107 protein-coding genes (2 of these 107 running past the window's edge) are annotated in these 115343 nt (G+C 60.6%); 61 read left to right on the top strand and 46 right to left on the bottom strand.

Annotated elements, in window-relative coordinates; genetic code table 11:
- The 3 genes in view from znuB to zur are tightly spaced (each overlapping or abutting the next) and all read right to left on the bottom strand, a layout consistent with a single transcriptional unit that may run on beyond the window.
- Nucleotides 1–598, bottom strand: the 5' portion of a protein-coding gene (gene znuB, locus CAF74_RS24460; RefSeq protein WP_085748046.1) for a zinc ABC transporter permease subunit ZnuB. The gene continues 191 nt to the left of window position 1, outside the view; 598 of the gene's 789 nt are visible here — the first part of the coding sequence; its start codon is at nt 596–598; the stop codon falls past the left edge of the window.
- Nucleotides 591–1376 carry a zinc ABC transporter ATP-binding protein ZnuC gene (gene znuC / locus CAF74_RS24455; RefSeq protein ID WP_064379570.1) on the bottom strand — a complete coding sequence of 262 codons (786 nt, stop codon included), beginning with the start codon at nt 1374–1376 and terminating at the stop codon, nt 591–593. The genes znuB and znuC overlap by 8 nt, the downstream gene beginning before the upstream one ends.
- Nucleotides 1376–1858: a zinc uptake transcriptional repressor Zur gene (gene zur, locus CAF74_RS24450; protein ID WP_011331783.1), complete on the bottom strand. Its 483-nt coding sequence runs from the start codon at nt 1856–1858 to the stop codon at nt 1376–1378. Before zur ends, znuC begins: the two co-directional genes overlap by 1 nt.
- A 57-nt stretch (nt 1859–1915) precedes the next feature.
- Here zur and CAF74_RS24445 point away from each other — a divergent pair, with 57 nt between their 5' ends.
- Nucleotides 1916–2845, top strand: coding sequence for a zinc ABC transporter substrate-binding protein (locus CAF74_RS24445; RefSeq protein WP_201819634.1), 930 nt, complete (start codon nt 1916–1918; stop codon nt 2843–2845).
- Nucleotides 2846–2886: 41 nt separating this feature from the next.
- Here the strand turns inward: CAF74_RS24445 and CAF74_RS24440 are convergent, their stop codons facing one another.
- Together CAF74_RS24440 and CAF74_RS24435 are read right to left on the bottom strand one after the other, a co-directional pair.
- Nucleotides 2887–3840 carry a homoserine kinase gene (locus CAF74_RS24440; RefSeq protein ID WP_085748044.1) on the bottom strand — a complete coding sequence of 318 codons (954 nt, stop codon included), beginning with the start codon at nt 3838–3840 and terminating at the stop codon, nt 2887–2889.
- Nucleotides 3841–3901: 61 nt separating this feature from the next.
- Nucleotides 3902–4198 (bottom strand): DUF2782 domain-containing protein, encoded by a 297-nt coding sequence (locus CAF74_RS24435; protein ID WP_007954026.1) that lies wholly within the window; start codon nt 4196–4198, stop codon nt 3902–3904.
- A 74-nt stretch (nt 4199–4272) separates the two neighbouring features.
- Between CAF74_RS24435 and polA the strand changes: the two genes are divergently transcribed.
- Entirely contained in the window at nt 4273–7080 is a 2808-nt protein-coding gene (gene polA / locus CAF74_RS24430; RefSeq protein ID WP_085748043.1) for a DNA polymerase I, read from the top strand.
- Between the two features lie 413 nt (nt 7081–7493).
- Here polA and yihA read toward each other — a convergent pair whose 3' ends face one another.
- On the bottom strand, nt 7494–8138 hold the full coding sequence (gene yihA / locus CAF74_RS24425; RefSeq protein WP_039764859.1) for a ribosome biogenesis GTP-binding protein YihA/YsxC: 645 nt from the start codon (nt 8136–8138) through the stop codon (nt 7494–7496).
- A 191-nt stretch (nt 8139–8329) separates the two neighbouring features.
- Here yihA and CAF74_RS24420 point away from each other — a divergent pair, with 191 nt between their 5' ends.
- The 7 genes from CAF74_RS24420 (at nt 8330) to CAF74_RS24390 (ending at nt 15671) form a co-directional block, all read left to right on the top strand.
- Complete coding sequence (locus tag CAF74_RS24420; protein ID WP_085690419.1) at nt 8330–8635, top strand: cytochrome c5 family protein; 306 nt, start codon at nt 8330–8332, stop codon at nt 8633–8635.
- 32 nt (nt 8636–8667) lie between these two features.
- Nucleotides 8668–9279: a cytochrome c gene (locus CAF74_RS24415; protein WP_085606391.1), complete on the top strand. Its 612-nt coding sequence runs from the start codon at nt 8668–8670 to the stop codon at nt 9277–9279.
- A 200-nt stretch (nt 9280–9479) separates the two neighbouring features.
- Nucleotides 9480–10121, top strand: coding sequence for a thiol:disulfide interchange protein DsbA/DsbL (locus tag CAF74_RS24410; RefSeq protein ID WP_039764866.1), 642 nt, complete (start codon nt 9480–9482; stop codon nt 10119–10121).
- Nucleotides 10122–10135: 14 nt separating this feature from the next.
- Nucleotides 10136–11014: an endonuclease/exonuclease/phosphatase family protein gene (locus CAF74_RS24405; RefSeq protein ID WP_085748042.1), complete on the top strand. Its 879-nt coding sequence runs from the start codon at nt 10136–10138 to the stop codon at nt 11012–11014.
- Nucleotides 11011–13101, top strand: coding sequence for a GGDEF domain-containing protein (locus tag CAF74_RS24400; RefSeq protein WP_085748041.1), 2091 nt, complete (start codon nt 11011–11013; stop codon nt 13099–13101). Before CAF74_RS24405 ends, CAF74_RS24400 begins: the two co-directional genes overlap by 4 nt.
- A 101-nt stretch (nt 13102–13202) precedes the next feature.
- Nucleotides 13203–13982 carry an N-acetylmuramoyl-L-alanine amidase gene (locus CAF74_RS24395; RefSeq protein WP_085748040.1) on the top strand — a complete coding sequence of 260 codons (780 nt, stop codon included), beginning with the start codon at nt 13203–13205 and terminating at the stop codon, nt 13980–13982.
- A gap of 72 nt (nt 13983–14054) precedes the next feature.
- Entirely contained in the window at nt 14055–15671 is a 1617-nt protein-coding gene (locus CAF74_RS24390) for an EAL domain-containing protein (protein ID WP_085748039.1), read from the top strand.
- Here CAF74_RS24390 and CAF74_RS24385 read toward each other — a convergent pair.
- Entirely contained in the window at nt 15668–17458 is a 1791-nt protein-coding gene (locus tag CAF74_RS24385) for a KinB sensor domain-containing domain (RefSeq protein WP_085748038.1), read from the bottom strand. The genes CAF74_RS24390 and CAF74_RS24385 overlap by 4 nt on opposite strands.
- A 10-nt stretch (nt 17459–17468) precedes the next feature.
- Nucleotides 17469–18815: a sigma-54-dependent response regulator transcription factor AlgB gene (gene algB / locus CAF74_RS24380; protein ID WP_007954049.1), complete on the bottom strand. Its 1347-nt coding sequence runs from the start codon at nt 18813–18815 to the stop codon at nt 17469–17471.
- Between the two features lie 428 nt (nt 18816–19243).
- Here algB and CAF74_RS24375 point away from each other — a divergent pair, with 428 nt between their 5' ends.
- From CAF74_RS24375 to CAF74_RS24355, 5 genes are all read left to right on the top strand, one after another.
- Nucleotides 19244–19528, top strand: coding sequence for a hypothetical protein (locus tag CAF74_RS24375; protein ID WP_011331770.1), 285 nt, complete (start codon nt 19244–19246; stop codon nt 19526–19528).
- Nucleotides 19529–19595: 67 nt separating this feature from the next.
- Complete coding sequence (locus tag CAF74_RS24370) at nt 19596–19760, top strand: DUF1328 domain-containing protein (RefSeq protein WP_003177151.1); 165 nt, start codon at nt 19596–19598, stop codon at nt 19758–19760.
- A 2-nt stretch (nt 19761–19762) separates the two neighbouring features.
- On the top strand, nt 19763–20227 hold the full coding sequence (locus CAF74_RS24365; RefSeq protein WP_085748037.1) for an inhibitor of vertebrate lysozyme family protein: 465 nt from the start codon (nt 19763–19765) through the stop codon (nt 20225–20227).
- Nucleotides 20228–20924: 697 nt separating this feature from the next.
- Complete coding sequence (gene gltP, locus CAF74_RS24360) at nt 20925–22256, top strand: glutamate/aspartate:proton symporter GltP (RefSeq protein WP_064379587.1); 1332 nt, start codon at nt 20925–20927, stop codon at nt 22254–22256.
- A 201-nt stretch (nt 22257–22457) separates the two neighbouring features.
- A complete protein-coding gene (locus CAF74_RS24355) occupies nt 22458–23687 on the top strand; it encodes a nucleoside recognition domain-containing protein (RefSeq protein WP_011331768.1) in 1230 nt (409 codons plus the stop codon).
- A 3-nt stretch (nt 23688–23690) separates the two neighbouring features.
- Here the strand turns inward: CAF74_RS24355 and CAF74_RS24350 are convergent, their stop codons facing one another.
- The 9 genes from CAF74_RS24350 to CAF74_RS24310 all read right to left on the bottom strand — a co-directional run bounded on the left by CAF74_RS24350 (nt 23691) and on the right by CAF74_RS24310 (nt 33867).
- Nucleotides 23691–24317, bottom strand: a complete 627-nt coding sequence (locus tag CAF74_RS24350; RefSeq protein WP_085748036.1) for an ABC-type transport auxiliary lipoprotein family protein — start codon at nt 24315–24317, stop codon at nt 23691–23693.
- Nucleotides 24314–25252, bottom strand: a complete 939-nt coding sequence (locus CAF74_RS24345; RefSeq protein ID WP_085748035.1) for an MlaD family protein — start codon at nt 25250–25252, stop codon at nt 24314–24316. Before CAF74_RS24345 ends, CAF74_RS24350 begins: the two co-directional genes overlap by 4 nt.
- A 1-nt stretch (nt 25253) precedes the next feature.
- Nucleotides 25254–26057 (bottom strand): ABC transporter ATP-binding protein, encoded by an 804-nt coding sequence (locus tag CAF74_RS24340; RefSeq protein WP_039764888.1) that lies wholly within the window; start codon nt 26055–26057, stop codon nt 25254–25256.
- Nucleotides 26054–27202: an ABC transporter permease gene (locus CAF74_RS24335; RefSeq protein WP_045121722.1), complete on the bottom strand. Its 1149-nt coding sequence runs from the start codon at nt 27200–27202 to the stop codon at nt 26054–26056. Before CAF74_RS24335 ends, CAF74_RS24340 begins: the two co-directional genes overlap by 4 nt.
- A 55-nt stretch (nt 27203–27257) precedes the next feature.
- On the bottom strand, nt 27258–28286 hold the full coding sequence (locus CAF74_RS24330; protein WP_085748034.1) for a DUF5924 family protein: 1029 nt from the start codon (nt 28284–28286) through the stop codon (nt 27258–27260).
- Between the two features lie 75 nt (nt 28287–28361).
- A complete protein-coding gene (locus CAF74_RS24325; RefSeq protein WP_085748033.1) occupies nt 28362–29753 on the bottom strand; it encodes a pitrilysin family protein in 1392 nt (463 codons plus the stop codon).
- Between the two features lie 94 nt (nt 29754–29847).
- Nucleotides 29848–31506: a Na/Pi cotransporter family protein gene (locus tag CAF74_RS24320; RefSeq protein WP_085748032.1), complete on the bottom strand. Its 1659-nt coding sequence runs from the start codon at nt 31504–31506 to the stop codon at nt 29848–29850.
- Between the two features lie 214 nt (nt 31507–31720).
- Nucleotides 31721–32488, bottom strand: coding sequence for a TerC family protein (locus CAF74_RS24315; RefSeq protein ID WP_085748031.1), 768 nt, complete (start codon nt 32486–32488; stop codon nt 31721–31723).
- A gap of 71 nt (nt 32489–32559) precedes the next feature.
- On the bottom strand, nt 32560–33867 hold the full coding sequence (locus CAF74_RS24310) for a CitMHS family transporter (protein WP_007954069.1): 1308 nt from the start codon (nt 33865–33867) through the stop codon (nt 32560–32562).
- A gap of 323 nt (nt 33868–34190) precedes the next feature.
- Between CAF74_RS24310 and CAF74_RS24305 the strand changes: the two genes are divergently transcribed.
- The gene (locus CAF74_RS24305) at nt 34191–34592 is read left to right on the top strand and encodes a GFA family protein (protein WP_085748030.1); all 402 of its coding nucleotides are present in this window, start codon (nt 34191–34193) and stop codon (nt 34590–34592) included.
- Here CAF74_RS24305 and CAF74_RS24300 read toward each other — a convergent pair whose 3' ends face one another.
- Nucleotides 34593–34919, bottom strand: coding sequence for a DOPA 4,5-dioxygenase family protein (locus tag CAF74_RS24300; protein ID WP_085748029.1), 327 nt, complete (start codon nt 34917–34919; stop codon nt 34593–34595).
- Nucleotides 34920–35003: 84 nt separating this feature from the next.
- On the opposite strand from CAF74_RS24300, the gene CAF74_RS24295 reads away from it, so the two are divergent.
- On the top strand, nt 35004–35663 hold the full coding sequence (locus tag CAF74_RS24295; protein WP_085748028.1) for an NAD(P)-dependent oxidoreductase: 660 nt from the start codon (nt 35004–35006) through the stop codon (nt 35661–35663).
- A 4-nt stretch (nt 35664–35667) separates the two neighbouring features.
- Here the strand turns inward: CAF74_RS24295 and CAF74_RS24290 are convergent, their stop codons facing one another.
- Nucleotides 35668–36618, bottom strand: a complete 951-nt coding sequence (locus CAF74_RS24290; protein ID WP_085748027.1) for a LysR family transcriptional regulator — start codon at nt 36616–36618, stop codon at nt 35668–35670.
- A gap of 114 nt (nt 36619–36732) precedes the next feature.
- Between CAF74_RS24290 and betC the strand changes: the two genes are divergently transcribed.
- The 3 genes from betC to CAF74_RS24275 all read left to right on the top strand — a co-directional run bounded on the left by betC (nt 36733) and on the right by CAF74_RS24275 (nt 40852).
- Entirely contained in the window at nt 36733–38247 is a 1515-nt protein-coding gene (gene betC / locus CAF74_RS24285) for a choline-sulfatase (RefSeq protein ID WP_085748026.1), read from the top strand.
- 16 nt (nt 38248–38263) lie between these two features.
- Nucleotides 38264–39181: a choline ABC transporter substrate-binding protein gene (choX, locus tag CAF74_RS24280; protein ID WP_085748025.1), complete on the top strand. Its 918-nt coding sequence runs from the start codon at nt 38264–38266 to the stop codon at nt 39179–39181.
- A gap of 102 nt (nt 39182–39283) precedes the next feature.
- Nucleotides 39284–40852: a SulP family inorganic anion transporter gene (locus CAF74_RS24275; protein WP_085748024.1), complete on the top strand. Its 1569-nt coding sequence runs from the start codon at nt 39284–39286 to the stop codon at nt 40850–40852.
- Between the two features lie 7 nt (nt 40853–40859).
- Here CAF74_RS24275 and aroE read toward each other — a convergent pair whose 3' ends face one another.
- Nucleotides 40860–41681, bottom strand: coding sequence for a shikimate dehydrogenase (aroE, locus tag CAF74_RS24270; protein WP_064379616.1), 822 nt, complete (start codon nt 41679–41681; stop codon nt 40860–40862).
- 9 nt (nt 41682–41690) lie between these two features.
- Nucleotides 41691–42605, bottom strand: a complete 915-nt coding sequence (gene hemF, locus CAF74_RS24265) for an oxygen-dependent coproporphyrinogen oxidase (protein ID WP_007954079.1) — start codon at nt 42603–42605, stop codon at nt 41691–41693.
- A 147-nt stretch (nt 42606–42752) separates the two neighbouring features.
- Here hemF and CAF74_RS24260 point away from each other — a divergent pair, with 147 nt between their 5' ends.
- Nucleotides 42753–43730, top strand: a complete 978-nt coding sequence (locus CAF74_RS24260) for an NADPH:quinone reductase (protein ID WP_085748023.1) — start codon at nt 42753–42755, stop codon at nt 43728–43730.
- 23 nt (nt 43731–43753) lie between these two features.
- Here the strand turns inward: CAF74_RS24260 and CAF74_RS24255 are convergent, their stop codons facing one another.
- The 8 genes from CAF74_RS24255 to CAF74_RS24220 form a co-directional block, all read right to left on the bottom strand.
- A complete protein-coding gene (locus CAF74_RS24255) occupies nt 43754–45052 on the bottom strand; it encodes an AMP-binding protein (RefSeq protein WP_085748022.1) in 1299 nt (432 codons plus the stop codon).
- Nucleotides 45042–46310: an aminotransferase class I/II-fold pyridoxal phosphate-dependent enzyme gene (locus tag CAF74_RS24250; RefSeq protein WP_085748021.1), complete on the bottom strand. Its 1269-nt coding sequence runs from the start codon at nt 46308–46310 to the stop codon at nt 45042–45044. Before CAF74_RS24250 ends, CAF74_RS24255 begins: the two co-directional genes overlap by 11 nt.
- Nucleotides 46307–47401 carry a DUF3419 family protein gene (locus tag CAF74_RS24245; RefSeq protein WP_085748020.1) on the bottom strand — a complete coding sequence of 365 codons (1095 nt, stop codon included), beginning with the start codon at nt 47399–47401 and terminating at the stop codon, nt 46307–46309. Before CAF74_RS24245 ends, CAF74_RS24250 begins: the two co-directional genes overlap by 4 nt.
- A gap of 42 nt (nt 47402–47443) precedes the next feature.
- Nucleotides 47444–48178: an iron-containing redox enzyme family protein gene (locus tag CAF74_RS24240; RefSeq protein WP_085748019.1), complete on the bottom strand. Its 735-nt coding sequence runs from the start codon at nt 48176–48178 to the stop codon at nt 47444–47446.
- Entirely contained in the window at nt 48156–48827 is a 672-nt protein-coding gene (locus tag CAF74_RS24235) for a hypothetical protein (protein ID WP_085748018.1), read from the bottom strand. Before CAF74_RS24235 ends, CAF74_RS24240 begins: the two co-directional genes overlap by 23 nt.
- Nucleotides 48828–49098: 271 nt before the next feature.
- Nucleotides 49099–49656: an L-threonylcarbamoyladenylate synthase gene (locus CAF74_RS24230; protein WP_007954101.1), complete on the bottom strand. Its 558-nt coding sequence runs from the start codon at nt 49654–49656 to the stop codon at nt 49099–49101.
- Nucleotides 49657–49710: 54 nt separating this feature from the next.
- Nucleotides 49711–50811, bottom strand: a complete 1101-nt coding sequence (gene dprA, locus CAF74_RS24225) for a DNA-processing protein DprA (RefSeq protein ID WP_085748017.1) — start codon at nt 50809–50811, stop codon at nt 49711–49713.
- Nucleotides 50812–50890: 79 nt separating this feature from the next.
- A complete protein-coding gene (locus CAF74_RS24220; protein WP_085748016.1) occupies nt 50891–51916 on the bottom strand; it encodes a LysM peptidoglycan-binding domain-containing protein in 1026 nt (341 codons plus the stop codon).
- A 169-nt stretch (nt 51917–52085) separates the two neighbouring features.
- Between CAF74_RS24220 and def the strand changes: the two genes are divergently transcribed.
- Genes def through CAF74_RS24195 form a run of 5 tightly spaced genes read left to right on the top strand, consistent with a single transcriptional unit; the run spans nt 52086 to nt 56649 of the window.
- Entirely contained in the window at nt 52086–52592 is a 507-nt protein-coding gene (gene def / locus CAF74_RS24215) for a peptide deformylase (protein ID WP_064116564.1), read from the top strand.
- 56 nt (nt 52593–52648) lie between these two features.
- A complete protein-coding gene (fmt, locus tag CAF74_RS24210; protein ID WP_085748015.1) occupies nt 52649–53608 on the top strand; it encodes a methionyl-tRNA formyltransferase in 960 nt (319 codons plus the stop codon).
- A complete protein-coding gene (gene rsmB, locus CAF74_RS24205) occupies nt 53605–54915 on the top strand; it encodes a 16S rRNA (cytosine(967)-C(5))-methyltransferase RsmB (protein WP_085748014.1) in 1311 nt (436 codons plus the stop codon). The genes fmt and rsmB overlap by 4 nt, the downstream gene beginning before the upstream one ends.
- Before the next feature lie 22 nt (nt 54916–54937).
- Nucleotides 54938–56314: a Trk system potassium transporter TrkA gene (gene trkA / locus CAF74_RS24200; protein ID WP_085606334.1), complete on the top strand. Its 1377-nt coding sequence runs from the start codon at nt 54938–54940 to the stop codon at nt 56312–56314.
- A 20-nt stretch (nt 56315–56334) separates the two neighbouring features.
- Entirely contained in the window at nt 56335–56649 is a 315-nt protein-coding gene (locus CAF74_RS24195; RefSeq protein WP_085748013.1) for a tetratricopeptide repeat protein, read from the top strand.
- Between the two features lie 51 nt (nt 56650–56700).
- Here CAF74_RS24195 and CAF74_RS24190 read toward each other — a convergent pair whose 3' ends face one another.
- Complete coding sequence (locus CAF74_RS24190; RefSeq protein ID WP_085748012.1) at nt 56701–57588, bottom strand: lysophospholipid acyltransferase; 888 nt, start codon at nt 57586–57588, stop codon at nt 56701–56703.
- A 40-nt stretch (nt 57589–57628) separates the two neighbouring features.
- On the bottom strand, nt 57629–58186 hold the full coding sequence (tag, locus tag CAF74_RS24185) for a DNA-3-methyladenine glycosylase I (RefSeq protein ID WP_085748011.1): 558 nt from the start codon (nt 58184–58186) through the stop codon (nt 57629–57631).
- 81 nt (nt 58187–58267) lie between these two features.
- Here tag and glyQ point away from each other — a divergent pair, with 81 nt between their 5' ends.
- The 4 genes from glyQ to CAF74_RS24165 all read left to right on the top strand — a co-directional run bounded on the left by glyQ (nt 58268) and on the right by CAF74_RS24165 (nt 62678).
- Complete coding sequence (gene glyQ, locus CAF74_RS24180; protein WP_003187265.1) at nt 58268–59221, top strand: glycine--tRNA ligase subunit alpha; 954 nt, start codon at nt 58268–58270, stop codon at nt 59219–59221.
- Nucleotides 59218–61272, top strand: coding sequence for a glycine--tRNA ligase subunit beta (gene glyS / locus CAF74_RS24175; protein ID WP_085748010.1), 2055 nt, complete (start codon nt 59218–59220; stop codon nt 61270–61272). Before glyQ ends, glyS begins: the two co-directional genes overlap by 4 nt.
- Nucleotides 61273–61276: 4 nt before the next feature.
- Nucleotides 61277–61816, top strand: coding sequence for a D-glycero-beta-D-manno-heptose 1,7-bisphosphate 7-phosphatase (gmhB, locus tag CAF74_RS24170; RefSeq protein WP_176240507.1), 540 nt, complete (start codon nt 61277–61279; stop codon nt 61814–61816).
- An 82-nt stretch (nt 61817–61898) separates the two neighbouring features.
- On the top strand, nt 61899–62678 hold the full coding sequence (locus CAF74_RS24165) for a 1-acyl-sn-glycerol-3-phosphate acyltransferase (RefSeq protein WP_085748008.1): 780 nt from the start codon (nt 61899–61901) through the stop codon (nt 62676–62678).
- 157 nt (nt 62679–62835) lie between these two features.
- On the opposite strand, the gene CAF74_RS24160 is transcribed toward CAF74_RS24165, so the two are convergent.
- Nucleotides 62836–64377 (bottom strand): HAMP domain-containing sensor histidine kinase, encoded by a 1542-nt coding sequence (locus CAF74_RS24160; protein WP_085748007.1) that lies wholly within the window; start codon nt 64375–64377, stop codon nt 62836–62838.
- A gap of 163 nt (nt 64378–64540) precedes the next feature.
- Here CAF74_RS24160 and CAF74_RS24155 point away from each other — a divergent pair, with 163 nt between their 5' ends.
- Entirely contained in the window at nt 64541–65257 is a 717-nt protein-coding gene (locus CAF74_RS24155; protein ID WP_085748006.1) for a response regulator transcription factor, read from the top strand.
- Between the two features lie 62 nt (nt 65258–65319).
- Here the strand turns inward: CAF74_RS24155 and gyrB are convergent, their stop codons facing one another.
- The 4 genes from gyrB to dnaA are packed head-to-tail and all read right to left on the bottom strand — an operon-like array spanning nt 65320 to nt 71527.
- Nucleotides 65320–67737 carry a DNA topoisomerase (ATP-hydrolyzing) subunit B gene (gene gyrB / locus CAF74_RS24150; RefSeq protein ID WP_011331734.1) on the bottom strand — a complete coding sequence of 806 codons (2418 nt, stop codon included), beginning with the start codon at nt 67735–67737 and terminating at the stop codon, nt 65320–65322.
- A gap of 5 nt (nt 67738–67742) precedes the next feature.
- Nucleotides 67743–68846, bottom strand: a complete 1104-nt coding sequence (recF, locus tag CAF74_RS24145) for a DNA replication/repair protein RecF (RefSeq protein WP_003220208.1) — start codon at nt 68844–68846, stop codon at nt 67743–67745.
- A 14-nt stretch (nt 68847–68860) separates the two neighbouring features.
- The gene (dnaN, locus tag CAF74_RS24140; protein ID WP_007954131.1) at nt 68861–69964 is read right to left on the bottom strand and encodes a DNA polymerase III subunit beta; all 1104 of its coding nucleotides are present in this window, start codon (nt 69962–69964) and stop codon (nt 68861–68863) included.
- Between the two features lie 39 nt (nt 69965–70003).
- Nucleotides 70004–71527: a chromosomal replication initiator protein DnaA gene (gene dnaA, locus CAF74_RS24135; RefSeq protein ID WP_011331732.1), complete on the bottom strand. Its 1524-nt coding sequence runs from the start codon at nt 71525–71527 to the stop codon at nt 70004–70006.
- A gap of 568 nt (nt 71528–72095) precedes the next feature.
- Here dnaA and rpmH point away from each other — a divergent pair.
- The 24 genes from rpmH (at nt 72096) to CAF74_RS24010 (ending at nt 96103) form a co-directional block, all read left to right on the top strand.
- The gene (rpmH, locus tag CAF74_RS24130; protein WP_003213577.1) at nt 72096–72230 is read left to right on the top strand and encodes a 50S ribosomal protein L34; all 135 of its coding nucleotides are present in this window, start codon (nt 72096–72098) and stop codon (nt 72228–72230) included.
- Nucleotides 72231–72246: 16 nt separating this feature from the next.
- On the top strand, nt 72247–72648 hold the full coding sequence (gene rnpA, locus CAF74_RS24125) for a ribonuclease P protein component (RefSeq protein ID WP_011336726.1): 402 nt from the start codon (nt 72247–72249) through the stop codon (nt 72646–72648).
- A complete protein-coding gene (yidD, locus tag CAF74_RS24120; RefSeq protein ID WP_010465488.1) occupies nt 72641–72886 on the top strand; it encodes a membrane protein insertion efficiency factor YidD in 246 nt (81 codons plus the stop codon). The genes rnpA and yidD overlap by 8 nt, the downstream gene beginning before the upstream one ends.
- A 2-nt stretch (nt 72887–72888) precedes the next feature.
- Nucleotides 72889–74571 (top strand): membrane protein insertase YidC, encoded by a 1683-nt coding sequence (yidC, locus tag CAF74_RS24115; RefSeq protein WP_085748005.1) that lies wholly within the window; start codon nt 72889–72891, stop codon nt 74569–74571.
- Nucleotides 74572–74652: 81 nt separating this feature from the next.
- On the top strand, nt 74653–76023 hold the full coding sequence (gene mnmE / locus CAF74_RS24110; protein ID WP_085748004.1) for a tRNA uridine-5-carboxymethylaminomethyl(34) synthesis GTPase MnmE: 1371 nt from the start codon (nt 74653–74655) through the stop codon (nt 76021–76023).
- Between the two features lie 551 nt (nt 76024–76574).
- Nucleotides 76575–78473 (top strand): tRNA uridine-5-carboxymethylaminomethyl(34) synthesis enzyme MnmG, encoded by a 1899-nt coding sequence (gene mnmG, locus CAF74_RS24100; RefSeq protein WP_007954140.1) that lies wholly within the window; start codon nt 76575–76577, stop codon nt 78471–78473.
- Nucleotides 78470–79114, top strand: a complete 645-nt coding sequence (rsmG, locus tag CAF74_RS24095; protein WP_007911906.1) for a 16S rRNA (guanine(527)-N(7))-methyltransferase RsmG — start codon at nt 78470–78472, stop codon at nt 79112–79114. Before mnmG ends, rsmG begins: the two co-directional genes overlap by 4 nt.
- 18 nt (nt 79115–79132) lie before the next feature.
- Entirely contained in the window at nt 79133–79930 is a 798-nt protein-coding gene (locus tag CAF74_RS24090) for a ParA family protein (protein WP_085748003.1), read from the top strand.
- A 9-nt stretch (nt 79931–79939) separates the two neighbouring features.
- Nucleotides 79940–80812 (top strand): ParB/RepB/Spo0J family partition protein, encoded by an 873-nt coding sequence (locus tag CAF74_RS24085; protein ID WP_064600630.1) that lies wholly within the window; start codon nt 79940–79942, stop codon nt 80810–80812.
- Nucleotides 80813–80960: 148 nt separating this feature from the next.
- A complete protein-coding gene (locus CAF74_RS24080; protein WP_003229783.1) occupies nt 80961–81368 on the top strand; it encodes a F0F1 ATP synthase subunit I in 408 nt (135 codons plus the stop codon).
- Between the two features lie 16 nt (nt 81369–81384).
- Nucleotides 81385–82254 carry a F0F1 ATP synthase subunit A gene (gene atpB / locus CAF74_RS24075; RefSeq protein ID WP_007954148.1) on the top strand — a complete coding sequence of 290 codons (870 nt, stop codon included), beginning with the start codon at nt 81385–81387 and terminating at the stop codon, nt 82252–82254.
- A 134-nt stretch (nt 82255–82388) separates the two neighbouring features.
- Complete coding sequence (gene atpE, locus CAF74_RS24070) at nt 82389–82646, top strand: F0F1 ATP synthase subunit C (protein WP_003097235.1); 258 nt, start codon at nt 82389–82391, stop codon at nt 82644–82646.
- A gap of 57 nt (nt 82647–82703) precedes the next feature.
- Nucleotides 82704–83174: a F0F1 ATP synthase subunit B gene (locus CAF74_RS24065; RefSeq protein ID WP_011336718.1), complete on the top strand. Its 471-nt coding sequence runs from the start codon at nt 82704–82706 to the stop codon at nt 83172–83174.
- A 12-nt stretch (nt 83175–83186) separates the two neighbouring features.
- Nucleotides 83187–83723 (top strand): F0F1 ATP synthase subunit delta, encoded by a 537-nt coding sequence (locus tag CAF74_RS24060; RefSeq protein ID WP_011336717.1) that lies wholly within the window; start codon nt 83187–83189, stop codon nt 83721–83723.
- A gap of 21 nt (nt 83724–83744) precedes the next feature.
- On the top strand, nt 83745–85289 hold the full coding sequence (gene atpA, locus CAF74_RS24055; RefSeq protein ID WP_041073579.1) for a F0F1 ATP synthase subunit alpha: 1545 nt from the start codon (nt 83745–83747) through the stop codon (nt 85287–85289).
- Between the two features lie 50 nt (nt 85290–85339).
- Nucleotides 85340–86200 (top strand): F0F1 ATP synthase subunit gamma, encoded by an 861-nt coding sequence (atpG, locus tag CAF74_RS24050; protein ID WP_007954161.1) that lies wholly within the window; start codon nt 85340–85342, stop codon nt 86198–86200.
- A 27-nt stretch (nt 86201–86227) separates the two neighbouring features.
- Nucleotides 86228–87604 carry a F0F1 ATP synthase subunit beta gene (gene atpD, locus CAF74_RS24045; RefSeq protein WP_007954162.1) on the top strand — a complete coding sequence of 459 codons (1377 nt, stop codon included), beginning with the start codon at nt 86228–86230 and terminating at the stop codon, nt 87602–87604.
- 45 nt (nt 87605–87649) lie between these two features.
- Nucleotides 87650–88075, top strand: coding sequence for a F0F1 ATP synthase subunit epsilon (locus CAF74_RS24040; RefSeq protein ID WP_007954164.1), 426 nt, complete (start codon nt 87650–87652; stop codon nt 88073–88075).
- Nucleotides 88076–88193: 118 nt separating this feature from the next.
- A complete protein-coding gene (glmU, locus tag CAF74_RS24035; protein ID WP_085748002.1) occupies nt 88194–89561 on the top strand; it encodes a bifunctional UDP-N-acetylglucosamine diphosphorylase/glucosamine-1-phosphate N-acetyltransferase GlmU in 1368 nt (455 codons plus the stop codon).
- A 130-nt stretch (nt 89562–89691) separates the two neighbouring features.
- Nucleotides 89692–90468, top strand: a complete 777-nt coding sequence (locus CAF74_RS24030) for a DeoR/GlpR family DNA-binding transcription regulator (RefSeq protein WP_085748001.1) — start codon at nt 89692–89694, stop codon at nt 90466–90468.
- 2 nt (nt 90469–90470) lie between these two features.
- Complete coding sequence (gene glmS / locus CAF74_RS24025) at nt 90471–92303, top strand: glutamine--fructose-6-phosphate transaminase (isomerizing) (RefSeq protein ID WP_085748000.1); 1833 nt, start codon at nt 90471–90473, stop codon at nt 92301–92303.
- A 73-nt stretch (nt 92304–92376) separates the two neighbouring features.
- On the top strand, nt 92377–93303 hold the full coding sequence (locus tag CAF74_RS24020; RefSeq protein WP_085747999.1) for a LysR family transcriptional regulator: 927 nt from the start codon (nt 92377–92379) through the stop codon (nt 93301–93303).
- Nucleotides 93304–93407: 104 nt separating this feature from the next.
- Nucleotides 93408–94034: a glutathione S-transferase family protein gene (locus CAF74_RS24015; RefSeq protein WP_064379665.1), complete on the top strand. Its 627-nt coding sequence runs from the start codon at nt 93408–93410 to the stop codon at nt 94032–94034.
- A 38-nt stretch (nt 94035–94072) separates the two neighbouring features.
- Nucleotides 94073–96103: a pyridoxamine 5'-phosphate oxidase family protein gene (locus tag CAF74_RS24010; protein WP_085747998.1), complete on the top strand. Its 2031-nt coding sequence runs from the start codon at nt 94073–94075 to the stop codon at nt 96101–96103.
- 4 nt (nt 96104–96107) lie between these two features.
- On the opposite strand, the gene CAF74_RS24005 is transcribed toward CAF74_RS24010, so the two are convergent.
- Genes CAF74_RS24005 through CAF74_RS23970 form a run of 8 tightly spaced genes read right to left on the bottom strand, consistent with a single transcriptional unit; the run spans nt 96108 to nt 105096 of the window.
- Nucleotides 96108–97238, bottom strand: a complete 1131-nt coding sequence (locus tag CAF74_RS24005; RefSeq protein WP_085747997.1) for a glycosyltransferase family 4 protein — start codon at nt 97236–97238, stop codon at nt 96108–96110.
- Nucleotides 97239–98369 carry a glycosyltransferase family 1 protein gene (locus CAF74_RS24000; RefSeq protein ID WP_085748075.1) on the bottom strand — a complete coding sequence of 377 codons (1131 nt, stop codon included), beginning with the start codon at nt 98367–98369 and terminating at the stop codon, nt 97239–97241.
- Nucleotides 98353–99720 (bottom strand): glycosyltransferase family 1 protein, encoded by a 1368-nt coding sequence (locus CAF74_RS23995; RefSeq protein WP_085747996.1) that lies wholly within the window; start codon nt 99718–99720, stop codon nt 98353–98355. Before CAF74_RS23995 ends, CAF74_RS24000 begins: the two co-directional genes overlap by 17 nt.
- Entirely contained in the window at nt 99717–100970 is a 1254-nt protein-coding gene (locus CAF74_RS23990; protein ID WP_085747995.1) for an ABC transporter ATP-binding protein, read from the bottom strand. The genes CAF74_RS23995 and CAF74_RS23990 overlap by 4 nt, the downstream gene beginning before the upstream one ends.
- Complete coding sequence (locus CAF74_RS23985; protein ID WP_085747994.1) at nt 100970–101767, bottom strand: ABC transporter permease; 798 nt, start codon at nt 101765–101767, stop codon at nt 100970–100972. The genes CAF74_RS23990 and CAF74_RS23985 overlap by 1 nt, the downstream gene beginning before the upstream one ends.
- Complete coding sequence (locus CAF74_RS23980) at nt 101768–103210, bottom strand: mannose-1-phosphate guanylyltransferase/mannose-6-phosphate isomerase (protein WP_085747993.1); 1443 nt, start codon at nt 103208–103210, stop codon at nt 101768–101770.
- Nucleotides 103211–103213: 3 nt separating this feature from the next.
- Nucleotides 103214–104185 carry a GDP-mannose 4,6-dehydratase gene (gene gmd / locus CAF74_RS23975; RefSeq protein WP_085747992.1) on the bottom strand — a complete coding sequence of 324 codons (972 nt, stop codon included), beginning with the start codon at nt 104183–104185 and terminating at the stop codon, nt 103214–103216.
- Nucleotides 104182–105096, bottom strand: coding sequence for a GDP-mannose 4,6-dehydratase (locus tag CAF74_RS23970; RefSeq protein WP_085747991.1), 915 nt, complete (start codon nt 105094–105096; stop codon nt 104182–104184). Before CAF74_RS23970 ends, gmd begins: the two co-directional genes overlap by 4 nt.
- A gap of 427 nt (nt 105097–105523) precedes the next feature.
- On the opposite strand from CAF74_RS23970, the gene CAF74_RS23965 reads away from it, so the two are divergent.
- From CAF74_RS23965 to CAF74_RS23940, 6 genes are read left to right on the top strand one after another with little or no spacing between them, the layout of a single operon-like run.
- Complete coding sequence (locus CAF74_RS23965; protein ID WP_256578407.1) at nt 105524–107071, top strand: glycosyltransferase family 4 protein; 1548 nt, start codon at nt 105524–105526, stop codon at nt 107069–107071.
- On the top strand, nt 107065–108369 hold the full coding sequence (locus CAF74_RS23960; RefSeq protein WP_085747989.1) for a glycosyltransferase: 1305 nt from the start codon (nt 107065–107067) through the stop codon (nt 108367–108369). The genes CAF74_RS23965 and CAF74_RS23960 overlap by 7 nt, the downstream gene beginning before the upstream one ends.
- The gene (locus CAF74_RS23955) at nt 108366–109520 is read left to right on the top strand and encodes an acyltransferase (RefSeq protein ID WP_085747988.1); all 1155 of its coding nucleotides are present in this window, start codon (nt 108366–108368) and stop codon (nt 109518–109520) included. The genes CAF74_RS23960 and CAF74_RS23955 overlap by 4 nt, the downstream gene beginning before the upstream one ends.
- On the top strand, nt 109514–110332 hold the full coding sequence (locus CAF74_RS23950; protein ID WP_085747987.1) for a class I SAM-dependent methyltransferase: 819 nt from the start codon (nt 109514–109516) through the stop codon (nt 110330–110332). The genes CAF74_RS23955 and CAF74_RS23950 overlap by 7 nt, the downstream gene beginning before the upstream one ends.
- A 48-nt stretch (nt 110333–110380) precedes the next feature.
- Nucleotides 110381–111574, top strand: a complete 1194-nt coding sequence (locus CAF74_RS23945) for a DUF3142 domain-containing protein (RefSeq protein WP_085747986.1) — start codon at nt 110381–110383, stop codon at nt 111572–111574.
- A complete protein-coding gene (locus tag CAF74_RS23940) occupies nt 111561–113699 on the top strand; it encodes a hypothetical protein (protein ID WP_085747985.1) in 2139 nt (712 codons plus the stop codon). The genes CAF74_RS23945 and CAF74_RS23940 overlap by 14 nt, the downstream gene beginning before the upstream one ends.
- Here CAF74_RS23940 and CAF74_RS23935 read toward each other — a convergent pair.
- Nucleotides 113696–114325, bottom strand: coding sequence for a LysE family translocator (locus CAF74_RS23935; protein WP_085747984.1), 630 nt, complete (start codon nt 114323–114325; stop codon nt 113696–113698). The two genes, CAF74_RS23940 and CAF74_RS23935, sit on opposite strands and share 4 nt — an antisense overlap.
- Before the next feature lie 144 nt (nt 114326–114469).
- On the opposite strand from CAF74_RS23935, the gene CAF74_RS23930 reads away from it, so the two are divergent.
- Nucleotides 114470–114943, top strand: coding sequence for an Lrp/AsnC family transcriptional regulator (locus CAF74_RS23930; RefSeq protein ID WP_085747983.1), 474 nt, complete (start codon nt 114470–114472; stop codon nt 114941–114943).
- Nucleotides 114944–114980: 37 nt separating this feature from the next.
- On the opposite strand, the gene lpdA is transcribed toward CAF74_RS23930, so the two are convergent.
- Nucleotides 114981–115343, bottom strand: the final stretch of a protein-coding gene (gene lpdA, locus CAF74_RS23925) for a dihydrolipoyl dehydrogenase (RefSeq protein ID WP_085747982.1). Its footprint extends 1038 nt past the window's final position; the window shows 363 of its 1401 coding nt (coding positions 1039–1401); the start codon falls outside the window, past its right edge; its stop codon occupies nt 114981–114983.

Genomic DNA, 115343 nt, shown 5'->3' with positions numbered 1-115343 from the left:
CCGGGATGATCAACAGCGAAGTAATCAGCAACACACCGACGATTTTCATCGCCACCGCGATCACCACCGCGATCAACAGCATCAGCGCCATGCGCAGACCGGCCACCGGCAGGCCTTCGACCCGGGCCAGCTCTTCGTGCACGGTGATTGCCAGCAGCGGCCGCCACAGCGTCACCAGCAATACCAGCACCGCCGCGCTGCCGCCGAGGATCCACGCCAGATCGGTCGGGCTGATCGCCAGCAGGTCGCCGAACAGATAGGCCATCAGGTCGATCCGCACTTCATGCATGAAGCTTAGTACCACCAGCCCGAGGGAGAGCGTGCTCGGTGCGAGAATTCCCAAAAGCGTGTCGGACGCTAGCGGCTGGCGCTGTTGCAAAGTCACCAGCAACACCGCCAGCAACAGGCAGCCAACGGTGACCGCGACAGTCGGGCTGACATCCAGCAGAAAGCCCAGGGCCACGCCGAGCAGTGCGGCGTGAGACAGCGTATCGCCGAAATAGGCCATGCGCCGCCAGACCACGAACGAGCCCAGCGGCCCCGCGACCATCGCCAGCGCCAGACCTGCAAGCAGGGCGTAGAACAGAAAATCAGCCATGCTTGCAGCTATCTCCGTGAACGTGAGGTTGGCCCGTCACAGGCCCTTTGACCACCGAACCGTGCAGGTCGTGGGCGTGGTCATGATGGTGGTGATAGATCGCCAGGCTCGGCGCGTTGTTGCCGAACAGCTCGACGAAGGCCGGATCGCCACTGACCTGCTCGGGATGCCCGGAGCAGCAGACGTGACGGTTGAGGCACACCACCTGATCGGTGGTGCTCATCACCAGATGCAGATCGTGGGACACCATCAGCACGCCGCAGCCATGACGGTCGCGAAGGCGAGTGATCAGGCTGTACAGCTCGGCTTGCCCGGCGACATCGACGCCTTGCACCGGCTCGTCGAGCACCAGCAGTTCCGGCTCGCGAAGCAGTGCCCGGGCCAGCAGCACGCGCTGCATTTCACCGCCGGAAACGCTTTGCACCGGGCTGTCGATGACATGCTCGGCGCCGACTTCCTTGAGTGCCGCCAGCGCACGCGGGCGATCGACGCCCGGCACCAGCCGCAGGAAGCGCAGCACTGACAGCGGCAGGGTCGGATCGACGTGAAGTTTTTGCGGCATGTAACCCACGCGCAGTTTCGGCTTGCGCCAGACGCTGCCGCTGTCGGGTTTCAACAGCCCGAGCACGGCGCGCACCAGCGTGGTCTTGCCGGCGCCGTTGGGGCCGATCAGGGTGACGATCTGCCCCGGCTCGACGCTCAGGTGAATGTTGTCCAGCACGTTCTGCCCGGCAAACCGGACCGCCACCTGCTCCAGACGGATCAGCGCATCGCTCATCAAGCCCCCCGGCAACCGGAGCAGAGGCCGACCACTTCGACGGTCTGGGCCTCGACGATGAAGCCGACGTCCTTGGCGCTGTGGACGATGGCGTCGCTGATGGTTTTTTGCTCAAGTTCGATGGCGGCGTGGCATTCGCGGCAGATCAGGAACTGGCCCTGGTGCGAATGTTTCGGGTGAACGCAGCCGACGAAGGCGTTGAGCGAGGAGATGCGGTGCACCAGGCCGTTTTCCAGCAGGAAGTCCAGCGCCCGGTACACGGTCGGCGGCGCAGCGCGGCGGCCGTCCTGCTCGCTGAGCACCGCCAGGATGTCGTAGGCACCCAGCGGCTTGTGGCTCTGCCAGACCAGTTCCAGCACTCGTCGGCGCAGCGCGGTCAGGCGCAGGCCTTTCTGTGCACACAAGGCATCGGCCTCGGACAGCGCGCTGTGAACGCAGTGCGAGTGGTCGTGGGGACGGCTGGCAATCGGTGTAATAGGCATGAGCGGCGACGAGTTTGGTTAGAGACGTTATTATGTTACCCGTTCTCGCCTCATTGAGTGGTCATCGTGTCCCGACTTTTTTCTGTTTTTGTCGTATTCATCACCGGTTTTCTGCTGATCGGTCCGGCTCAGGCCGAGGTCAGAGTCCTCACCAGCATCAAGCCCCTGCAACTGATTGCCGCTGCGGTGCAGGACGGCGTGGCGATTCCGGAAGTGCTGCTGCCGCCGGGGGCTTCGCCGCATAACTACGCGTTGCGTCCGTCCGATGTACGCAAGGTGCAATCGGTGGACCTGCTGTACTGGATCGGCCCGGACATGGAAGGATTCCTGCCTCGCGTGCTGAACGGTCGTACGCTGCCGAGCGTTGCCGTGCAGGATCTGCCGGGCATGAAACTGCGCCGCTTCGCCGCAGACAGCCATTCCCATGCCGAAGAAGCCGACGAACACGATCACGACCATCGCCCGGGCAGCCTCGATGCGCATTTGTGGCTATCGCCGGTGAACGCGCGGGTCATTGCCGACAAAATGGCCGCTGACCTGAGCGCCGCCGACCCGGCCAATGCCGAGCGCTATCAGAGCAACGCCAAGGCGTTCGACGAGCGTCTCGATGCGCTGGATCAGCGTTTGAAGAAACGCCTGGCCAGCGTTGAAGGCAAACCCTACTTCGTCTTCCACGAAGCCTTCGACTACTTCGAAGACGCCTACGGCTTGAAACACACCGGCGTGTTCAGCGTGGCAGCGGAAGTGCAGCCGGGCGCCCAGCATGTGGCGGCGATGCGTACGCGTTTGCAGGAAGTCGGCAAGACCTGCGTGTTCAGTGAGCCGCCGCTGCGTCCACGTCTGGCCGAAACCCTGGTGGCGGGCTTGCCGGTGAAACTGGCGGAACTGGATGCGTTGGGCGGCTACACGCCAGCGACGGCTCAGGGTTATGAGCAAGTGCTGGAGAAGCTGGGGAATGATCTGGCGGGTTGTCTCGAATCGCTCTGATACAAAAAAACCGCAGCCTGCACAGGCTGCGGTTTTTTCTTTTACAGGGCGAAAGGTAGCGGCGTACTGACCGTCTGACGCTGCGCCAGACGCTGCTCGAACTCCTTCGGATCGTGGATCAACACGTCCTGTCCGGCGAACGATTCCGCTGCAATCAGGCGGGATAGCCAGAACCGCACGCACGCCACTCGCAGCATGGTCGGCCACAGCTCGGCTTCTGCTGCCGTGAACGGACGCAGTGCCGCGTAGGCACCCAAGAATGCACGCGCACGCGGGCCGTCGATCAGGCCGTCATCGTCCGAGCACCAGTCGTTCAGGGCAATCGCCACGTCATAAAGCATCGGACCAGAGCAGGCGTTGTAGAAGTCGATCAGCCCGGTCAGATGCGTGCCTTCGAACATCGCGTTGTCGCGGAACAGGTCGGCGTGAATGTTCGCCCGTGGCAGTGCGAGAATTTTCTCTTTCTGTCGGGTGATTTCGTCCAGCGCGGTTTGCAGGAGCGCACGAGGTTCATCGCTCAGGTGCGAAAGAAACTGCGTGCCCTCTTCCAGCATCCAGTCCAGGCCACGATCGGTCTTGCGCTTGATCATGTTGTCGCCCTGGGTCGCCAGGTGCAGGTGCGCCTGCAACTCACCGACCTGCGCGCAATGCTGGGCGTTGGCCTGCTTGATGTGCTTGCCGGCCAGGCGCGGTTGCAGCAGCGCCGGTTTGCCTTTCAGCTCGCGCAGGGCCACGCCGTCAGTGGTGCGCAGTGCGTAAGGCACCGGCAGATCGGCTTCGTGCAACACGTCGAGCAGGTCGATGAAGAACGGCATTTCCTGCACCGGGCCGCGCTCGACCAAGGTCAGGACGAACTCGCCCTTTTCCATGCTGATGAAGAAGTTGGTGTTTTCGCTACCGGCGGCGATCCCCTGGAAATCGAGCAGACGGCCGAGCCCGTAAGGGGCGAGAAAGGTTTCCAGCTCGGGCCGAGCCAGGGGGGTAAACACAGACATGGTTAAAAACTGCTCAGTTCTGGCGCCGCCATCAAACGGCGCCGATTAAAAGTCAGGAAACTTACTTCCAGGTAAAGATTTCCCACGCTGGAATCAACATATTCGGCTGGTCGGACCGGATGTAATTCGCGTCCGTACCATCGGCGCGCACCAGGAAATAGGGTTTGCCGACCTTCGGTGTGACCTTGATCGCATACACGAATCCACTCCGGCTGTATTCCTGAATGACCTTGTCGCCTTCCGTGTGCGTGCTAATGGTAACTTCCGGCTCCGACGATGGCGCATCATCCGCCGCGATCGCGGCCAGCGGTGAGACAGCAATCAGACTGACCAGCAGCAAGCGATTTAACGTACGCATGATAACCTTGTCCCTTTGTCGTCAACGGTCCCGCTATTCTAGCGCCGGGCCCGCCGAAAAGGTTGATTCTGCTCATGAGCCAAGCCCCCCTCGTCCTGGTGGACGGTTCGTCTTACCTGTACCGCGCCTTTCACGCGCTGCCACCGCTGACCACCTCCAAAGGCCTGCCGACCGGCGCGGTCAAAGGCGTTCTGAACATGCTCAAGAGCCTGCGCAAGCAGTATCCGGACAGCCCGTTCGCCGTGGTGTTCGACGCCAAGGGTGGGACATTTCGCGATGAGATGTACGCCGAATACAAAGCCAACCGCCCAAGCATGCCCGACGACATGCGCGTGCAGATCGAACCGCTGCACCAGAGCGTGATCGCTCTCGGTTTTCCGCTGCTGTGTGTCGAAGGCGTCGAGGCCGATGACGTGATCGGCACCCTGGCCCGCAGCAGCGCGGCCGCCGACCGCCCGGTGATCATCTCCACCGGTGACAAGGACATGGCGCAACTGGTCGACGGGCACATTACCTTGGTCAACACCATGTCCGGTAGCTCGATGGACGTGGAGGGCGTGAAGGAGAAATTCGGCGTCGCTCCCGAGCAGATCATCGATTATCTGGCACTTATGGGCGATTCTTCCGACAACATCCCCGGTGTTCCCGGCATCGGCCCGAAGACTGCTTCCGGCCTGCTGGTGGGGGTCAACGGCGGTCTGACCGAGCTGTATGCGCAGCTCGACATCGTGCCGACCCTGCCGATTCGCGGCGCCAAGACCCTGCCAGCCAAGCTCGAAGAACACAAGGAGATGGCGTTCCTCTCCTATCAACTGGCGACCATCAAGGTCGACGTGCCACTGGATATCGGCCTCGACGACCTGCAAATGGGCCCGGAAGATCCGGCCAAACTGCTTGAGCTCTACACCCTGCTGGAGTTCAAGAGCTGGATCAACGATCTGGAGCGGGATGCCAAGCGTCTGGAACTGAGCGCTGCCACCGAGCCTGCGCCGGCCGGCGATCTGTTCAGCGCGCCAGCCGAAGAAGAAGCGCCTGCCGCTCCGGCTGAAGCCGCGTACGAAACCATCCTCGATCAGGCACGATTCGACGTCTGGCTGGAAAAGCTGAAAAGCGCCAAGCTGTTCGCCTTCGACACCGAAACCACCGGGATCGACGCCCAGCAGGCACAACTGGTCGGTCTGTCCTTCGCGGTGCAGGCCAACGAAGCGGCCTACATCCCGCTGACCCACTCCTACATCGGCGTACCGGAGCAGCTGGATCGCGACACCGTGCTGCGCGCGCTCAAGCCGATCCTTGAAGACCCGAACAAGCTCAAGGTCGGCCAGCACGCCAAGTTCGACATGAACATCCTGGCCAACTGCGCCATCGGTGGCGATCAGAACGAAGGCATCACCGTGCGCGGGATCGCCTTCGACACGATGCTTGAGTCCTACGTGCTCAACTCCACCGCCACCCGTCACGACATGGACAGCCTGGCGCAGAAATACCTTGACCACACCACCTTGAGCTTCCAGGACATCGCCGGCAAAGGCGCCAAGCAGCTGACCTTCGACCAGATCGCCCTGGAACAGGCCGGGCCGTATGCCGCCGAAGATGCCGACGTGACCCTGCGCCTGCACCAGACCCTGTTCGAAAAACTCAGCGCCATCCCGAGCCTGGCAAGCGTGCTGACCGATATCGAGATCCCGCTGGTGCCGGTGCTCGCTCGCATCGAGCGCCAGGGCGCGTTCGTCGACGCTGAACTGCTTGGCATCCAGAGCATCGAGCTGGGCAACAAGATGGTCGCGCTGGAGCGCGAAGCGTTCGAGATCGCCGGTGAAGAGTTCAACCTCGGTTCGCCGAAGCAACTGGGCGTGATCCTCTACGAAAAACTTGGCCTGCCGGTGCTGAAGAAAACCGCCAAGGGCCAGCCATCCACCGCCGAAGAAGTGCTGGCGAAACTGGCCGAAGACGATCACCGCTTGCCAAAAGTGCTGATGGAACACCGCTCCATGAGCAAGCTGAAAAGCACCTACACCGATCGCCTGCCGGAGCAGATCAACCCGCGTACAGGGCGTATCCACACTTCGTACCATCAGGCTGTGGCATCGACCGGTCGCCTGTCGTCGAGCGATCCGAACCTGCAGAACATTCCTGTGCGTACTGCTGAAGGCCGACGCATCCGTCAGGCGTTCGTTGCGCCGAAAGGCTACAAACTGCTGGCGGCGGACTATTCGCAGATCGAACTGCGGATCATGGCCCACCTGTCTCGCGACGAAGGCTTGATGAACGCGTTCCGCAACAATCTGGACGTGCACACTGCCACGGCGGCCGAAGTGTTCAAGGTCGAGCTGAACGAAGTGAGCTCAGACCAGCGCCGTGGCGCCAAGGCGATCAACTTCGGCCTGATCTACGGCATGGGCGCGCAGAAGCTCGGCAAGGACATCGGCGTCGACACCAAAACCGCCAAGGCCTACATCGACGCCTACTTCGCGCGTTACCCGGGCGTGCGTGAATACATGGATCGCACCCGCGCCCAGGCGGCGGATCAGGGCTTCGTGGAAACGATCTTCGGTCGTCGCCTGTATCTGCCGGACATCAACTCCAACAAGCCGCAGGAACGCGCTGCCGCCGAGCGCACGGCGATCAACGCGCCGATGCAGGGCACTGCAGCGGACATCATCAAGAAAGCCATGGTGGCGGTGGACAACTGGCTGAGCGCTTCCGGGCTGGACGCCAAAGTCATCCTGCAGGTGCACGACGAACTGGTGCTGGAGGTTCGCGAGGATCTGGTCGATCAGGTTCGCGAAGAAATTCGCGTGCACATGAGCGAAGCGGCAAAACTGGACGTGCCGTTGCTGGTGGAAGTGGGGGTTGGCAACAACTGGGACGAGGCGCACTGAGGCCTCTGGATTGGGGTTTTGCCGCGACAGGGCGTCGCGGCAAAGGCATCGAAAACCGCTTAGGCCTGATCGTTCTTGAGCTTATTCCAAAGTTTTTTGAAAAGATTCTGAACTAATCTTGCGACAGGGTACTCAGAGATACTGAATGGCTGGTGAAGCCCTTCGATGCTCCTATGTTGTGTTAAGTGTTGGCAGATATCTGAACCCCGCCCTAGCGGTTCGGAACTTAAACCCCGGAACTTCTCCCTCCCCATATGAAGTCCGGGGCTTTTTTTGCCCAAAAATCGGCTGTAGCGCGGTCATGCTACGTTAAAAGCGTTACTAAAAATGCTCATTTAGGTCCCCTAAACTCCGCTTTTTAGTAACGCTTTTGCCTTGCCTGACCGCACTACAACCAATTTTCCATATTCCGATTATTCGGCCGCCGCTTCGGCGCCTTTATCTGCCAGTTCCATCCAGCCCGCCAACACAGTGTAGGCCTCTTCCAGGCCCATGCGTTTCGGGGCGGAGAACAGCTGGATCGTCACTTGATCGCCCCAACCCTTACGGATTTCCGACTGCACCTTGAGCAGCGTGTTCTTGGCTGCGCCGTAGGTCAGTTTGTCGGCCTTGGTCAGCAGGATGTGCATCGGCATGCCGGCGGCAACGGCCCAGTCGAGCATCAGCAGGTCGAAGTCGGTCATTGGATGACGGATGTCCATCATCAGAATCAAACCCTTCAAACTCTCGCGGCCACCGAGGTAAGCCTCAAGGTGACGCTGCCAGTGTTGCTTGAGCGGGATCGGTACTTTTGCATAACCGTAGCCCGGGAGGTCGACCAGACGCCGTTCATCGTCTAGCTTGAAGAAGTTCAACAGCTGTGTGCGACCCGGGGTTTTCGAGGTGCGCGCCAGGCTGGCGTGAGTCAAAGTGTTCAGTGCGCTGGATTTACCGGCGTTGGAACGACCGGCGAACGCCACTTCGAAGCCTTCGTCGTCGGGGCACTGATCGACTTTGGCGGCACTGAGCATGAACGTGGACTGTTGGCACAGGCCGAGGATGGGATTCTTGAGTTGCATGGGATTTCCGATGTGGGCGGCGCCGGGATTAGGCGCGGAACGCGGTGTCGCTTCCGTTTCAGTGACGCCAGTATATAATGCCGCAGATTTTGTGTGTGCTTTGTCCCAGCGAAGGATGAAGTTCACGAGAGCGACAGACCTTGATTGCGCATTAGAACGCAGAACGCTCTCAACCCTGAAAAGGTCGTTTTATGACGAAATGGCTGCTGGCTGCCGGAGTCTTGATGCCGCTTTACAGCGCACAGGCTACACAGGATCCGGAAGCCGTGTACAACCGTGTTTGTGGAGCCTGTCATTCCGGCCAACTACCCATGGCGCCCAAAAGAGGCGATCAGGAAGCTTGGACGCCGAGGTTGGCGAAAGGTATGGAGACGCTGGTGCAACACGTGACCCAGGGTTTCAAGGCGATGCCGCCGCGTGGTTTGTGCATGGACTGCAGTGCCGAGGATTACCAGGCCCTCATCCTCTGGATGAGCGAGAGTAAGCCCGGTCCATAACTCTTAACCCTTAGCCGTAGTTGGATTAGCTGATGAACAAACTGATCGTGAGTCTGCTGTTGACCGTGGGAATCTCAGGCTTCGCCCATGCTGCCGGTGACGCAGCCGCAGGCCAGGCCAAAGCCGCCGTATGCGGCGCCTGCCATGGCCCGGATGGCAACAGCATGGCGCCAAACTTTCCAAAACTGGCCGGACAGGGCGAACGCTACCTGACCAAGCAACTGCACGACATCAAGTCGGGCAAGCGCACCGTTCTGGAAATGACCGGCCTGCTGACCAACCTGAGCGATCAGGACCTGGCCGACATCGCCGCCTACTTCGCCAGCCAGAAAGGCAGCGTCGGCGCCGCCGATCCGAAGATCGTCGCTCGCGGTGAAGCCCTGTTCCGTGGCGGCAACCTCGAGAAAGGCCTACCAGCCTGCACCGGCTGCCATTCGCCGAACGGCGCCGGCAACGCAGCCGCCGGCTTTCCGCACCTGGGTGGCCAACACGCTCAGTACATCGCCAAGCAGCTGACCGACTTCCGCAAGGAAGAAGCCGGCCGCAGCAACGACGGCGACGCGATGACCATGCGCACCATCGCCCGCAAGCTGAGCGACGAAGACATCGCGGCAGTCTCCAGCTACATTCAAGGTCTGCACTAAGAAGCGCGATTCGAGCGCTGCGTGCAATGGCCAACGCCTGCCACGTTAACGCTCGATTAATCCGTTGCAGCAAGTATAAAAAGGGTGGCTTTGGCCGCCCTTTTTTGTGGCCGCTGCCGTTACACTACAGAACTCATGCCCGCCAGGATCTGTCTGAAAACAGGTCGCGCGAGGCGACCAAAATTGTCCAGGAGTAAAGCATGCGTAATCTGATCATCAGCGCCGCCCTCGTCGCTGCCAGCCTGTTCGGCGTGACCGCCCAGGCTGCCGAAGCCCCTGCTGCCCCTTACGTCGAACTGAGCAACCCGGTGCCGGTCGCCGTGCCTGGCAAGATCGAAGTGGTCGAGCTGTTCTGGTATGGCTGCCCGCATTGCTACGCGTTCGAGCCGGTGATCAATCCGTGGGTTGAAAAACTGCCGTCCGACGTCAACTTCGTACGCATTCCTGCGATGTTCGGTGGCCCGTGGGACGCTCACGGTCAAATGTTCCTGACCCTGGAAGCCATGGGCGTCGAGCACAACGTGCACGCTGCCGTATTCAACGCCATCCAGAAAGAACACAAGAAGCTGACCGACAAGAACGACATGGCCGATTTCCTCGCCACTCAAGGCGTGGACAAGGACAAGTTCCTGGCAACCTTCGATTCGTTCGCCATCAAGGGGCAGATCGTGAAAGCCCGCGAACTGGCCAAGAAGTATGAAATCTCCGGCGTTCCAACCATGATCGTCAACGGTAAGTACCGCTTCGATATCGGCTCCGCCGGCGGCGCCGAACAGGCGCTGAAACTGGCTGATCAACTGGTGGCCAAAGAGCGAGCGGCCAACAAGGCAGCCGCCAACTAAGCGCGGCAATCGCCATGCGCCGCTGGGGAACCGAACGCGTCGTTGGCCTGCATGAACCGCAGGTCAACGAGCATCACCTGGAATCGACGGGCCTGCCCGCAGAAAGCCGTCTGCGCTTGCTCAGCTTCAATATTCAGGTCGGCATCAGCACCGAGCGCTATCGGCACTACCTGACCCGCAGCTGGCAGCATCTGCTGCCGCACCCCGGGCGCTCCACCAATCTGCAAAAGATCGGCAATCTGCTCGGCGACTTCGATCTGGTCGCCCTGCAGGAAGCCGATGGCGGCAGCCTGCGTTCAGGCTACGTCAATCAGGTCGAACACCTGGCCCAGCTCGGCGCCTTCCCCTACTGGTATCAACAACTCAATCGCAACCTTGGCCGACTGGCCCAGCACAGCAATGGCGTGCTCAGTCGCCTGCGGCCGTGGGCGATCGAAGACCATCCGCTGCCGGGTCCGAAAGGACGCGGGGCAATTCTGGTGCGCTTCGGCGAAGGCCCGGAAGCGCTGGTGGTGGTGATGATGCACCTGGCGCTCGGCGCTCGCGTGCGCAGCATGCAACTGGCCTACATCCGCGAGCTGATCGGCGGCTACAAGCATCAGGTGCTGATGGGCGACATGAACACCCACGCCAGCGATCTGCTGCAACACTCGCCGTTGCGCGACCTCGGCCTGCTGGCCCCGCAACTCGAAGCGACATTCCCCAGCTGGCGCCCGCAGCGCTGCCTGGACCATATTCTGCTCAGCCCGACCCTGACCCTGGAAAAGGTCGAAGTGCTGGCACAACCGATTTCCGATCACCTGCCGGTCGCGGTAGAGATTCGTCTGCCGGGTTCGCTCACGGCCGATGCATTGCCCGCGTTGAGCACTGCCCTTCGCGGAACCCCTGAATGAGCGACGAAGCCCAGCGCTGGAAAGAGAAATACCTCAAAAGCATCGAACAACAGGAAAAGCTCGAACGTCGATGGGACGCCCGGCTCGACCTGCTGCGCCGTGGTCTGGTACGCAGCACCCTGGCGGCGGAAGGCACTGATCGCGTGGTCGATCAGTGCATGAAAGAGATGCGCGACGTAGTGCGCACCGATGACATGGACGCTGGACTCGCCGCCCTGCTGCCGCGCCTGGAAAAGGCCGTGCTCGATTCCGAGCAGCGCCGGGAAACCCGGATCGAACAGGTCAGCACGGCACTGACTGCGCTGGTTACTCAGTTGCAATCTCTCCCGCTACCCCGAGATGTGGCCCAGCCGCTGAAGAAATTCGCCAAGCAGCTGGACGGCCGGGTAAGTCAGGCAAGGGAAATGCCGCTGTTGCTCAGCGAGCTCAGCGGCTTGCAAGGCAAGGCCTTGAGCCAGCTGGAGACGCCGGCGGAACCGGGGCGACCGGGGTTGTTGCAGCGCCTGTTCGGCAGCCGCGACAACGAGGAAGCGCCTGTTCCAGTGATGCAGCCCGCTGCGGTCGTACTACCGGCACAAACAGAACAACCGCCCGTCACGCATGAAACCGCGCCCTTGCAGGAAGCGCCTGTCACGACCGCCGAACCGGTCGCCCCTGCGCCCGTCAGCCAGGCACCGCTCGCCGCCCCCGTGGCCGAACCCGCGAAAACTCCAGCGCCACCCCCCGAATATCATGCGGAGCCGGAGGTGGTGCCCTTCGAGCCGGCCAGAATCCTCACCGAATCCCCCTCCGCCCCCAGCGAACCAGAACCCGCCGAGCCTGAACCGGAGCCGCAGGCCTTCACGCCTCCACCGGTTTTCGCGCCGGCAGTGCCAACAGCCATCAACCCGGACGAACTGATCCACCCCGGCGATACCCCGCCGCCCGTGATCCTCGACAGCCTGCCCATCCCCGAGCCCATCGCCCAGGCATTGGCCGCAATCGATCCGGAGCAATCCGAACACGACATTCTCTATGCCCTGCCGGACTCGCCGGAACCGTCCTACAGCTCCGTCGCCAAACACATCGAAGAAACACTGATCGGGTTGCTGGACGACTTGACCTTGCCGGAGCGCCACCGCCCGCAAGCAGAGGCGATGCGCGACCGGCTGAAGAATGGGCTGAACTGGTACGAACTGTTGCCGATCCTCGACGATCTGGCGACTTTGATGCTGGCGATTACCGACAGCGGCCAGCACGAATTCGAAGCCTATCTGCAGCAACTCAACGAACGCCTGGAAGCGTTCCAGAGCAACTTGCAGGCCGCCAGCGAAGGCCACGCGGACAACAGCTCCGCGGCGCGGGCGATGGACACGCAGATCCGCGAGCAGGTCGACGGCTTGCAGAACAGCGTGCAGGAAGCGGCCGATCTGGACGATTTGAAGCAGGTGCTGGAAAACCACCTCGAAGGCCTGCTCGGCACGATGGATCAGCATCAGAAACAGCGTGACGCCCGGGAGCAGGAAGTGGCTGTGCGCCTGAAAAGCCTGGCCGAGCGCGTCGCGCACATGGAGCAGGAAGCGCTGGGCTATCGCGAACACCTTGAAGAGCAGCGCCAGAAAGCCCTGATCGATCCGCTCACCGGCTTGCCCAACCGCGCCGCCTGGACCGAACGGCTCGAACATGAGATTGCCCAATGGCAGCAGCACGGCAACACTTTGAGCCTCGCCATGCTCGACCTCGATCACTTCAAACGGATCAACGACAACTACGGCCACCTGGCGGGCGACAAGGTGTTGAAGATCATCGCCACGGTGCTGCGCAAGCGTATGCGTGGCAACGATTTCATTGCCCGGTTTGGCGGAGAGGAATTTGTATTACTGCTGCCGGCAACACCGCCCGCCGTCGGTGCCAAGTTTTTGGAAACCCTGCGCGCGGCCATCGAAGCCTGCCCATTTCACTTCAAGGGTGAGCGCGTCACGATCACCGTTTCCATGGGTCTGACGACGTTCCGGGCGGGTGAGCACAGCGATCTGGTACTCAAAAGAGCCGATCAGGCGCTTTATCGGGCGAAAAACGCAGGGCGAAACCGGGTGGAGCTGGGCTGAGGCAATTGTTCCATATTGTTTAAATCAGCCATTCAAGCGTCGTAGCGCAAGGCGATACGTTACACTGTTGCATTATCGTCTTGCGTGTACTGCCCTCTGCCATGAAATTTTTTACCCTCCTCGCGTCGCTACTCTTACTGGCCGGTTGTGCCAGCGGGCCGCGTTTTGACACCAGCCACCCTTCGGTCAATCACGACAGCCGTGTGCAGTTCGTGATCGTGCACTACACCTCTGCATCACTCGAACGCTCATTGCAGTTGCTGACCCACGGCGAAGTCAGCAGTCATTACCTGATCGGCGACGACAAGAGCGCCACCATCTACAAACTGATGGACGAAAACCTGCGTGCCTGGCACGCCGGCGAAAGCGAATGGCAAGGTCGTACCTGGCTCAACTCCAGCTCGATCGGCATCGAGATCGTCAATCCGGGCTTCAAGGACACACCGACCGGTCGCCTCTGGTATCCCTACAGCGAAGCCCAGGTGCAATCGCTCATCGTTCTGCTCAAGGACATCAGCAAACGCCAGGGCATCAGCCCGCGCCACATCATCGGCCATAGCGACATCGCCCCGCTGCGCAAGCTCGACCCGGGGCCGCTGTTCCCCTGGAAACGCCTGGCGGCCGAAGGGCTGGGTCTGTGGCCCGACGAGCAAGCGGTGGCACGCCAGCAGGCGCAATTCAACGCCGAACTGCCGAGCATCACCTGGTTCCAGAGCCAACTGGCGCGTCTGGGCTACTCGACGCCACAGACCGGCGAACTGGATGTGGCGACCCGGCATGTGCTCGCGGCCTTCCAGATGCACTACCGCCCTACACGCTTTGACGGCACGCCGGACGCGCAAACGGCAGCGTTGCTGCTGGTGTTGAATCAGACAAAATAATGACGCCCGCCCGACGGTCAGGGCGAAAGTGTAATCAGCAGCTATAACTCATTGGTAATTCTTCGGATATCCATGATGGTTGCTACCCGAGAGACGCTGCGTAGCTGGTTTTATCGCCCCTGGTTTCTGGCGATGATCGCGGCTGTCCTCAGTGCGAGCCTGCTGATCACCGGCGGGCTGTTCGTGGCCATGCGTCAGGTCGAACAAAGCGAAAGCCAGGAAATGAACGCCCAGGGCGAGCGGTTTCTGGCACGTCTGGAGCAACTGTTCGGCCAATTGCGCGAAAGCCTCGACGACCTTGAAGCCCAGCCCTTGCGCAGCTGCGACGACGAAATGATCGCGACGTTGCAGCAAGTGACGTTCAACTACCGCTTCGTCTATGAAGCGGCCTACATGGACGCCACGCGGATCTGCTCCAACCGTCCGCGCCAGGAAGGCCTGTCGGTGATCCGTCCTCCGGACATCAAGGGCCCGACCTACAGCTACTGGCTGAACACCACCACCGAACCCGATGAAAACCGCGCAGCGCTGATGCTCGGGCGCGGCAACTTTCGCGTAGCCACCTCGCGCGGACATCTCACCGACATGGTCGACCTGCTGCCCGGCAGCAGCCTGTTGGTAGTGCTGGATCACGGGACCCGGGCGATTCCGGTACTCGGCGTTCCACAGGCATGGCCACCCACCGAACCCTGGCCGCCGAAAACCCCGAACGCGCTGCAAGTCACCCAGTCGCATCTGATTTACCGCATGCCAACCGACAACCCGGAATACCAACTGGTGCTGATCAGCCCGCGCACGGGCATGCATATTCCGGAGCTCTGGTGGTGGATGGTGCCTTTCTGTCTGGTGCTCGGTGCGCTGGTGGGCGTTCTGGTTTTCTGGGTCGTGCGCCAGCGCCAGTCGCTCGACGCCGAGCTGCACGGCGCCATCCGCCGTGGCGAGTTGCAGGTGCTTTATCAACCGATCTTCGATCTCGACAGCCGCAACTGCGTCGGCGCCGAAGCCCTGCTGCGCTGGCGACGACCGGACGGCACGCTGACCAGCCCCGACCTGTTCATCCCGATGGCCGAGAACACGGGGCAGATTCGCCAGATGACCGACTTTGTCCTGCAACGCTTGCTTGAGCAGTTAGGGCAGTTGCTACGAGCCAACCCGCAGCTGTACATCTCGGTGAACCTGGCCGCCTGCGACGTGATGGTGCCGCGCATCGGCCAGGTCATGGCGCGGCTGTTGACCCTGCATAGAGTCGCGGCGCGGCAGATTGCTTTCGAGGTGACCGAACGCGGCCTGATCGATGTGGTGGTAGCCCGGGAAAACCTGCAAGCACTGCGGGATGTCGGCCATCAGGTGCTGATCGACGATTTCGGCACCGGCTATTGCAGCCTCGCCTACCTGCAAACCTTGCCGGTGGACTGCCTGAAGATCGACAAGGCATTCATCGACGCCCTCGGCCATGACGCCGCCAGCAGCGGCGTCGCGCCGCACATCATTCACATGGCCCAGGCGCTGGATCTGAAGGTGATCGCTGAAGGGATCGAATTCGAGTCCCAAGCGGCACTGCTGAGCAGCGAAGGGGTGAAGTTCGGTCAAGGCTGGCTGTTCGCCCATGCCTTGAGCGCGGTGCAGTTCATTGAACTGATCACTCGTGGGCGGCGGCTCGCCGGCCGCCGGATCGACGACGAAGCCTAGACCGCCAGCGCCATATAGAACTGCGTGCCCTGCCCCGGCCGCGAGTAAACGCCCATCCGTCCACCGTGCAACTGCACAATTTCCTTGCACAGCGCCAGACCCAGCCCGGCTCCGCCCTTCTTGCGCCCGACTTGAACGAACGGTTCGAAGATCCGCCCTTGTTGACCGTAGGCAATTCCTTCGCCGTTGTCTTCGACGCTGATGATCACCCGTTCGCCATGGCGCCGGGCCTGCAAGCGGATCAGCCCGTCGCGCGCCGTGTGGCGCAAGGCGTTGTCGATCAGGTTGTCGAGGACTCGATCGAGCTGCGCCTGATCCGCCTGCAAGCGTGGCAGCGGGCCTTGCGCTTCGACTTGCAGGGTAACGCCCTTCTGCGCCGCCGAATCGGCGAAACGCAAACGCGCCTGCTCCAGCAGATCCTCGATGGAGCACGGCGCCAGCGTGAGCTTCTGCAAACCGCTCTGATAACGCGAGAAATTCAGCAGATCGTTGATCAGCTGCATCAGGCGCTGCATTTCTTCATTGACCGTGTCGAGCAGGTCGGACTCGCGCGACTCCGGAGGAAACTTAGCCCGCTCGCGGAACAGCCCGAAAGCCATGTGCATGCCCGTGACCGGTGTGCGCAATTCGTGAGACGCGCGCAGCACGAACTCGCTGCGCACCCGTTCGAAGGCGCGCTGCTCGGTGACGTCATGCAAAACCATCACGGCGCCTAGGATATGCCCCTGGGTATGGCTGACCGGCGTAAGGCTGTAGGTCAGCAGGCGCGACTCGCCATCGACCTCGATGCTCAAGTCTTCCGGCGCCCGCTCGAGGGTGCCGCCGCGCAATACCAATTGAAGTTGTGCATCCAGCTCCGGACGTTGAAGCGCTGTGCCCAGGCCCTCGCCGAAACGGTCGCTTTCCCAGCCCAATTGTCGCTGGGCCACCGGGTTCAAGTGTTCCAGACGACCCTGACGGTCGATCATCAGCAAACCATCATCGATGCTGTCGAGTACCGCTTGCAGGCGCTGCTGGCCAGCGAGCAGTTCGTCGACATTGGTCGCCTGATGCTCGCGCAGGGCTTCGGCCATCAGCCCGAAGCGGCGCGTCAACAGATTGATCTCCATCGCCGAGGACACCGGCAGGGTCACTTCGAAATTGCCCTGGCCGATATTGTCCGCCGCTTTGGCCAACGCTTCGATCGGCGCACCAAAACGCCGCGCAATGCCCTGGGCGGTAACGAAACCAATGATCAGCACTGCCAGCCCCACCAGCCCGAGCAGGCCGGAAATCAGCAGCGCCCGGTCACGGGCAGCGTGCTGGACAGCGTTGATGTTATCCAGCGCGTGCTTGTGCTCGGTGATCAAACCGTTACGCAGGGTGTTGAATCGTTCGCGCAAGTCGCCACTACCACTCAGGGCGGCGCCCGGATCGCGGGAGATATCGAACGCCTCAAGGAAGGTCAGGTAATCGCTCTTCGCCTGACTGAATCCATATTGGCGATTGTCGTTTTTCTGCTCTTGGGCGATACCCTCGTCGAGCAATTCGAAATAGCGTTGTTTGGATGCTTCGAACGCCACGGGATCGGGTTTCTCGGCAAGCATCATGATCAGTTGATCGCCAAGCGTCTGCCGCAGCTTGAGCCCCAGATCGAGGGTGACGAAGTTGTTGCGGATCAGCGCCTCCTGAGTCCCGGCCATCTGCATCACGCTGACCAGCCCGAGCATCAGCCCGAGCAAGGCCACGGTGATCAGCGCGGAAATGCTCAGGAACAAGCGAGTCCGCAACTTCATCGCCAGTTTCATCGGCGGATGCTCACAGGTTGTACTGCTTGCGCTTGCGATACAGGGTCGAGGCGTCGATCCCCAGAGTCTTGGCGGCCTGATCGAGAGTGCCGGCAGTCGCCAGTACTGCGCCGATGTGGGCTTTCTCCAGCTCATCGAGGCTCAGCGCGGCGCCAACCCGTGGCGCGTTGTTCGCCGGTTGTTCGGCCATGCCGAGGTGGCTGATTTCCACACGCTCCTGCGGGCAGATGATGCTCGCCCGCTCGACCACGTTGCGCAGCTCACGGATGTTGCCGGGCCAGCGATAACCCAACAGTGCTTCGCGAGCCTCGTCGCTGAAACCCCGGGCCGGGCGCGCGTATTCCTTCACAAAGCGAGCGAGGAAACGGTCGGCCAGGGTCAGGATGTCTTCGGCCCGCTCGCGCAGCGGCGGCAGATGCAGGGTGATGACGTTCAGGCGATAGAGCAGGTCTTCACGGAAACGCCCGTCGCGCACCATGTCTTCAAGATTGAGGTTGGTGGCGGCGAGAATACGCACATCGGCGCGGCGGGTGACCGGATCCCCTACCCGCTCGTATTCCTTGTCCTGGATGAAACGCAGCAACTTGGGTTGCAACGTCAGCGGAAAATCGCCGATCTCGTCGAGAAACAGCGTGCCGCCATCGGCTTGGTTAACCCGACCCAGCGTGCTTTCGCTGGCCCCGGTGAACGCGCCACGACTGTGACCGAACAGCTCGCTCTCCATCAGTTCGGCGGTCAGCGACGGGCAATTGATGGTGACGCAGGATTTCTTCTCGCGCTTGCTCCAGCCGTGAATGGCTCGGGCCAGCTCACCTTTACCGGTGCCCGACTCACCCAGGATCAGGATGTTGGCGTCGGTGCCCGCCACTTGCCGCGCGGTTTCCAGTACGACTTTCATCGCCGGGCTGTGGGAATCGAGACCGTCCTTGGGTTTGCGGATCTCGCCTTCGAGGGCTTCCAGACGCGCCGACAGCTGGCGCACTTCAAGCTGCTTGGCGGTCGCAAGGCGCAATTGATCCGGGCTGCACGGTTTGACCAGATAATCGGCAGCGCCGGCCTGAATCGCGTCTACCGCGGTATCGACAGCCGAATGCGCGGTGACGATCACCACCCGCATCCACGGCGCCTGAATGCGCATCTGCGCCAATACATCCAGGCCGTTGTCTTCACCCAGGCGCAAATCAAGGAAGCACAGGTCGAACACCTGGCGTTGCAGCAGCGCGTCAGCCTGAGCCGCGCTGTTGGCGGTGGCGACGGTATAACCTTCGTCTTCGAGGCAATAACGAAAGGTTCGCAGGATGGCGGATTCATCGTCCACCAGCAGAATGCGGCCTTGGTGCTCAGTGGCTGATTCCATTTTTCCTACGCTCCATAAGTGAATGTCTTGGGTTAGTCCCGGAAAAATCGGGCAAGTTGCATGGTTGATTCTGATCGATTCCAGTCATAGCAGGGTAGCTCTCTCCTGCCCTAACGGCTAATGCACTGATTTCATTGGTTTTTTAAACATCACACAGTTTCAGGTCGGTTTCCTGCCTACTTTTCTGACATCCGTACCCTGTCCTCAATTCAAAAATAATGATTTCTCCTACGAAATAATCGTGCATTACGCACGACCCTATGCGGACCATCGTGCAGGATGCGTCGTCAGGAATTTTCATACCGTTTGTAACTAGCTGATTTTATTGGTTTTTTTTCAAACAAAAAAGCTGGCACGCAGGCTGCAATACCTCTTTCAGCCCGGGCAGATATGCACTGCCCCAATCGAACAAGAGTGAGGAACCCAGGATGACTCGCCCACGTGCCGCCCAAATGCGTATCTCGCCACTGCACTTGCAGCAGGCCCTGTTTGGCGCACTTGCGCTGCTGATCACTTTGATCGCCTGCCAGCAATACCTGCGCTGGGAGCACAGTCAGCAACCTGAGCCTTTGATCTCGATGCAACACGCGACGCAGACGCACTTCAGCGCCGTCAGCAGCAGCCAGGCCGACAACGGCGCGATGCGCATGATGGACGTCGACCAGCCACAGCCACTGGGCGACATGCCCCGTGAAGAACGCTGGGTTTTCTGATCAACGAATCTGGGCGTCCCCGCGCCGAGACCGGCAACATCCCTAAATAGAAGCAAGGAGAATCACCATGTTGAGCTGGGCAATCACATTCCTGATCATTGCCATCATCGCTGCAGTACTGGGCTTCGGTGGTATCGCGGGCACCGCCACGGGTATCGCCAAGATTCTCTTTGTCGTGTTCCTGGTGATGTTCATCGCTTCCTTCTTCTTTGGCCGTCGCGGTCGAGGTTGAACATGAAGGGTTTAAAGACACTGGCAGCCGCCCTGCTCCTGGGCGGTAGTGCCATGGCGATGGCGGCCAATGACGGCCAGGCGCGGGTCAACGAACTGTTGAGTTCCGACCCGCAATACAGGGAAACCTGGGAAGGTGTGGTGAAGAAGGAAGAACGCCTGCCGGAATGGGTGATGAACCTGTCCGGTACGCCTGACCAGCAGATGAATGCCGTAACCGAAGATGGCGACAAGTATCTGGTCGGCCCGCTCTGCGAATCCGCAGACAAGTGCATGAACCATCGCTTGATCGTCGCGTTCAGTTTCGACAAGAAAGACGCTTACGCCATGCTTGTGGATGTGCCTGAAGGGCTGCCGGCAGACAAGTCGCCCACGCGACATGCCACTTACCGCTTCCTCGGCAAACCCGATCAGGGCATGCAGGATCTTCTGATGGAAACGCTGAAGAAAGATCCGAACTGGTATTGAACACGAGGGCAGCCGAAAGGCTGTCCTCCATTGCGTCGGCCCGAGGAAGGCCGGTGCATGACCAGGGGGCCGGGATGTTCTGACTGTTGCAGGGTCGGAGTGACCTACGGGTACAGGGAGTGCCTGCGATGAGGGCCGGGTCAGGGTAAAAGCTGCGACGCAAGTTCGCCAACCGAAGCGGTTTGACGGACTTGCGCTGAGCTTTCAACACGACAAAATGTTGATCCAGAGCGTCCTGCTCTTCATTTTTATCGCCCACACTGCGTGCTAAAGCATTTCGCGGTGTTTCGTCGCGACCGTATATCGAGAAAGAGTCGATCCACCAAGTCGGACATTTAGTTTCCGAACGTAGGCTTTTTCCCAAATTTTTCGTCGAAATCACTCGTTCAAAAAATAACCAACCTACGCTGTAATGGCCGGTTCACGGCACTTATGCCTGCCGAAATGTCGTATTCGAACCGGTTGGGACGACAGTTTCATTTAAAAAAGCTCATGCCGATTCGGCATAGGGTAGGCGTTTACGGCATTAGACGGCGCAACCTTGCATCGGAATAGTTGCGCCTTTTTTCGCCTGCCGGAGAGCCGTAAACACGCGCTTCGGGGCACCTTATACGGAGGCAGATGCACAGACTTTTCCGCTGATGAGCGTTCCAGTTCCTGCATGTGCCTGAGTCAAACGCAAGTAAGGGTAAAGATAATGAAGAAGGCAAAGCTTAGCCTCGCCTGGCAGATCCTCATCGGTCTGGTATTGGGGATTGCAATCGGTGCGTTGCTCAACCATTTCAGTGCCGAGAAGGCCTGGTGGATCAGCAACGTCCTGCAACCGGCAGGCGATATCTTTATCCGTCTGATCAAGATGATCGTGATCCCGATCGTCATCTCTTCCCTGATCGTCGGCATCGCCGGCGTGGGCGACGCCAAGAAGCTCGGGCGCATCGGCCTGAAGACCATCATCTACTTCGAAATCGTCACTACCATCGCCATCGTCGTCGGCCTGCTGCTGGCCAACCTGTTCCATCCGGGTGCCGGCATCGACATGAGCACCCTGGGCACTGTGGACATCTCCAAGTACCAGGCGACCGCCGCCGAAGTGCAGCATGAACACGCGTTCATCGAGACCATCCTCAACCTGATCCCGTCGAACATCTTCGCGGCCATGGCCCGCGGCGAAATGCTGCCGATCATCTTCTTCTCCGTGCTGTTCGGTCTCGGTCTGTCGAGCCTGCAGTCGGACCTGCGCGAGCCGCTGGTGAAGATGTTCCAGGGCGTCTCGGAAAGCATGTTCAAAGTCACCCACATGATCATGAACTACGCCCCTATCGGCGTATTCGCACTGATCGCGGTGACCGTGGCCAACTTCGGTTTCGCCTCGCTGCTGCCGCTGGCCAAGCTGGTGATCCTGGTTTACGTCGCCATCGCCTTCTTCGCCTTCGTGATTCTGGGCCTGATCGCCAAGATGTTCGGCTTCTCGGTGATCAAGCTGATGCGCATCTTCAAGGATGAGCTGGTGCTGGCTTACTCCACCGCCTCCTCGGAAACCGTACTGCCACGCGTGATCGAGAAGATGGAAGCCTACGGCGCACCGAAAGCCATCTGCAGCTTCGTGGTACCGACCGGCTACTCGTTCAACCTCGACGGTTCGACCCTGTACCAGTCCATCGCGGCGATCTTCATTGCCCAGCTGTACGGCATTGACCTGTCGATCAGCCAGCAACTGCTGCTGGTCCTGACCCTGATGGTTACCTCCAAAGGTATCGCCGGCGTGCCGGGCGTGTCCTTCGTGGTACTGCTGGCCACTCTGGGCAGCGTGGGTATCCCGCTGGAAGGCCTGGCCTTCATCGCCGGTGTCGACCGTGTGATGGACATGGCGCGTACCGCCCTGAACGTGATCGGCAACGCCCTCGCCGTACTGGTCATCGCCCGCTGGGAAGGCATGTACGACGACGCCAAGGGCCAGCGCTACTGGAACTCGCTGCCGCACTGGCGCAGCAAGGAAAAACTGCCGGCCGGTGAAATCTCCAAAAACTGATGCAAAACCCTGTGGGAGCTGGCTTGCCAGCGATGAGGTGCGCACATTCAACATATTCGCTGAATGAACACCGCCATCGCGGGCAAGCCCGCTCCCACAGTGGTTGATGCAAGCCTTACCAACAAACCCCGGAGAAATCCGGGGTTTGTCGTTTCTGGCGACCCCGCTATCATTCGCCGCATCTTCCGGGGGATTTGACTGATGCTTAATGGCCTGTGGCTTGGCTTCTTCGTCGTGGCAGCCGTTTCGGCGCTGGGGCAATGGCTGATCGGCGGCAACGCCGGGATCTTCGCGGCGATGGTGGAAAGCATTTTTGCCATGGCCAAGCTGTCGGTCGAAGTCATGGTGCTGCTGTTCGGCACGCTGACCCTGTGGCTGGGCTTCCTGCGCATTGCCGAAAAGGCCGGCATCGTTGAATGGCTGGCCAAAGTGCTCGGGCCACTGTTCCTGCGGCTGATGCCGGAAGTTCCAGCCGGACATCCCGCGCTGGGCCTGATCACCCTGAACTTCGCCGCCAACGGTCTGGGCCTGGACAACGCCGCCACGCCGATCGGCCTTAAAGCCATGAAGGCGCTACAGGAGCTCAACCCCAGCTCGACCATCGCCAGCAACGCGCAGATCCTGTTCCTGGTACTCAACGCATCTTCCCTGACCCTGCTGCCGGTGACGATCTTCATGTACCGCGCCCAGCAAGGCGCGCCGGACCCGACGCTGGTGTTCCTGCCGATCCTGCTGGCCACCAGTTGCTCGACCATCGTCGGCTTCTTGTCGGTGGCATTCATGCAGCGCCTGCGCGTGTGGGACCCGGTGGTGCTGGCTTACTTGATTCCCGGCGCGCTGATTCTCGGCGGTTTCATGGCGTTGCTCGCGACAATGTCGGCCACTGCGCTGGCGGGCCTGTCGTCGATCCTCGGCAACCTGACGCTATTCGGCCTGATCATGCTGTTCCTGGTGATCGGCGCCTTGCGCAAGGTGAAGGTCTACGAGGCCTTCGTCGAAGGTGCGAAGGAAGGTTTCGACGTGGCCAAGAACCTGCTGCCGTATCTGGTGGCGATGCTCTGCGCGATCGGCGTATTGCGCGCATCGGGCGCGCTGGACTTCGGCCTCGACGGCATCCGCCATCTGGTGGAGTGGGCAGGGTGGGACACGCGCTTCGTCGATGCGCTGCCGACTGCGATGGTCAAACCGTTCTCCGGCAGCGCCGCCCGGGCGATGCTGATCGAAACGATGAAGACCTCGGGCGTGGACAGCTTCCCGGCGCTGGTGGCCGCCACGATCCAGGGCAGCACCGAAACCACGTTCTACGTATTGGCGGTGTACTTCGGCGCGGTGGGCATTCAGCGCGCCCGGCATGCCGTCGGTTGCGCGTTGCTGGCCGAGCTGGCGGGTGTGCTCGGCGCTATCGGCGTCTGCTACTGGTTCTTCGGCTGATATTCAGGGCCGGGCAGGTGGGGCAACTTTCTGCCCTTGCTCCACCGCCCACGCCACCACCTTCGCGGTGAGGCGATCACTGGCCTGACCGAAGCCGGCCACCACCGCCGGCACCTTCACATCACTGAGCGGCTGACGTTCTTCGAAGCGGCGACTGGCGAGGATCCGCTGGTCGTAACCGCGCACCAGCAACGCATCGACCCGCACCACCACGCTGGCCTGCGTGCCCTGATACTCGGTCTGAAACGCCTGCAGGCTGCCACCCAGTTCCAGGTCCGCCTGGAAATTGCTGTCGTCGGTGCTCAACAGCGACACCCGGCCATCGCGCTGGAAGCCATCGAGCAAGCGGTTACGCACCAGCACCGGCGCCGGATCGCTCCAGCGCGAGGCCTTGTAACTGCTGATCACATCGCCCTGAGGAATCACCGCGATGCTCGGCCGGTTCAGCGCTTCACTGGCCTGCAGTTTGTTCAGGCGCAGCGACCAGTGCTGGGTAGATGCCGAACTGGCCGAGGCGGGCGCCTGTGCCGTCGGCAGGCGATAGACATCCGACGGTTCGGACTTGGGCAGGATCGAGCACGCGCTGATCAGCGTGAAGCCGGCGAGGAGGGCGAGGCGAATCAGCTTCATGGCGTGAACTCCTTGTTCTTGTCACTGCCCAGCAGGTAACCGCTGGGGTTGGCCTCCAGGCGTTGGGAAATGGCGCGCAGCGAATTCAGGGTTTCACGCAGTTCGCGGATCGCCGGGGCCAGGCCGTTGAGGCCCTGCATGCCGCTGTCGAGGGAATTCTGATTCTTGCTCAACAGACCATTGATGGTGGCGCTGCTCTGCTCCAGGGATTTCATCGCCTGCTCGGCGCTGCCGAGCGCCTGTTTGCCCTGATCGTTGAGCAGGCCGTTGGCGTTGCGCATCAACGCGGACGTCTGTTCAAGCATGTTGCCGGCCTGTTTGCCGACCGTCGCCAGTTGCTGCATGGCCTGACGCAGGTCGCCGCGCTGATCGTTGATCGAGCCGGTGGTCTGCTCCAGATGTTCAAGGGTTTTGCTCACGCGCTCGATGTTGTCGGCGGAGAACATCTGATTGGCATTGTTCAGCAGCGTGCTGACACCGCTCATCAAGTCGTTGCTGTCATTGAGCAGCCGCGAGATGGGCGAGGGAGAGGCGACAATCGTCGGCAGATTGCCGTCATGGCCCTTGAGTTTCGGGCTTTGCGGCGTGCCTCCGCTGAGCTGGATGATCGAGGTGCCGGTGATCCCGGCCAAGGCCAGTTTGGCCTCGGTGTCTTCCTTGACCGGCGTGTCGCCAGCCAGGCGAATCCGTGCCAGCACTCGACGCGGGTCCTTCGGATCAAGGCGCAGGCTGACCACGTCGCCGACCTTGATCCCGCTGTACTGCACCGGGCTGCCCCGGGACAGGCCGCTGACCGCCTCGTTGAAGACGATTTCGTAATCCTTGAACTCGGTGTCGACACTGGACTTGGCCAGCCACAGACCGAAGAGCAGGGCGCCCGCCACCACAATCACCGTGAACAGGCCGATCAATACATGATGGGCTCGGGTTTCCATGTCAGACCTCGTTGAGCTGTTTGGCGGCGTCCAGCGCCGAGCGGCCGCGAGGGCCGTGGAAGTATTCGTGAATCCACGCGTCGTCGGTTTCCGAGACCACGTCGATGGGACCGGCCACCAGCACCTTCTTCTGCGCCAATACCGCAACGCGGTCGGTGATGGTGTAGAGCGTGTCGAGGTCGTGGGTCACCAGAAATACGCTCAGACCCAGCGCGTCGCGCAGGGTCAGGATCAATTGGTCGAACTGCGCGGCGCCAATCGGATCGAGGCCGGCAGTGGGTTCGTCGAGAAACAGGATGTCCGGATCCAGCGCCAGCGCCCGGGCCAGTGCCGCGCGTTTGATCATGCCGCCGGACAGCGAGGCCGGGTACTTGTCCGCCGCCGACAACGGCAGCCCGGCCAGCGCCAGCTTCACCGCCGCCAGATGTTCGGCGTCATCACGGCTGAGCCCGGCGTGCTCGATGAGGGGCAGGGCGACGTTCTCGGTGACCGTCAGCGACGAGAACAGCGCGCCTTTCTGAAACAGCACACCAAAACGCCGCTCAATCAGCGAGCGCTCATGCTCCGGCAAGCTTGGCAGGTTCTGGCCGAACACTTTGACCATGCCTTCGCTGGGCTGGCGCAGGCCGACGATGCTGCGCAGCAACACCGATTTGCCGCTGCCGGAGCCGCCGACCACGGCCAGGATTTCGCCTTTGTACAAGTCCAGGTCGAGGTTCTCGTGCACGCTTTGGCTGCCGAAGCGATTGCACAGGCCACGGACTTCGATCACCGCCTCGGAAGGCGCGCGGGGTAGACGACTCACCAGCCCATCTCCATGAAAAACAGCGCGGCAACCGCATCGAGCACGATCACCACGAAAATCGATTGCACCACGCTTGAGGTGGTGTGGGCGCCGACCGATTCGGCGCTGCCGCTGACCTTGAAGCCTTCCAGACAACCTATGGCGGCGATCAGGAACGCGAAGATCGGGGCTTTGACCAGGCCCACCAGGAAATGTTGAATCCCTATGTCGCTTTGCAGCAGCGACAGGAACATCGCCGGCGAGATATCCAGCGATACCGCGCAGACCACCGCGCCGCCGACGATCCCGCAGATCATCGCGAGGAAGGTCAGCATCGGCAGCGCCACCAGCAGCGCCAGCACCCGGGGCACCACCAGCAATTCCATCGGATCGAGGCCGAGGGTGCGAATGGCGTCGATTTCCTCGTTGGCCTTCATCGAGCCGATCTGCGCGGTAAAGGCACTGGCGGTGCGGCCGGCCATCAGAATCGCCGTGAGCAGCACGCCGAACTCACGCAGAAAGGCGAAGCCCACCAGATCCACGGTGAACACGCTGGCACCGAAACTGGCCAGCACCGTCGCCCCGAGGAACGCCACCACCGCGCCCACCAGAAAGGTCAGCAACGCGACGATGGGCGCGGCGTCGAGGCCGGTCTGTTCGATGTGGGCGATCATCGGCGTGATCCGCCAGCGCTTGGGCCGGAACAGGCTGCGAGCGATGGTTTCGAGGATCAGGCCGACGAAACCGAGCAGCTGCAAAGTGTCCTGCCAGACCGTATCAACGGCCCGGCCGATACGGGTCAGCAATTGCACGCTGACGCTGATTTCCGGTTCCTTGATCGGCACGCAGAAGTCGGTCAGCGAGCGATACACGGTTTGCAGCAAGGCGCGGTCGGCGCTGGAAATCGTGCAGTCAGGGTGTTCGGCGGATTTTCCCAGCCGCTCGGAGCCGAGCAGTTCGACGAGCAGCGACGCGCCGGCGGTGTCGAGGGCGCCGAGGCCGTTGAGGTCGATGGGGGTGTTGGCGTCGTACTGGCCGTGGAGCGTTTCGCTCAGTTGCTTGAGGTCGGCGTAATGGGCAAGCGTCCAGTCCCCGGTGACCCGCAGGCGGGCAGGGGTGATCGAGGTGTCCAGGCGGGCACTGCCGGTCATTGGGCTGCTGGTCATAAGCTCCGTGCTTGTTCGGCTTTTGAGACGAACCTACGTAATAGCACGAACACGGTTACTTTTCTTTGGTCGGTGTGCTGTCCGTGACTTCGAAGCGCAGCACGCCAATCACCTGACCGTCCTCGGTCAACACCCGCACCTGCCACTTGCCTGTCGGGTTGCCGGGGAAATTCTGTTTGTGAGTCCAGGCCCGGTAGCCCTCCTTGCGCCCGCCGTGGATGTCGAGGGCGATGCGGTCGACCTCTTTGCCGTTGAATTGCCAGACGTGATAAATCCGCTCATCAAGCCCGCGCGGCGCGTTGATCGCGGTGTAGGCATAGAGCCCGCCGCCACGGATCTGTTCGGCGCTGACTTCCTTGAGGCTGGCGCCCGGAACCCGGTCCTGCACCTGAGTGCTGATCGCCACGTCGGTCATCCACAGCGTCGCCGGCGGCACCCACGAACGCAGAACCCAACCGACGCCACCGATGCCGACCGTGATACACAGGATCGCCAGCGCATTGCGCACGGTGCGGATCGGGAAGATCGACGCCAGGCTCGGGAACGACAACACCACCGCAATCCCCAGCGCCCATTTGAAGCTTTGCGAGGTGGTCAGGTGCATGATCACCGGCAGCGCGGTGAGCAGGGCGGCGAACAGGGTCAGGGTGTGCAGCGCGAGGAACGCCCAGCGCCGTGGCGCCAGCCATTTGTAGTAGAGCGGGTCAACGATCGAGATCAGCGCCGCGATGCACAGCAGCCCGGTGAAAAACAGCTGGCCGCTGTTCCAGGTGGTGGTGATGAAGAAGAACGGCAGGACGAAAAACAGGCTTTCCTGGTGGATCATCTGCGTCGCGTAACGCAGCAGCGGCTGGGGGATTTCCCGTTTGAAGATCCGCGTGAACAGCTTGGTCAGGCTGTTTTCCAGCATCAGCCAGATCCAGCTCAGCAGCATGATCGTGGTGATCCAGCTCGCCAGCCCCTGTTGCCGGTCGACCAGAATGAAACTGCCGACCCCGGAGATGAAACCGCCGAGCGCAATGACCCCGGGGTAGCGCTTCATCAGTTCGAGAATGCGCTGGATCAGTAGGGTCAATTTAGACATTTGGGCGGTTCACGACAGTCGAGGAAAAAACCCCGACAGAGTACCGCCCGCCGGGCCGTGTGGCGAGGCTGCCGGTCAGTCTGGATCCACGGACTTGCGCCGATGCAGGCGCCAGCCAAGCAGAATCAGCACCAGCACGCCCAATCCGCCCGCCAGCAGCCACAACACCTGATCGTCGCTGAGCAGCGGTTTCTCGATCCGCAGATAACCCGGTTGCAGCAACAACTCGCGCATGGCCTTGTTCGCCGCCTCCAGCGTCACGCCTTGCAGCTCCCGCGCAGGATCGGCAAAGCGCCCGTCCTCGTAGTCGCCCAACGCGCTCCAGTAATAGTCGGCCATGGCGCTGGTGCCTTGCACGGCCCAGGCCTGGTGGGCGATGGCGGCTTGTTTCAAGCGATTGAAGGTGTCGGCGTCGAGGCCGTTTTTCAGCAGGTCGGCCTTGAGGTCTTCCAGCACTTGTTCGGCTTCGGCGATGTCACCGCGATCCAGGTCGGCGTTGAGGCTCATGAAGCCGACGCCACCGAACACCTCGCGTTCGGCCCACGGCCCGTAGGACAAACCGTGGTTCAGGCGCAGTTGGCGGTACAACGCCCACTCCAGGTATTCCTTGAGCAGGTCGAAGGTTTCGTCGTACTGATCGTCCAGCACCGGCTCCGGCACCAGCCAGTGCAGCTTGGCGCTGTTGCCGATGAAACCGCGAGTGATCGTGCGTTCGTGAGCGGCGCTGGCGCGGATGTCCGGCAGCGGACGGTGTTCGCTCGGCTCGACCGCTTCCAGCGCGCCCCACGCCCGTTCCAGATAGGCCGGCAGCAATTTATCGAGGTCGCCGACGACGATCAGGGTCATGTTGTTCGGCGCGTACCAGGCCTTGCGTACCTTCTCCAGCTGTTCGCGGGTCAGGCCATCGACCTCGGCCCGCTGCGGGCATTTGATGCCCAGTTCGACCGCCAGCTGATTGCTCGCGGTGTGGCCCAGGTCCTGCCGGTCGAGAAAGCGTTGCAGCCGGGTGTAATGACCGCCGTCCTCACGCTCGACCACTCGCTTGGCAGCGTTGATCGCGTTGTCGTCGAAGCGGGTCTGGGTCAGCAGGTCCAGCAGCAGGTCGAGGACCTTGCGCTGGTTTTTCGCCGGGGCTTCGATGACGAAGGTGGTGTCGGCGTTGCTGGTGAAGGCGTTCCAGTCACCACCGAGGGCCTGCATGCGCTCTTCGAGACCGCCTTCGCCGGTGGCGTCGATGCCGCTGAACAGCAAGTGTTCGAGCAGGTGCGGCAGCTCTTTTTCATTGCAGTCGAAATCGTCCAGACCGACGCCGATCACCAAGCGGATCGCCACGTGCCCACGCTCGGTGCCGGGCTTGAGCAGCAATTGCAGACCGTTGGGCAGCGCATAGCCTTCGACCTGAAAACGATCCAGGGCGAAAGCGGGCAGGGAACCGAGCAACAGACAGGCGAACAACAGGCAACGCATAACGAGCTTCCATACGGCTGAATTGGAGATCCGTGTCGTCAGTCCGGCTGCGAGGCCGAACCTTGAGTTACTGACTGACCACAACCCCAGACGTTCAAGGCGAATGCGTGATGTCCGCCATATCGTCCGCCGCCAGCGCGCCGGTATCGGAAGTTTCCAGCACCACATAGGCGCTGCTGCAGAACAGCGAGTTCAGGCGTTTCATGTCGGCAATCAACTCCAGGTGCAACGAACTGGTCTCGATACTCTGCACGATCTTACGTTGCAACCGGCTGACATGGGCGTGGGCCAGACGCCGTTCCTGTGCGCGAAAGCGACGTTTCTCGCGCAGCAACTGGCGGGCGCTTTCCTTGTCGCCGCTGAGGAACACCGACAGCCCCAGCCGCAGGTTGGCGATCAGTTGCTGGTGCAGCCCGGCCAGTTCTTCCAGCCCGTCTTCGGAGAACGACCGGCGTTGAGAAGTCTTCTGCTGCTGCACTTTGCGCAGCATGCGTTCGATCAGGTCGCTGGCCAGTTTGAGGTTGATCGCCAGCTCGATGATCTCCGCCCAGCGTCGACTGTCCTGTTCGCCGAGATCTTCGCGGGGCATCTGCGCCAGGTACAGCTTGATCGCGCTGTACAGCGCTTCGACATCATCGGTCAGCTTGCGCATTTCCTGAGTGATGGCGGTCTGCTTGCCGCGCAGCACGTCGAGGGTCGCGTCGAGCATGTTGTCGATCAGGTCGCCCATGCGCAGGGTTTCCCGAGCGGCGTTGGCCAGCGCCAGACTCGGCGTGACCAGCGCGGTGGCGTCGAGGTGACGCGGCTTGGCGGTGCCGTTGACCTCCGGCCGCTCCGGCAGCAGCCAGGCGCACAGCCGCGCCATCGGCCCGACGCTCGGCAGCAGGATCAGGCAACGCGCGGTGTTGTAGAGCAGGTGGAAGCCGATGACCATTTCCTGCGGGCTGAAATCCAGGCTGTCGATCCAGTGCACCAGCGGGTCGAGTACCGGAATGATCAGCAGCAGCCCGATCAGTTTGTACAGCAGGCTGCCCAGCGCCACCTGCCGGCCGGCGGCGTTCTGCATGCTGGTGCTCATGAACGCCAGCACGCCGCTGCCGATATTGGCGCCGATCACCAGACCGATAGCCACCGGCAGACTGATCACCGCAGCGCCGGCGAGCGTGGCGGTCAGCAGCACGGCGGCGAGGCTGGAATAGGAAATCATCGCGAACAACGCGCCGACCAGGGCGTCGAGCAGGATATCGCCGGTCAGCGACGCAAAAATCACCTTCACCCCTTGGGCATGGGTGATCGGCGCAGCGGCCTCGACGATCAGTTGCAGCGCCAGAATGATCAGCCCCAACCCGATGGACACGCGGCCCATCTGCCCGAGCCGCGTCTGTTTGCGCGACAGAAAGAAAATCACCCCGATAAAAATCAGCAGCGGCGACAGCCACGACAGGTCGAACGTCAGCACCCGCGCCATCAGCGCCGTACCGACATCGGCACCGAGCATGGTCGCCAGGGCCGGGGTCAACGCCATCAGGCCCTGACCGACAAAGGACGTCACGAGCATGGCGGTGGCGTTGCTGCTCTGCACCATCGCGGTGACGACGATGCCGGCGACAAAGGCCAGCCAGCGTTTGGACATGTTCTGGCCGATCACGTGGCGCAGATTGGTGCCGTACACCCGCAGGATGCCGGTTCGGACGATGTGCGTGCCCCAGATCAGCAGGGCCACGGCAGAAAGCAGATTGAGCAGGGTGAGCATGCAGACCCCCTGTAATGGCAGCGCCCCAGAGGGGCAAGTGGACGGTACCGCGCAATTTCTACGTTCTGATACTTAAGCTGTAGTTGGCTAACGGTCTGGGCGCCAGCATTGCACAGCTAAAGCGGGGATTGAAACAAAAGTGTCATGAAAACAGGTTCATGCAGCCATGAAAAAAGGGCCCGAAGGCCCTTTGATCTGTTGCGCAGCGTTCGGGTTACTGACCCGGAATATCCTTGCGCAGTTTCACCGGATCCTGCTGTTTGCGTTTTTTCGCAATGGCGGTGCGCATCTTGATGTTGATCGCTTCGACCGCCAGCGAGAACGCCATGGCGAAGTAGACGTAGCCTTTCGGTACGTGCACGTCGAACGATTCGGCAATCAGCACGGTGCCGACCACCAGCAGGAACGACAGCGCGAGCATTTTCAGCGACGGGTGCTTGTCGATGAACTCGCTGATCTTGCCCGAGGCCAGCATCATCACCAGCACGGCCACGATGATCGCCGCAACCATGACCGGAACGTGGGACACCATGCCGACGGCGGTGATCACCGAGTCCAGCGAGAACACGATGTCGATGATCGCGATCTGGATGATGGTGTAGAGGAAATTGCCGCCCTTGCCCGAAGGCTCGTCGCCGCTCTCATCTTCACCTTCCAGCGCGTGGTACATCTCCTGGGAGCTTTTCCACAGCAGGAACAGGCCACCGAAGAACAGGATCAGGTCGCGACCGGAAATGCCCTGGCCGAACACTTCGAACAGGTCGGCGGTGAGGCGCATGACCCAGGTGATCGACAGCAGCAACAGGATCCGCGTGATCATGGCCAGGCCAAGACCGAAGATCCGGGTGCGCTGCTGCATGTGTTTGGGCATGCGGCTGACCAGGATCGAAATCATGATGATGTTATCGATGCCCAGAACGATTTCCAGGGCGGTCAGGGTGAAGAAGGCAACCCAGATCTCAGGGTTGGTCAGCCATTCCATGTGTATTCCTTTGAGCGAGTGTTAAACCAGGACGCCAGCAATCAGCTGGCGTCCTGGTGAGTTTGGTGCCGTTACAACGTGCTGAACAGCGGGAAAGTCCCCAACAGCAAGGCTGCGACCAGTATGCACAGGCAGACCAGCACTGCCCACTTCAGGGTGAAACGCTGATGATCGCCGAACTCGATCCCCGCCAGTGCGACCAGCAGGTATGTCGACGGCACCAGTGGGCTCAGCAGGTGAACCGGCTGACCGACGATCGAGGCACGGGCCATTTCCACCGCGGTGATGCCGTAATGGCTGGCCGCTTCGGACAACACCGGCAACACACCGTAGTAGAACGCATCGTTCGACATGAAGAACGTGAACGGCATGCTCACCAGCGCCGTGATCACCGCCAGGTACGGGCCGAGGAAATCAGGGATCACCGCCAGCAGGCTTTTCGACATCGCATCGACCATGCCGGTGCCCGACAGGATACCGGTGAAAATGCCTGCCGCGAAGATCAGACTGACCACCGACAGCACGCTGCCGGCGTGGGCGGCGACGCGATCCTTCTGCATTTGCAGGCAAGGGTAGTTGACGATCATGGCAATACTGAACGCCACCATGAACAGCACCGGCAGCGGCAACAGGCCGGCGATCAGAGTGCACATCAGGGCCAGGGTCAGCAGGCCGTTGAACCAGATCAGTTTCGGACGGCGGGCATCCGGGAATTGCGAAACGCTGATTTCGCTGTGATCGATTTCGTCGCCGATCAGGTGCAGCTCGCCCAGACGCGCACGCTCACGTTTGCCGTAGAAGTAGGCAATGATCAGGATCGCCACCACACCGGCAGCCATCGCCGGGATCATCGGTACGAAAATGTCCGACGGGTCCACGTGCAGCGCACTGGCGGCACGGGCGGTCGGGCCACCCCATGGGGTCATGTTCATCACGCCGCCGGCGAGGATGATCAGACCGGCCATGATCCGCGGGCTCATGCCGATGCGGCTGTACAGCGGCAGCATGGCGGCCACGCAGATCATGTAAGTGGTCGCGCCGTCACCATCGAGGGAAACGACGAGCGCCAGTACGGCGGTGCCGACCGAAACTTTCAGCGGGTCGCCCTTGACCAGTTTGAGGATCTTGCGCACGGCCGGGTCGAACAGGCCGGAGTCGATCATCAGGGCGAAATACAGAATCGCGAACATCAGCATCACGCCGGTCGGCGCAAGCTTGGTAATACCTTCGAGCATCATCGGGCCGATCTTCGGCGCAAAGCCACCGAACAAAGCGAACAGGATCGGGATGATGATCAGAGCGATCAGCGCAGACAGGCGCTTGGTCATGATCAGGAACATGAACGTGATGACCATGGCGAAGCCAAGGAAAGTCAGCATGGGAATACTCCAGGCGTAGCGCGGCTAGGTAAGTGAGCGGATCGGCGGGATCAGCGCAGAACGGGAAGCACGAGGCGTACGGGCGGAGTTGCAGCGAGGAGGCGGGTTACAGAGGACATCAGAATCACCATTGTTGTTGTTAATTGGGCCTGTCGTGCGAGCAATCACACGCGTTGGCCAACCGGTCTGTTGCCGGCAGTGGGGGCGATCCTAATCGGGGAACCTTTCAGCTACCTTTCGCGCAAGAAAGCTTTGGGCGAACGGCCAACCGGCCGTCGGATGCGGGCTAGAGTCAATGAACACGGGAAGCGGAGGGCAGGGCGATGACTGAGTTGCACGGCGGTGGCTGCCATTGCGGACATATCCGCTATCAGTTCAGCGGCGCGTTGCAGGACATCGCCCACTGTCATTGTTCGATCTGTCGAAAGGTCAGCGGTGGCATCGTCACTACCTGGATCACGCTGCCGGCGGCGAACTTCCAGTGGCTGGCGGGGACGCCTTCGCGCTATGACTCATCGACCAGTTGCGCCCGGTTCTTCTGTCCGAACTGCGGCGCACAACTGGCGCTGGTAACGTTGCTCAGTCCCGAGAGCATCGATCTGACGATTGCCACACTGGATCACCCGGAGCAGGCCGCCGCCGAGCGGCATATCTGGACCGACAGCCAGTTGCCGTGGCTGCACCTGGACGAGCATTTGCCGGGCGAGCCCGAAGAAACCATCTGATTAAAAAACAGACAGATCCAGCGGCCGCATCGCGCCCATCCAGATCGCGTGTTCGGTGTGATCGAGCAAGTCATCGCCGGTGTCCGGGTGCAGGAACACCACCAAACCCTTGCGATTGAGCGCCAGCCACGGCAGCACGTCGCCGATCAGCTCCGGGCCGAAGGCCAACTGGCAGCTCCAGTCCGGGTGCGGGCCGATCGGACGTTCATGCACGCGGCCCATCTTCAATGGGAATAATTGCGCGGCCTGCTCACACAGCGCCCGCGCCTGTTCGATCGTGCTGGCGTCGTAATAAACATGGGCGTGATAACCCTTGATCGTCTGCATCGCAAACCCTCTGAATCGGTTCGAACCCTCGGCGTTGCCCGTATGTCACACGCCATACAAGGGAAAACAAAAGGGACCTCAGCCATGAAAAATGCCGAAACCCCGGCGGTGAAAGTGGTGCTCTATGGTGCCATGAGTAGCCTGGGCAGTGCGTTGATGGCTGAACTGCTGCGTCGCCAGCACGAAGTCATCGCGATCCTCGACGATCTGACGGCGCTCGCGCCACGGCCGGGGCTGCGCACCAAAAGCGGCGATCTGCTCGATGCCGAGCGGGTCAACCAGAGTGTCGCCGGCAGCTCGGTAGTGATCTGCCTGCTGAATGCGCCGGGCTTGCCGCTGATCAGCGATCATGTCGAGAAATCCGTGGTGCTGGGGCCGGTGGAACAGGTGCTGGCGGTGGATGCGCTGATCGACGGACTGCAGGCGGCGAACGTCTCGCGGCTGTTTGTCATCGGCGAATTCGAAGCCCTGGACGACCCGGAAAACGCAGACCCATTGCAACGCCACGCCGCCGAAGAAGTGCGCGAAGCCCTGCAAAGCAGCCCGCTGCACTGGACGCTGGTGAACGCACCGCGCAGCGTCGCCGGGCTGACGATCGAGCATTTCAATCAGGTCGGCCGCACGCTCGAACCGGGTCTGGCCGAACCGCTGGAGCGCCTGAACCGGGTGGCGGTGGGCATTGCCGATGAGCTGCGGCTGAATTTGCATCTGCGCCAGCACTTGGATTTTGTCGCCGCCTCTTGATCCGTTACACCGCAATCGACGGCAGCGCCAGCCCGGCCAGGGATTCGGCGCTGCTCGCCTGTTCAGCCATCAGCCAATCCACGAACGTCTGGATCAACGCGCCCCGGCGTTTGCGCTGCGGCAGCACCACGTAATAACCGAGGCGCGACAGGGTGGTTTCGGCGATCGGCCGGCACAGCAGACCCTGGGTAAGCAAGTTATCCACAAGGTGCCGCCAGCCGATCGCCACACCCTGACCGCCAATCGCGGCTTGAATCAACAAGGTGTAATTGTCGAAGCGCAGCTGGCCCGGGGCTGGCGGCGTGCTGATGTTCAGTGCGCGGAAGAGACCGCTCCAATCGAACCAGTTACTGCTGTTTTCCCCGCGCAGGTGCAGCAGCGGAAACTCCATCAATGCCTGGGCCGGCAAGGGCAGGGGGCGATCCTTGAGCAGTTGCGGGCTGCACACCGGAAACACTTCTTCGCTGAACAACCAGTGACTTTCGCCCTGTTTGAAGCGACCGTCGCCGAACAGAACGGCAACGTCGATATCCGGACGCAGCATGTTGTGATTGCGTTCGCTGGTGACCAGGCTCACGTCCACCTGTGGATTAGCTTCATGGAAGCGGTGCAGACGCGGCATCAGCCAATACGCGGCGAAAGCGAAATCGGTGGCGACCTGCAGCACTTCATGTTGCTGTTGCGTGCTGATCGCGCTCAATCCTGCGTCGATATTCTGCAAACCGAGGGTAACCTGCTCGAACAGGATCGAGCCGACCTCGGTCAGTTCGATGCCCCGGTAGATGCGATCGAACAGTCGCGTTCCGAGCTGTTCCTCCAGCCGTTTGATCTGCTGACTGATCGCCGGTTGCGTCGTGCCGAGCTCCACCGCCGCAGCGGTAAAACTGCGATGACGGGCCGCCGCCTCGAAGGCGCGCAACAGGTCCAGCGACAAAACACCGAGGGCTTCATACATAAGCTGTGCTTATCCTAGTCATTGTCCGGCGCGGGCTTTACCGGATATTGCGGGGAATCCATGCTCGATCGCAGCAATGTCGCATAAATATTCACTATGGAATGCCGCGATCACATGAAGCGCAAGAACATTCTTTTCATCATGGCCGATCAAATGGCCGCGCCAATGTTGCCGTTCTACGGCCCATCGCCGATCAAACTGCCGAATCTCAGCCGCCTCGCCGAACAAGGCGTGGTGTTCGATGCCGCCTACTGCAACAGCCCGCTGTGCGCGCCTTCGCGCTTCACCCTGGTCAGCGGCCAGTTGCCGAGCAAGATCGGCGCCTACGACAACGCCGCCGATTTCCCCGCCGACATTCCCACTTACGCGCATTACCTGCGCCGCCTCGGTTATCGCACCGCGCTGTCGGGCAAGATGCATTTCTGCGGCCCCGATCAACTGCACGGTTACGAAGAGCGCCTGACCAGTGACATTTATCCGGCCGACTACGGCTGGGCGGTGAATTGGGACGAGCCCGACGTGCGGCCGAGCTGGTATCACAACATGTCTTCGGTGCTTCAGGCCGGCCCGTGCGTGCGTACCAACCAGCTCGATTTCGATGAAGAGGTGGTGTTCAGGGCTCAGCAATACCTGTTCGACCATATCCGCGAGGACGGCGATCAGCCGTTCTGCCTGACCGTGTCGATGACTCACCCTCACGATCCGTACACGATTCCCAAGGCGTTCTGGGATTTGTACGACGATGCGAATATCCCGCTTCCGACGACGCCGGATCAGCATTCACTCGATCCGCACTCCCAGCGTTTGCTCAAGGTCTACGACCTGTGGGACAAGCCGCTGCCTGTGGATAAAATCCGCGACGCACGCCGCGCGTACTTCGGTGCATGCAGTTATATCGACGCCAACGTCGGCAAACTTCTGCAAACCCTCGAAGATTGTGGGCTGACGGACGACACCGTCATCGTGTTCTCCGGCGACCATGGCGACATGCTGGGAGAGAAGGGCCTCTGGTACAAAATGCACTGGTACGAAATGGCCGCGCGGGTGCCCCTGTTGATAAGTGCGCCCGGGCAGTTCAAATCGGGCCGTGTGAGCGCTGCCGTCTCCACCGCCGACCTGTTGCCGACCTTCGTCGAACTGGCTGGCGGCAGCTTGGAGCCGAACCTGCCGCTGGACGGCCGTTCGTTGGTGCCGCATCTGCAAGGGCAGGGCGGTCACGACGAGGTATTCGGCGAATACATGGCCGAAGGCACTGTCAGCCCGCTGATGATGATCCGCCGTGGCGCCTTCAAATTTATCTACAGCGAAACCGACCCTTGCCTACTCTTCGATGTGGATAACGATCCGCGCGAGCAGGAAGAACTCAGCCAATCACCGCAACATCGCCAGCTTTTCGACGATTTTCTTGCTGAAGCACGGGCCAAGTGGGACATCCCGGCGATCCACCGTGAAGTCCTCGAAAGCCAGCGTCGCCGGCGCTTCGTCTCCGAGGCGCTGACGATCGGCAAGCTGAAGAGCTGGGATCACCAGCCGCTGGTGGACGCCAGTCAGCAGTACATGCGCAACCACATCGACCTCGATGACCTGGAGCGCAAGGCCCGTTATCCACAACCCTGCCAAAACCAATAACGTTAAGGGGAAGTCCATGGTCAAGTTATCCACAGTCGTGACGGTCAGTCTGCTGGCACTGGGCAGCGCATCCGCGTTCGCCGAGAGCTGCGACACGGTGAAAATGGCCGACCCCGGCTGGAGCGACATCGCCGCGACCAACGCCATCACCGGGTTTCTGCTGGAGGGCATGGGCTACAAGGCCAAGGTCGACACGCTCGCGGTGCCGATCACCTTCGGCGGCTTGAAGGACGGGCAGGTCGACGTGTTCCTCGGCAACTGGATGCCGGCGCAGCAGGGCTTCTACGACAAGTTCGTCGCCACCGGTGACGTCACCCAACTGGCGAAGAACCTCGACGGCACCGAATTCACCCTGGCCGTGCCGGATTACGTGTGGGACGCGGGTGTGCATAACTTTGCCGACCTGAATAAGTACGCCGATAAATTCGAGAAGAAGATTTACGGCATCGGCTCCGGCGCGCCGGCGAACATCTCGCTGCAGGAGATCATCAAGAAGAACGACTTCGACCTGGGCCAGTGGAAGCTGATCGAGTCCAGCGAACAGGCGATGCTGGCCGAAGTCTCGCGGGCGGTGAAGAAGCAGAAGTTCGTCACCTTCCTCGGCTGGACTCCGCACCCGATGAACGTGCAGCTGAAAATGCATTACCTCAAGGGTGGCGAGAAGTACTTTGGCGACACGGGTAGCGTCTACACCCTGACCCGCAAGGGCTACGCCGAGGCCTGTCCGAATGTGGGTAAATTGCTGACCAATCTTTCGTTCACTCAGGAGATGGAGAACAGCATCATGGCCGAGGTGGTGAACAAGAAGGTCAGCAATGCGGAGGCGGTGAAGGCGTGGATCAAGGCGAATCCGGCGGTGTTGGACAAGTGGCTTGATGGGGTGAAGACCGTGGACGGCAAAGATGCGTTGCCGGCCGTTAAAGCCAAACTGTAACTGCGCGGGCCGATCGTTCCCACGCTCTGCGTGGGAATGCCGCAATGGACGCTCCGCGTCCCGGGCTGCGTACAATGCGCAAAATTTCACCCGAGAGGATCCATGGCCCTCCCCAGCCGTCGCTCACTTTTCCCCTTCCTGACCTGGCTGCCCCGGCAGACTCGCGCCAGCGTCGGGCGGGACCTGGTCGTCGGGCTCAGCGGGGCGATTCTCGCGTTGCCCCAGTCGATTGCCTACGCCCTGATCGCCGGTCTCCCACCGGAATACGGGCTCTATGCCGCCATCGTCCCGGTATTGATCGCCTGCCTGTGGGGCTCGTCGTGGCATCTGATCTGCGGCCCGACAGCAGCGATTTCGATTGTGCTGTTCGCCAGTGTCAGTCCGTTGGCCGTGCCTGCGTCACAGGACTACATCACCCTGATCCTGCTGCTGACCTTCCTTGCCGGGATTTTCCAGTGGCTGCTCGGCCTGTTGCGCTTCGGCGCGCTGGTAAATTTCGTCTCGCATTCCGTTGTGCTCGGTTTCACCCTCGGCGCGGCGGTGGTGATTGCGATCGGTCAATTGCCGAACCTGCTGGGGCTGGATCTGCCGGCCAAGGCCACGGCGCTGGCCAGCCTGATGGATTTGCTTCGCCATCTCGGGACTGTGGATAAACCATCGCTGGTCCTCGGTGCGGCCACGGTGGTGGTTGGCGCCTTGCTCAAACAATGGCTGCCGCGCTGGCCGACGCTGTTGATGACCTTGGTCCTCGGCAGTCTGGTGGTGTGGCTGTGGCCGGCGATGTTCGGCCATGTTCAACTGGTCAGCGCGTTTGTCGGGCGCTTGCCGCCGTTCAGTGGATTGCCGCTGGATATGGACCTGATCCTGCGCCTGCTGCCCAGCGCCGTGGCGGTGGGCATGCTCGGGCTGGTCACCAGCCTGTCGATTGCCCGTTCAATTTCCGCACGCTCGCAACAGCTGCTCGACGCCAACCAGGAAGTCCGCGCCCAGGGTCTTTCGAACATTGTCGGGGCGTTCTTTTCGGGATCGTTGTCGGCCGGCTCGTTCACCCGTTCCGGGCTGAGCTACGAGGCCGGGGCCTGTTCGCCGCTGGCCGGGGTGTTTTCGGCGTTGTGGGTGGCGTTGTTCGCGATCTTCGGTGCCGGGCTGATCGCGCACATTCCGATCCCGGCCATGGCCGGCAGCATTCTGCTGATCGCCTGGGGACTGGTGGATCATCGCGGCATTCGCGCGTTGCTGCGGGTCAGCCGGGCGGAATTTGTGGTGATGAGCCTGACCTGCGTCGCCACGTTGCTGCTGGAATTGCAGACGGCGATCTATGCCGGCGTGCTGGCCTCGTTGTTTTTCTACCTCAAGCGCACTTCGCAGCCGAGGGTGCAGCATTGGCGCGATGGTGAAGACGATGTGTTGCGGGTCGGCGGGTCGATCTTTTTCGGCGCGAGCCACTACCTGCAAGTACGCCTGCAACGGATGCATGGCGCGCGGGTGGTGATCGAGGCGCAGCAGATCAACTTCATCGACTATTCAGGCGTGGAAATGCTCCATCAGGAAGCCCGGCGGCTTCTGCGCCAGGATCGCAGCCTGACCTTGCGTCAGGCGCGACCGCAGGTGGTGGAGGAGTTGCGCAAACTCGAAGGGCCGGAGAAATGCCCGATCCGGTTCGAGGACTGAGGGCGCCTTACAGCGCCAACTGCCGACGCAATTCCGCCAGAACCGGCGCAGTGTCCGGACGCACACCGCGCCACAGGAAGAACGCTTCGGCAGCCTGTTCGGCCAGCATGCCCAAGCCGTCCATCACCACGCCTGCGCCATGCTCGCTGGCCCAGCGGCAGAACGCGGTCGGTTCCTTGCCGTACATCATGTCGTAGCACAGCGTCTTGCCGGGCTCGATCAGGCTTGGGGCAATCGGCGGCACGTCGCCGGTGAGGCTGGCGGAGGTGGCGTTGATGATCACGTCCACCGGCTCGCGCAACCAGTCGTAACCACTGGCCGACACCGGTCCCAAATCACAGAACAGTTCGGCCAGCAGCTCGGCCTTGTCCACCGTGCGGTTGGCGATGATCACCGAGGCCGGTTTCTCCGCCAGCAACGGCTCCAGCGCACCGCGCACTGCGCCACCGGCGCCGAGCAGCAGAATGCGTTTGCCGGTGAGGCTGAACCCGGCGTTGACCGTCAGATCCCGCACCAGACCGGCGCCGTCGGTGTTATCGCCGAGCAGGCTGCCGTCGGCCAGTTTGCTCAGGGTGTTCACCGCACCCGCGCGTTCGGCGCGGGCGGTCAGGCTGTTGGCCAGGCGATAAGCATCTTCCTTGAACGGTACGGTCACGTTGGCGCCGCGACCTTCCTGGAAAAACGCCGTTGCGCAGCCGGAAAAATCGTCGAGCGGCGCCAGCAGGGTGCTGTAGTCGAGGCTTTGCCCGGTTTGTTCGGCGAACAGTTTGTGAATCATCGGCGACTTGCTGTGGCCGATCGGGTTACCGAAAACGACGTAACGATCCATCGGAAATCCTCAGGCCTGGGCCAGCCAGTCGCGATCTTGCAGGAAGTACTCGGTCAGGCGCGCTTCTTCGCTGCCCGGCTCGGCTTTCCAGTCGTAGGCCCAGCGCACTTGCGGCGGCAGCGACATCAGGATCGACTCGGTGCGCCCGCCCGATTGCAGGCCGAACAGGGTGCCACGGTCGTAAACCAGGTTGAACTCGACATAACGGCCGCGACGGAATTCCTGGAACTCGCGCTGCTTGGCGGTGAACGCATCGTTCTTGCGTCGCTGCACGATCGGCAGATAAGCGTCGATGTACGCATCGCCGATGGCGCGCATGAAGGCGAAACTGGTGTCGAAGTCCCACTCGTTCAGGTCATCGAAGAACAGGCCACCGATGCCGCGCGGCTCGTGGCGATGCTTGATGTGGAAGTAGGTGTCGCACCAGGCCTTGTAGCGCGGGTAGACGTCCGGGCCGAACGGCGCGCAGGCCTGTTCGGCGACGCGGTGCCAGTGGATGCAGTCTTCTTCGTTGCCGTAGTACGGGGTCAGGTCGAAGCCACCGCCGAACCACCAGACCGGTTCTTCACCTTCCTTCTCGGCGATGAAAAAACGTACGTTGGCGTGGGACGTCGGCACATGCGGGTTGTGCGGATGGATCACCAGCGACACGCCAAGGGCTTCGAAACCACGCCCGGCCAGCTCCGGCCGATGGGCACTGGCAGACGGTGGCAGGCCACTGCCGAAGACGTGGGAAAAGTTGACGCCGCCCTTTTCGATCACCGTGCCGTTCTCGATCACCCGGGTCCGACCGCCACCGCCGGCCGGACGGGTCCAGGCGTCTTCGACAAAGCGCGTGCCGCCGTCTTCAGTTTCCAGCGCGGCGCAGATGCGGTCTTGCAGGTCGAGCAGATAGGCCTTTACGGCGTCGGTGCGGGTCGTCATGGCTTCACCTTGGATCGGGCGGAACTGCGCGGCGCCCCGCGCAAATGGGCGCGTAGCATACCATCGCAAACCGGCACGCCGCAGTTGACGAAGATCAAGCATGAGCGTTCGATAGGGACCTTCCCAAATGACCCAAGGAGTAGGCAGATGGCCAAGCGAATCCAGTTCCGCGCCCACGGCGGCCCCGAAGTGCTCGAGTACGTTGACTATCAACCCGCCGAACCCGGTCCGCAGCAGGTTCGCGTGAGCAACAAGGCCATCGGCCTGAACTTCATCGACACCTACTACCGCAGCGGTCTTTACTCGCCACCGACCTTGCCGTCGGGTGTGGGTGCGGAAGGCGCCGGTATCGTCGAGGCCGTGGGCAGCGAGGTCACCCGGTTCAAGGTCGGTGACCGTGTGGCGTACGGCAGCGGCCCGTTGGGCGCGTACAGCGACGTCCACGTCTTGCCGGAAGCGAATCTGGTGCACCTGCCGGACGCCATCAGCTTCGAAACCGCCGCCGGCGTGATGCTCAAGGGCCTGACCGTGCAGTACCTGCTGCGCCAGACCTACGAACTCAAGGGTGGTGAAACCATTCTGTTCCACGCAGCGGCCGGGGGCGTCGGTTTGCTCGCCTGCCAATGGGCCAGAGCCCTGGGCGTGAAGCTGATCGGCACCGTCAGCTCGAAAGCCAAAGCCGATCTCGCCAAGGCCCATGGCGCCTGGGAAACCATCGACTACAGCCACGAAAACGTCGCCCAGCGCGTGTTGGAATTGACCGACGGGAAAAAAGTCCCGGTGGTCTACGACGGCGTCGGCAAGGACACCTGGCCGGCTTCGCTGGACAGCGTGGCGCCCCGTGGCCTGCTGGTGAGCTTCGGCAATGCGTCGGGCGCGGTTGACGGCGTGAATCTGGGGATTCTGGCGGCGAAAGGCTCGCTGTACGTCACCCGGCCAACTCTGGCGACCTACGCCAACAACGCCGAAAACCTGCAGCGCATGGCCGACGAGCTGTTCGGGATGATCACCAGCGGCAAGCTGAAAGTGGATATCAGCCAGCGTTATCCGCTGGCTGACGCGGCCAAAGCCCAGACCGAACTGTCGGCGCGGCGCACCACGGGCTCGACTGTCCTGCTGCCCTGACCACCGATGACCTCGTCCCATCTTCATGACGGTGCCGGGGTCTGTTCAGACGTCACAAAAAACGGCGTCTTGCCGGCCAGGGTGGTTTCGAACTCCTGACGAGCAAGACGCTTCACCTCCAGCCCCAGCACACCGGGCAACCTGAACAGTGCGCTGGCTTGTCCTTCAACCTGCAACGCATCTTCAATGACGCTTCGTGTGTCGGCTGTCAGTGAGTCTTCGGCGAGGACCAGACGCATGCGTGCCCCCTCGGGCCGTCGATCAATCTGCACCTGGACATCGGTGGCCTGCAACTGCGGCAAAAGCTGCCGGAGTACGTGCAATACCTGTGACTGGGTGATGAGCGCGCCACCCAGTTTGATCGATGTCTCGACCCGCCCCTCAAGCGCCAGCACCGGCATGGGACTGCCACAGGCACACTTCGTCACTGTGCGCAGGATTCGCCCACGATCCCCGATCCGGTAGCGCAGCAACGGCAAATGATCGGGCAGCAGCGGCGTCAGTAAAAACTCACCGGTTTCTTCTTCAGCCACAGCTTGCAGGGTCAGCGGATCAACCACTTCGAGCAACATGGCATCGGCATGCAGGTGATAAGAACCGTGGTCCAGATGGGCACACTGAAAACCGATGGGACCGGTCTCAGTCGAGCTGTAACCCAGCGAGCGGATCTTCAGCGTCGGCCAATCCCGGGCCAACTGGTCCTGCAGCGTTTTACCGCAGGATTCTCCAATGTAGTAAAGCCACTGCAGGCTGCACAATTGCACAGCGCCGACTGTTTCATGATTGAACAACGCGGCGGCGAAGGAGGGTGTGCATATCAACGTATCCACCTTGTGTGCCTGAATCAGCTCGGCAACGCGCTGCACGCCCATCTGTGAACCGCCAGGCAGCAGGCGTGCGCCAATGTGCTGGACGATGGCCGACGCGTATTGAAAGGCGCCCTGCATTTCCCCGGCCATCAGGCAGTTGATGACCACCTCAGGGCGTTCGTCCGTCTCGCCGAACATCCGTGCCCCCAAGGGTACGATTGCAGCGTTGAACGCCCAGGAATGGGTGATCTGTTTGCGATTGCCGGTGCTGCCTCCCGAGGTCAGGGTCAGCCCGCCACCCAGTGCTCGATGTGAAGCTTCACCGAGCGCGGAAAACAGCCCGCCGCCGGACTCGTCTTCCACCGCCAGAACCGGCAGTCGATGCAGATCGGCCAATCCCTGTACTTCCAGGATTTTCGGATACAGCGCACGAAACCATGGCAGTGAGCGTGCGTAAGCCAATTTGTGTGTTAGAGCCTCGGCCGATACATCCGTGACGAGTTCATTGCTCATGGCCGCGCCCTCCCTGACGAATGCCCAGCTCATCGAATCCGCTACGGACGGCGTTCGCCAGACATTCCAGCTGGCGCTGACTGTGACTCGCGCTGATGGCCAGACGCAGAATCGCCTCGCCCTTGGCCACCACCGGAAACAGCGCGGTGGTGACCGCCATACCCTGCCGGCGCAAATGCTGCGCCAGGCTGATCGCATCTTTCTCGGCGCCGACGCGGACGAAACGAATGGGGGATGCGACGTGATGATTACCCAGCACTGGCCCCAGCAAACGGTCGATCGTGGCGATATTTCTCCACAGCGCCACCTGCAACTGACCCAATTCCGGCGACAAATGAATTTTCCCCGAAGCAACTGCCGCGCCCACCCCGCCAACTGACAATGGTCCGCCAAACGTGTAGGTCGACGCATGACGCCGGATCATTTCGGCATCCGCTTCGGTGCGCACAGTGATCGCCCCACCGGTTGCACCGAACGCCTTCGACAGCGACGACACCAGGATCAGCCGGCCGCGTTGTCGTTCATCCGCCGCGTCCAGTGCGTAACCACCTCCAGCCACGCCATGGATCGAGGTGCCGTGGGCGTCATCCGCATAGAGATAACCGTCGAAACGCTCCGCCAGTTGCAGCAGCCGGTTGATCGGGTAAACACCGCGCATCGAGCCAATGCTGTCGGTCAGGATAATGGGCGTATTACCCGCCGCGACCGCCGTTGAGCACGCTTCCTCCACCTGCTCTACATCGCTGCAATCGCGGCGCTGTATCGGCCCGAATTGCCAGAGAATGCCTTGCAGCACTTGCATCGAAGCATGAGCGGAACGGTCGACAACCCAGCAGGGGCCACGACGCATGGGATATGAGGGCATCTCGCCGGAGCCGAGAAGCGGCAGACAGCCAAGGTGCGCACTGCCCACCGAGTTGAAGGTGACCGAATGCCCCTGAAATATCCGGTTCAGCAGTTCATCCAGCTCACGCATGGGTGGCAACAGCGCCCGGGTTCGTGCGGCGGCGAACTGCACGCCGAAGGACTCGACGGAGTGCATCGCCTCCTGAATCAAGCGAGGATCACACTCCAGCCCCAGATAAGAACACGAGAGAAACTCGGTCAGCCGTTCACCGCTGTCGAGCTCGATCTCTTTGCCTTCACGTTTAGCCAGTTTCAGACCATTGAGCCCGGCATCGAATAGCTGTTGCTGATCGTCACGCGCTTGCCGGACACGGTTTTTGACCCAATTGACGGTCGGTTGAAAAGTGTTCATCGGGATACCTGCAAAGAGGGTGTGCGGCGATAGATCTGGACATGCCAGAGCTGGGTTTTTTCTCGCGCAATGTCTGCCTGGTACTGCTGGGTGATATCGCAGAAACCTGCGCAATCGGGTCGCACCACATGCAAATGCCCGCGCATGACCACCTGTGCGTTTTCCGACAGGGCCGGTGCCAGGCGCTGCAAAACGTTCTTGCCGGCCGCTTCGGGCATAAAGGAAGGCACGTCCGACAGCGATACGAAATCGATGGCTGTTTCCCCGGCAACACAGTCAAGGATGTCGGTCTGCACCACGCGTAACTCGCACTGCTGAAGCCCCTCGCGGGCCCGCTGGAAAATCTGCGGATCGCACTCCAGCGGAAAGCCTTGTGGATAACGCAGCTCACCGAAAAACAGCATTTGCAGGAAAAAGCTCTCGCGGACCACCTGAGTGGTGAACAACGTATGGAAAATTTCCAGATACGCCGCGCGGGAACTGATCCCCAGGTTGTTGGGTGGAAACGCGCCCTTGTACAGCAGCGAATTGAGGACTGCTGCGTTTCCCAGCAAAGCGATCACGGCTTTCCAGCGCTTGAGGGGAAAGCGGTTTCGGTAATACGCCGTTTGCTCCTCGAGCTGGCTGAACTGAAAAATGCCCCGGCCGGCCTTGCCGGTGAACAGTCCGGTGATCTTCGCCAAGCGCTTCAGGGTCTGCTCGAATGCGCCCATGTAGATCGGCGCTTCCCAACGTCGGGACTGAAAAAACACGGACAGCCAGCGACGATCCGCCGGCGGTAAAACCAGTTGCTGGAAGATGGAGCGGCGTCGCGCCCTCATACTTTCCATTCGATAGCCCATGAACGCCATGAACGACTCGTGATCCGTCTGTTCCAGCAGGGCAAAACGCAATCGGGTAAACGCCAGTTGCGGCGCGCTGATATCGGTACAGGTCATGCGTGCCGGGGCGGCGGCCAATAACGGCAAGAGCCGGCCGCCGCATCCGGCGATACCCAGCACGTGCCCGGCATGTCTGGGCAGGATCGCGTACTCAAGCGCGGTGTCCTCATCGCCGAGCGTGTAGTTGAGCCGGTCGAAATAATCAGCCATGTCTGCCCCCAGCCTTCTGATCTGAACATGGGTGTGAGGCTGTCATTGGTTGTCCAGCGCATGGAGGAAGTCATAACGGGGCGCCAGCCCGTGTTGCCAGGCCTCGAACTGCTCATAAACCGCCTCGAGCATGTTGCCGGTCAGACGCAGACTGGTTTCCATGACGGTGCTAATCGCATCCCAGTCATCCTGACGCTTGCAGGTGCGCTGCAGCATGAGTTTGATTTCATTGAAGTGCTCGATATCAATGTCGGAATGCGCAATGAAGAAAGTCAGTTGCGCGGGTTTGAGCGCCAGCGTTTCACTCAGGCTATTAATGAGCGGAGTGATGAACTGATAGGCATTTTCTGCCCAATAACTATAACCAAGCCGTTGTAACGGGTTACCGGTAAAGGAAATCCAATATAAATAAGCGATCAGCACATCGGTGGCCGGAAGTGCTGGCGGAATATCGAAAATTTCATTCTTCAAACCTAGACTCATGACATCATGCAGAGCCATTTTTTCATGACCGACTTCCTGTGCCGCATGTTCAAAGCAGAACTTGGCATACACCGGATTATCCGCATGTCTAACACCCACCAGTCCTTGATTTCGCGCATTGTGCGCCGTGTAGTGAAAAGTCTGGATCATGTAGATCGCATACAAGGCTTTTGAAACGCTGCCTTCGCGGATGGCATTCACCAGCCGCGAACTTTCCAGAATATCGGCCCATGATTTTTCGATTCGCTCATCGAGCAGGCTTAATTGTTGTTCAAAACTGAGAGGCGTATTCATCAACGGGGGTCTCCAATGGGTTGGCGAGCAGGTGGGCGGACTGTTGAAGTGCTGTGAGGATTTGCTGCCATTGAGCCGAGAGCAGCCAGTAATCGCCGCGTTGGCGCTGTTCGATGCGAAGGGCGTCGGTGGTGATGGGCGTCAGGCCGAAGCGCTGGAACAGTCGCCGCTGCGGTGATCGGCACAGCGCGGTAACGCCCTCATAACCCCGCGTGACCGCCCATTCCGTGGCAGCGGCCAGCAGACCGTTGATCGACATGGGGAACTGAGTTTGCGAGTGACTGATCAAGCGACTGAACTCGACATGGCGCGACAGCGTCGTGGCGGGAGACAGTTGCTGCTGCGCCAGTGAGGCCCATTCGAACGGCGCAGGGGTCACTCTCAATACGGCCGTGGGCCTGTCGTGCTGATACAACAGAAAGTGGGTACTGCGCGAAATAATCGCCAGGCGTGTTTCAAGTGACCTGGCTCTGGGTGTCAACATGTAGTGTTGCAATCGCAATCGAAAATGACGGGAAACAAACCGTTCAAACTCTCGTGTGTCTGATCCTGCTTCAAGAATGACGATGCGATAGTTTTCATGACGCCTTTTAAAGGTCGCCTGAATCTCCTGCAGATAATCCGTTAATTGCGAATCCCTGATATCCATTTCTTCTCCGCAGCCGTTAACTTTTCGAAGTTTTCTGAGCGCATTGAAATAATGAATGGTTTTAGAAAAATCGCCACTGTGTGGCTTCTGAGAATAACGTCGGAAAAATTACAACAATTGAATACTTAAAGATTCATCTGACGTAGAAAGGAAAAATTCAAACAAAACGCGGGGCTATAACTTCAGCTAAATGAAGGAAAAATCGCAGGCACGCGTAGTACCCCTCGCCGTGAAAGCCGAGGAGTACTCACGAAATCAACCAAGGGTGGTATCAGGCCGGGCGCACGATATTGCCGGTGGCCAGATCCCGAATCAGGCTCGGGTTCTTGCGACCGCCAAGCGCTCCGCCGAGCACCAGATCGACCTGACCTCGGAAATATTGCTCGACCCGCAAGCGACTCTTCGCCGCCGGTCGCCCCTGTGGATTGGCCGACGTCGAAATCAACGGCCCGACCAGCGAGCACAGATCCCGCACCTGCGGATGATCGCTGACCCGCAGCGCCACGGTGTCATGCACCCCGGTCACCCACTCCGGCAACAGGTTCTGATGCGGCACCAGCCAGGTGTTCGGGCCCGGCCAGGTGCTGGCCATGCGGTCGATCCAGTCCTGGGGGAAATCCTCGAACAGAAAATCGAACTGACGAATATTGTCGGCGACCAGGATCAAGCCCTTGTCCACCGAACGGTTCTTGATCGCCAGCAGGCGATCCACCGCTTCTTCATTCCAAGGATCGCACCCCAGCCCCCAGACGGCTTCGGTTGGATAGGCAATCACCGCCCCGGCGCGAATCTCTCGTGCGGCTTGTTGCACACGCCAACTGTTGACCATGAAAAACTCTCCGCAAACAGGTTTCGCGCAGTTTACCGATCTTCAATGTAAAACCTAGCTCACGCGCGCAAACCAGCGGCCGTTTTCGCACACCGCGCGGCCATCCATCTCCAGTTCGGTCAGCGCCGCCAGCACTTTGGGCAGCGCCCAGCCACTGCTGTCGGCCAGCCCCTCGCTGGTGTGCGGCGCCGCGAGCAGCAGGCTCAACAATGGGTTCTCCGGATTCGCTGCAGCTGTGGATACCGGCAGGTGCTGCCAGCCGCGCAGCGCTTCGAGAATGTGCTCGATAGTTTCCACCAGCACGGCTCCGTCACGGATCAACTGATGACAACCCCGGGCGCCGGGGTGATGAATCGAACCCGGAATGGCGTAAACCTCGCGACCCTGTTCCGCCGCCAGCCGCGCAGTGATCAACGAACCGCTCGCAACGCTGGCCTCGACAACCAGCACGCCAAGGGACAAACCGCTGATGATCCGGTTGCGCCTGGGGAAGTTGCTCGCCGTTGGCCCGGTGTCCAGAGGAAACTCCGAAAGCACCGCACTGCCAGACGCAATCATCGCGTCCGCCAGCCGCCGGTTGCGCTGTGGATAAAAGTTTTCCAGACCGGTACCGAGCACGCCAACCGTTTGCCCGCCGACGTCGACAGCAGCTTGATGCGCGGCGGCATCGATGCCCAGCGCCAAGCCACTGGTGATGACAAATCCGGCCCCCGCGAGGCTGCGGGAAAACGCAGCGGCAGTGTCCATACCCGGGCGGGAAGCGCGGCGACTGCCGACCATCGCCAGTTGCGGTTTTTCCAGAATCCGTGGGTCGCCAGCGACGAACAGCAAGGGCGGCGGGTCGGGAATCTGCGCCAGCAAGGCCGGATAATCCGGGTGATCCCACATCAGCAAATGTTGATCCGGACGCTCTAGCCAGCGCAATGCGTGGCTGGCGCCATCACGAACTCCAGGGCAGCGTCGGGCCTCGGCGCAAGCCGCCGGCAAGCCCAGCGAGCGCCAGGCGCTGGCGGGAGCGCTGATAGCCTTTGAGGCACAGCCGAAGGCTTCGAACAGTTTGGTGAAACGCTTGGGACCGATTTCCGGCAAGCGGTGCAGGCGCAGGCGCGCTTCCAGTTCCGCCGGGGAAACCGATGGAGAGACAGGCATCATCATGGATCATCCTTGATCGTTATAAGGCCCGAACCTTTCGGAACAAGCTGTGGATAACTCTGTTGGTAACTTGTGAAGCCAGCTAAGGATTTCGCACCTTGTCCAGCACCGCCAGCGAGCGCGATGCGTTCAGCACGAGGCCGTAACTGAGTTTGTCGTAGGTGCGGAACACCATCAGCAATCCGGCGCGTTCATCGGGAATTTTCAGTGGCTGGCCAGTGATTCGGTCACGCACGGTTTCCCCGGTTTTCATCACCACCAGCACGTTGCCCTCGGCCAGGCCGTCGCGTTTGCCCTTGTTCAGGGTCACCACGTCCATCGCACCGATCTGCGTGACGCCGCGCGGCACATCGATGATCAGGCCGTTGATGTCGGTGGTGGGAGCGCTGGGCATGAAGGTCGAGTTGATCGAACGCTCTTCGCCGCTGAACAAGCGGTCGCCCAGGCGCACTTCCTGGGTCGTGCGTTGCAGGGCGAGGGTGGCGACGTCGCCTTCGGTGGCGACGATCTCACCGCCGCCGATGTCGTCGGCGTTGATCCCCAGAAACTCCTTGCTCTGCGGATCGGTGTAGACCTTGCCCTGGCGGAAGATGCCGTAGACCGGCTGGTTAGGATCGAAATGGCCACGGGCGAAGATCCGGTCACCGGTGCCGCTGAGCACCCGTTCGGCATCGCCGGCGACGATGTACGGCGCCTTGTCGAAGTCCTCGACCTTGTCGACGATGCGGTTGCTCAGCAGAAAGCTGTTGATGGATTTGAGCGGAATGCTCGGAATCGCCTCTGCTAACGGGCTGGTGCGGATGCGTGGCGACAACTTGATGGTGCCGCGCGACTCACCGCGATTGACGGTCAGGCGCGGCTGGCCGTTGACGTAACTGAGCGTCAGCGTGTCGCCGGGGTAGATCAGGTTGGGGTTTTCGATCTGCGGATTGGCCCGCCACAGCTGCGGCCACTGCCAGGGTTCGCGCAAATATTTACCGGAGATGTCCCAGAGCGTATCTCCCGAAACCACCGTGTATTGCTGTGGAAAACCTTCCTTGAGTTGCACTTGCCCGTGCGCGGCGCCGGCCGAGGCCAGAAACAGCAGGGCGAGTAGTGATTTCCTCATGCGGTGAATCCCTTTATTATGTGCGTTCGCGTGAAACGCCAGAGCCCCCGTGGCTCGCTCCCTGCTCTATGCTGAAAATCAAGGAGCTACGTTTCACAACGGTAGCCTGCATCTTCGGACCCGCCAGGCCATCGCCCGACTTTACCTCACACGTGCAGCAATCAAGCTTATGGCCATTTTGAACATCCTCGAATTTCCGGACCCGCGTCTGCGCACTATCGCCAAACCTGTGGCTGTAGTGGACGACGAAGTGCGTCAGCTGGTCGATGACATGTTTGAAACAATGTATGAAGCGCCGGGCATCGGCCTTGCCGCGACCCAGGTCAACGTGCACAAACGTATCGTCGTGATGGACCTTTCCGAAGACCGCACAGAACCGCGGGTGTTCATCAACCCCGAGTTCGAATCGCTGACCGAAGAAATGGAGCAATACCAGGAAGGCTGCCTCTCGGTGCCGGGTTTCTACGAAAACGTCGACCGCCCGCAGAAGGTCAAGATCAAGGCTCTGGACCGCGACGGCAAGCCTTACGAACTGATCGCCGAAGGCCTGCTCGCGGTGTGCATCCAGCACGAATGCGACCACCTCAACGGCAAGTTGTTCGTCGATTACCTGTCCACGCTCAAACGCGACCGGATCAAGAAGAAACTGGAAAAGCAGCACCGCCAGAACGCTTGATGCCCCTCTCCAAAGGCTTGCTGCGGCAAGCCTTTTTCTTTTTATGAGACTCCCCCATGACTGAGCCACTGCGCATCGTTTTTGCCGGCACCCCGGAATTCGCCGCCGAACACCTCAAGGCCCTGCTGGACAGCCCTTACGAGATCGTTGCGGTCTACACCCAACCGGATCGCCCGGCCGGTCGTGGGCAAAAACTGATGCCGAGCCCGGTCAAACAGCTCGCCCTGGAAAACAATATCCAGGTGTTGCAGCCGCCGACCCTGCGCAACGCTGACGCTCAGGCCGAGCTCGCTGCGCTGAAACCGGATTTGATGGTGGTGGTGGCCTACGGCCTGATCCTGCCGCAAGCGGTGCTGGATATTCCGCGTCTGGGCTGCATCAACAGTCACGCCTCGCTGCTGCCACGCTGGCGCGGTGCGGCGCCGATCCAGCGCGCCGTGGAAGCGGGCGATGCCGAGAGCGGCGTGACCGTGATGCGCATGGAAGCCGGCCTGGATACCGGACCGATGCTGCTCAAGGTCGTGACCCCGATCAGCGCCGAAGACACTGGCGGCAGCCTCCACGACCGCCTGGCCGAAATGGGCCCGCCCGCCGTGGTGCAGGCGATTGCCGGTCTGGCCGCTGGCACCCTGGAAGGCGAAGTGCAGAACGACGAGCTCGCCACCTACGCGCACAAACTGAACAAGGACGAAGCGCGCATCGACTGGAGCCGCCCGGCCGTTGAGCTGGAGCGTCTGGTCCGCGCCTTCAATCCATGGCCGATCACCCACAGCACGCTCAACGGCGAAGCGCTGAAGGTGCTGGCGGCGACCCTGGCCGAAGGCAAAGGCGCACCGGGCACGATTCTCGGCGCCAGCAAGGACGGTCTGCTCGTCGCCTGTGGCGAACAGGCGCTGTGTCTGACCCGCCTGCAATTGCCCGGCGGCAAGGCGCTGAACTTCAGCGATCTGTTCAACAGCCGTCGTGAGAAATTCGCCACCGGCACCGTGCTGGGTACAGCGGTGGACGCGCAATGAACCCGCGTCTGGCCGCCGCCAAGGCACTCGCTGCTGTCCTGAGCGGCAAGGCTTCGCTCAACAGCTCCCTGCCGACGCAACTGGACAAGGTCGAGGACCGCGATCGCGGTTTCACCCAGGACCTGGCGTTCGGCACCGCCCGTTGGCAGCCACGCTTGTCGGCGCTGGCGGAAAAACTGCTGCAGAAGCCGTTCAAGGCAGCGGACGCCGATGTCGAGGCTTTGTTGCTGGTCGGTCTCTATCAACTGCTCTACACCCGCGTCCCGCCGCACGCCGCGATCGGCGAAACTGTCGGTTGCGCCGACAAGCTGAAAAAGCCGTGGGCCAAAGGCTTGCTCAACGCCGTGCTGCGCAATGCCCAGCGCGAACATGAGGCGATCTTCGCCGAACTGGAGCGCGATCCGGTGGTGCGCACCGCCCACCCGCGCTGGCTACAAAAATCCCTGAAGGCCTTCTGGCCTGAGCAATGGGAAGCGATTTGCGAGGCCAACAACGCGCATCCGCCGATGATCCTGCGGGTCAACCGCCGTCATCACAGCCGTGACGCCTACCTTGGTCTGCTGACTGAAGCGGGTATCGCCGCGCAGCCGTGCACCTTCAGCCGCGACGGCATCGTGCTGGAGGCCGCTGCCGACGTGCGCAGCCTGCCTGGCTTCGCCGAAGGCTGGATCAGCGTGCAGGACGAGGCCGCGCAACTGGCCGCCGACCTGCTTGACCTCGCGCCGGGCCAGCGAGTGCTGGACGCCTGCTGCGCGCCGGGCGGCAAGACGTGCCACATCCTCGAAGCCGAACCGGCACTGGCCGGCGTGGTGGCGGTGGATCTGGAAGCCAAGCGGCTGGTGCGAGTGAAGGAAAACCTCGAGCGCCTCGGTCTGAACGCCGAACTGATCGCCGCCGACGGTCGCGACACGGCAGCCTGGTGGGACGGCAAACCGTTCCAGCGCATCCTGCTCGACGCGCCGTGCTCGGCCACCGGCGTGATCCGCCGCCATCCGGACATCAAGCTGACCCGTCAGGCCGACGACATTGCCGCCCTCGCGCAACTGCAAGGCGAGTTGCTCGACGCGATGTGGAAAACCCTCGAAGTGGGCGGCATCCTGCTTTACGCCACCTGCTCGACCTTGCCGACCGAGAACACCGAAGTGATCGCCGCGTTCCTTGAGCGCACACCGGGTGCCCGGGAGCTGGATCTGGCCACCACCGCCGGGATCAAGCAGCCCCATGGTCGCCAATTGCTGGCCCAGCGGGGCGGGCATGACGGGTTCTACTACGCCAAGCTGATCAAGATCGCTGCCGCGCGCGGCTAAACGGATTCAATGGAGTGACTGGATGAAAATCATCATCCTCGGTGCGGGACAGGTCGGCGGTTCGCTGGCTGAACATCTGGCCAGCGAGGCCAACGACATCACGGTGGTCGACACTGACGGCGACCGTCTGCGCGATCTTGGCGACCGCCTCGACATCCGTACCGTGCAGGGCCGTGGCTCGTTGCCGAACATTCTGCGTCAGGCCGGTGCCGACGACGCCGACATGCTAGTCGCGGTGACCAACAGCGACGAGACCAACATGGTCGCCTGCCAGGTCGCTCACACCCTGTTCCACACCCCGACCAAGATTGCCCGGGTGCGCGAAGCGTCGTACCTGACCCGCGAGGAGCAACTGTTCCAGAACGAGGCGATTCCGGTCGACGTGCTGATCAGTCCCGAGCAGGTCGTCACCAACTACATCAAGCGTCTGATCCAGCATCCCGGCGCCTTGCAGGTGATCGATTTCGCCGAAGGCCAGGCACAACTCGTCGCGGTGCGCGCCTACTACGGCGGGCCGTTGGTGGGTCAGCAACTGCGCCAGTTGCGCGAACACATGCCAAATGTGGAAACCCGAGTCGCCGCGATTTTCCGTCGTGACCGACCGATTCTTCCCCAGGGCGATACCGTGATCGAGGCCGACGACGAAGTCTTCTTCATCGCCGCCCGTGCGAACATTCGCGCAGTGATGAGCGAAATGCGCCGTCTAGACGAAAGCTACAAGCGCATCGTCATCGCCGGTGGCGGGCAGATCGGCGAGCGGCTGGCCGAGGCCATCGAAAGCCGCTACCAGGTGAAGATCATCGAGATGAACCCGGCGCGCTGCCGTTATCTCTCCGACACACTCGACAGCACCGTGGTGCTGCAGGGCAGCGCGTCGGATCGCGACCTGCTGCTGGAAGAGAATATTGCCGACGCGGACATCTTCCTTGCCCTGACCAACGACGACGAAGCCAACATCATGTCGTCGCTGCTGGCCAAACGTCTGGGCGCGAAGAAGGTGATGACGATCATCAACAACCCGGCGTACGTCGACCTGATCCAGGGCGGCGACATCGACATCGCCATCAGCCCGCAACTGGCGACTATCGGCACCTTGCTGGCCCACGTGCGGCGCGGCGATATCGTCAGCGTGCACTCATTGCGTCGGGGCGCGGCAGAGGCCATCGAAGCGGTGGCCCATGGCGATTCGAAGTCGAGCAAAGTCATCGGCAAGGCCATCGAAAACATCGCGCTGCCGCCAGGAACCACCATCGGCGCGATCATCCGCGATGAAGAAGTGATCATCGCTCATGACGATACGGTGATCGCAGCGGGCGACCATGTGATCCTGTTCCTTGTGGATAAAAAGCATATTCGCGATGTGGAGAAGCTGTTCCACGTAGGACTGAGTTTCTTCTGACCGACCAAGAGGCGAGACCGATGATCGAATCCCTGGAAAAAATGCTCGCCAAGGGTGTGGATAACTCGCTGCTGCGCTTCGGCCTAGGCAAGGGTTATCTGGATCTGGGGGAGAATGCGAAAGCGGCCGAGCATTTCCAGCGTTGCGTCGGCTTCGATCCGAAATACTCGGCGGCGTGGAAATTGTTGGGCAAAGCGCAAGTGGCGCTGGGTGACATGGCGGCTGCGCGTCATGCGTGGGAGCAGGGGCTGGAAGCGGCCCGGGCCCATGGCGACAAGCAGGCCGAGAAGGAAATGACGGTGTTTCTGAAGAAGCTCGAACGGCAGAAGCCGTGACGGCTGTGGATAACCCGTTTGGTCAGGTTATCCACAAACGCCCATCGTCTATCAGTACCAGCGCGCCTCGCCCGGCGGACGCTTTTTGAAGCGTTTCATGCTCCACATGTACTGGCTCGGATAAGCCGCCACATAACGCTCGACGACTTTACTCATCGCCGCGCAGGAGGTCTCAGTGTCGGTGCTGTACATCGCTTCCGGCGCCGCTTCGAGGATCACCTTATAGCCGGAACCGTCCGGCAACCGCAGGGCATGCAGGAACACCCCAACCGCTTTGCCACCGGCCAGCATGTTCGGCACGAACTTGCTGGTCAGGGCCTGGGTGGCGAAGAACGGCACGAAGATCCCGGCGGATTCGGCCGGTTCCGGGTCCGCGGGAATCCCCACCTGACCACCCTTGCGCACTTCCTTGATGACACTGAGGATGCCTTCCTTGGTCGACGCAGCGACCTTGTTGCCCAGTTGCACGCGTTGTTTGCGCAGCAATTCGTCCACAGCCTTGAGCTTCGGCGGCCGGTAGAAAATGATCGGTTTGCACTGGCTGCAATAGAAGTGGTTGAGCACCTCCCAGTTGCCCAGGTGGCTGGTGATGCCGACCACGCCCTTGCCCGAGGCCAGCGCTTCTTTCAGCACTTCGAGCCCTTCGACTTCGCGCACCAGGTCGATGGAACGCTGGGCCGGCCAGATCCAGGCGCAGGCGCTTTCGGTCAGAGACTTGCCGATGTCTTTCAGGGTCTGGCCGACCAGACGCTCGCGTTCGGCCGGGTCCATCTGTGGAAAACATTTGGCGAGGTTGATCCGCACCACATCGCGGGAACGGTTGGGGGTTTTCCACATGATCCAGCCGATCGCCGAACCCACGGCCTGCACGGCCCGCCACGGAAGCAGGGCAAACAGCCGCAGAGCGCCAACCAGCATGGCGCCTTTAAACTTTTCCACAGGTCACTCCTGATCTTGTGCTGTGCGCGAGGCGGCCATTCTAACCGGCGTTGACGAGCTGCGCGTAGCGGTCGCAGTCCTGGGTGTGATCCATGACCATGCCCGAGGCCTGCATCAGCGCGTAGCAGATGGTCGGACCGACAAAGGTGAAACCGGCCTTTTTCAGGCCTTTGCTCATGGCCACGGCCTGCGGGGTGATCGCCGGGACTTCGCTGCGATCCTTGAAATGATTGATCACCGGGCGGTTATCCACAAACGACCAGAGGAAGGCCACCGGATCCTCCAGCGCCAGCCAGGCCTGGGCGTTGCGTCGGGCGGCGTTGAGCTTGAGGCGGTTGCGGATGATCCCCGGATCGAGCATCAATTGATCGATTTCCGCGTCGCTCATCTGCGCCACGCGCTGTACGTCGAAGCCGAACAACACCTCGCGATACCGCTCGCGTTTACGCAGTACGGTGATCCACGAAAGCCCGGCCTGGAACCCTTCGAGCAAAAGCAACTCGAACAAACCCTGCGCATCGCGTAGCGGCGTGCCCCACTCCTGATCGTGGTAAGCCATGTACAGCGGATCTTCGTTGCACCAAAAGCAGCGTGGCATAAGGCTCCAGGGGGTGGAGGTGCGACTGAATCGGGTATACTCCCGCTCTTTAAATCGCAGCCCAAGAAACAGGTGAATTTCGTGAGCCAGCCTACGCCAGCCGTGCGTACCTTCCAAGACTTGATCCTCGCGCTCCAGCAATACTGGGCCGAGCAAGGTTGTGTGGTACTTCAGCCCTACGATATGGAAGTAGGCGCCGGCACTTTCCACACCGCGACATTCCTGCGCGCCATCGGCCCGGAAACCTGGAACGCCGCCTACGTGCAGCCAAGCCGCCGTCCGACTGACGGCCGTTACGGCGAAAACCCGAACCGTCTGCAGCACTACTACCAGTTCCAGGTCGTCCTGAAGCCGAACCCGGACAACTTTCAGGAGCTGTACCTGGGCTCCCTCAAGCATGTCGGCCTGGACCCGCTGGTCCACGACATCCGCTTCGTCGAAGACAACTGGGAATCGCCGACCCTCGGCGCCTGGGGTCTGGGCTGGGAAGTCTGGCTGAACGGTATGGAAGTGACCCAGTTCACTTACTTCCAGCAGGCGGGCGGCATCGAGTGCTACCCGGTGACCGGCGAGATCACCTACGGTCTGGAGCGTCTGGCCATGTACCTGCAGGGCGTGGACTCGGTCTACGACCTGGTCTGGGCTGACGGTCCGTTCGGCAAAGTGACCTACGGCGACGTGTTCCACCAGAACGAAGTGGAGCAGTCCACCTACAACTTCGAACACGCCAACGTCGACAAGCTGTTCGAACTGTTCGATTTCTATGAAAGCGAAGCCAAGCGCCTGATCGAACTCGACCAGCCGCTGCCGTTGCCAAGCTACGAAATGGTTCTGAAGGCCTCGCACACCTTCAACCTGCTGGATGCGCGCCGGGCGATCTCGGTGACTGCGCGTCAGCAATACATTCTGCGCGTTCGCACCCTGGCGCGTTCCGTCGCCCAAGCCTACCTGCTGGCCCGCGCCAAGCTGGGCTTCCCGATGGCAACCCCGGACCTGCGTGACGAAGTACTGGCCAAGCTGGAGGCTGCACAATGAGTGCTCAAGATTTTCTGGTTGAACTGGGCACCGAAGAACTGCCACCCAAAGCCCTGAACACCCTGGCCGAAGCGTTCCTGGCCGGTATCGACAAGGGCCTGCAAGCTGCCGGCCTGAATTACGAGACCAAAACCGTCTACGCCGCGCCGCGTCGTCTGGCCGTGCTGATCACTGCGCTGGCCACCCAGCAGCCGGATCGCAGCATCAACCTCGACGGCCCGCCGCGTCAGGCCGCGTTCGATGCCGAAGGCAACCCGACTCAAGCGGCACTGGGCTTCGCCAAGAAGTGCGGCGTCGAGCTGAGCGAAATCGACCAGAGCGGTCCGAAACTGCGCTACAGCCAGAACATCGCCGGCAAGCCGACCGCCAGCCTGCTGCCGACCATCGTCGAAGACTCGCTGAACGACCTGCCGATCCCGAAACGCATGCGTTGGGGTGCGCGCAAGGAAGAGTTCGTGCGTCCGACCCAGTGGCTGGTGATGCTGCTCGGCGACCAGGTCATCGACTGCACGATCCTTGCCCAAAAGGCTGGTCGTGAATCCCGTGGCCACCGTTTCCACCACCCGGAAAGCGTGCGCATCGGTTCGCCGTCGAGCTATCTGGCAGACCTGCGTGCCGCCTACGTGCTGGCCGACGCCAACGAGCGTCGCGAAATCATCAGCAAGCGCACCGAAGAGCTGGCGACCCGTCAGGAAGGCACCGCGATCGTGCCACCGGCGCTGCTCGACGAAGTGACTGCGCTGGTCGAGTGGCCGGTGCCGCTGGTGTGCTCGTTCGAGGAACGTTTCCTGGACGTGCCGCAGGAAGCGCTGATCACCACCATGCAGGACAACCAGAAGTACTTCTGCCTGCTGGATGCCGATGGCAAGTTGCTGCCGCGTTTTATCACCGTGGCCAACATCGAATCCAAAGACCCGCAGCAGATCATCGCCGGTAACGAGAAAGTGGTTCGCCCACGTCTGACCGACGCCGAGTTCTTCTTCAAGCAGGACAAGAAGCAGAAGCTCGAAGCGTTCAACGATCGCCTGCAGAACGTGGTGTTCCAGGAAAAACTCGGCAGCGTCTACGACAAGGCCGAGCGCGTATCGAAACTGGCCGCGTACATCGCCGCTCGCATCGGCGGCAACGCTTCGTGGGCTGCCCGCGCAGGCCTGCTGTCCAAGTGCGACCTGGCGACCGAGATGGTCGGCGAATTCCCGGAGATGCAAGGTGTCGCCGGTTACTACTACGCCCTCAATGACGGCGAGCCGGAAGACGTTGCCCTGGCGCTGAACGAGCAGTACATGCCGCGCGGTGCCGGTGCTGAACTGCCAGCCACCCTGACCGGTGCGGCCGTGGCCATCGCCGACAAACTCGACACCCTGGTCGGCATCTTCGGCATCGGCATGCTGCCGACCGGCAGCAAAGACCCGTATGCCCTGCGCCGTGCGGCACTGGGCGTGCTGCGGATCCTGATCGAGAAACAACTGGATCTGGACCTGAACGACGCCGTGGCTTTCGCCGTGAATGCGTTCGGTGCCAAGGTCAAGGCTGCCGGCCTGAACGACGCGGTGCTGGAGTTCATCTTCGACCGTCTGCGTGCGCGTTACGAAGACGAAGGCGTGGATGTCGCGACGTACCTGTCGGTACGTGCCCTGAAGCCGGGTTCGGCGCTGGACTTCGACCAGCGTGTGCAAGCGGTTCAGGCCTTCCGCAAACTGCCGGAAGCGGCAGCGCTGGCGGCGGTGAACAAGCGTGTGTCGAACCTGCTGAGCAAGGTGGAAGGCTCGGTGCCGACCGAAGTCCAGGCCAAGTACTTCGACAACGCCAACGAGTTCTCCCTGTACTCGGCGATCCAGCAAGCGGACCAGGCTGTACAGCCAATGGCTGCGGCGCGTCAGTACAACGAATCGCTGGCACGCCTGGCCGCTCTGCGCGAGCCGGTGGACGCGTTCTTCGACGCGGTGATGGTCAATGCCGACGACGCCAATGTGCGGGCCAACCGCTACGCGCTGCTGGCGCGTCTGCGTGGCCTGTTCCTGGGCGTTGCCGACATTTCGCTGCTGGGTTGAGGGATTGCTGTTGAAACTGCTGATTCTCGATCGGGACGGAGTGATCAATTACGACTCCGACGCTTACATCAAGTCGGTGGAGGAGTGGATTCCGCTGCCCGGCTCGATCGAAGCGATTGCGCAGTTGAGCAAGGCCGGCTGGACGGTGGCGGTCGCCACCAACCAGTCGGGCATTGCTCGCGGCTACTACGACCTCGCCACCCTCGATGCCATGCACGCGCGTCTGCGCGAACTGGTGGCGGAGCAGGGCGGTGAAGTCGGGTTGATCGTGTACTGCCCGCATGGGCCGGACGAGGGTTGCGACTGCCGCAAGCCAAAACCGGGGATGTTGAAAACCATCGCGCAGCATTACAACGTCGCGCTGACGAATGTCTGGTTCGTCGGCGACAGCCTTGGTGACCTGGAGGCCGCCAACGCCGTCGATTCACAGCCCGTTTTGGTAAAGACCGGGAAAGGCGAAAAGACTCAGGCCAAGACCTTGCCGGTGGGCACCCTGATTTTTGACGATCTCGCGGCGATTGCCGCAGAACTTATCCACAACTAGAGTGCTTCTGAAGTTCCTGACCAGGGATTGATCGGGAGTGCGCTTGAACAGTCGGGCATTGCCCGTAACGGTAAACGTCGCCATGTCGATACTGCAGGCCATCAGAATCTTCCTCTTTTACCTGCTGCTGGGCACCACCGCTCTGCTGTGGTGCAGCCTGAGCTTTTTTATCGCGCCCTTTCTGCCGTTCAAGGCGCGCTATCGCTTCATCAACGTGTACTGGTGTCGTTGCGCCTTGTGGTTGACCAAGGTGTTCCTCGGTATCCGTTACGAAATCAAAGGCGCGGAAAACGTGCCTGACCGGCCCTGCGTGATTCAATCGAACCACCAGAGCACCTGGGAGACGTTCTTTCTCTCCGCTTATTTCTCGCCCTTGAGCCAGGTGCTCAAGCGCGAATTGCTGTATGTGCCGTTCTTCGGCTGGGCGATGGCCATGCTGCGGCCGATCGCGATTGACCGCGACAACCCGAAAGCCGCCCTCAAGCAAGTCGCTGCGAAAGGTGACGAGCTGCTCAAGGACAATGTCTGGGTGCTGATCTTCCCTGAAGGCACTCGCGTTCCTCATGGCACCATCGGCAAGTTCTCCCGCAGTGGCAGTGCATTGGCAGTGAATGCTGCGCTTCCGGTACTGCCGATTGCGCACAATGCCGGCAAGTTCTGGCCGAAAATCGGTTGGGGTAAAAAGCCGGGCGTGATCACTGTGGTGATTGGTGAGCCGATGTACGCCGAGGGCAGTGGCCCCCGCTCCATCGCCGATCTGAATGATCGGGTGCAGGCGTGGAACGAGAAGACCCAACGGGAAATGGGCTCGCTGCCTCCGGCCCCTGAGGCACCGGCTGCGAACGATCAGATCGCTGTCTGAGATTTGTGGATAACCTGTGTACGGTTTGTTCGCAAAGTCCCTAATTATCTGATTAAGTTACTGATTTACTTATATATTTCCGAAGCTGATAAAACACCGTAAAAGGTGCATAAGTTTTTTTCGGAAGTAAGGAAACCGGCTGATATAGCCGGTTTTTTTATGCCTGCTCTTCGGCGATCAGCGGCAGCTCCAGGCGGAACGTCGTGCCTTGATCGACCACGCTCAGGCACTCGATCCGACCGCCATGGTGATCGACCACGGCTTTGACCATCGACAACCCCAGGCCCACGCCGTCGATGCCCTGTGCAGAAGAAAAGCGCCGGTACTGGCTGAACAGGTCGGGCAGCTCCTCTGCAGCGATGCCTTTGCCTTGATCGGTCAGTTCACAACGCAGCCAGTCGTCGTGGCAACTGACACGCAGATCGACGGTTGATCCGGCCGGGCTGTACTTGATTGCATTTTCCAGCAGGTTGAACAGTGCGCGGGTCAGCAAGCCCTGATCGGCCAGGATCAGGCGCTCGTGTGATTGTTCGTCCATGTCGCTCAAAAGCTCAATGCGTTTTTGCTGGGCGATGGGCAAGGCCTGATCCAGCACGTCCATGACCAGCATCCCGAACAGGCTCGGTTGAAACTGATACGTCTCGGATTCGGCCCGTGCCAGCAGAACGAAGCCGTCGGTGAGCTCCAGCGCCCGGCGTACCTGGCGCTCAATCTGTTCGAACAGCGGCGAATCCGTTCCCGTCTGATGCCGGTGTACCTCGAGCAGGGCAAGAATCGCCGAATGAGGGGCACGCAGGTCATGGGACAGAAAGCGCAGCAATACACCGCGCTGTTCCTCGGCGGCGCGTTCGGCGCTCAGGTCAGTGAGGCTCAGGAGCCAGCCGATCGGCAAGTCGCCATCGACCGGCAATAAAGCGGCGCGCTCCAGACGCAGGCTACGCTCCTTGTGGTCACGAAATTCCAGCAGAGGAAGCTCGGATAGCGGCGGACGCGACTCTGTGGACAACTCCGGATAGCCCAGGCTCGCGAGTTGATCGAGCACATCCTCGCCCACCAGATTGTGATCGAACAGGCTCCGGGCCTTGCGGTTGCCCAACAAGACTTGTCCCCATGGATCGCTGATCAGCGTTGCGACCGGCAGATACTCCAGCCCGTCGGCAATGAATCGGCGGGTATCGCGGGTGCGGCTCATGGCTTGCTCAAGCGCCATGATCTGCCCCTGCAAGCGGTCGGCGCTTGGAAACTGCGCCCGGCGCCGCTCGGGAAAGACTTTCGGTTCGCTGTCCAGCCGCGCCAGCTCCCAGCCGAAGTAGGTCAGTACCACACTCAGGCGTCGCCAGTTCCAGATCAGATAACCGAACAACATGCCCAGCACCGCAGGCGTGGGTGACCACCAACGCCGCATTTCAGCCAGGCCTGCACTGGTCAGCAGCACACAGGCCATCCCGCCCAATGTCAGCCAGAGTGCCAGACGCGGGCGCCACAGCAGCAACCCAAGTACGCACGCGACCAAGGCAACTGAAAGTCCCGCGCCCATCAACGGCGCCGGATCATGCAAATTGATCTGCGCACGCCAGGAAAGCAGTGCAGTCAGCGGCAACAGCACTAGACTTATCCACACCCACTCGCGCACCAGTTGCCGGAACAAGCGCTGAACCTGGCTGGGTACGCGGCTTTCATGTCGGCGCTGGTTATTCATGGGAAACAGGGCAGGGCGGGTTGAATGGTTTCATAGGCGGCCGGTCTGAGGACGTAGACCCGAAGAATCATAGCGACTCGCCCTATGGCGTGCCGCTTACTTTCACTGCATGGAGTGAGCCGATCCGGTCGGCACCCACCCGAGCGACAAGGAACCACCGCGTATGCGCGTTGCGATACTGGACGATGAACCCGCCGAACTGCGCCGGGTCGAGCAGACCCTGCAACAAATGGCCGAGGCCGGAGGACAGCCCTGGTCACTGCACAGCTTCGAAAGCGGTGAAGACCTGCTGCGACAATTGCGCCGGGAAACCTTCGACCTGCTGATCCTCGACTGGCAATTGCCCGACCTCACCGGCATGGCGCTGCTGCGCTGGACCCGCGAACACATGGAAGCCCCGCCAGCGGCCATCATGCTGACCAGCCGCGATGGTGAAAGCGACATCGTCCAGGCCCTGAATGCCGGGGCCGACGATTACGTCAGCAAGCCGTTTCGGCCCAATGAATTGAAAGCCCGGGTTGCAGCGGTACTGCGTCGGCACAGCCTGCAACGTAACGCCCCGGCCGAAATCCTGCGTTTCAATGACCTGGTGTTCGACGACGCCGAGCTGACCGTCACCCGCGACGGGAAACCGATCGTCATGACCGAGCGCGAGTATCGACTCGCTCACTGCCTGTTCAGCAATCTTGGCCGACCGCTTTCACGGGATTACCTGTACGAACGATTCTGGCCCCACGAAGAGATGTCCACATCGCGACCGCTGGACACCCATATCTATCGCCTGCGCAACAAGCTCGGGCTGACGGCGGATCGGGGTTGGCAGTTGCTGACGATTTATGGGTATGGGTATCGGTTGGAGAGTGTGGCGGCAGGGGAGTGAATCGCAGGCAATAAAAAAGGCCAACGCTTGTGCGTTGGCCTTTTCGTTAGCGCCGACCGGGATCAGAAATCCAGGTTGGAAACCGCCAGAGCGTTGCTCTCGATGAAGTCACGGCGAGGTTCGACCGCATCACCCATCAGGGTGTTGAAGATCTGGTCTGCGCCAATGGCGTCTTCGATAGTGACTTTCAGCATGCGGCGCACGCTTGGGTCCATGGTGGTTTCCCACAGCTGATCCGGGTTCATTTCGCCCAGACCTTTGTATCGCTGAATGGTGTGGCGCTTGGTACTTTCGGCCATCAGCCAGTCCAGGGCTTCCTTGAACTCGGTGACCGCTTTCTTGCGCTCGCCACGCTGGATGTACGCGCCTTCGTCGAGCAGGGTGCTCAGTTGAGCACCGAGGGTGACGACGGTCTTGTAATCGTTGCTGCCGAAGAAGTCGCGGTTGAAGGTGACGTAGTTCGACAGGCCGTGGGAGATCAGTTCGACCTCTGGCAGCCACACGCCACGTTCACGGTCTTCACGCAGGCTGGCCTTGTAGACCAGGCCCGACTTCTCGACGGTGCGCAGACGGACTTCGTACTGGGCCAGCCAGTCTTGCATCTTGGCGTGGTCGCCGAGCATTTCCAGGCTCACGGCCGGCAGGTAGATGAAGTGCTCGGTCAGCTCCTGCGGGTAAAGGCGCGACAGACGCTTGAGGGTCTTCATCACCATGCGGAAGTCGTTCACCAGTCGTTCCAGCGCTTCGCCGGAAATGCCTGGGGCGTCTTCGTTCAGGTGCAGGCTCGCATCTTCCAGGGCCGACTGCGTCATGTACTCTTCCATGGCGTCGTCGTCTTTGATGTATTGCTCTTGCTTGCCTTTCTTGACCTTGTACAGCGGCGGCTGGGCGATGTAGATGTAGCCGCGCTCGATCAGCTCAGGCAGCTGACGGAAGAAGAAGGTCAGCAGCAGGGTACGGATGTGCGAACCGTCGACGTCAGCATCGGTCATGATGATGATGTTGTGATAGCGCAACTTGTCGATGTTGTACTCTTCGCGACCGATACCGCAGCCCAGTGCGGTGATCAGGGTGCCCACTTCCTGGGACGAGATCATCTTGTCGAAACGGGCTTTCTCGACGTTGAGGATCTTGCCCTTCAGCGGCAGGATGGCCTGGGTCTTGCGGTTACGACCCTGCTTGGCAGAGCCGCCCGCGGAGTCACCTTCCACGAGGTACAGTTCGGACAGCGCCGGGTCTTTTTCCTGGCAGTCAGCGAGCTTGCCCGGCAGGCCGGCGATGTCCAGCGCGCCTTTGCGGCGGGTCATCTCACGGGCCTTGCGCGCCGCTTCACGGGCACGGGCGGCGTCGATCATCTTGCCGACAACCAGTTTGGCTTCGTTCGGGTTTTCCAGCAGGAAGTCGGAGAAGTACTTGCCCATTTCCTGTTCGACTGCGGTCTTCACTTCGGAAGACACCAGCTTGTCTTTGGTCTGGGAACTGAACTTCGGATCCGGCACCTTCACCGAGATGATCGCGGTCAGGCCTTCACGGGCATCGTCACCGGTGGTGGCGACTTTGTGCTTCTTCGCCAGACCTTCCTGCTCGATGTAGTTGTTCAGGTTACGCGTCAGTGCGGAACGGAAGCCCACCAGGTGGGTGCCGCCGTCGCGCTGCGGAATGTTGTTGGTGAAGCACAACAGGTTCTCGTTGAAACTGTCGTTCCACTGCAGGGCGATTTCCACGCCGATGCCGTCTTCACGCTGGATGTTGAAGTGGAACACCTGGTTGACCGCAGTCTTGTTGGTGTTCAGGTATTCAACGAACGCACGCAGGCCGCCTTCGTACTTGAACAGCTCTTCCTTTCCGCTGCGCTCATCCTTGAGGACGATGCCGACACCGGAGTTGAGGAAGGACAGTTCACGAATGCGCTTGGCCAGGATGTCCCAGCTGAAGTGAATGTTCTTGAAGGTTTCGCTGGAAGCCTTGAAGTGAATCTGGGTACCGGTGGTTTCGCTGTCGCCAACGATCGCCATCGGTGCCTGAGGCACGCCGTGAACGTAGGTCTGTTCCCAGATCTTGCCGCTGCGGCGAACGGTCAGTACCAGCTCTTCGGACAGCGCGTTCACTACCGAAACACCTACGCCGTGCAGACCGCCGGATACCTTGTAGGAGTTATCGTCGAACTTACCGCCAGCGTGGAGGACGGTCATGATGACCTCGGCGGCGGAAACGCCTTCCTCCTTGTGCACGTCTACCGGGATGCCACGGCCGTTGTCTTTAACGGTGATGGACTCATCCGGGTGGATGATGATGCTGATGTCGTCGCAGTGGCCGGCGAGGGCTTCGTCGATCGAGTTGTCGACCACCTCGAACACCATGTGGTGCAGACCGCTGCCATCGTCGGTGTCACCAATGTACATACCGGGACGTTTGCGCACGGCATCCAGGCCTTTCAGCACTTTAATGCTCGATGAGTCGTACGTATTTTCTTCGCTCAATGCCTTCACTCCCGATGGTCGTGGGTCTGGGTGATACGGCCCTGTTCCACGTGGAACAGAGCGACTGGCGTTTCCGTCTGCCAGCCTTCCCTCAATAATTCGTGATCTACACAGGTGATAAAGACCTGGCAGCGTAAGTCTTCCAGCAAGCGGCACAGCGCGCGACGGTGGCTCTCGTCCAGTTCGGACGGCAAGTCATCCACCAGATAAATACACTGGCCGCGTCGGGCCTGGCTCACCAGATGCCCCTGGGCAATCCGCAATGCACAGACCACCAACTTCTGCTGACCCCGGGACAAGATGTCCGCGGCATTGTGCGCGCCCAATCTAAGACGCAAGTCAGCCCGTTGTGGCCCGGCCTGGGTATGACCCATTTGCTGGTCCCGTTGCACGGATCCGGCGAGTACAGCGCTCAATTCCCGGTCCTTGTCCCAGCCTCGGTAATAGCTGAGCGTCAAACCTTCGAGCTCAACCAGTTCGCTCAAGGTTTGTTCAAAGACTGGTTTCAAGGCTTTGATGTAAGCGCGGCGGTATTCATCGATTTCAGCGCTGGCCTGGCACAGTTCCCTGTCCCAAACCGCTTGCGAAACGGCGTCAAGTGTACCATGCCGCAGCCAGGAGTTTCTCTGGCGCAAGGCCTTCTGCAAACGCTGCCAGGTGGCCATGAACCGCGGCTCGACGTGGAACACACCCCAGTCGAGGAACTGCCGGCGAATCTTCGGCGCGCCTTCCAGCAGGCGAAAGCTGTCGGGGTTGATCAACTGCAGCGGCAGGATTTCCGCCAGTTGTGCAGCGCTACGAGCATTCTGACCATCGATGCGAATCTGGAACTCGCCCTGACGGTCGCGGGATATCCCCAATGCGCTGTGGCCACCCTCGGCGAGTTCGACCTGACCGAATACGGTGCAAGCGAGTTGCTCATATTGGATGACCGGCAACAGTCGCGTGCTACGAAACGAACGGGCAAGCCCCAGCAGGTGAATGGCTTCCAGAACACTGGTTTTGCCGCTGCCGTTGGCGCCGTAAAGAATGTTGATTCGGGGGGAGGGGGAGAAGGTCACCGGGTGCAGATTGCGCACCGCGGTGACCGAGACGCGACTTAAAGACATCCAGAGTCAGCTGATTACAGACGCATCGGCATGACAACGTAAGCCGAATCGTCGTTGTCGGACTCTTGCACCAGCGCACTGCTGTTGGAGTCGGACAGAATCAGACGAACCTGCTCGGTAGTCATCACGCCCAGCACGTCGAGCAGATAGCTGACGTTGAAGCCGATTTCCAGGGAGCCGCCGTTGTATTCCACGCCTACTTCTTCTTCCGCTTCTTCCTGCTCCGGGTTGTTGGCCTGGATCTTCAACTGACCGCTGGCCAGTTGCAGACGGATACCGCGGTACTTCTCGTTGGACAGAATCGCGGTACGGCTGAACGCTTCGCGCAACGCCTGACGATCACCTAGTACCAGCTTGTCGCCGCCCTTCGGCAAAACGCGCTCGTAGTCCGGGAACTTGCCGTCGACCAGTTTCGAGGTGAAGGTGAATTCGCCGGTGGTCGCACGGATGTGGTGCTGGCCCAGGACGATGCTGACGTTACCGTCCGGCTCGGTGAGCAGACGTGCCAGTTCGAGAATGCCTTTACGCGGCACGATCACCTGATGGCGTTCCTGCTGACCGATGTCGGCCTGCATCGAGCACATGGCCAGACGGTGACCGTCGGTAGCCACGGCACGGATCACACCGGTCGACACTTCCAGCAACATACCATTGAGGTAGTAACGCACGTCCTGCTGGGCCATGGCGAAACTGGTGCGTTCGATCAGACGACGCAGCTTGCTCTGTTCCAGGCTGGTGGTCAGCGAACCCGGGCCTTCTTCCACAGTCGGGAAGTCATTGGCCGGCAGGGTCGACAGGGTGAAACGGCTACGGCCGGCTTTCACCACCAGCTTCTGCTCGTCGACCTTGATATCGATCAGCGCATCGTTCGGCAGGCTCTTGCAGATGTCCATCAGCTTGCGCGCCGGCACGGTGATGGAACCTGTTTCAGCCGGCTCCTCGAGTTGCACGCGACCGACCAGCTCGACTTCCAGGTCGGTACCGGTCAGCGACAGTTGCTGGCCATCGACAACCAGCAGCACGTTGGACAGTACCGGCAAGGTCTGTCGGCGCTCGACGACGCCTGCGACCAGTTGCAGGGGTTTCAACAGGGCTTCGCGTTGAATGGTGAAATGCATGGTCTAGTCCCTTGCCTTAATAAGCTGCGCTGGTGTTCATCAAGTGGTCAGTGTACGCAGCAGGTTCTTGTAGTCCTCGCGGATGTCCGCGTCGGATTCCTTAAGTTCGTTGATCTTGCGGCAGGCGTGCAACACGGTCGTGTGATCCCGGCCGCCAAACACATCGCCGATTTCCGGCAGGCTGTGGTTGGTCAGTTCCTTGGACAATGCCATGGCCACCTGACGCGGACGAGCGACCGAACGCGAACGGCGTTTGGACAGCAGGTCGGAGATCTTGATCTTGTAGTACTCGGCGACGGTGCGCTGAATGTTATCCACAGAGACCAGTTTGTCCTGCAACGCCAACAGGTCTTTCAGGGATTCGCGAATCAACTCGATGGTGATGTCGCGGCCCATGAAGTGCGAGTGGGCGATCACGCGTTTCAGCGCGCCTTCCAGTTCACGGACGTTGGAGCGAATGCGCTGGGCAATGAAGAACGCCGCATCGTGTGGCAACTCGACTTTGGCCTGGTCGGCCTTCTTCATCAAGATGGCGACGCGGGTTTCCAGCTCCGGCGGCTCGACGGCAACCGTCAGGCCCCAGCCAAAGCGGGATTTAAGGCGCTCTTCAAGGCCTTCGATTTCTTTCGGGTAGCGGTCACTGGTGAGAATGACCTGCTGACCACCTTCAAGCAGGGCGTTGAAGGTGTGGAAAAACTCTTCCTGGGAACGTTCCTTGCGGGCGAAGAACTGAATGTCGTCAATCAGCAGGGCGTCCACCGAACGGTAGAAACGCTTGAACTCGTTGATCGCGTTCAGTTGCAGTGCCTTGACCATGTCGGCAACGAAACGCTCGGAATGCAGGTACACGACCTTGGCATTCGGGTTCTTCTTTAAGAGATGGTTACCCACCGCGTGCATCAAGTGCGTCTTACCCAGACCTACGCCGCCATAAAGGAAGAGCGGGTTGTAGCCGTGCTTCGGGTTGTCTGCCACCTGCCAGGCCGCCGCACGGGCGAGCTGGTTGGATTTACCTTCGACAAAGTTTTCGAAGGTAAAGGTGCGGTTCAGGTAGCTGGTGTGCTTGAGCGCGCCTTCGACCTGCACGGTGCGCTGTTCTGCGCGAACCGGGGCCTGTTGCGAAGCGGCACCAGCCATCGGATCGAAGCTGTCGCGGGACGGCTCTTCACTGATCTCTTCTGTTTTCTGCGTTGTGCGCTTGGTCGGCGCAGGCGTCGGAGCTGGTGCTGGCGCACTGGCCGGCGCGGCATTGGCCTGAGCCTGGGACACTTGCGCAGCAGCCAACGGTGCGTTCGGTGCGGCACGAGGAGCCGAACTGCGCTTGCTGCCTATTAATAAGGAGAGCGACGGTGCGAGACCGTTGCCATGCTCATCCAGCAGTTCAAGGACGCGCCCCAGGTACTTTTCGTTGACCCAGTCCAGAACAAAACGGTTCGGTGCGTAGACGCGCAACTCGTCGCCTTCGGCTTCGACCTGTAGTGGACGGATCCAGGTGTTGAATTGTTGGGCAGGCAGCTCTTCGCGCAAAAGCTCCACGCACTGCTGCCAAAGTTCCACTGACACGGATATCCCCTAAGTTGAAAGCCGGTGAGGCAAAAACAAGCGGCCATTGTAGCGGCCAGTCGTCCACTTATCCACATGCAGGTTGCCCGGTGGACATGATTTATCAATGCGTTAAACGCGAAAAAGGCGACCGACGGTGTGTGCATAAGCTCTGTGGATAACCCTATCTGAGCACACTGGACAACTGGGGGCGAAAGTCGGTGGATAACCAGCCTGTGGATAAACACCTATTCCACACACAGGTTATCCGACAGCGCAGCACAGGCTGAACACGGTTTTCCACTGTAGTTGTCATTCTCTGTACATCGCTTGAAACAAGGCCTTGAGCCAGTTATCCACAGATAACTGTGTACCTAGCTTTTACAAGCTTTACAGAAAAGCTTTAAATAATTCCCTTCTTTATTTTTATCTTTGGCAAACCGGGTAAACAGGTCCTGGCGGCTCCGAAGATCTATTTATAAGGAAACGTTGGTTGGAAATTGACCTATTGGCTTGCTTTCTCTAGAATCCCCGGTCTCTTAAAACGGGGGCCATTCCGGCCCGTTGTGGACGAACCAGGTAACACGACATGAAACGTACTTTCCAACCAAGCACTATCAAACGCGCTCGTACCCACGGTTTCCGTGCTCGCATGGCTACCAAGAACGGTCGTGCCGTACTGTCGCGTCGTCGCGCCAAAGGCCGCGCACGTCTGGCAGTTTGATAATCCGGCACTGGAGGTGAGTCAGGACTTCAGTCGGGAAAAGCGTCTGCTTACTCCCCGGCATTTCAAGGCAGTCTTTGACTCCCCTACCGGCAAGGTTCCGGGGAAAAATCTCCTGCTCCTTGCGCGCAACAACGATCTCGATCACCCCCGTCTCGGGCTGGTTATCGGGAAAAAGAGCGTCAAGCTCTCCGTCGAGCGCAATCGCCTCAAACGTCTTATGCGCGAATCGTTTCGCCTGCACCAGGATTCACTGGTCGGCTGGGACATCGTTATCGTCGCGCGCAAAGGTTTGGGTGACGTAGAAAACCCCGAATTGATTCAGCATTTCGGCAAACTCTGGAAACGTCTGGCACGCAACAAGCCGGTACCAGCAGTCAAAACCGAAACTGTAGGGGTAGACAGTCCAGATGCGTAAACTGGCGCTCGTTCCGATCCAGTTTTATCGCTACGCCATTAGTCCCCTGATGGCCAGTCACTGTCGTTTCTACCCCAGTTGTTCTTGCTACGCGTATGAAGCCATCGAAAATCATGGCCTTCTGCGCGGTGGCTGGCTGACCTTTCGTCGTTTAGGTCGCTGTCATCCGTGGAATCCCGGTGGTTATGACCCGGTTCCACCTATCCCTACCTCCCGTTCTTCTTCGATGGCCGAGTAATCATGGATATCAAACGCACGATCCTGATCGTCGCCCTGGCAATCGTGTCCTACGTCATGGTCCTTAAATGGAACCAGGACTATGGCCAGGCTGCCCTGCCGACTCAGAATGTTGCTTCCAGTACGACTACATCCGGTTTGCCGGACACCGCCACTGGCAATAATGCTGCTGCCAGTGACGATATTCCGCGCGCCGCAAGCGATACCAGCGCACCTGCCGAAACGCCGGTCGCCGTCAGCAAGGATCTGATCCAGATCAAAACCGATGTGCTCGATCTCGCGATCGATCCACAAGGTGGCGATGTTGCCCAGCTGACCTTGCCGCTGTATCCACGTCGTCAGGATCGTCCGGACGTTCCGTTCCAGCTGTTCGACAACGGTGGCGAACGTACTTATCTGGCACAGAGCGGTCTGATTGGCACCAACGGTCCGGATGCAAACCCGGCCGGTCGTCCGGTCTACTCCTCGGAGAAGAAGACTTATCAACTGGCTGACGGTCAGGACCAACTGGTCGTCGACCTGAAGTTCAGCAAGGACGGCGTCAATTACATCAAGCGTTTCACCTTGAAACGTGGCCTGTATGACGTGACCGTGACCTATCTGATCGACAACCAGAGCGCTCAGCCTTGGTCCGGTTCGATGTTTGCTCAGCTGAAACGCGATGCCAGCGCTGATCCTTCGTCGACCACTGCTACCGGTACCGCGACTTACCTGGGCGCCGCCCTGTGGACAAGTTCCGAGCCGTACAAGAAAGTGTCCATGAAGGACATGGACAAAGCTCAGCTCAAGGAAACTGTCACCGGTGGTTGGGTAGCCTGGCTGCAACACTACTTCGTGACTGCATGGGTTGCTCCGAAGGGCGAAAACAACATCGTCCAGACCCGTAAAGACAGCAAAGGCAACTACATCATCGGTTACACCGGTCCTTCGCTGACCGCTGCACCGGGTGCGAAAGTCGAAACCAGCGCTGTTCTGTACGCCGGTCCGAAAAGCCAGGCTGTGCTGAAAGAGTTGTCCCCAGGTCTGGAACTGACTGTCGACTACGGCATTCTGTGGTTCATTGCCCAGCCAATCTTCTGGCTGCTGCAACATATCCACAGCATCGTCGGCAACTGGGGCTGGTCGATCATCTTCCTGACCATGCTGATCAAAGGGATCTTCTTCCCTCTGTCGGCCGCCAGCTACAAGTCGATGGCCCGCATGCGCGCCGTGGCTCCGAAACTGGCTGCACTGAAAGAGCAACATGGCGATGACCGGCAGAAAATGTCGCAAGCCATGATGGAGCTGTACAAGAAAGAGAAGATCAATCCGCTGGGCGGCTGCTTGCCGATCCTGGTGCAGATGCCGGTTTTCCTTTCCCTGTACTGGGTTCTGCTGGAAAGCGTGGAAATGCGCCAGGCGCCGTTCATGCTGTGGATTACCGACCTGTCGATCAAGGATCCGTTCTTCATCCTGCCGATCATCATGGGTGCGACCATGTTCATCCAGCAGCGTCTGAACCCTACACCTCCGGATCCGATGCAGGCCAAGGTGATGAAAATGATGCCAATCATCTTCACCTTCTTCTTCCTGTGGTTCCCGGCGGGTCTGGTGCTGTACTGGGTTGTGAACAACTGCCTGTCGATTGCCCAACAGTGGTACATCACGCGTAAGATCGAAGCGGCGACGAAAAAAGCCGAGGCGTAACTTACTCTGTGGATAACACCACTCAAAACGCCCCCTAGTGGGGCGTTTTGCTATCTGCCATTTTTGTCTGGATACCGGTTTATGAGCGCACCTCGTGAAACCATCGCAGCCGTCGCTACTGCCCAGGGCCGTGGCGGCGTGGGCATCGTTCGAATTTCCGGGCCGCTGGCCAGCGTTGCGGCCAAAGCCATCAGCGGCCGCGAGCTGAAACCACGGTTTGCCCACTACGGCCCGTTCTTCAGTGACGATCAACAGGTGCTGGATGAAGGTCTGGCGCTGTATTTCCCCGGGCCGAACTCGTTCACCGGCGAAGACGTATTGGAACTGCAGGGCCACGGTGGCCCGATCGTCCTCGACATGTTGCTAAAGCGTTGTCTGGAACTGGGCTGCCGTCTGGCTCGTCCCGGTGAGTTCAGCGAAAGAGCGTTCCTCAATGACAAACTCGATCTTGCTCAGGCCGAGGCCATCGCCGATCTGATCGAAGCCAGTTCTGCACAGGCCGCGCGCAATGCCTTGCGCTCCTTGAAAGGGGCCTTCTCCCAACGTGTGCATAATCTCACCGAACAGCTGATCGGCCTGCGGATCTATGTTGAAGCGGCGATCGACTTCCCGGAAGAAGAAATCGACTTCCTCGCCGACGGCCATGTGCTGAGCATGCTCGACAAGGTTCGTAACGAGTTATCCACCGTATTGCGCGAAGCCGGGCAGGGTGCGTTACTGCGTGACGGCATGACCGTGGTGATTGCCGGTCGTCCGAATGCCGGCAAATCCAGCCTGCTGAACGCACTGGCCGGTCGTGAAGCCGCGATCGTGACCGAAATCGCCGGCACCACTCGGGATATCCTGCGTGAACATATCCACATCGATGGCATGCCGCTGCATGTTGTGGATACCGCTGGTCTGCGTGATACCGATGACCATGTGGAAAAGATCGGCGTTGAACGAGCGTTGAAAGCCATAGGCGAAGCTGACCGAGTGCTGCTGGTCGTCGATGCCACTGCGCCAGAGGCCGCCGATCCGTTCGCCTTGTGGCCGGAATTCCTTGAAACCCGGCCAGATCCGGCGAAGGTCACCCTGATTCGTAACAAGGCTGATCTCACCGGTGAACCCATTGCCCTGGAAGTCAGTGACGATGGCCACGTGACGATCAGCCTGAGCGCCAAGTCTGCCGGTGAAGGTCTGGACCTGCTACGTGATCACCTCAAAGCCTGCATGGGCTACGAACAAACATCGGAAAGCAGCTTCAGCGCACGCCGCCGGCACCTCGAAGCCCTGCGTCATGCCAGTGATGCCCTGGAACATGGACGTGCCCAACTGACCTTGGCGGGTGCTGGTGAGCTGTTGGCCGAAGACCTGCGTCAGGCCCAGCAGTCTCTCGGGGAAATCACCGGCGCCTTCAGCTCCGATGATCTGCTGGGACGGATCTTTTCCAGCTTCTGCATCGGTAAATAAACCTCCCGTTGTCCACAGACAGGTCCGTTCGCGACCTGTCTGTCCTCCTTCCTCGTTTTTCCTTCCTCCAGTGCCGGACACATTTCTGTTCCTGAGCGGATGTTCCGTGCCCGCGATTCCTTCATTCATCCGATTTCTGTGGATTAATCCCTGTGAATAACTGCCGCTGAGGGCAGTTGATAACAGGGCCTGAAAACTGAACATAACTGCCGCTGTGGATAACCACCTCATTCATCCACAGGCTTACACCGGTTATCCAAGGGCCTCATGGCGACATGGCCACAGGGTTTTGAATCTCTGTACACATTGAAAATAAAGGCCTGCAGAAATCTATCCACAGAAAACATGGGCAGTAAGAATAAGCTTTAAAACAAAGGTTTTATAAATTTCTCTCTTTTTTATTCTTTTAACCGCGAGTTCTCCACAGCTGGTTAAATTTTGTGCAAAGGGTTCTTTAGGAAGGGCGAAGTCCCTATACTTGCCGACCAGGTCCAGAAACCTGATCTCAAACTATTCCTGAATTACCTACTTAAGCAGGCACGAGGTGCGTGGTGGATTTCCCTTCCCGTTTTGAAGTGATCGTCATCGGCGGCGGTCATGCCGGTACCGAGGCAGCACTGGCCTCAGCACGCATGGGTGCAAAAACCCTTCTGCTGACGCACAACGTGGAAACCCTCGGTGCCATGAGTTGCAACCCGGCCATCGGCGGCATTGGCAAAAGCCATCTGGTCAAGGAAATCGACGCCCTCGGCGGCGCGATGGCCATGGCCACCGATCTGGGCGGTATCCAGTTTCGCGTGTTGAACAGCCGCAAAGGCCCGGCCGTACGTGCAACCCGTGCGCAAGCCGACCGGATTTTGTACAAGGCCGCTGTCCGCGAAATTCTGGAAAACCAGCCGAACCTGTGGATATTTCAACAAGCCGCTGACGACCTGATCGTTGAGCAGGAACAAGTACGCGGTGTCGTCACGCAAATGGGTCTGCGTTTCTTCGCCGATTCCGTGGTGTTGACCACCGGTACGTTCTTGGGCGGACTTATCCACATCGGCTTGCAGAATTTTTCCGGTGGTCGCGCCGGTGATCCACCATCGATCGCCCTGGCGCATCGTCTGCGTGAATTGCCGCTGCGTGTCGGTCGCCTGAAAACCGGTACGCCACCGCGTATCGACGGCAAGTCGGTGGATTTCTCGGTGATGACTGAGCAGCCAGGCGATACGCCGATCCCGGTGATGTCGTTCATGGGCAACAAGGAACAACATCCACGGCAAGTCAGTTGCTGGATCACCCACACCAACGCCCGCACCCACGAAATCATTGCCGCAAACCTTGATCGTTCGCCGATGTATTCCGCTGCCGGCGAAATTGAAGGCATTGGCCCGCGTTATTGCCCGTCGATCGAAGACAAGATCCACCGCTTTGCCGACAAGGAAAGCCATCAGGTGTTCATCGAGCCGGAAGGCCTGACCACCCACGAGCTGTATCCGAACGGGATATCCACAAGCCTGCCGTTCGACGTGCAGTTGCAGATCGTGCAATCGATCCGCGGCATGGAAAACGCGCACATCGTGCGTCCGGGTTATGCGATCGAGTACGACTACTTCGATCCGCGCGACCTGAAGTACAGCCTGGAGACCAAAGTCATCGGCGGTCTGTTCTTCGCTGGTCAGATCAACGGCACCACCGGTTACGAAGAAGCCGGCGCCCAGGGTTTGCTCGCCGGCGCGAACGCCGCATTGCGTGCGAAAGGCAAAGAAGCCTGGTGCCCGCGTCGTGATGAGGCGTACATCGGGGTACTGGTCGACGACCTGATCACCCTAGGTACCCAAGAGCCGTACCGCATGTTCACTTCCCGTGCCGAGTACCGCCTGATCCTGCGTGAGGACAACGCCGACCTGCGTCTGACCGAAAAAGGTCGCGAACTGGGCCTGGTCGATGACGCGCGCTGGGCAGCGTTCTGCAAAAAACGCGAGAGCATCGAACTCGAAGAGCAGCGCCTGAAAAGCACCTGGGTTCGCCCGGGCACTCCGCAGGGCGATGCGATTGCCGAGAAATTCGGTACGCCGCTGACTCACGAATACAACCTGCTCAATCTCTTGAGCCGTCCGGAAATCGACTACGCTGGTCTGGTCGAAGTGACCGGGCAGGGCGCGGAAGATCCACAGGTCGCCGAACAGGTCGAGATCAAGACCAAATACGCCGGTTACATCGACCGTCAACAGGACGAAATCGCCCGTCTGCGTGCAAGCGAAGACACGAAACTGCCTGTGGATATCGATTACACCAACATTTCCGGTCTCTCCAAGGAGATCCAGAGCAAGCTTGGCGCGACTCGTCCCGAGACGCTGGGCCAGGCTTCGCGGATCCCGGGTGTGACCCCGGCAGCGATTTCGCTGTTGATGATCCATTTGAAAAAACGCGGCGCGGGCCGTCAGTTGGAGCAAAGCGCTTGAGTTCTAAGGTCACTTCGCAACACGCCGAAGAGTTATCCACAGGAGCCCGCGAGCTCGGTGTCAATCTCACTGAAACCCAGCACGAATTGTTGCTGGGTTATCTGGCCCTGTTGATCAAATGGAACCAGGCCTACAACCTGACCGCGGTCCGCGATCCGGACGAAATGGTTTCCCGTCACTTGCTCGATAGCCTCAGCGTGATGTCGTTCATCGAAAACGGCCGCTGGCTGGATGTCGGCAGCGGCGGCGGCATGCCGGGGATCCCTTTGGCGATCCTGTATCCGGACTCGCAAGTGACTTGCCTGGACAGCAACGGTAAGAAAACCCGCTTCCTGACCCAGGTCAAACTCGAACTCAAACTGGATAACCTCCAAGTTATCCACAGTCGCGTCGAAGCATTCCAGCCTGCACAGCCGTTCAACGGGATCATTTCCCGGGCCTTCAGCAGCATGGAGAACTTCACCAACTGGACTCGCCACCTCGGCGACGCCGATACGCGCTGGTTGGCAATGAAGGGCGTCCATCCGGCCGATGAGCTGGTAGCATTGCCGGCAGACTTCAAACTCGATAGCGAACACGCCCTGGCCGTACCCGGTTGCCAAGGCCAACGCCATCTGCTGATACTGCGCCGCACGGCATGATTGGGAACACAAGCAAGAATGGCTAAGGTATTCGCGATAGCGAACCAGAAGGGTGGTGTGGGCAAGACCACCACCTGCATCAACCTCGCAGCATCCCTGGTCGCGACCAAGCGCCGGGTGCTGTTGATCGATCTCGATCCACAGGGCAACGCCACCATGGGTAGCGGTGTGGATAAACATGGCCTGGAAAACTCGGTCTACGACCTGCTGATCAACGAATGCGATCTGGCCCAGGCCATGCACTACTCCGAACACGGCGGTTATCAACTGCTGCCGGCCAACCGCGACCTGACGGCGGCCGAAGTGGTGCTGCTGGAAATGCAGATGAAGGAAAGCCGTCTGCGCAGTGCGCTGGCGCCGATCCGTGAAAACTACGATTACATTCTGATCGACTGCCCGCCGTCGCTGTCGATGCTCACACTGAACGCACTGGTCGCTGCTGACGGGGTGATTATCCCCATGCAGTGCGAGTACTTTGCGCTCGAAGGTTTGAGCGACCTTGTGGATAACATCAAGCGCATCGCCGAACTGCTGAACCCGAACCTGAAAGTCGAAGGCCTGCTGCGGACCATGTATGACCCGCGCCTGAGCCTGATGAACGATGTATCGGCCCAGCTCAAGGAACACTTCGGTGATCAGCTGTACGACACGGTGATCCCGCGCAACATCCGACTGGCTGAAGCCCCGAGCTACGGCATGCCAGCGCTGGCCTACGACAAGCAATCGCGTGGCGCGCTGGCCTATCTGGCCCTGGCGGGCGAGATGGTTCGCCGTCAGCGCAAAAATTCACGCATCGCCGCTGCCCAGCCAACTTAAGGAATCCCCATGGCCGTCAAGAAACGAGGTCTCGGACGAGGACTGGATGCACTGCTGAGCGGTCCGACTGTCAGCTCGCTGGAAGAACAAGCGGCGCAGGCTGACAGCCGTGAGTTGCAGCACCTGCCACTGGACCTGCTGCAGCGCGGCAAGTATCAGCCACGTCGGGACATGGATCCACAGGCGCTGGAAGAGCTGGCGCAGTCGATCAAGGCCCAGGGCGTGATGCAGCCGATCGTGGTTCGCCCGATTGGCGGTGGTCGTTTTGAAATCATCGCCGGCGAACGTCGCTGGCGCGCCAGTCAGCAGGCCGGCCAGGAAACCATTCCTGCGATGGTCCGCGACGTGCCGGATGAAACGGCGATCGCCATTGCGCTGATCGAGAACATCCAGCGCGAAGACCTGAACCCGATTGAAGAAGCGGTGGCCCTGCAGCGCTTGCAGCAGGAATTCCAGCTCACCCAGCAACAGGTCGCCGAGGCTGTGGGTAAGTCCCGCGTCACTGTGGCCAACCTGTTGCGCCTGATTGCGCTGCCGGAAGTCATCAAGACCATGTTGTCCCACGGCGACCTGGAAATGGGTCATGCCCGTGCATTGCTCGGTCTGCCGGACAATCAGCAGGTGGAAGGGGCGCGACATGTTGTCGCACGCGGTCTCACCGTGCGCCAAACCGAGGCACTGGTTCGTCAGTGGTTGAGTGGCAAACCGGAGCCGGTCGAACCGTCCAAACCCGACCCGGATATCGCCCGGCTCGAGCAACGTCTGGCCGAGCGCCTAGGCTCTGCGGTGCAGATTCGCCACGGCAAGAAGGGAAAGGGTCAGTTGGTGATCGGTTACAACTCCCTCGACGAGCTTCAAGGTGTGCTTGCACACATCCGCTGAAACAATTCCTCTTGTAGCGCGCAGTCGGAAATCACTACCTGACAGTTGAATAGGGGCAGAACCGCCCCTATACTCTGCGCGCATTTTGTCGGCACAAATTATGCCAAGTTATTGAATTTCGGCAGCCGACCATTGGAGAGCAATAGTGATGGAAACCCGCAAGCCAAACCGCCTGCCGTTCCATCGCCTGGCGGTTTTTCCGGTGTTGATGGCTCAATTTGTCATTTTGCTCATTGCTGCTTTGGCGCTCTGGCAATGGCACGGAGTCGTTGCCGGATACTCGGGACTTTGCGGAGGCCTGATAGCCTTGCTGCCCAATGTTTATTTCGCTCACAAGGCATTTCGGTTTTCCGGCGCCCGAGCAGCCCAGTCCATCGTCCGGTCTTTCTATGCCGGCGAGGCAGGCAAACTGATTTTGACGGCAGTGCTGTTTGCACTGGTGTTTGCAGGTGTGAAGCCACTGGCGCCGATCGCTGTATTCGGCGCCTTCGTGCTGACTCAGTCGGTCAGCTGGTTCGCTCCCCTGCTGATGAGAACAAGACTTTCGAGACCTTAGGGCGTTTGAGGCAACCATGGCAGAAACAACCGCTTCGGGCTATATCCAGCACCACTTGCAGAACCTGACCTTCGGGCAGCTACCCAACGGCGGCTGGGGCTTTGCCCACACCGCAGCAGAGGCCAAGGAAATGGGCTTCTGGGCTTTCCACGTCGATACCCTCGGCTGGTCGGTCGCGCTGGGTCTGATCTTCGTTCTTCTTTTCCGCATGGCGGCCAAGAAGGCGACTTCCGGTCAGCCGGGTGCATTGCAGAACTTCGTTGAAGTCCTGGTCGAATTCGTCGATGGCAGCGTGAAAGACAGCTTCCATGGCCGTAGCCCGGTGATCGCACCGCTGGCACTGACCATCTTCGTCTGGGTGTTCCTGATGAACGCCGTCGACCTGGTACCGGTCGACTGGATTCCTCAGCTGGCCATCCTGATCTCCGGCGACCACCACATCCCGTTCCGCGCCGTGTCGACCACCGACCCGAACGCGACCCTGGGCATGGCGTTCTCGGTTTTCGCACTGATCATTTTCTATAGCATCAAGGTCAAGGGCCTCGGCGGCTTCATCGGCGAGCTGACCCTGCACCCGTTCGGCAGCAAGAACATCTTCGTTCAGGCCCTGCTGATCCCGGTGAACTTCCTGCTGGAATTCGTGACCCTGATCGCCAAACCGATCTCTCTGGCTCTGCGTCTGTTCGGCAACATGTATGCCGGCGAGCTGGTGTTCATCCTGATCGCTGTGATGTTCGGCAGCGGCCTGCTCTGGCTGAGCGGCCTGGGTGTTGTCCTGCAGTGGGCGTGGGCTGTGTTCCACATCCTGATCATCACCCTGCAGGCGTTCATCTTCATGATGCTGACCATCGTCTACCTGTCGATGGCGCACGAAGAAAACCATTAAGACCAGTCTCGACTAGTCTGATGTCCTTCCCGGTCAAACGGGAAGGGGCTCCTCACGGGGCACCATGAAACGATTTGTTTTAACGCTTTAATCTAAAAAACCTAAACCATACGACGTAAAAGTCGGGAGGAAAGATGGAAACTGTAGTTGGTCTAACCGCTATCGCTGTTGCACTGTTGATCGGCCTGGGCGCACTGGGTACCGCAATTGGTTTCGGCCTGCTGGGCGGCAAGTTCCTGGAAGGCGCAGCGCGTCAGCCAGAAATGGTTCCAATGCTGCAAGTTAAAATGTTCATCGTTGCCGGTCTGCTCGACGCCGTAACCATGATCGGTGTTGGTATCGCTCTGTTCTTCACCTTTGCGAACCCGTTCGTTGGTCAGATCGCTGGCTAATCATTCGGATCTCCGAGTGATTTGGTGTGATGGACAACGTAACTGCGAGGTGTTGGCGTGAACATTAATGCGACCCTGATTGGCCAGTCCGTTGCGTTCCTGATTTTTGTACTGTTCTGCATGAAGTTCGTATGGCCTCCGGTCATCGCAGCTCTGCACGAACGTCAAAAGAAGATCGCTGATGGTCTGGACGCTGCCAGCCGTGCAGCTCGCGACCTGGAGTTGGCCCAAGAAAAAGCGGGTCAGCAACTGCGCGAAGCGAAAGCTCAGGCAGCTGAAATCATCGAGCAAGCCAAGAAACGCGGTAACCAGATTGTCGAAGAGGCCGTTGAAAAGGCCCGCATCGACGCTGACCGTGTGAAGGTTCAGGCTCAAGCCGAGATCGAACAGGAACTGAACAGCGTCAAAGACAAGCTGCGCGCCCAAGTGGGCTTGCTGGCTGTCGGCGGCGCCGAGAAGATCCTGGGTGCCACAATCGATCAAAACGCGCACGCAGAGCTGGTTAACCAACTGGCTGCTGAAATCTAAGCGAGGGCGATCATGGCAGAACTGACCACGTTGGCCCGACCTTACGCTAAGGCGGCCTTCGAGCACGCTCAGGCCCACCAGCAACTGGCCAATTGGTCAGCCATGCTCGGCCTGGCAGCAGCGGTGTCGCAAGACGACACCATGCAGCGCGTGCTCAAGGCCCCGCGACTGACGAGCGCAGAAAAGGCCGCCACGTTCATTGACGTGTGCGGCGACAAGTTTGATGCCAAGGCACAGAACTTCATCAATGTCGTTGCCGAAAACGACCGTCTCCCGCTTCTGCCGGAGATCGCCGCTCTGTTTGACCTGTACAAGGCCGAGCAAGAGAAATCGGTAGACGTTGAAGTGACCAGTGCTTTTGCATTGAACCAAGAACAGCAAGACAAACTCGCCAAGGTTCTCAGTGCACGACTCAACCGGGAAGTGCGCCTGCAAGTCGAGGAAGACAGCTCCCTTATCGGGGGGGTGGTCATCCGCGCCGGCGACCTGGTTATCGATGGCTCGATTCGCGGCAAAATCGCGAAACTTGCCGAAGCATTGAAATCTTGAGTTTGAAGGGGCAGCAGAGCAATGCAGCAACTCAATCCTTCCGAAATAAGTGAAATTATCAAGGGCCGCATCGAAAAGCTCGATGTGACCTCCCAAGCCCGTAACGAAGGCACTGTCGTCAGCGTATCTGACGGTATCGTGCGGATTCACGGTCTGGCCGACGTCATGTACGGCGAGATGATCGAGTTTCCGGGCGGCGTCTACGGTATGGCCCTCAACCTGGAGCAAGACTCCGTAGGTGCCGTTGTACTGGGCGCATACACCAGTCTGGCTGAAGGCATGAGCGCCAAGTGCACCGGCCGCATCCTCGAAGTTCCGGTTGGTAAGGAACTGCTGGGTCGCGTTGTCGACGCACTGGGTAACCCTGTTGACGGCAAAGGTCCACTGGGCAACACCGAGACCGACGCGGTCGAGAAAGTTGCTCCGGGCGTGATCTGGCGTAAGTCGGTAGACCAGCCTGTACAGACTGGCTACAAGGCTGTCGATGCCATGATCCCTGTCGGCCGTGGCCAGCGTGAGCTGATCATCGGTGACCGTCAGATCGGTAAAACCGCTCTGGCGATTGACGCGATCATCAACCAGAAAGACAGCGGCATTTTCTGCGTCTACGTGGCAATCGGTCAGAAGCAATCGACCATCGCCAACGTGGTTCGCAAGCTGGAAGAAAACGGTGCACTGGCTAACACCATCATCGTTGCAGCGAGCGCTTCGGAATCTGCAGCACTGCAATTCCTGGCTCCGTACTCCGGTTGCACCATGGGTGAATTCTTCCGCGACCGCGGTGAAGACGCGCTGATCGTTTATGACGATCTGTCCAAGCAAGCAGTGGCTTACCGCCAGATTTCCCTGCTGCTGCGCCGTCCACCAGGCCGTGAAGCTTACCCAGGCGACGTGTTCTATCTCCACTCCCGTCTGCTGGAGCGCGCATCCCGCGTTTCGGAAGAGTACGTAGAGAAGTTCACCAACGGCGCAGTGACCGGCAAAACCGGTTCCCTGACCGCACTGCCGATCATCGAAACCCAGGCTGGCGACGTTTCCGCGTTCGTTCCGACCAACGTGATTTCCATCACCGACGGTCAGATCTTCCTGGAATCGGCCATGTTCAACTCGGGCATCCGCCCTGCAGTGAACGCCGGTGTTTCGGTATCCCGTGTGGGTGGTGCCGCTCAGACCAAGATCATCAAGAAGCTGTCCGGTGGTATCCGTACCGCTCTGGCTCAGTACCGTGAACTGGCGGCATTCGCCCAGTTCGCTTCTGACCTGGACGAAGCGACCCGCAAGCAACTTGAGCATGGTCAGCGCGTTACCGAGCTGATGAAGCAGAAGCAATACGCACCGATGTCGATCGCTGACATGGCGCTGTCGCTGTATGCCGCTGAGCGTGGGTTCCTGACTGACATTGAAATCGCCAAGATCGGCAGCTTCGAACAAGCGCTGATTGCTTTCTTCAACCGCGATCACGCCGACTTGATGGCGAAGATCAACGTTAAAGGTGACTTCAATGACGAAATCGACGCTGGCCTGAAGGCTGGTATCGAGAAGTTCAAGGCCACCCAAACCTGGTAAGCCGCAGCGGGAGCCGCAAGGCTCCCGCTTGCTAACCTGATAGGTGTTACATGGCAGGCGCAAAAGAGATTCGCAGTAAGATTGCGAGCATCAAAAGCACGCAAAAAATTACCAGCGCCATGGAAAAAGTGGCGGTCAGCAAAATGCGCAAGGCACAAATGCGCATGGCTGCTAGCCGTCCTTATGCGGAGCGTATCCGCCAGGTAATTGGGCATCTGGCCAACGCCAACCCGGAATACCGCCACCCGTTCATGATCGATCGCGAAGTAAAGCGCGTCGGTTATGTCGTCGTGAGCAGTGACCGTGGTCTGTGCGGCGGCTTGAACACCAACCTGTTCAAGGCCCTGGTCAAGGACATGGCGGTAAACCGCGAAAACGGCGTCGAGATCGATCTGTGTGTCGTTGGTAGCAAGGGTGCGGCCTTTTTCCGCAACTTCGGCGGTAACGTCGTTGCAGCTATCAGCCACCTGGGTGAAGAGCCGTCGATCAATGATCTGATCGGCAGCGTCAAGGTGATGCTGGATGCCTACCTGGACGGCCGTATTGACCGCCTGTCCGTGGTATCCAACAAGTTCATCAACACCATGACGCAACAGCCTACCGTGGAGCAGTTGATTCCACTGGTGGCGACCCCGGATCAGGAACTCAAGCACCACTGGGACTACCTCTACGAACCAGACGCCAAAGAGCTGCTTGACGGCTTGATGGTGCGTTACGTGGAGTCGCAGGTGTACCAGGCGGTGGTCGAGAACAACGCGGCTGAACAGGCTGCGCGGATGATCGCGATGAAGAACGCTACCGACAACGCCGGTGATTTGATCAGCGATTTGCAGCTGATCTACAACAAGGCGCGTCAGGCTGCGATCACCCAAGAGATCTCGGAAATCGTCGGCGGCGCTGCCGCGGTTTAACGGTTCAAATATTCAGAGGATCCAGCTATGAGTAGCGGACGTATCGTTCAAATCATCGGCGCCGTTATCGACGTGGAATTTCCACGCGACAGCGTACCGAGCATCTACGACGCCTTGAAGGTTCAAGGCGCCGAAACCACTCTGGAAGTTCAGCAGCAGCTGGGCGACGGCGTGGTTCGTACCATTGCGATGGGCTCCACCGAAGGCTTGAAGCGCGGTCTGGACGTCAACAACACTGGCGCAGCCATCTCCGTACCGGTCGGTAAAGCGACTCTGGGCCGGATCATGGACGTACTGGGCAACCCGATCGACGAAGCTGGCCCGATCGGCGAAGAAGAGCGCTGGGGTATCCACCGCGCCGCTCCTTCCTTCGCTGAACAGGCCGGTGGCAACGAGCTGCTGGAAACAGGCATCAAGGTTATCGACCTGGTTTGCCCGTTCGCCAAGGGCGGTAAAGTCGGTCTGTTCGGTGGTGCCGGTGTAGGCAAGACCGTAAACATGATGGAACTGATCCGTAACATCGCCATCGAGCACAGCGGTTATTCCGTGTTCGCCGGTGTGGGTGAGCGTACTCGTGAGGGTAACGACTTCTACCACGAGATGAAGGACTCCAACGTTCTCGACAAGGTAGCCCTGGTCTACGGTCAGATGAACGAGCCACCGGGAAACCGTCTGCGCGTAGCGCTGACCGGTCTGACCATGGCCGAGAAGTTCCGTGACGAAGGTAACGACGTTCTGCTGTTCGTCGACAACATCTATCGTTACACCCTGGCCGGTACCGAAGTATCCGCACTGCTGGGCCGTATGCCTTCGGCAGTAGGTTACCAGCCGACCCTGGCAGAAGAGATGGGCGTGCTGCAAGAGCGCATCACTTCGACCAAGCAAGGTTCGATTACTTCGATCCAGGCCGTATACGTACCAGCGGACGACTTGACTGACCCGTCGCCAGCGACCACGTTTGCTCACCTGGACGCCACCGTCGTTCTGTCCCGTGACATCGCTTCCCTGGGTATCTACCCGGCGGTAGACCCACTGGACTCGACTTCGCGTCAGCTGGACCCGAACGTGATCGGCAACGATCACTACGAGACCGCTCGTGGTGTTCAGTACGTGCTGCAGCGTTACAAAGAGCTGAAGGACATCATCGCGATCCTGGGTATGGACGAGCTGTCGGAAGCCGACAAGCAGTTGGTAAACCGTGCTCGTAAGATCCAGCGCTTCTTGTCGCAGCCGTTCTTCGTGGCTGAAGTCTTCACCGGTGCTTCGGGTAAATACGTTTCCCTGAAAGACACCATTGCTGGCTTCAAAGGCATCCTCAACGGTGACTACGACCACCTGCCAGAACAAGCGTTCTACATGGTCGGCGGCATCGAAGAAGCGATCGAGAAAGCCAAGAAACTGTAATCCAGGCGCCCGGCAACGGGCGCTAATTTAGGTTGAGGCAATCAGATGGCTATGACAGTCCATTGCGACATCGTCAGCGCGGAAGGAGAAATCTTTTCCGGCCTGGTCGAGATGGTGATTGCGCACGGTGCTCTGGGTGATCTTGGTATCGCTCTGGGCCACGCGCCGCTGATCACTAATCTGAAGCCAGGTCCGATCCGCCTGATCAAGCAAGGCGGGGAAGCCGAGGTGTTCTACATCTCCGGTGGTTTCCTCGAGGTTCAGCCGAACATGGTCAAGGTGCTTGCCGATACCGTGCAACGTGCCGCCGACCTGGATGAAGCTCAGGCTCAAGCAGCTCTCAAGGCTGCCGAAGCTGCTCTGCATGAGAAGAGCGCAGATTTCGACTACGGAGCTGCATCCGCACGTCTGGCCGAGGCTGCAGCTCAGCTGCGCACCGTCCAGCAGATCCGCAAGAAGTTTGGCGGTTAATCCGTCAGCCACTTGTTGTGCGATTGATAAAAAAGGGTAGCCTCGGCTACCCTTTTTTCTTTTCAGAATTCCCGAAACCCGGTCGCAGTTGCTGACCACCCAGGATTGGTAGCCAGTCATGTCTCTTGAAATCGTTATCCTCGCGGCCGGTCAAGGCACCCGCATGCGTTCCGCGCTGCCAAAAGTGCTGCACCCGATTGCCGGCGACTCCATGCTCGGTCATGTTATCCACAGCGCCCGTCAACTTGATCCACAGCGCATCCATGTCGTCATCGGCCATGGTGCGGATGTAGTACGCGAACGTCTGGCCGCAGACGACCTGAACTTCGTGTTGCAGGACAAGCAGCTGGGCACCGGCCACGCCACGGCCCAGGCTGTTCCGTTCATTACGGCCGATACCGTACTGATTCTCTACGGTGACGTGCCGTTGATCGAGGTCGAGACCTTGCAGCGTCTGCTCAAGCACGTTGTACCGGGGCAAATGGGTCTGCTCACCGTCGAACTGGACGACCCCACCGGTTATGGCCGCATCGTGCGCGACGCCGACGGCAAGGTGGCCGCCATCGTTGAGCACAAAGACGCCAGCGAAGCACAACGGGCGATCACCGAAGGCAATACCGGCATCCTGGCTGTGCCGGCCAACCGCCTGGCGGACTGGATGAGTCGCCTGTCGAACAACAACGCGCAGGGCGAGTATTACTTGACCGACGTGATCGAGATGGCAGTCAACGACGGCCTGACTGTCGCCACCGAACAACCGCACGACCCGATGGAAGTGCAGGGCGCCAACGATCGCAAACAGCTCTCCGAGCTGGAGCGTCATTATCAGTTGCGCGCCGGTCGTCGCCTGATGGCTCAGGGTGTCACTCTTCGCGATCCGGCCCGGTTTGATGTACGTGGTGAAGTGACCGTCGGTCGCGACGTGCTGATCGATATCAACGTGATTCTCGAAGGCAAGGTCGTCATTGAGGACAACGTGGTCATCGGCCCGAACTGCGTGATCAAGGACAGCACCCTGCGCAAAGGCGTGGTGATCAAGGCCAACAGTCATATTGAAGGCGCAGTGTTGGGTGAAGGCAGCGATGCCGGCCCGTTTGCCCGTCTGCGTCCGGGCACTGTGCTTGAGGCCCGCGCCCATGTGGGTAACTTCGTCGAACTGAAAAATGCCCGCTTGGGCGAGGGCGCCAAGGCCGGACACCTGACATACCTTGGTGACGCCGAGATCGGTGCGCGCACCAATATCGGCGCCGGCACCATCACCTGCAACTACGATGGCGCCAACAAGTGGAAAACCGTGTTGGGCGAAGATGTGTTCATCGGCTCCAACAACTCGCTGGTCGCACCTGTGGATATCTCCGCCGGTGCAACCACTGCGGCCGGTTCGACCATTACCCAGAATGTGGATAACGCGCAGTTGGCGGTTGGTCGGGCACGGCAGAAGAACATCGATGGCTGGAAGCGGCCTGAGAAGATCAAGAGGAGCTGAGTTATCCACAATGCTCGATGTATGAAAAAGACCGCCGCCGGCGGTCTTTTTTATTGGGCACGTCTTGACGATTTGCAGCTGATAGGTTTTGATTGCTTCCGTTATCTTTCGAATCGAAACTTAATCAGCCATGTCGAAACGCAACACACCTCAGCGTCGTCACAACATTCTGGCTTTGCTTAATGAGCAGGGCGAAGTGAGTGTGGACGAACTGGCCAAGCGCTTCGAAACTTCGGAAGTTACGATTCGCAAGGATCTCGCTGCTCTGGAAAGTCACGGTCTGTTGCTGCGCCGTTACGGGGGAGCGATCACCATGCCTCAAGAGTTGGTGGCAGACGTCAGTCAGAACGTTTCCAAATACAAACAGGCGATTGCCCGCGCCGCGGTTACACGCATCCGCGAGCACGCCCGCATCATCATCGACAGCGGCAGCACCACCGCCGCCATGATTCCCGAGCTTGGCCAGCAGCCAGGCCTGGTGGTGATGACCAATTCCCTGCACGTGGCCAACGCCCTGAGCGAGCTCGAACACGAGCCGGTACTGCTGATGACCGGCGGTACGTGGGATCCCCACTCGGAATCCTTTCAGGGCCAGGTCGCCGAGCAGGTACTACGCTCTTACGACTTCGATCAGTTGTTTATTGGTGCCGATGGCATCGACCTGGTGCGCGGCACCACCACTTTCAATGAGCTGCTCGGCCTGAGCCGGGTGATGGCGGAAGTGGCGCGGGAAGTGATCGTGATGGTCGAGGCCGACAAGATCGGCCGCAAGATTCCCAACCTGGAGCTGCCATGGAGCAGCGTCCATACCCTAATTACCGATGATCACCTGCCCCTTGAGGCACGCGCTCAGATTCAGGCTCGCGGTATCAACTTGATTTGCGCGACTGTCAGTCAGGAGAAATAAGCATGTGTGGAATTGTCGGCGCGGTAGCTGAACGTAACATCACCGCCATTCTGGTCGAAGGCCTCAAGCGCCTCGAATACCGGGGTTATGACAGCGCCGGTGTGGCGGTGTACACCAATGACGGCACTCTGGAACGCACCCGTCGTGTGGGCAAGGTCAGCGAACTCGACGCGGCGCTTGCCGAACATCCGCTGGTAGGCCGTCTCGGCATTGCCCACACCCGTTGGGCCACTCACGGTGCGCCGAGCGAGCGCAATGCCCACCCGCATTTCTCCGGTGACGTTGCCGTCGTGCACAACGGCATCATCGAAAACCATGAGGCGCTGCGTGAACAACTCAAGGCGCTGGGCTACGTGTTCACCTCGGACACCGACACCGAAGTCATCGCCCACCTGCTGACTGAAAAGCTCAAAAATCTGCCGGACCTGACCGACGCCCTGAAGGCCGCGGTCAAGGAACTGCATGGCGCCTACGGTCTGGCGGTTATCCACGCACAGCAGCCGGATCGACTGGTCGCAGCCCGCAGCGGCAGCCCGCTGGTGATCGGTCTGGGCCTGGGCGAGAACTTCCTCGCTTCCGACCAACTGGCCCTGCGTCAGGTCACCGACCGTTTCATGTACCTGGAAGAGGGCGATATCGCCGAAATCCAGCGTGACAAGGTGCAGATCTGGGACGTGAGCGGCAAAGCCGTCGAGCGCCAGACCGTCCAGTACACCGATGGCGCCGAAGCCGCCGACAAAGGCGAGTTCCGTCACTACATGCTCAAGGAAATCCACGAGCAGCCATCCGTGGTGCAGCGCACCCTGGAAGGTCGATTGAGTTCGGATCAGGTGCTGGTGCAGGCGTTTGGCCCGCAAGCGGCCGAACTGTTCGCCAAAGTGTGCAACGTGCAGATCGTGGCGTGCGGCACCAGCTACCACGCCGGCATGGTTGCCCGTTACTGGCTCGAAGAGCTGGCCGGCATTCCATGCCAGGTCGAAGTCGCCAGCGAGTTCCGCTACCGCAAGGTAGTGGTGCAGCCGGACACCCTGTTCGTCACCATTTCCCAGTCCGGCGAAACCGCCGACACCCTGGCTGCGCTGCGCAACGCCAAGGAACTGGGCTTCCTCGGTAGCCTGGCGATCTGCAACGTTGGGATCAGTTCGCTGGTGCGCGAATCCGACCTGACTCTGCTGACCCAGGCCGGTCGCGAAATCGGCGTGGCTTCGACCAAAGCTTTCACTACGCAACTGGTCGGTCTGCTGTTGCTGACCCTGTCTTTGGGTCAGGTGCGCGGTACTTTGGGCAAAGGCGTTGAAGCCACGCTGGTCGAAGAGCTGCGTCGTCTGCCAACCCGTCTGGGCGAAGCGCTGGCCATGGACAGCACGGTGGAAAAAATCGCAGAGCTGTTTGCCGAGAAAAACCACACCCTGTTCCTGGGCCGTGGCGCGCAATTCCCGGTGGCGATGGAAGGGGCCTTGAAGCTCAAGGAAATCTCGTACATCCACGCCGAAGCCTATCCGGCTGGCGAACTGAAACACGGCCCGCTGGCGCTTGTGGATAACGACATGCCGGTGGTCACCGTCGCACCGAACAACGAACTGCTGGAGAAGCTCAAGTCCAACCTGCAGGAAGTCCGCGCCCGCGGCGGCGAACTGATCGTGTTCGCTGACGAGAAAGCCGGGATGACCAACGGCGAAGGCACCCACGTGGTGCAGATGCCGCACATCCACGACATCCTGTCGCCGATCCTCTACACCATTCCGCTGCAATTGCTGTCGTACTACGTTGCTGTGCTCAAGGGCACTGACGTTGATCAGCCGCGTAACCTGGCGAAGTCGGTAACGGTGGAATAAGTTATCCACAGTTGAATCACCCCCATAAAATCGCAGCTTCGGCTGCGATTTTTTTATCCGGATCGAGGGCACCATGGATCGCTTCCAGGAAATGCAGGTCTTCGCCATCGTCGCCCAGGAGCAGGGCTTCTCCGCTGCCGCGCGGCGCCTGGGTTTGTCGGCAGCCAGCGTGACCCGGGCGGTGGCGGGGCTGGAGCAGCGAATTGGTACGCAGTTGTTGATCCGTACCACCCGCAGCGTGCATTTGAGCGAAGCGGGTCTGCGTTATCTGGAAGACTGTCGGAGAATTCTCGCCGAGGTGCAGGAAGCGGAGGATTCCGCTGCCGGCAGTCATACCCAGCCCCGTGGGCAGTTGACGGTGACGGCGCCAGTTTTATTCGGAGAACAGTTCGTCACGCCGGTAATGGCGCGTTATCTGACGCAATACCCGGACGTTTCCATCAATGCCCTGTTGCTCGACCGGGTGGTGAACATGGTCGAGGAGGGCGTCGACGTCGCGGTGCGCATCGGCGAGTTGCCGGACAGCAATCAGCATGCGATCCGGGTCGGTGAGGTGCGGCGGGTGATTTGTGGTTCGCCGGAATACTTTGCGGTCCATGGCCGGCCGACCCATCCGCAGGCCTTGGCCGGGGCGCCGGTGGTGGCGACGTCGGCCATCGGCCAGCAGCGCAGTTGGCCATTCATGGAAAACGGTGAGCTCATTGGCGTAAAACCGGAGCCGCGTCTGGTGGTTACCGCCAATCAAGCTGCGATCACAGCGGCGTCGTTGGGTCTGGGGTTGACCCGGGTGCTGTCTTATCAGGTGGCCGGCAAGGTGGCTTCCGGCGAACTGGAAATCGTCCTCGCCGAGTTTGAACTGCCTGCTCTGCCGATCCATGTGGTGTATCAGGGCGGGCGCAAGGCGCCGGCGCGGATACGCAGTTTTGTCGACTTCATCGTGCAGGCGCTGCGCGAGCATCCGGCGCTGAAAAACGCTGCGTTATTTCATCCAGAGAAATAATGGATTGCATTTACTGGTGATTCTGTTGTTTTCGCGATGGGTGGAAGATGGCTCCCACGGCCACCGTCCATCCTGAACGGCGCCATCATCCAGCGGAGTCGACCATGCAAGCGATCAAACTCTACAACTTCCCGCGTTCCGGCCACGCCCATCGCGTCGAACTGATGTTGTCACTGTTGCAACTGCCGACCGAGCTGATCTTCGTCGATCTGGCCAAGGGCGAACATAAACAGGCGGCATATCTGGCCATCAACAGCTTCGGCCAGGTTCCGGCCATTGATGACAATGGTGTGGTGCTCGCGGACTCCAACGCGATTCTTGTCTACCTGGCACAGAAATACGGCAATGGCCGCTGGCTGCCAAGTGATCCGGTCGGCGCCGCGCACGTGCAGCGCTGGTTGTCGGCCGCCGCCGGACCGATTGCCTTTGGTCCGGCTGCGGCGAGGCTTATCACGGTGTTCGGGGCGAAGTTCAACGCCGAGGAAGTCATCACCCGTGCACACAATTTTCTCAAGGTGATGGATGCGGAACTGGGCAAAACCCCGTACCTGACCGGCACTGAGCCGACCATTGCCGATGTCTCGGCCTACAGTTACATCGCCCATGCGCCGGAAGGCAATGTGTCGCTGGACGACTACGCTAACGTTCGCGCCTGGCTTTCGCGGATTGAGGCGCTGCCCGGTTTTGTCGGCATGCCACGCACCGTTGCCGGCCTGCAAACCACCGTCTGACATTCAATCTGCGCCGACGGCGCAGGGGAGAGACCGTGATGGAACGTTCACCGTGGCACGCTGGCGAGCAACAGTTGCAGGCCCATGTCGGCGTTGCCGAGCGCATGGAGGAATTCGGTCGTAAGGTGATTCGCACCTGGATGCCGGATCAACACCGCCAGTTCTATCAGCAATTGCCCTTCATGCTGTACGGCGCGGTGGATGCCGAAGGTCGCCCCTGGGCCAGTGTGCTGGAGGGCGAGCCGGGCTTTGCTCACTCTCCCGAGCCGACGCAACTGCAGTTCGCCGGTCTGCCGGCTGCCGATGATCCGGCACAGCTAGAGGCCGGCGCCGCGATCGGCCTGCTCGGTATCGAGCTGCACACCCGTCGGCGAAATCGGCTCAATGGTCACATCAGCAGCCTTGGGGCGGATGGTTTTGCGCTGACGGTGGATCAGTCCTTCGGCAACTGTCCGCAGTACATACAGCTGCGCCAGTTCCAACGGGTCCCCCTGACGGATCCGCAGACCCGCAAAGCCGAACACCGTGATAGTCTCGATGACGCCGCGATTGCGCTGATCGAAAGCGCCGACACTTTCTTCGTCGCCAGTTACGTCGATGTCGACGGTGAGCGTTCGGTGGATGTCTCCCACCGCGGCGGCCAGCCTGGTTTCGTACGGATCGAAGGCAATCGCCTGACGATCCCGGATTTTGCCGGCAACCTGCATTTCAACACCCTCGGCAATCTGTTGCTCAATCCCTTGGCCGGGTTGCTGTTCATCGACTTTTCCACAGGCGACGTATTGCAGCTCAGCGGTCGCACCGAGGTGATTCTCGAGGCACCACAGATCGAAGCCTTTCAGGGCGCCGAACGGTTGTGGACCTTCGAGGTGGAGAAACTGGTTCGACGTCCGGCGGCATTGGCTCTGCGCTGGCGCTTCGACGGCATGTCGCCCACCAGCCTGCTGACCGGCAACTGGGCCCAGGCCGATGCACGGTTGCAGGCCAAGGCATTGGGTGACAGCTGGCGTCCATTGCGAGTGGCAAGGATCGAAATGGAAAGCCGCCACATTCGCTCGATTTATCTGGAACCGAACGATGGCGCGGGTCTGCCGGTGTTTTTGGCGGGCCAGCATCTGCCGCTTCGGTTCAACCTCGACGGTGAGGTGCACATCCGTACTTACAGCCTGTCGGGCGCGCCGTCGGATGATTTCTTCCGGATCAGCGTGAAACGCGAAGGGCGGGTATCGACCCACCTTCACGAAAAGATTCGCGTCGGCGACGTGCTGGAGGCGCGATTGCCCCAGGGGCATTTCACTGTAGCGGCGCTGGAACGCCGTCCATTGGTGCTGCTGGCTGCGGGCGTCGGCATCACGCCATTGCTTTCGATGCTGCGTGAGGTGGTGTATCAGGGCCTGCGGACCCGGCGGATTCGTCCGACCTTGTTTGTTCAGAGTTCCCGCAGCCTCGCCGACCAGCCGTTTCGCGCCGAGCTGGACCGGTTGCTGGAGGATGCCGGTGATGCCGTGAAAGTGTTGCGAGTGCTAAGTCAGCCGGAAGACGATCTGGTCGAAGGAAAAGACTTCGACCTGCGTGGCCGTATCGATGGCGATCTGTTGCGCAATCTGCTGACCGACGAGGACTTCGATCAGGTCGACTTCGTGCTCTGCGGTCCCGGCGGTTTTACCCAGGGTATCTATGACACTCTGCGTGAACTGGATGTGCGGGACGGGCAGATCCATGCCGAAACCTTCGGCCCTTCGACCCTCAAGCGCCAACCCGATCCGGATGCGATCGTGATCGAGCAATTGCCCGCCGCGACCACATCGGTACCGGTGGTGTTCGAGCGTTCGGCCAAGGAAGCACGTTGGCAGCCCGACGGCGGCAGTTTGCTGGAGCTGGCGGAAAGCCGTGGATTGCGTCCGGAGTTCAGTTGCCGCGGTGGTTCGTGCGGCACCTGCAAGACCCGGCTGATCAGCGGCGCGGTGAATTATCCACAGCCTCCGGCTGAAGTGCCGGAGGAGGGGCAGGTGCTGATTTGCTGCGCGGTGCCGGCGCAGAGTGCCCAGTCGCTGGTGCTGGATCTGTAAGGGATCAGGCGTAGGACAACGCCTTTTCCTCCAGCAGCTCCTGATACAACTCGGTCCACTTGCGGCCCATTTCGTCGGCTGTGAATAACTGCCGATAGCGGGCCTCTGCCTTGAGGCCCATTTCGGCGGCGCGGGCCGGGTTTTCCCACAGGGTGCGCATCGCTTCGCGAAACGCCTGGGGATGACTCGGTGGCACCACCAGCCCGGTTTCGTTGTGGATATTGATGTAGCTGGTGCCGGTGCCGATCTCGCTGGAAATCATCGGTTTGCCGTACATCGCGCCTTCGAGCAGAGAAATGCCGAACGCTTCCGAGCGCAGGTGCGACGGGAAGACGATGGCGTAGCTCAGTTGCAGCAGGGCGACCTTGTCTTCATCGCTCAGACGGCCGAGGAAATGAATGTTTTTCAGGCCAAGCGCGGCGGCCTGGGCGTGCAGCTCCTGCTCCAGCGGGCCCGCGCCGACGATCACCACCGGGTAGTCAACGTCCTTCAAGGCATCAAGCAGGATGTGCAGGCCTTTGTAATAGCGCATCACCCCGACAAACAGGAAAAACTTATCCCCAAGCTGCTGGCGCCAGCGGTTCATGCGCTCGACATCGGCCTGTGGATAACCTGCCTTGTTCAAGCCATAAGGGATGACGCGGGTCTTGTCCTGGAATTGCTGCAACACATCGCTGGTGTGCAGATAGTTAGGCGAGGCCGCGACAATCCGGTCGGCGCTGGCGAGGAAGCGGTTCATCAGCGGGCGATAGAGTTTGAGCAGGTGCTTCTGGCGAATGATGTCCGAGTGGTACGTCACCACCGTCGGTTTGTTCACGCCGCTGGCGAAGTGCACCAGATCCATGAACGGCCACGGGAAGTGGTAGTTGATCACGTCGGCTTCGGCGGCCAGTTCGCGAAACTGCTTGAACACGCTCCAGGAAAAACCGGTGGAGGCGAACTGGATATCCAGTTTTGCCCGATGCACTTCGTGCTGGCCGAGACGCACCACAGCAGGCTCTGGATTGGCGCTAAGGGTCAGCACCTGGCCGTCGATGCCGTGCTGGGCGCCGCTCTCGCAGAGTTGAAAGATCACTTGTTCGATACCGCCGACCGAGTCAGGCAGGTACGTCTTGAAAAAATGCAGAACCCGCATTCAACCTCCCATGGCCTGGAGGTAGGCGCCGGCCGTGGCCTGCGCGCAACGCTTCCAGGAAAAAAGCCGTGCCTGCTGCAATCCGGCTTTCCGGCATGCCTGCCAGTGCGCTTGATCTTCGATCAGTCGGCTCATCGCATCACGCAAGCCGTCTGTATCGTCAGCTTCAATATAGTTGCCGGCGTCTCCCGCCACTTCCGGCATGGCCGAGGAGTGGGTGAGCACCACCGGCGTGCCGCTGGCCATCGCTTCCAGCACCGGCAGGCCGAAACCTTCATACAGCGACGGAAAAATCAGCGCCCGGGCGCCGGACAGCAATTGCGCGACTTGCTCATCGGGCAAGTAGCCGAGCAGGCACACGTGCCCGCAAGCCAGCGCCTGCTGCAATTCATCACTGAACTGGTCGCGCTGCCAGCCGGCCATGCCGACGATCAACAGCGGAAAACGCTGGCGTACCAGATCCGGCAACAGCGCGTGGGCGCGCAGAGCCAGGTTCAGGTTCTTGCGTGGCTCCAGAGTGCCGACGCAGAGGAAATACTCCCGGAACTCGACCGCATGGGCCTTGAGCACCGTGTCGATGCCTTCCGGCTCGCGCGGATGGAAACGCTCGGCAACACCCAGCGGCGCGACCACGAAACGCTCGGCAGGCAGTCCGAAATATTCCCGTGCCTCGTCAGCGATGGCTTGCGAGTCTGTCAGGATGATCCGTGCCCGGCGTACGCCGTCGGCGAGTCGTCGCTCGATTTCCCGCAGCCGTGCCGGCGGCTGGGTCTCGGGGAAATGCAGGTGCGTCAGATCGTGCAGGGTGATCACGGTCGGGCCATCGAAGGCCAGCGGCCACAGGCTCGGTTCGTGATACAGATCGACCGGGTGCGCCGGGCCCTGATCGAAGCGTTTCTGCTCCAGCCAGCGGCGGGCCTGATAGGCGCCGGGGATCTGCCGCAGCAATGGCGTCAGACGCGAATAACCGGGCATCGCTGCTTCCGGCAGCTGCGAACTCCAGCCCCAGCCATGGAAGAGCGCCACGTCGATATCGGTGTCCGCGTGCAAGGCATTTACCAGCTCGGCGACGTAATGGCCGATGCCGGTGCGCGGTGCCTGGAGAATCCGGGCGTTAAGGGCTATGCGCATGTTGCCTCGCTGGCACCTGAGGCGCCTCCAGCACATGGCGTGCGGTACGCTCGGCCAGTTGCGCGCTGGCTTCGCGCCAACCGTTCCACTGCCAGTCGCTGACATCGCGGGCGGCGGGGAATCGACCGCTGCGTTCAAAGGACTGCACCAGATCGGCGAGGCTTTGCGGGGCCTGCAGATCGAAATAGGCCATGAACTCACCGCCGATCTCGCGAAACACCGGGATGTCGCTGCCCATCGCCGGCAGCCCGCGCTGCATGGCTTCCACCAGCGGCAGGCCGAATCCTTCGACGAACGACGGAAACACCAGCGCGCTGGCATGGGCGTAGGCGTGTTCGAGGCTGGTGTCGCTCAGGTCGTTGAACATGAACAGGCGCCGGTTCAGTTCGGGATGATGGCGGATCCGGGCGAGCAGCGTGTCGCACTTCCAGCCAATGCGTCCGGCGATGCACAACCGGGCTTTCGAGCCGTCCGCCCAGGCATGATCAAAGGCATCCAGCAGATAGTCATGGTTCTTGCGCGGCTCGATGGTGCTGACCATCAGGAACACTGGCTCCGGCGTTGCGAACAGCCGTTCCAGACGCGGTTCGACGGCAACTTCAACGCTCTGCAGATCCAGCTCGGAACCGAGGTGAAAATAGTCGAACCAGCGTTTGCCGGTCTGTTCCGATCCGAGGCGACGTTGCAGTTCTGCACGCACTTGATCGCGCACGGTGGTGGAAATCGCCATGAAACCGTCGGCGTTGTGGGCGATCCAGTCGAACCACTCGCTGTACACCTCGACCAGCCGCGTGTCGTAAAACTGCGGGTGGGACAGGGGAATCAGGTCGTAGATCACCGCGACGATGCCCAGACCTTCATGTTTGAGGCGTTCGGCGTGCAGAAAAAAGTCCGAATGCCAGGACGAGTCCAGCAACACCAGATGATCGCCGGGCTGGTGTTGCAGCGGCTCACAGCGTCGATCCAGTTGATAGCGATTGATCTGCTCGACCAACCGCAGTGGTATCCCGAATACACCGAACGACGTGAGGCGATAGCCGACGTACAACAAACGTCGTGTCAGCTTTGTGCGGCAGCGTGTGTCCAGCCGCTGATGCACTTGCCAGAAGCGGTGGGCAAGCCGTTCCAGGCGTTCGCCAAGCGTGGCGATGGTATTGAACAGCGGTGAGTCCAGCGGCGCCAGACGCGTCACACGGTAGAGCCTGCCCTTGAGCAGGATCACCGGCACGCATTCGACCCCTTCGGCGCTCGGCGGCAGCTGTTTGATGACGTTGCGCACCACCCGCTGAATCCCCGAATTGACCTTCGGGTGTTTGAACACGTGGGTGCATTCGACCAGCAGCCGGGTCATGGCGCGCGCTCAGTCAGCGCAGCGGCGGTATGGCGGGTTATCGAGGCCTTGGCGTCGAGCCACGAGCAGCCGACAAAATTTTCCTGCCGGCCGTTGATCACATGAAACACCAGGCCATAGTCGCGCCACTCGAAGTTCCGATCCATATGAGAGTCCAGTCGCGACAGGCTCAGCGATACCGAGTAATTGCCCTTGCCCAGACCCATCACGAAGGCAAAGCGATAGGTGAAACGTTCTCCGGCGTGCAGATCCGTCAGGGCCTTGTCGAGGCGATGGGTATTGATGCCATACATCATCTGGCCCAGGCGGTCCTTGATGAGAAAGCCGAGCACCATTCGTTCGATGTCGCTGCGCACCTCAACCTGTACTTCCAATACCACCGGCTGACCGACCTCTGCAGCCTCGATGGAGCGCTCCTGTTCATCCAGCAGGCGCACCCCGAGGATGACGGCCTCACCGGTGCCGGACACAGTCCGCACCTCGCCGCCGGCGAGCATTTCCTGACGCACGATCTGGCCTTCGCGTTCGGCCATCAGGGCGTTGTAGTAATCGAGCACCACTTCCGGCTTGTCGTACATGGCCATCTGGCCGTCCTTGAGCAGGATCGCCGAGTCGCAGATCGACTGGATCGCCGAGCGGTCGTGGGACACGATCAGCAGTGTCGTGCCCGCCTTGCGGAAGCTGCGGATGCGGTCGAAACTCTTGTGCTGAAAGTAGGCGTCACCCACCGACAGCGCCTCGTCGACGATCAGGATATCCGGTCGCCGTGCGGTGGCGACGCTGAAGGCCAGGCGCATCTGCATGCCGCTGGAGTAGGTGCGGACCGGATGGTCGATGGCCTCGCCGATTTCGGCGAAATGTTCGATCTCGGGCATCATCGCTTCGATTTCGTCGACCTGCAGACCCAGCAATTGCCCGGCCATGATTGCGTTCTGGCGGCCGGTAAAGTCCGGGTGAAAGCCCATGCCCAATTCCAGCAATGCGGCGACGCGACCTTCAATTTCAATCTTGCCGCACGTGGGTTGAGTGGTGCCGGTGATCATCTTCAGCAAGGTGCTTTTACCCGCACCGTTGGCGCCGACGATGCCCACCGCCTCGCCGGAAGCGATTTCGAAAGCGACATCCTGCAGCACCCAATGCTGGTGGTGGCGCAGGGGCGAAAACGGGATCAGCCATTCCGCCAGGCGACTCCAGCGATTGGGATACTGCTTATAGGCCTTGCCCAGGCCGGTGACGCGAATATGTCCCATCAGAGTTCATCCACCATTTCACCGACACGCCTGCGAAACAGCCGCAGGCCGATCAGGCACATCACCAGCGCGGTGATGAACACCGGCAGCAGCGAACTCCAGACGGGCCACTGCCCATACAGGAACAGGTTCTGATAGCTGCCGATCAGGTTGGTCAACGGGTTGAGTTGCAGCAGCCGCTGAACCCACTCCGGCAGGATGCTCATCGGGTACACGATCGGCGTCAGCCAGAACCAGAACTGCAGGCAGATGGCGAAGAGCTGACCGACATCGCGAAAGAACACATTCAATACGCCGAGGATCATGCCCAGCCCGGCGCAGAACATCATTTGCAGCGCGATCAGGGGGATCAGCGCCAGCAGCGCCATGCCCGGCCAGCGCCCGGTGATCAGCAGAAAGCCGAGGAACAGGCCGATGATGATGGCGAAGTTGATTGCCGCGTTGCAGAGCACAATCACCGGCAGGCAGATTCTGGGGAAGCTGATTTTCTTCAGCAGGTTGGCGTTGTCCAGAAACATGGTCTGGCTGCGCAGGGTGATTTCAGAGAACAGCCCCCAGGCCAGCAGACCGGCGCAGAGGTAGACGCTGTAGGCCATGCTGTCATCCACGCCCGGCAGGCGTGCGCGCATGATGTGGGAAAAGATCACGGTGTAGACGATGATCATCGACAGCGGGTTGAACACGGGCCACAAGGCACCGAGCAGTGAATTGCGATAGCGCGATTGAAACTCTCGCTGCACGCTGCCGAGAATGAAGCCTCGATAGTCATGCAGCGAGCGATACAGGGAAAGCAGCATTTAAACCGTCCTGCCGTACTGGTCTTCGAAGCGGACGATGTCGTCCTCTCCCAGGTATTCGCCACTTTGCACTTCGATGATCACCAGGTCGATCACGCCGGGGTTCTCCAGACGGTGCTTGTGACCGGCGGCGATGAACGTCGATTCGTTCTTCGCCACCAGGGTCGTGCCGCTGCCGTTGTTGGTGACCTTGGCCATGCCTTCGACCACCACCCAGTGTTCGTTGCGGTGATGGTGCATCTGCAACGACAGCTTGCCGCCGGGTTTGACCACGATGCGCTTGATCTTGAAGCGCGGGCCTTCCTCGAGCACGGTGTAGGTGCCCCACGGACGGCTGACCGTACGATGCAGGCGATAGGCTTCGTGGGATTTGTCCTTGAGCTGCTTGGCCACGCGCCGCACATCCTGAGCACGGTCGGCGTGGGCCACCAGCACGGCGTCGGCGGTGTCGATGATGATCAGGTCTTCCACACCGACGGCGGCCACCAGCCGGCCTTCGCTTTGAACGAAGTTGTTGCGGCTGTCGATGAAGATCGCCTCGCCGCTCGCACGGTTGTTGTCAGCGTCGGCCGGCACCAGCGCCGCTACGGCACCCCACGAACCGATGTCGCTCCAGTCGAAACCGGCGGGCACCACCACGACTTTCTCCGAACGCTCCATCAATGCGTAGTCGATGGAAATGTCGGTGATCTCGGCGAACAGCTGCGGCGACAGTTCCTGTTGCAGATAACCCGTGGTTTCCAGCGGTTCGCTGGCGGCCATGCAGGCGCGGGTCTGTTCCAGCAACTCGGGGGCGTGCAGCGCCAACTCGGCGATCAGGGTCGCGGTGGTGAAACAGAACATCCCCGAGTTCCACAGGAAGTTGCCGCTCTCCAGATAATGGGTCGCGGTTTGCAGGTCGGGCTTTTCCACGAAGCGCTGCACCTTGGCTGCGCCGTTTGCGTCCAGTGGCGCGCCGGTTTCGATGTAGCCGAATCCGGTTTCCGGGGCGGTCGGCACCACACCGAAGGTCACCAGATAACCGTCTTTTGCCAGATTGACTGCATGTTCGACCGCGCTCTTGAGCGCGTCTTCGTTGACGATCAGATGGTCGGCAGGCATCACCACCATGATCGCTGCATCACCGTGCAGGGCTTGCAGCGACAGCGCTGCCGCCGCGATGGCCGGCGCGGTGTTGCGCCCGGTGGGTTCGAGCAGAAAGTGCCCGCGATGGCGTGAAAGGCGCGCGGCCTGATAGTGATCCTTGCTCTGGAAGTAGTACTCGCGGTTGGTCACCGTGACGATGTCGCCCCAGCCGTCCAGCAGCGCCGCGGCGCGCCGGTAGGTCTTGCCCAGCAGCGACTGGCCGTCGGGCAGGGTCATGAACGGCTTCGGGTGGCCCTCGCGGGACACCGGCCACAAACGGGTGCCGGCACCGCCGGACAGAATCACGGGGATCAGCATGGCCTACTCCTTGGCGACGCGTTTCATGTCTGCATCCATCATCATGCGGATCAGGGTGTCGAGGTCGGTCCTGGGTTTCCAGCCGAGCACGCGCTGGGCCTTGGCCGGGTTGCCGAGCAGCACTTCGACTTCGGCCGGGCGGAAGAACGCCGGGTCGATCTTCACGTAGTCGCGGTAGTTCAGGCCAACGTGATCGAAGGCGATTCGGCACATCTCGCGCACGGTGGTGGTGACGCCGGTGGCGACCACGAAATCGTCGGGCTTGTCCTGTTGCAGCATCAGCCACATGGCCTCGACGTAGTCACCGGCGAAGCCCCAGTCGCGCTTGGCATCGATGTTGCCCAGGGCCAGCTCCTGCTGTTTGCCCTGTTTGATCCGGGCGGCGGCATCGGTGACCTTGCGGGTCACGAATTCGATGCCGCGCAGGGGTGATTCATGATTGAACAAAATGCCGCTGCTGGCGTGCAGATTGAAGCTTTCGCGGTAGTTTACAGTGATCCAGTGGCCATAGAGTTTGGCCACGCCGTACGGGCTGCGCGGGTAGAACGGGGTGTTCTCGTCCTGTTGCTCGGCCTGGATCAGGCCAAACATTTCGCTGGTGGACGCCTGATAGAAACGCGTGTGCGGGCTGAACTGACGGATCGCTTCGAGCAAGTGAGTCACGCCCAGGCCGTCGACGATGCCGGTGGTCACCGGTTGGTCCCAGGAGGCAGCGACGAAGCTCTGGGCCGCCAGGTTATACACCTCGTCCGGTGCCGACTTGATCACCGCGCGCTGCACTGAGCAGGCGTCGGCCATGTCGCCGTCCAGATAAACGATGTCAGCCTCGACACCCATCTCGCGCAGGCGCCAGCGCGAGTCGCTGCTGCGTCGCGCCACCAGGCCGTGAACCTTGTAACCCTTGTCGAGCAACAGTCTGGCCAGATACGCGCCATCCTGGCCGGTGATCCCTGTGATCAATGCACTTTTTGTCATTCTTGTCGTACTCGCGTCTCCCAGTCGGACAGGATCGCCCGCAGGGATTGTTGTGTAGTGATTTGCGGCGTCCATCCTGTGATCCGGGCCAGCCGTTGGTGGCTGCCGCAGACGCGACGCTGATCCGCGCGGCGCATACGTGCCGGATCCTGAACCAGTTGCAGCTTGACCTGGGCCAGGTCGGCCATCTGTTCGATGAGGCTGCGGATGCTTTGCTCATGGCCCGAGCAAATGTTGTAGACCTGCCCCGGCGTGCCTTTTTCCAGCAGCGCGAAATAGGCCGAGACCACATCGCCGACGTCGAGGAAATCGCGGGTGACATCAATGTCACCGACTTCCAGTTGCGGCGCTTGCAGGCCTTGCTTGATACGGTTGATCTGCCGCGCGGCGCTGGCGATGACAAAACTGTCTTTCTGCCCGGTGCCGATGTGGTTGAACGGACGCGCGACCAGTACCGGCCAACCTTCGCTCAGCCCCCATTGCAGGCTGAGAAACTCCGCCGACAGCTTGCTGACTGCATAGGGATTGCGCGGGCAGGGTGGTTGTTGTTCGGTGATCGGCAGCGCGGGTTCTTCGACCTGGCCATAGACGTCGCCCGAGCTGACATACAGGAACGTGCCCTTGAAGCCGCGGGCCTTGAGGGCCTGCAACAGGTTCAGAGTGCCGAGCAGGTTGATGTCGAGAGTACGTGCCGGGTCGCGGAAAGCTTCGGGGACGAAGGTTTGTCCAGCCAGGTGAATGATCGCATCGGGCAGCTGCGGCCACAGATCGATAAGGCTGTCCGGTTTTGTCAGGTCGTAGGCCGAGGCGGCAGGCAGCAGCTGCCACGACGCGTCTTCCCCTTGCAGACGTGACTGGATGTGTTGTCCTACGAACCCACTGAGGCCCGTGATGAACAGACTTTTTTTCAAACAGCGACCCCTTGGTCTTTAACTTTCACCTCTTCCCACAGGCTTTAAGGGAATGTCTGTCAGCCCCCTGGTAAAACCGGGCAGAACGGCAGGTGAAGTCATTGTTGTAGTTGTTTGGCTGCCAATCTGTGCCAATTGCGCAGCAATTTCAACCGGCCAAACCGTGACCGGTCAGTTCTCGTCAGCGTAGTCGCGTTTTTCTCGTCGGGCGGTTCCCGAACCTTCAACGGATGTGTTTAGAATGCCCCTCGTCACGGTTCCCCGAACGCTGCCGGAGTGGGTGTGCAACCGGGTGAATCTGACCACTAAAACAAGAACGAAGACGTGTCCCGGAACACTGGACGAGCATCGGCCCTGCCGACTCGATCCAATGGCCAGGCCGTCATAGCGTGAAGTTGCCGGGATGGCGGTTTCACCGTGGGATGCCATGAATTTCATTCTCTACTCGGACGTCAACGACCGCTCCATCAGCCAGAGTCTCGGGCGTCCCGAATACAGCTATTACTTCGTGCTCAAGGCCTATCGCCCGGTGCTTGAAAGCCTCGGGCAGGTGCATGTGGTGTCCACCACCGCCGAGGTCGATCCGCTCTATCGACGGCTGCTTGCTGCCGGCGAGTCCAGCGTGTTTCTGTCTTTTACTCCGCCGCAAAATACCCCGAGCGATCTTGAATGCCCGACGATCTGCGTGATCGCATGGGAGTTCGATTCGATCCCGGACGAGTCGTGGGACGATGATCCGCGCCACGACTGGACGCAAATGCTCGCACGACAGGGACGGGCCATCACGCTGTCGAGCCACACCGCCCGCGCGATTAGCCGCGCCATGGGCGAGGACTTTCCGGTACTCGTGCTGCCGACGCCCTTGTGGGAAAACTTCGCCGTCATTCGTGAGCAGCACGTCAGTGCGCCGATCAATCCAGGCGCGACCCTGGCGATCAAGGGCTGCATTTTCGACAGCCGCACGCTGGGACTGTCTGCCGACGATTTGTTGCCCAAACCGCTGACCGCCGAACAACTGGCTGAAATCGAGGCACTGCGCCCGCCACCGCTGACGGTCAAACGACGCCTGGTCATTGCCCGTCACTATCTGCGTCTGTGGAGGCTGGGCGCGGGTGAAGAACGGGTGAAATTCCTGCACCACTGGTACTGGGAAGGTGTGCAGGATCTGCTGTCGGACAGCGCACACGCCTGGCTTGAAAAACGTTTCCCGGCCATCGCCGCTCCGCATGCGGTGGCGGTGGTCGAGCCACCCCCGCTGGATTTGCCGGACACCTCCTCAGTGGTCGAGACCGCGGTGGAAGGCGTGATCTACGTCACCGTGTTCAACCCCAAAGACGGCCGCAAGAACTGGCACCACCTGATCACCGCGTTCTGCTGGGCCTTTCGCGAAACGCCTGACGCGACGCTGGTGCTGAAGATTACCCAGAATGATCTGGCGTCCTACTACAGCGAACTGATGACCCTGCTCGCGCAACTGACACCGTTCGCCTGCCGGGTGCTGGTGATGCACGGTTACCTGGACGACGCGCAATACGCGCGGCTTTACCAGGCCGCCAGTTTTTACGTCAACGCCTCACGCTGCGAAGGCCTGTGCCTGCCGCTGATGGAGTTCATGTCCAGCGGCAAACCGGTGATCGCCCCGGACCATACGGCCATGGAAGACTACATCGACGATACGGTGGCCTTCGTCGTCCGGTCCAGCGAAGAGCTGACGATCTGGCCTCAGGACACCCGGATAATTTATCGCACGCTGCGCTATCGGCCGGACTGGGCTTCGCTCAAAAGCGCCTATGAGAACAGCTACCGGATGGCCAGGGCGCAGCCGCAGGAGTACGCGCGCATGTCTGCCGCCGCTGTCGAACGCATGCGCGACTATTGCGCGTTCGCCCCGGTGCAACGGCGCATGGCGGACTTTTTCGGCCTCGAGCCACTGGCCGCCGATGCCGCCCCTGTGACGGACAACGCCTCATGCTGATCATCATTCATTCGGAAACCAACCAGCACACCATCGCGCAAAACCTCGGCCGTTCGGAGTACAGCTACTACTTCGTACTCAAGGAGTACCGGCCGGTGCTCGAACGCCTTGGGCGTGTGGTGGAAGTCGTTGATCCGGCGCGCGAAGTCGATGCGTTGTATCTGGAATGCCTGGCCCGTGGCGAGCCCTGCGTGTTTCTGTCGTTCTCGCCGCCGCACCGCACGCCGATCCACCTCGCGTGCCCGACACTGCCGGTATTCGCCTGGGAATTCAGCACCATCCCCAACGAACCCTTCGACAACGAGCCGCGCAACGACTGGCGCACGGTGCTCCGGGCCTGCGGTGCGGCGATCACCCATTCCGGTTACACGGTCAATGCCGTGCGCGAGGCCATGGGCGCCGATTACCCGATTGTCGCGGTCCCGGCGCCTGTATGGGATCGCTTCGCAGCCCGAGGCGCGCAGCTTCAGGGTCAGTCTCCGACCGGACCGGTGCGACTGACGATCAAGGGACTGATCGCCGACAGTCGCCAGCTCGACCTCGACGCCTTCGGCCCGGAACATTTGCGCCGTGGTGAGGGCATCGATTTCCAGGCACCGGTGTGCGAGCAAGAGTTGTTGCTGGACGGGGTCGTCTACACGTCGGTGTTCAATCCCGGTGACGGCCGCAAGAACTGGGAAGACATGCTGAGCGCATTCTGCGTGACGTTTCGCGACATCGAAGACGCGACGCTGGTACTCAAGCTCACGCACCACGATGCCGAAGAAGCGCTCAGCGACATTCTTCATCACCTGTATAAGAACCAGTCCTATCGCTGTCGCATCGTGCTGATTTATGGCTACCTCGCGGACGCGGACTACGAGCGTCTGGTACAGGCCACGCGTTACGTGGTGAATACTTCTTACGGTGAGGGCCAGTGCCTGCCGTTGATGGAATTCATGTCCTGCGGCAAGCCGGCCGTGGCGCCGCGGACCACGGCGATGATCGATTACCTGAGTGCCGAGAACGCATTCCTGGTCGAGTCCTCCGATGAACTTACCGCCTGGCCTCACGATCCGCGCAGGGCTTTCCGTACCCTGCGCTACATGACCAACTGGGCGTCGGTCTGCGTGGCCTACCGCGACAGCTACGAAGTGGCGAAACACGATCCGCAGCGTTACGCACACATGGCGGCCCGGGCCGTCAGCAGTCTGCAGGGTTTCTGCAGTCAGGCAGTGGCAGAGCAGCGGTTGCAGGTTTTTCTCGCGCAACTGTTCGAGCATCAGGCATCCGCGGGCACCGAGGTGCCCCAGGCATGAGTGACAAACGAATCCTGGACATCGAAGTGCTGCGGGCGATCGCGGTGCTCGGTGTGCTGTTTCATCATTTGCAGGGCAGCCTGTTCACCGACCCGGTACCCCTGCTGGAAAAAATCCACGCCTGGGCGCAGCCGTGGTGGGGCGTCGATCTGTTTTTCGCGATCTCCGGATTCGTCATAGCCCGCAGCCTGATCCCGGCGTTGCGAGGTTGCACGACCCGTCAGGAATACTGGGAGCAGACGCGCAACTTCTGGTTGCGCCGGGTCTTTCGTCTGCTGCCGTCGGCGTGGCTGTGGCTGGCGCTGATGTTGCTGGCGTGCCTGTTTCTCAATCGCTCCGGAGCGTTCGGTACGCTGCACGCCAACCTGCAGGCGACGCTGGCGGGCGTGTTGCAGTACGCTAACTTCCGTTTTGCCGACAGTTTCTTTCATTACGAGTACGGCAGCAGTTTCGTGTATTGGAGCCTGGCGCTGGAGGAGCAGTTCTATCTGCTGTTCCCGCTGCTGATTCTGGTGTGCCGCAAGCATCTGGTCTGGGCGCTGCTGGCACTGGTTGCGGTGCAATTGTTCACCCTGCGCACGCCGATACTGATGGTCATCCGTACCGATGCGCTGGCCCTGGGTGTGTTGCTGGCGATGTGGAGCATGCAGCCGGGCTATCGCCGGTGGGAGCCGACTTTCCTGCACCGCCCGTGGGCCGGAGTGGGTGCGCTGATCGTGCTGGCGCTGCTGCTGAGCTACATGGCCACCGACCGTTTCACCTTTGTTTCTTACCGCATCGGCTCGATTGCCGTGCTCGGTGCGCTGCTGGTGTGGATCGCTTCGTACAACCGCGATTACCTGCTGCCTGCCGGCAGGCTGCAACAGTTGATGGCATGGGTCGGCAGCCGTTCCTACGGGATCTACCTCATCCACATTCCGGCTTACCAACTGGTGCGTGAGCTGATCTTCCGCTTGCAGGAGGCGGGAATGTCCAGCCCTGCCGGTCACCCGATCATCACGCTGTTGCTGGCGTTCGGTCTGATCGTGCTGCTCAGCGAGCTCAATTACCGTCTCATCGAAATGCCGATGCGCAATCGAGGCGCTGCCCTGGTGCTGCGCCTCGGTACATCGCGAATCGCCGTCCCATCCTCTGGAGCCACCTCATGCTGAGCCTTTTGAAGAAACTCACGGCGTCGACGCCTGCACCGATGCCCGAGCAGCCAGCTGCCGGGAAGGTCGATTCGTACATGCTCGGCCTGCACGACGCGATGCTCAGCGGCTGGTTCAACCAGGAAACCGGTGAGCTGTTCAAAGGCTTCCCGGTGACCGCCGATGACACCTTGCTGGACGTTGGCTGCGGCGACGGTGGCAACGTGCATTTCTGCGGCATGCGCGGGGCGAAGATCATCATTGCCGACATCGACGGCGCCAAGGTCGAGGCGACCCGCCAGCGCCTGAGCGATACCCCGGCGCGTGGGGTCGAATGCCATGTCACCGACTGCAATCCGCTGCCGATCGCCGATGGCACCGCCACTCGTGTGGTGTCCACCGAAGTCATCGAGCACGTCGACGACCCGGCGCAGTTCCTTGCCGAGCTGGTGCGCGTCGGTCAGTCGGGCGCGCTGTACCTGTTGAGCGTGCCGCATCCGAGCTCCGAAGACCTGCAGAAAGATATCGCCGCGCCGGAGTATTTCCAGAAGCCCAACCACATTCGCATCATCAGTGAAGAGCAGTTCAAGGCGATGGTCAGCGAGGCGGGACTCGAGATCATCAGCCATAGCCAGTACGGCTTTTACTGGTCGATGTGGATGTTGCTGTTCTGGGAGGCCAAGGTCGATTTCAGCAACCCGGATCACCCGTTGCTAAACCATTGGGCCGAGACCTGGCAAGCGGTGCTCGACTCACCGCGCGGCGCGCAGATCAAGCAGGCGCTGGATGCGGTGGTGGCCAAGAGTCAGGTAATCATTGCCCGCAAGCCCTGAACGCTTTTGTGTAACCTTGCAGCTTGATGTCTCAGGGATCTGCAAGGTATGCGCTTTATCATCGGGTGGTTGGCCCTGGTGGCTGTGTTGTTGCTGTGTGCTTGTGAACGACAGGACGCGGTGCCGCTCGATCAGCAGCTTTACGTCTGGCAACGGCAATGGACGCCAGCCCATGAACGTGCCTTGAACGACAGTCGCAACGACTTTTCGACGTTGCGGGTATTGGCGTTGCAGGCTTTCCCGAATGACGGCTGGAGTCTCGCACGCGTCGATTTCGCGCTGCTGAAACACGATGCGCGGCCGTTGATTGCGGTGATTCGCCTCGACGGCCAGCTCAAGGCGCTCGATACGCAAGCGGTCACGGCGCAAATCCTTCAAGTGCTCGCTGACTGGCAAGGCCAGGGGCTGAACCTGAGCGGCGTCGAGATCGATCATGACGCCGGCAATGCCCGACTGCCTGCTTACACTGAATTTCTCACTCAGTTGCGCGGCGCATTGCCGGCCAATCTGCCCCTGAGCATCACCGCGTTGCCCGCCTGGCTCGACAGCCCGCAATTGCCGGCGCTGCTGGCGACCGTCGACAGCAGCGTGTTGCAGGTGCATGCCGTCAGCGATCCGCGTCGCGGTCTGTTCGATCCCGAGCTGGCCCAGCGCTGGGTCAAGGCCTGGGGGCGGGTGACCGACAAACCGTTTTATCTGGCACTGCCGGCCTATGGCGTGGCGTTGTTGGCGGCTGCCGACGGCGCCCCGGTGGTGGAAAGCGAAGTGCCGCTCGAGCGCGGTGGCCAGCGACGCGAATTGCTCGCCGATCCGCAACAACTGGGCCGGCTGGCCAATGAGTTACGCGAGGATCGCCCGGCGCATCTGGCCGGTCTGATCTGGTTTCGGCTGCCGTTGGCCAACGACCGCAGAGCCTGGAGCCTGAGCACGTTGCGTGCGGTCGCCCGAGGCGATGCATTGAGCAGCCAGCTCGGACTGACGTTCACCGAACAGAACGGCCTGCAAGACATCGCCCTGCGTAACGTCGGTAACCTCGACAGCGCCTGGCCCGCCCGCATCACCCTCAAGGCCCGGGGCTGCGAAGGTGCCGATGCGCTCGCCGGTTATGCGTTGCAACAGACGGCGGATCTGCTTACCTTCACCCGCCTGCGCGACGGCCGATTGCCGGCGAACGGGCAGCGTGCGATCGGTTGGGCACGCTGCGCAAATATTGATCAAGGAGGTTCGCATGTTGACCCGTAACTGGCCGCGCCATCTGCTTTGCCTGAGCCTCAGCCTGCCGCTGGGCTCGGCGCTGGCCTGCGGCCCGGATTTCCCGATGCGTCTGCTCGACGATCGCGGGCAATCGCTGGCGGAGCTGCCGGAGGGCAACTTCAGGTTCGAGATCAGTCGCCTCGGCAAAACCATCGCCGGGCTGAAGAACGTCACCGCCGCCACCCACAATCCGGATGACATCTACGCCGAGGCTCCAGAACCCGCCGAGGTGCGCGACAAGGCCGAGCAGATCGGCCTGACGCCTGATCAGCAAGCGCTGGTCAAACAACTGCGCGGCCTGACCGATGCGCATCAGGTCGACGTGCAGGGCGCGAGCCTGCCGGCGGAACTGCGTCTGTATGTGGCGGGCGCGGTGGCGTTCGGCGCCGGTGACCATCAACTGGCGGTCGAGTATTTCCGTCAGTTGCTGGCGCTGCCGGCCGATCAGCGGGCGTTACGCAGCACCTGGGCTGCCTATTCTCTGGGCCGGGCGTACTTTGCCATGAGCAGCGAATCGGGCGATGCGCTTGAAGCCTGGGAAAACGCTATCGACGCGTTCCGCCAGACGCGGCAACTGAGCATCGACGGCTTCAGCGATCCGCTGGAACTGGGCGTGGCCAGCCTTGGCGAAGAGGCGCGGGCGTTGCGCATGGCGGGTGACTGGAACAACGCCATCAAGCTGTATGCCGCGCAAAACCTGCACGGCTCGAACGTCGGGTATACCTCGCTAAAGCAGTTGATGAACGAACTGGCCGAGGAGCCCGAAGATCGGTTGGCGAAATTGCTGCGCCGCGAAGCGGTGCAGCAACTGGTGACCGCCTCGCTGATCAGCCGGATCGGCTGGTCGTTCGGTGATGAGCCGCCGAACGAGAAGAAGCTGGTCAAGGCCCTGCAAGCGAGCACCCGCGGCAGCCTCGATAACGCTGATCGTCTGGCGGCGATGAATTATCAACAGGGCGATTACGCCAGCGCCAAGGCGTTCCTCGAACACGCTGGCGACAGCGGCCTGGCGTGGTGGCTGCGGGCGAAACTGGCGGTGCGCGATGGCGACAGGAACGCGGCGGCTGCGGCTTATGCGAAAGCCGCGCAAGCGTTCCCGCAGGACGAATCCTGGGGCGAGCGGCGCACTGCCGACTGGAATCTCGAAAGCGTGCAGCCCAAATGCCGGGTCGAGGGTGAAAGCGCCATTCTGGCGCTGCAACGTGGCGAGTACCTGCAGGCCTTCGATCAGTTGTATCGCAGCCAGCACATTTACTGGTTCGACGCCGCGACCGTGGCCGAGCGCGTGCTGACGGTCGAGGAGTTGAAAAACTATGTCGATACCAACGTCCCGGCGCCGCCTGCGTTGAGCCAGCAGGATCGCGACAATTACGTGCCGCTGCCGGTGGCCGCCAGTCTGCGTAATCTGCTGGGGCGGCGTTTGTTGCGTGAGGGGCACTACGAAGAAGCGGTTGGCTATTTCGACAGCGCGGATCTGCAGAACAAGGCGCGGCTCTATGGTGAGCAACGCCTCAAAGCCGATTCGGCATGGTGGCCGACCAAACGTGCCAGCGCACTGTTCAATGCTGCGTGGACAGCCCGTGAGTGGGGCATGGACATACTGGGCTACGAAATGGCCCCGGATTACGCGACCTTTGGTGGCAACTTCAGTCTGGAAAACGCCGAGCTGAAAGTCGGACCGCTGGTGAGCGAGGCCGAAGTCCAACGTCAGAAGGCCAGTGAAGCGCAGCCGGATGAGCGCTATCACTATCGGTTTGTTGCCACGGCGCTGGCCAGCCGTGCGGCGGATAATCTGCCGCACACCAGTCAGGCGTTTGCCGCTGTGTTGTGCTCGGCGGCCGGTTTCAATAGCAGCCTGCAAGAGCAAAGCGCGCTGTATCAGCGATATGTGAAAGAAGGTCCGTACATGGGCTGGGGTGGCTATTTCGGCCAGCAATGCCCTTATCCGGATTTCGCCAGCGCCGACAAACGCTACGTCACCCAGGTTGTCGATGCTGTACGGGGAGTGTTGCGACCCTACAAGCGTGCAGTACAGATCGGCACCATTGTCGGGTTAACCGTGATTGTGCTGGTGATCATTACCCGCCGTCAGCGCAAGTCTCGCAAAGCCTAAGCCTGCTGGACGAACGTCAGGCGCACCGCAAAGCCGATCAACAGGCTGCCGAACAGCCACTGTTGCACCCGTTGGGCCGTCGGGCTGTGTTTCAGCCAGCGGCCCAGCGCGGCGCCGGTCAGGGCGTAGGCGCTGTCGAACAGCAGGCCGGCGCCCACCAGCATCGCGCCGAGCAGCGCAAACTGCGTCAGCACCGGTGCGCCATTTGCCACGATGAACTGCGGCAGCAACACCGAGCAGAACAGCAACGCTTTCGGGTTGAGCAGGTTGGTCAACAGGCCGCGACGGATGGCGGCGTAGCACTGCGCATGACTGTCCGTGATGGTGCCGGCGTTCAGATCCGGCAGCAGCGTGGTGCGCAGGCACTGAATGCCGATCCACAGCAAGTACGCCGCCCCGGCGATCCGCACGGCATCGAACGTCCACGGCGCCGCCTTGAACAGCGCCGCCAGCCCCAACGCCGCGAGCGCTACATGACAGCCTCGGGCGATGGCCAGACCCACCGCCGTGGCCAGCGCTGCACCGCGCCCCTGGCGAGCGCCGGTCTGCAGCAGCAGGATCATGTCCGGGCCGGGCAACAGAAAGACCACTGCCAGCGCCAGGAAAAACAGCCAGAGACTCGCCATGTCGCACCCCTTTCGTTGTCGATTCGGTCGCCTCAGTCTAGGGCCGAAAGGCAGGGCAGGTGGTTGCGTAGTCAGCTTCTAAAGGCCGCTGAATTGGCATAATCTGCGCTCTTTCACCGCCTAAACCATCAGGATCTGCCAACCATGAAACTGGATGCCTTTGATCGCAAGATTCTCGCCGCGCTGCAAAGGGACGGGCGCTTGAGCAATGTGCAGTTGGCCGACGAGATCGGTCTGTCGGCATCGCCGTGTCTGCGCCGGGTGCGGATGCTCGAAGAGGCTGGGGTGATTCGCGGTTATCAGGCCAATCTGGATCGCGATGAAGTGGGGTTGGGTCTGACGGTGTTTGTCGGGGTCAAGGTCGAGCGGCACAACGACGAACAAGCCGAGGCGTTCCACCGGGCGGTGACGGCGTTGCCGGAGGTGATTTCAGCGTTTCTGGTGTCCGGGGAGTCGGACTTTCTGCTGCAAGTGGTGGTGCCGGATCTACGCGCCTATGACCGCTTTCTCACCGGTTGCCTGTTGAAGCTGCCGGGGGTGAGCGACATCCGCAGCAATTTTGCGATCCACACGGTAAAGACGCCCGGCGTGTTGCCGCTGGGGCATCTGCCGTCCTGATACTTCCCGCATTGCGCGGGAAGTATTCGCACAGTGCTTACATCTGCGTTGCCATCCCCTCGACATTCATCGCCGCCTGACGCAACGCTTCAGAGCGGGTTGGATGCGGGTGACAGGTCAGGGCAATGTCTTCGGCCGAGGCACTGAACTCCATGGCGACGCAGAACTCCCCGATCATTTCACTGACGCTCGGGCCGACCAGGTGCACACCGAGGACTTCGTCGGTGCGCTCATCGGCGATGACTTTGGCAAAACCTTCGGTCTCGTGATTGATCTTCGCCCGGCTGTTGGCGGTGAACGGGAATTTGCCGACCTTGTACGCCCGACCTTCGGCCTTCAACTGCTCCTCGGTCTTGCCGACGCTGGCCAGCTCCGGGCGGGTGTAGATCACGTTGGGAAT

Source organism: Pseudomonas sp. R45(2017) (assembly GCF_002112305.1).
GTDB classification, from domain to species: Bacteria; Pseudomonadota; Gammaproteobacteria; order Pseudomonadales; family Pseudomonadaceae; genus Aquipseudomonas; species Aquipseudomonas paraglycinae.
The sequence above is the reverse complement of the archived record's forward strand: the minus strand, read 5'-3'. Positions and strand labels throughout refer to the sequence as shown.

Excerpts from the sequence above, each read along its gene's own strand:
- CAF74_RS24395 (WP_085748040.1), top strand. The coding sequence starts at position 13,203 with ATGAAATTTTTTACCCTCCTCGCGTCGCTACTCTTACTGGCCGGTTGT.
- aroE (WP_064379616.1), bottom strand. The coding sequence starts at position 41,681 with ATGGATCGTTACGTCGTTTTCGGTAACCCGATCGGCCACAGCAAGTCG.
- atpE (WP_003097235.1), top strand. The coding sequence starts at position 82,389 with ATGGAAACTGTAGTTGGTCTAACCGCTATCGCTGTTGCACTGTTGATC.
- CAF74_RS24155 (WP_085748006.1), top strand. The coding sequence starts at position 64,541 with ATGCGCGTTGCGATACTGGACGATGAACCCGCCGAACTGCGCCGGGTC.
- CAF74_RS24420 (WP_085690419.1), top strand. The coding sequence starts at position 8,330 with ATGACGAAATGGCTGCTGGCTGCCGGAGTCTTGATGCCGCTTTACAGC.
- CAF74_RS23990 (WP_085747995.1), bottom strand. The coding sequence starts at position 100,970 with ATGGGACATATTCGCGTCACCGGCCTGGGCAAGGCCTATAAGCAGTAT.
- CAF74_RS24390 (WP_085748039.1), top strand. The coding sequence starts at position 14,055 with ATGATGGTTGCTACCCGAGAGACGCTGCGTAGCTGGTTTTATCGCCCC.
- polA (WP_085748043.1), top strand. The coding sequence starts at position 4,273 with ATGAGCCAAGCCCCCCTCGTCCTGGTGGACGGTTCGTCTTACCTGTAC.
- CAF74_RS24375 (WP_011331770.1), top strand. The coding sequence starts at position 19,244 with ATGACTCGCCCACGTGCCGCCCAAATGCGTATCTCGCCACTGCACTTG.
- atpA (WP_041073579.1), top strand. The coding sequence starts at position 83,745 with ATGCAGCAACTCAATCCTTCCGAAATAAGTGAAATTATCAAGGGCCGC.
- CAF74_RS23955 (WP_085747988.1), top strand. The coding sequence starts at position 108,366 with ATGAGTGACAAACGAATCCTGGACATCGAAGTGCTGCGGGCGATCGCG.
- CAF74_RS24220 (WP_085748016.1), bottom strand. The coding sequence starts at position 51,916 with ATGAGGAAATCACTACTCGCCCTGCTGTTTCTGGCCTCGGCCGGCGCC.
- recF (WP_003220208.1), bottom strand. The coding sequence starts at position 68,846 with ATGTCTTTAAGTCGCGTCTCGGTCACCGCGGTGCGCAATCTGCACCCG.
- CAF74_RS24250 (WP_085748021.1), bottom strand. The coding sequence starts at position 46,310 with ATGAACACTTTTCAACCGACCGTCAATTGGGTCAAAAACCGTGTCCGG.
- CAF74_RS24330 (WP_085748034.1), bottom strand. The coding sequence starts at position 28,286 with ATGTCTAAATTGACCCTACTGATCCAGCGCATTCTCGAACTGATGAAG.
- CAF74_RS23950 (WP_085747987.1), top strand. The coding sequence starts at position 109,514 with ATGCTGAGCCTTTTGAAGAAACTCACGGCGTCGACGCCTGCACCGATG.
- CAF74_RS24030 (WP_085748001.1), top strand. The coding sequence starts at position 89,692 with ATGTCGAAACGCAACACACCTCAGCGTCGTCACAACATTCTGGCTTTG.
- CAF74_RS24195 (WP_085748013.1), top strand. The coding sequence starts at position 56,335 with ATGATCGAATCCCTGGAAAAAATGCTCGCCAAGGGTGTGGATAACTCG.
- betC (WP_085748026.1), top strand. The coding sequence starts at position 36,733 with ATGAAGCGCAAGAACATTCTTTTCATCATGGCCGATCAAATGGCCGCG.
- dnaN (WP_007954131.1), bottom strand. The coding sequence starts at position 69,964 with ATGCATTTCACCATTCAACGCGAAGCCCTGTTGAAACCCCTGCAACTG.
- gltP (WP_064379587.1), top strand. The coding sequence starts at position 20,925 with ATGAAGAAGGCAAAGCTTAGCCTCGCCTGGCAGATCCTCATCGGTCTG.
- CAF74_RS24235 (WP_085748018.1), bottom strand. The coding sequence starts at position 48,827 with ATGGATATCAGGGATTCGCAATTAACGGATTATCTGCAGGAGATTCAG.
- CAF74_RS24080 (WP_003229783.1), top strand. The coding sequence starts at position 80,961 with ATGGAAACCCGCAAGCCAAACCGCCTGCCGTTCCATCGCCTGGCGGTT.
- hemF (WP_007954079.1), bottom strand. The coding sequence starts at position 42,605 with ATGACGACCCGCACCGACGCCGTAAAGGCCTATCTGCTCGACCTGCAA.
- CAF74_RS23995 (WP_085747996.1), bottom strand. The coding sequence starts at position 99,720 with ATGACCCGGCTGCTGGTCGAATGCACCCACGTGTTCAAACACCCGAAG.
- CAF74_RS24305 (WP_085748030.1), top strand. The coding sequence starts at position 34,191 with ATGACTGAGTTGCACGGCGGTGGCTGCCATTGCGGACATATCCGCTAT.
- CAF74_RS24355 (WP_011331768.1), top strand. The coding sequence starts at position 22,458 with ATGCTTAATGGCCTGTGGCTTGGCTTCTTCGTCGTGGCAGCCGTTTCG.
- CAF74_RS23965 (WP_256578407.1), top strand. The coding sequence starts at position 105,524 with ATGAATTTCATTCTCTACTCGGACGTCAACGACCGCTCCATCAGCCAG.
- znuC (WP_064379570.1), bottom strand. The coding sequence starts at position 1,376 with ATGAGCGATGCGCTGATCCGTCTGGAGCAGGTGGCGGTCCGGTTTGCC.
- CAF74_RS23960 (WP_085747989.1), top strand. The coding sequence starts at position 107,065 with ATGCTGATCATCATTCATTCGGAAACCAACCAGCACACCATCGCGCAA.
- CAF74_RS24275 (WP_085748024.1), top strand. The coding sequence starts at position 39,284 with ATGGCCCTCCCCAGCCGTCGCTCACTTTTCCCCTTCCTGACCTGGCTG.
- CAF74_RS24245 (WP_085748020.1), bottom strand. The coding sequence starts at position 47,401 with ATGGCTGATTATTTCGACCGGCTCAACTACACGCTCGGCGATGAGGAC.
- dprA (WP_085748017.1), bottom strand. The coding sequence starts at position 50,811 with ATGATGATGCCTGTCTCTCCATCGGTTTCCCCGGCGGAACTGGAAGCG.
- CAF74_RS24370 (WP_003177151.1), top strand. The coding sequence starts at position 19,596 with ATGTTGAGCTGGGCAATCACATTCCTGATCATTGCCATCATCGCTGCA.
- CAF74_RS24350 (WP_085748036.1), bottom strand. The coding sequence starts at position 24,317 with ATGAAGCTGATTCGCCTCGCCCTCCTCGCCGGCTTCACGCTGATCAGC.
- yidC (WP_085748005.1), top strand. The coding sequence starts at position 72,889 with ATGGATATCAAACGCACGATCCTGATCGTCGCCCTGGCAATCGTGTCC.
- CAF74_RS24435 (WP_007954026.1), bottom strand. The coding sequence starts at position 4,198 with ATGCGTACGTTAAATCGCTTGCTGCTGGTCAGTCTGATTGCTGTCTCA.
- trkA (WP_085606334.1), top strand. The coding sequence starts at position 54,938 with ATGAAAATCATCATCCTCGGTGCGGGACAGGTCGGCGGTTCGCTGGCT.
- CAF74_RS24385 (WP_085748038.1), bottom strand. The coding sequence starts at position 17,458 with ATGAAACTGGCGATGAAGTTGCGGACTCGCTTGTTCCTGAGCATTTCC.
- CAF74_RS24255 (WP_085748022.1), bottom strand. The coding sequence starts at position 45,052 with ATGAGCAATGAACTCGTCACGGATGTATCGGCCGAGGCTCTAACACAC.
- CAF74_RS24085 (WP_064600630.1), top strand. The coding sequence starts at position 79,940 with ATGGCCGTCAAGAAACGAGGTCTCGGACGAGGACTGGATGCACTGCTG.
- yihA (WP_039764859.1), bottom strand. The coding sequence starts at position 8,138 with ATGCAACTCAAGAATCCCATCCTCGGCCTGTGCCAACAGTCCACGTTC.
- CAF74_RS24000 (WP_085748075.1), bottom strand. The coding sequence starts at position 98,369 with ATGCGCATAGCCCTTAACGCCCGGATTCTCCAGGCACCGCGCACCGGC.
- glmU (WP_085748002.1), top strand. The coding sequence starts at position 88,194 with ATGTCTCTTGAAATCGTTATCCTCGCGGCCGGTCAAGGCACCCGCATG.
- CAF74_RS24020 (WP_085747999.1), top strand. The coding sequence starts at position 92,377 with ATGGATCGCTTCCAGGAAATGCAGGTCTTCGCCATCGTCGCCCAGGAG.
- CAF74_RS24345 (WP_085748035.1), bottom strand. The coding sequence starts at position 25,252 with ATGGAAACCCGAGCCCATCATGTATTGATCGGCCTGTTCACGGTGATT.
- CAF74_RS24005 (WP_085747997.1), bottom strand. The coding sequence starts at position 97,238 with ATGCGGGTTCTGCATTTTTTCAAGACGTACCTGCCTGACTCGGTCGGC.
- glyS (WP_085748010.1), top strand. The coding sequence starts at position 59,218 with ATGAGTGCTCAAGATTTTCTGGTTGAACTGGGCACCGAAGAACTGCCA.
- CAF74_RS23945 (WP_085747986.1), top strand. The coding sequence starts at position 110,381 with ATGCGCTTTATCATCGGGTGGTTGGCCCTGGTGGCTGTGTTGTTGCTG.
- fmt (WP_085748015.1), top strand. The coding sequence starts at position 52,649 with ATGACTGAGCCACTGCGCATCGTTTTTGCCGGCACCCCGGAATTCGCC.
- zur (WP_011331783.1), bottom strand. The coding sequence starts at position 1,858 with ATGCCTATTACACCGATTGCCAGCCGTCCCCACGACCACTCGCACTGC.
- CAF74_RS23940 (WP_085747985.1), top strand. The coding sequence starts at position 111,561 with ATGTTGACCCGTAACTGGCCGCGCCATCTGCTTTGCCTGAGCCTCAGC.
- CAF74_RS24405 (WP_085748042.1), top strand. The coding sequence starts at position 10,136 with ATGCGCCGCTGGGGAACCGAACGCGTCGTTGGCCTGCATGAACCGCAG.
- rpmH (WP_003213577.1), top strand. The coding sequence starts at position 72,096 with ATGAAACGTACTTTCCAACCAAGCACTATCAAACGCGCTCGTACCCAC.
- CAF74_RS24010 (WP_085747998.1), top strand. The coding sequence starts at position 94,073 with ATGGAACGTTCACCGTGGCACGCTGGCGAGCAACAGTTGCAGGCCCAT.
- CAF74_RS24400 (WP_085748041.1), top strand. The coding sequence starts at position 11,011 with ATGAGCGACGAAGCCCAGCGCTGGAAAGAGAAATACCTCAAAAGCATC.
- CAF74_RS24295 (WP_085748028.1), top strand. The coding sequence starts at position 35,004 with ATGAAAAATGCCGAAACCCCGGCGGTGAAAGTGGTGCTCTATGGTGCC.
- CAF74_RS24320 (WP_085748032.1), bottom strand. The coding sequence starts at position 31,506 with ATGCTCACCCTGCTCAATCTGCTTTCTGCCGTGGCCCTGCTGATCTGG.
- CAF74_RS24410 (WP_039764866.1), top strand. The coding sequence starts at position 9,480 with ATGCGTAATCTGATCATCAGCGCCGCCCTCGTCGCTGCCAGCCTGTTC.
- CAF74_RS24060 (WP_011336717.1), top strand. The coding sequence starts at position 83,187 with ATGGCAGAACTGACCACGTTGGCCCGACCTTACGCTAAGGCGGCCTTC.
- yidD (WP_010465488.1), top strand. The coding sequence starts at position 72,641 with ATGCGTAAACTGGCGCTCGTTCCGATCCAGTTTTATCGCTACGCCATT.
- CAF74_RS24325 (WP_085748033.1), bottom strand. The coding sequence starts at position 29,753 with ATGCGTTGCCTGTTGTTCGCCTGTCTGTTGCTCGGTTCCCTGCCCGCT.
- CAF74_RS24415 (WP_085606391.1), top strand. The coding sequence starts at position 8,668 with ATGAACAAACTGATCGTGAGTCTGCTGTTGACCGTGGGAATCTCAGGC.
- CAF74_RS24165 (WP_085748008.1), top strand. The coding sequence starts at position 61,899 with ATGTCGATACTGCAGGCCATCAGAATCTTCCTCTTTTACCTGCTGCTG.
- CAF74_RS24440 (WP_085748044.1), bottom strand. The coding sequence starts at position 3,840 with ATGTCTGTGTTTACCCCCCTGGCTCGGCCCGAGCTGGAAACCTTTCTC.
- atpD (WP_007954162.1), top strand. The coding sequence starts at position 86,228 with ATGAGTAGCGGACGTATCGTTCAAATCATCGGCGCCGTTATCGACGTG.
- CAF74_RS24315 (WP_085748031.1), bottom strand. The coding sequence starts at position 32,488 with ATGGAATGGCTGACCAACCCTGAGATCTGGGTTGCCTTCTTCACCCTG.
- CAF74_RS23935 (WP_085747984.1), bottom strand. The coding sequence starts at position 114,325 with ATGGCGAGTCTCTGGCTGTTTTTCCTGGCGCTGGCAGTGGTCTTTCTG.
- def (WP_064116564.1), top strand. The coding sequence starts at position 52,086 with ATGGCCATTTTGAACATCCTCGAATTTCCGGACCCGCGTCTGCGCACT.
- rsmB (WP_085748014.1), top strand. The coding sequence starts at position 53,605 with ATGAACCCGCGTCTGGCCGCCGCCAAGGCACTCGCTGCTGTCCTGAGC.
- CAF74_RS24040 (WP_007954164.1), top strand. The coding sequence starts at position 87,650 with ATGGCTATGACAGTCCATTGCGACATCGTCAGCGCGGAAGGAGAAATC.
- CAF74_RS24160 (WP_085748007.1), bottom strand. The coding sequence starts at position 64,377 with ATGAATAACCAGCGCCGACATGAAAGCCGCGTACCCAGCCAGGTTCAG.
- CAF74_RS24310 (WP_007954069.1), bottom strand. The coding sequence starts at position 33,867 with ATGCTGACTTTCCTTGGCTTCGCCATGGTCATCACGTTCATGTTCCTG.
- CAF74_RS24335 (WP_045121722.1), bottom strand. The coding sequence starts at position 27,202 with ATGACCAGCAGCCCAATGACCGGCAGTGCCCGCCTGGACACCTCGATC.
- CAF74_RS23980 (WP_085747993.1), bottom strand. The coding sequence starts at position 103,210 with ATGCTGATCCCCGTGATTCTGTCCGGCGGTGCCGGCACCCGTTTGTGG.
- CAF74_RS24240 (WP_085748019.1), bottom strand. The coding sequence starts at position 48,178 with ATGAATACGCCTCTCAGTTTTGAACAACAATTAAGCCTGCTCGATGAG.
- glmS (WP_085748000.1), top strand. The coding sequence starts at position 90,471 with ATGTGTGGAATTGTCGGCGCGGTAGCTGAACGTAACATCACCGCCATT.
- gmd (WP_085747992.1), bottom strand. The coding sequence starts at position 104,185 with ATGACAAAAAGTGCATTGATCACAGGGATCACCGGCCAGGATGGCGCG.
- choX (WP_085748025.1), top strand. The coding sequence starts at position 38,264 with ATGGTCAAGTTATCCACAGTCGTGACGGTCAGTCTGCTGGCACTGGGC.
- atpB (WP_007954148.1), top strand. The coding sequence starts at position 81,385 with ATGGCAGAAACAACCGCTTCGGGCTATATCCAGCACCACTTGCAGAAC.
- CAF74_RS24260 (WP_085748023.1), top strand. The coding sequence starts at position 42,753 with ATGGCCAAGCGAATCCAGTTCCGCGCCCACGGCGGCCCCGAAGTGCTC.
- CAF74_RS23930 (WP_085747983.1), top strand. The coding sequence starts at position 114,470 with ATGAAACTGGATGCCTTTGATCGCAAGATTCTCGCCGCGCTGCAAAGG.
- CAF74_RS24300 (WP_085748029.1), bottom strand. The coding sequence starts at position 34,919 with ATGCAGACGATCAAGGGTTATCACGCCCATGTTTATTACGACGCCAGC.
- CAF74_RS23985 (WP_085747994.1), bottom strand. The coding sequence starts at position 101,767 with ATGCTGCTTTCCCTGTATCGCTCGCTGCATGACTATCGAGGCTTCATT.
- mnmE (WP_085748004.1), top strand. The coding sequence starts at position 74,653 with ATGAGCGCACCTCGTGAAACCATCGCAGCCGTCGCTACTGCCCAGGGC.
- tag (WP_085748011.1), bottom strand. The coding sequence starts at position 58,186 with ATGCCACGCTGCTTTTGGTGCAACGAAGATCCGCTGTACATGGCTTAC.
- CAF74_RS24365 (WP_085748037.1), top strand. The coding sequence starts at position 19,763 with ATGAAGGGTTTAAAGACACTGGCAGCCGCCCTGCTCCTGGGCGGTAGT.
- CAF74_RS24230 (WP_007954101.1), bottom strand. The coding sequence starts at position 49,656 with ATGGTCAACAGTTGGCGTGTGCAACAAGCCGCACGAGAGATTCGCGCC.
- CAF74_RS24015 (WP_064379665.1), top strand. The coding sequence starts at position 93,408 with ATGCAAGCGATCAAACTCTACAACTTCCCGCGTTCCGGCCACGCCCAT.
- CAF74_RS24290 (WP_085748027.1), bottom strand. The coding sequence starts at position 36,618 with ATGTATGAAGCCCTCGGTGTTTTGTCGCTGGACCTGTTGCGCGCCTTC.
- atpG (WP_007954161.1), top strand. The coding sequence starts at position 85,340 with ATGGCAGGCGCAAAAGAGATTCGCAGTAAGATTGCGAGCATCAAAAGC.
- CAF74_RS24090 (WP_085748003.1), top strand. The coding sequence starts at position 79,133 with ATGGCTAAGGTATTCGCGATAGCGAACCAGAAGGGTGGTGTGGGCAAG.
- algB (WP_007954049.1), bottom strand. The coding sequence starts at position 18,815 with ATGGAATCAGCCACTGAGCACCAAGGCCGCATTCTGCTGGTGGACGAT.